This window comes from Planotetraspora phitsanulokensis (genome assembly GCF_016863295.1).
Taxonomy (GTDB): Bacteria; Actinomycetota; Actinomycetes; order Streptosporangiales; family Streptosporangiaceae; genus Planotetraspora; species Planotetraspora phitsanulokensis.
On the sequence record NZ_BOOP01000032.1, the window covers coordinates 1 to 113,008 of the forward strand.

General features: G+C 69.8%; 111 protein-coding genes and 1 pseudogene (1 of these 112 cut by a window edge). 64 read left to right on the plus strand and 48 right to left on the minus strand.

Going from position 1 to position 113,008, the window contains the following annotated elements; translation table 11 throughout:
• A partial coding sequence (rpoB, locus tag Pph01_RS31315) for a DNA-directed RNA polymerase subunit beta (protein WP_204076788.1) occupies nt 1–2,566 on the plus strand: 2,566 nt, incomplete at its 5' end.
• Between the two features lie 114 nt (nt 2,567–2,680).
• Here the strand turns inward: rpoB and Pph01_RS31320 are convergent.
• On the minus strand, nt 2,681–3,313 hold the full coding sequence (locus Pph01_RS31320; protein ID WP_239117154.1) for a VOC family protein: 633 nt from the start codon (nt 3,311–3,313) through the stop codon (nt 2,681–2,683).
• Between the two features lie 172 nt (nt 3,314–3,485).
• On the opposite strand from Pph01_RS31320, the gene Pph01_RS31325 reads away from it, so the two are divergent.
• The 3 genes from Pph01_RS31325 to Pph01_RS31335 are packed head-to-tail and all read left to right on the plus strand — an operon-like array spanning nt 3,486 to nt 5,802.
• Nucleotides 3,486–3,962 (plus strand): hypothetical protein, encoded by a 477-nt coding sequence (locus Pph01_RS31325; protein ID WP_204076790.1) that lies wholly within the window; start codon nt 3,486–3,488, stop codon nt 3,960–3,962.
• Nucleotides 3,963–4,003: 41 nt separating this feature from the next.
• Entirely contained in the window at nt 4,004–5,137 is a 1,134-nt protein-coding gene (locus tag Pph01_RS31330; RefSeq protein WP_204076791.1) for a sensor histidine kinase, read from the plus strand.
• A complete protein-coding gene (locus tag Pph01_RS31335; RefSeq protein ID WP_204076792.1) occupies nt 5,134–5,802 on the plus strand; it encodes a response regulator in 669 nt (222 codons plus the stop codon). The genes Pph01_RS31330 and Pph01_RS31335 overlap by 4 nt, the downstream gene beginning before the upstream one ends.
• A gap of 73 nt (nt 5,803–5,875) precedes the next feature.
• On the opposite strand, the gene Pph01_RS31340 is transcribed toward Pph01_RS31335, so the two are convergent.
• Together Pph01_RS31340 and Pph01_RS31345 are read right to left on the minus strand one after the other, a co-directional pair.
• The gene (locus tag Pph01_RS31340) at nt 5,876–6,679 is read right to left on the minus strand and encodes a maleylpyruvate isomerase family mycothiol-dependent enzyme (protein ID WP_204076793.1); all 804 of its coding nucleotides are present in this window, start codon (nt 6,677–6,679) and stop codon (nt 5,876–5,878) included.
• A complete protein-coding gene (locus Pph01_RS31345) occupies nt 6,676–7,299 on the minus strand; it encodes a TetR/AcrR family transcriptional regulator (protein WP_204076794.1) in 624 nt (207 codons plus the stop codon). Before Pph01_RS31345 ends, Pph01_RS31340 begins: the two co-directional genes overlap by 4 nt.
• 210 nt (nt 7,300–7,509) lie before the next feature.
• Between Pph01_RS31345 and Pph01_RS31350 the strand changes: the two genes are divergently transcribed.
• The 3 genes from Pph01_RS31350 (at nt 7,510) to Pph01_RS31360 (ending at nt 8,897) form a co-directional block, all read left to right on the plus strand.
• Complete coding sequence (locus Pph01_RS31350; protein WP_204076795.1) at nt 7,510–7,866, plus strand: DsrE family protein; 357 nt, start codon at nt 7,510–7,512, stop codon at nt 7,864–7,866.
• 62 nt (nt 7,867–7,928) lie between these two features.
• Nucleotides 7,929–8,372: a hypothetical protein gene (locus Pph01_RS31355; protein ID WP_204076796.1), complete on the plus strand. Its 444-nt coding sequence runs from the start codon at nt 7,929–7,931 to the stop codon at nt 8,370–8,372.
• Between the two features lie 144 nt (nt 8,373–8,516).
• Nucleotides 8,517–8,897: a winged helix-turn-helix transcriptional regulator gene (locus Pph01_RS31360; RefSeq protein ID WP_239117155.1), complete on the plus strand. Its 381-nt coding sequence runs from the start codon at nt 8,517–8,519 to the stop codon at nt 8,895–8,897.
• Between the two features lie 28 nt (nt 8,898–8,925).
• Here Pph01_RS31360 and Pph01_RS31365 read toward each other — a convergent pair whose 3' ends face one another.
• From Pph01_RS31365 to Pph01_RS31380, 4 genes are all read right to left on the minus strand, one after another.
• The gene (locus Pph01_RS31365; RefSeq protein ID WP_204076797.1) at nt 8,926–9,897 is read right to left on the minus strand and encodes a quinone oxidoreductase family protein; all 972 of its coding nucleotides are present in this window, start codon (nt 9,895–9,897) and stop codon (nt 8,926–8,928) included.
• Between the two features lie 23 nt (nt 9,898–9,920).
• Entirely contained in the window at nt 9,921–11,123 is a 1,203-nt protein-coding gene (locus Pph01_RS31370; RefSeq protein ID WP_204076798.1) for an MFS transporter, read from the minus strand.
• Nucleotides 11,124–11,411: 288 nt separating this feature from the next.
• Nucleotides 11,412–11,963 carry a permease-like cell division protein FtsX gene (locus Pph01_RS31375; RefSeq protein ID WP_204076799.1) on the minus strand — a complete coding sequence of 184 codons (552 nt, stop codon included), beginning with the start codon at nt 11,961–11,963 and terminating at the stop codon, nt 11,412–11,414.
• A complete protein-coding gene (locus Pph01_RS31380) occupies nt 11,960–12,487 on the minus strand; it encodes a SigE family RNA polymerase sigma factor (protein ID WP_239117156.1) in 528 nt (175 codons plus the stop codon). The genes Pph01_RS31375 and Pph01_RS31380 overlap by 4 nt, the downstream gene beginning before the upstream one ends.
• Before the next feature lie 179 nt (nt 12,488–12,666).
• On the opposite strand from Pph01_RS31380, the gene Pph01_RS31385 reads away from it, so the two are divergent.
• The 3 genes from Pph01_RS31385 to Pph01_RS31395 all read left to right on the plus strand — a co-directional run bounded on the left by Pph01_RS31385 (nt 12,667) and on the right by Pph01_RS31395 (nt 14,796).
• Nucleotides 12,667–13,506, plus strand: a complete 840-nt coding sequence (locus tag Pph01_RS31385) for a TIGR03621 family F420-dependent LLM class oxidoreductase (protein ID WP_204076800.1) — start codon at nt 12,667–12,669, stop codon at nt 13,504–13,506.
• A gap of 130 nt (nt 13,507–13,636) precedes the next feature.
• The gene (locus Pph01_RS31390) at nt 13,637–14,164 is read left to right on the plus strand and encodes an RNA polymerase sigma factor (protein WP_373315696.1); all 528 of its coding nucleotides are present in this window, start codon (nt 13,637–13,639) and stop codon (nt 14,162–14,164) included.
• Complete coding sequence (locus Pph01_RS31395) at nt 14,161–14,796, plus strand: hypothetical protein (protein WP_204076802.1); 636 nt, start codon at nt 14,161–14,163, stop codon at nt 14,794–14,796. The genes Pph01_RS31390 and Pph01_RS31395 overlap by 4 nt, the downstream gene beginning before the upstream one ends.
• A 58-nt stretch (nt 14,797–14,854) precedes the next feature.
• On the opposite strand, the gene Pph01_RS31400 is transcribed toward Pph01_RS31395, so the two are convergent.
• Both Pph01_RS31400 and Pph01_RS31405 read right to left on the minus strand, forming a co-directional pair.
• Nucleotides 14,855–15,559, minus strand: coding sequence for a Clp protease N-terminal domain-containing protein (locus tag Pph01_RS31400; protein WP_204076803.1), 705 nt, complete (start codon nt 15,557–15,559; stop codon nt 14,855–14,857).
• Nucleotides 15,560–15,694: 135 nt separating this feature from the next.
• Nucleotides 15,695–16,897 (minus strand): acyl-CoA dehydrogenase family protein, encoded by a 1,203-nt coding sequence (locus Pph01_RS31405; protein WP_204076804.1) that lies wholly within the window; start codon nt 16,895–16,897, stop codon nt 15,695–15,697.
• Between the two features lie 286 nt (nt 16,898–17,183).
• Between Pph01_RS31405 and Pph01_RS31410 the strand changes: the two genes are divergently transcribed.
• The 5 genes from Pph01_RS31410 (at nt 17,184) to Pph01_RS31430 (ending at nt 23,981) form a co-directional block, all read left to right on the plus strand.
• The gene (locus Pph01_RS31410) at nt 17,184–17,633 is read left to right on the plus strand and encodes a helix-turn-helix transcriptional regulator (protein ID WP_204076805.1); all 450 of its coding nucleotides are present in this window, start codon (nt 17,184–17,186) and stop codon (nt 17,631–17,633) included.
• Between the two features lie 5 nt (nt 17,634–17,638).
• The gene (locus Pph01_RS31415) at nt 17,639–18,049 is read left to right on the plus strand and encodes a VOC family protein (RefSeq protein ID WP_204076806.1); all 411 of its coding nucleotides are present in this window, start codon (nt 17,639–17,641) and stop codon (nt 18,047–18,049) included.
• A gap of 109 nt (nt 18,050–18,158) precedes the next feature.
• A complete protein-coding gene (locus Pph01_RS31420; protein WP_239117157.1) occupies nt 18,159–20,549 on the plus strand; it encodes an ATP-binding cassette domain-containing protein in 2,391 nt (796 codons plus the stop codon).
• Nucleotides 20,550–20,652: 103 nt separating this feature from the next.
• Nucleotides 20,653–21,741: a hypothetical protein gene (locus Pph01_RS31425; RefSeq protein ID WP_204076808.1), complete on the plus strand. Its 1,089-nt coding sequence runs from the start codon at nt 20,653–20,655 to the stop codon at nt 21,739–21,741.
• Between the two features lie 377 nt (nt 21,742–22,118).
• Entirely contained in the window at nt 22,119–23,981 is a 1,863-nt protein-coding gene (locus tag Pph01_RS31430) for a hypothetical protein (protein WP_204076809.1), read from the plus strand.
• 86 nt (nt 23,982–24,067) lie between these two features.
• On the opposite strand, the gene Pph01_RS31435 is transcribed toward Pph01_RS31430, so the two are convergent.
• Nucleotides 24,068–24,661 (minus strand): dihydrofolate reductase family protein, encoded by a 594-nt coding sequence (locus Pph01_RS31435; protein ID WP_204076810.1) that lies wholly within the window; start codon nt 24,659–24,661, stop codon nt 24,068–24,070.
• Nucleotides 24,662–25,338: 677 nt separating this feature from the next.
• On the opposite strand from Pph01_RS31435, the gene Pph01_RS31440 reads away from it, so the two are divergent.
• From Pph01_RS31440 to Pph01_RS31450, 3 genes are all read left to right on the plus strand, one after another.
• Nucleotides 25,339–27,396 (plus strand): P-loop NTPase, encoded by a 2,058-nt coding sequence (locus Pph01_RS31440; protein WP_204076811.1) that lies wholly within the window; start codon nt 25,339–25,341, stop codon nt 27,394–27,396.
• Between the two features lie 186 nt (nt 27,397–27,582).
• On the plus strand, nt 27,583–27,948 hold the full coding sequence (locus Pph01_RS31445) for an aspartate/glutamate racemase family protein (RefSeq protein ID WP_204076812.1): 366 nt from the start codon (nt 27,583–27,585) through the stop codon (nt 27,946–27,948).
• Between the two features lie 184 nt (nt 27,949–28,132).
• Nucleotides 28,133–28,858 carry a DUF4232 domain-containing protein gene (locus tag Pph01_RS31450; protein ID WP_204076813.1) on the plus strand — a complete coding sequence of 242 codons (726 nt, stop codon included), beginning with the start codon at nt 28,133–28,135 and terminating at the stop codon, nt 28,856–28,858.
• Between the two features lie 282 nt (nt 28,859–29,140).
• Here the strand turns inward: Pph01_RS31450 and Pph01_RS31455 are convergent, their stop codons facing one another.
• The gene (locus Pph01_RS31455; protein WP_204076814.1) at nt 29,141–29,524 is read right to left on the minus strand and encodes a hypothetical protein; all 384 of its coding nucleotides are present in this window, start codon (nt 29,522–29,524) and stop codon (nt 29,141–29,143) included.
• A 100-nt stretch (nt 29,525–29,624) separates the two neighbouring features.
• Between Pph01_RS31455 and Pph01_RS31460 the strand changes: the two are divergent.
• Nucleotides 29,625–30,280: pseudogene (locus Pph01_RS31460) on the plus strand (response regulator).
• A 31-nt stretch (nt 30,281–30,311) separates the two neighbouring features.
• On the opposite strand, the gene Pph01_RS31465 reads toward Pph01_RS31460, so the two are convergent.
• Entirely contained in the window at nt 30,312–30,899 is a 588-nt protein-coding gene (locus Pph01_RS31465; RefSeq protein ID WP_204076815.1) for a TetR/AcrR family transcriptional regulator, read from the minus strand.
• Between the two features lie 188 nt (nt 30,900–31,087).
• Between Pph01_RS31465 and Pph01_RS31470 the strand changes: the two genes are divergently transcribed.
• The 4 genes from Pph01_RS31470 to Pph01_RS31485 all read left to right on the plus strand — a co-directional run bounded on the left by Pph01_RS31470 (nt 31,088) and on the right by Pph01_RS31485 (nt 32,733).
• On the plus strand, nt 31,088–31,459 hold the full coding sequence (locus Pph01_RS31470) for a DUF2218 domain-containing protein (RefSeq protein WP_204076816.1): 372 nt from the start codon (nt 31,088–31,090) through the stop codon (nt 31,457–31,459).
• Between the two features lie 69 nt (nt 31,460–31,528).
• Complete coding sequence (locus tag Pph01_RS31475; RefSeq protein WP_204076817.1) at nt 31,529–31,870, plus strand: hypothetical protein; 342 nt, start codon at nt 31,529–31,531, stop codon at nt 31,868–31,870.
• Between the two features lie 69 nt (nt 31,871–31,939).
• Nucleotides 31,940–32,374, plus strand: a complete 435-nt coding sequence (locus tag Pph01_RS31480) for a hypothetical protein (RefSeq protein ID WP_204076818.1) — start codon at nt 31,940–31,942, stop codon at nt 32,372–32,374.
• Nucleotides 32,374–32,733 (plus strand): cupin domain-containing protein, encoded by a 360-nt coding sequence (locus Pph01_RS31485; RefSeq protein WP_204076819.1) that lies wholly within the window; start codon nt 32,374–32,376, stop codon nt 32,731–32,733. The genes Pph01_RS31480 and Pph01_RS31485 overlap by 1 nt, the downstream gene beginning before the upstream one ends.
• Nucleotides 32,734–32,825: 92 nt before the next feature.
• On the opposite strand, the gene Pph01_RS31490 is transcribed toward Pph01_RS31485, so the two are convergent.
• On the minus strand, nt 32,826–33,314 hold the full coding sequence (locus tag Pph01_RS31490) for a lamin tail domain-containing protein (RefSeq protein WP_239117158.1): 489 nt from the start codon (nt 33,312–33,314) through the stop codon (nt 32,826–32,828).
• A 163-nt stretch (nt 33,315–33,477) separates the two neighbouring features.
• A complete protein-coding gene (locus Pph01_RS31495; RefSeq protein WP_204076820.1) occupies nt 33,478–34,215 on the minus strand; it encodes an SDR family oxidoreductase in 738 nt (245 codons plus the stop codon).
• Between the two features lie 98 nt (nt 34,216–34,313).
• Here Pph01_RS31495 and Pph01_RS31500 point away from each other — a divergent pair, with 98 nt between their 5' ends.
• The gene (locus tag Pph01_RS31500) at nt 34,314–34,787 is read left to right on the plus strand and encodes a MerR family transcriptional regulator (protein WP_239117159.1); all 474 of its coding nucleotides are present in this window, start codon (nt 34,314–34,316) and stop codon (nt 34,785–34,787) included.
• A gap of 100 nt (nt 34,788–34,887) precedes the next feature.
• Nucleotides 34,888–35,532 carry a dihydrofolate reductase family protein gene (locus tag Pph01_RS31505; RefSeq protein ID WP_204076821.1) on the plus strand — a complete coding sequence of 215 codons (645 nt, stop codon included), beginning with the start codon at nt 34,888–34,890 and terminating at the stop codon, nt 35,530–35,532.
• A gap of 160 nt (nt 35,533–35,692) precedes the next feature.
• Here Pph01_RS31505 and Pph01_RS31510 read toward each other — a convergent pair whose 3' ends face one another.
• Together Pph01_RS31510 and Pph01_RS31515 are read right to left on the minus strand one after the other, a co-directional pair.
• Nucleotides 35,693–36,481 carry an SDR family NAD(P)-dependent oxidoreductase gene (locus Pph01_RS31510; RefSeq protein WP_204076822.1) on the minus strand — a complete coding sequence of 263 codons (789 nt, stop codon included), beginning with the start codon at nt 36,479–36,481 and terminating at the stop codon, nt 35,693–35,695.
• Between the two features lie 180 nt (nt 36,482–36,661).
• Nucleotides 36,662–37,009, minus strand: coding sequence for a hypothetical protein (locus Pph01_RS31515; protein WP_204076823.1), 348 nt, complete (start codon nt 37,007–37,009; stop codon nt 36,662–36,664).
• Between the two features lie 71 nt (nt 37,010–37,080).
• Here Pph01_RS31515 and Pph01_RS31520 point away from each other — a divergent pair, with 71 nt between their 5' ends.
• The 3 genes from Pph01_RS31520 (at nt 37,081) to Pph01_RS31530 (ending at nt 40,353) form a co-directional block, all read left to right on the plus strand.
• Nucleotides 37,081–38,286, plus strand: a complete 1,206-nt coding sequence (locus Pph01_RS31520) for an NAD(P)/FAD-dependent oxidoreductase (RefSeq protein ID WP_204076824.1) — start codon at nt 37,081–37,083, stop codon at nt 38,284–38,286.
• Nucleotides 38,283–39,218: an RNA polymerase sigma-70 factor gene (locus Pph01_RS31525; RefSeq protein WP_204076825.1), complete on the plus strand. Its 936-nt coding sequence runs from the start codon at nt 38,283–38,285 to the stop codon at nt 39,216–39,218. Before Pph01_RS31520 ends, Pph01_RS31525 begins: the two co-directional genes overlap by 4 nt.
• Before the next feature lie 127 nt (nt 39,219–39,345).
• Nucleotides 39,346–40,353, plus strand: coding sequence for a glycosyltransferase (locus Pph01_RS31530; protein WP_204076826.1), 1,008 nt, complete (start codon nt 39,346–39,348; stop codon nt 40,351–40,353).
• 49 nt (nt 40,354–40,402) lie between these two features.
• Here Pph01_RS31530 and Pph01_RS31535 read toward each other — a convergent pair whose 3' ends face one another.
• From Pph01_RS31535 to Pph01_RS31555, 5 genes are all read right to left on the minus strand, one after another.
• Nucleotides 40,403–41,476 carry a WxL protein peptidoglycan domain-containing protein gene (locus Pph01_RS31535; protein WP_204076827.1) on the minus strand — a complete coding sequence of 358 codons (1,074 nt, stop codon included), beginning with the start codon at nt 41,474–41,476 and terminating at the stop codon, nt 40,403–40,405.
• A 145-nt stretch (nt 41,477–41,621) separates the two neighbouring features.
• Nucleotides 41,622–43,154, minus strand: a complete 1,533-nt coding sequence (locus Pph01_RS31540; RefSeq protein WP_204076828.1) for a purple acid phosphatase family protein — start codon at nt 43,152–43,154, stop codon at nt 41,622–41,624.
• 312 nt (nt 43,155–43,466) lie between these two features.
• Nucleotides 43,467–44,558, minus strand: a complete 1,092-nt coding sequence (locus tag Pph01_RS31545; RefSeq protein WP_204076829.1) for a WxL protein peptidoglycan domain-containing protein — start codon at nt 44,556–44,558, stop codon at nt 43,467–43,469.
• Between the two features lie 73 nt (nt 44,559–44,631).
• Nucleotides 44,632–46,605: a purple acid phosphatase family protein gene (locus Pph01_RS31550; RefSeq protein WP_204076830.1), complete on the minus strand. Its 1,974-nt coding sequence runs from the start codon at nt 46,603–46,605 to the stop codon at nt 44,632–44,634.
• 127 nt (nt 46,606–46,732) lie between these two features.
• The gene (locus tag Pph01_RS31555; protein ID WP_204076831.1) at nt 46,733–47,938 is read right to left on the minus strand and encodes a HupE/UreJ family protein; all 1,206 of its coding nucleotides are present in this window, start codon (nt 47,936–47,938) and stop codon (nt 46,733–46,735) included.
• Between the two features lie 173 nt (nt 47,939–48,111).
• Here Pph01_RS31555 and Pph01_RS31560 point away from each other — a divergent pair, with 173 nt between their 5' ends.
• Complete coding sequence (locus tag Pph01_RS31560; protein WP_204076832.1) at nt 48,112–48,783, plus strand: type 1 periplasmic-binding domain-containing protein; 672 nt, start codon at nt 48,112–48,114, stop codon at nt 48,781–48,783.
• Nucleotides 48,784–48,793: 10 nt separating this feature from the next.
• On the opposite strand, the gene Pph01_RS31565 is transcribed toward Pph01_RS31560, so the two are convergent.
• From Pph01_RS31565 to Pph01_RS31575, 3 genes are all read right to left on the minus strand, one after another.
• Nucleotides 48,794–49,480 carry a hemerythrin domain-containing protein gene (locus Pph01_RS31565; RefSeq protein ID WP_204076833.1) on the minus strand — a complete coding sequence of 229 codons (687 nt, stop codon included), beginning with the start codon at nt 49,478–49,480 and terminating at the stop codon, nt 48,794–48,796.
• Between the two features lie 274 nt (nt 49,481–49,754).
• Entirely contained in the window at nt 49,755–50,249 is a 495-nt protein-coding gene (gene kilB / locus Pph01_RS31570; protein WP_204076834.1) for a plasmid transfer protein KilB, read from the minus strand.
• Nucleotides 50,250–50,358: 109 nt separating this feature from the next.
• On the minus strand, nt 50,359–51,294 hold the full coding sequence (locus Pph01_RS31575) for a DUF2332 domain-containing protein (protein WP_204076835.1): 936 nt from the start codon (nt 51,292–51,294) through the stop codon (nt 50,359–50,361).
• A gap of 89 nt (nt 51,295–51,383) precedes the next feature.
• On the opposite strand from Pph01_RS31575, the gene Pph01_RS31580 reads away from it, so the two are divergent.
• The gene (locus Pph01_RS31580) at nt 51,384–52,565 is read left to right on the plus strand and encodes a metallophosphoesterase (RefSeq protein WP_204076836.1); all 1,182 of its coding nucleotides are present in this window, start codon (nt 51,384–51,386) and stop codon (nt 52,563–52,565) included.
• A gap of 19 nt (nt 52,566–52,584) precedes the next feature.
• On the opposite strand, the gene Pph01_RS31585 is transcribed toward Pph01_RS31580, so the two are convergent.
• The 4 genes from Pph01_RS31585 to Pph01_RS31600 form a co-directional block, all read right to left on the minus strand.
• Nucleotides 52,585–53,325: an NPP1 family protein gene (locus Pph01_RS31585; RefSeq protein WP_239117160.1), complete on the minus strand. Its 741-nt coding sequence runs from the start codon at nt 53,323–53,325 to the stop codon at nt 52,585–52,587.
• A gap of 263 nt (nt 53,326–53,588) precedes the next feature.
• A complete protein-coding gene (locus tag Pph01_RS31590) occupies nt 53,589–55,220 on the minus strand; it encodes a dolichyl-phosphate-mannose--protein mannosyltransferase (RefSeq protein ID WP_308441931.1) in 1,632 nt (543 codons plus the stop codon).
• 66 nt (nt 55,221–55,286) lie between these two features.
• A complete protein-coding gene (locus Pph01_RS31595) occupies nt 55,287–55,730 on the minus strand; it encodes a type II toxin-antitoxin system PemK/MazF family toxin (protein WP_204076838.1) in 444 nt (147 codons plus the stop codon).
• A gap of 54 nt (nt 55,731–55,784) precedes the next feature.
• Nucleotides 55,785–56,618, minus strand: a complete 834-nt coding sequence (locus Pph01_RS31600; RefSeq protein ID WP_204076839.1) for a helix-turn-helix transcriptional regulator — start codon at nt 56,616–56,618, stop codon at nt 55,785–55,787.
• A gap of 240 nt (nt 56,619–56,858) precedes the next feature.
• On the opposite strand from Pph01_RS31600, the gene Pph01_RS31605 reads away from it, so the two are divergent.
• Nucleotides 56,859–58,283: an aldehyde dehydrogenase family protein gene (locus Pph01_RS31605; RefSeq protein WP_204076840.1), complete on the plus strand. Its 1,425-nt coding sequence runs from the start codon at nt 56,859–56,861 to the stop codon at nt 58,281–58,283.
• A gap of 149 nt (nt 58,284–58,432) precedes the next feature.
• Here the strand turns inward: Pph01_RS31605 and Pph01_RS31610 are convergent, their stop codons facing one another.
• Together Pph01_RS31610 and Pph01_RS31615 are read right to left on the minus strand one after the other, a co-directional pair.
• On the minus strand, nt 58,433–59,341 hold the full coding sequence (locus tag Pph01_RS31610) for an RNA polymerase sigma-70 factor (protein WP_204076841.1): 909 nt from the start codon (nt 59,339–59,341) through the stop codon (nt 58,433–58,435).
• Between the two features lie 165 nt (nt 59,342–59,506).
• Complete coding sequence (locus Pph01_RS31615; protein WP_204076842.1) at nt 59,507–60,202, minus strand: sensor histidine kinase; 696 nt, start codon at nt 60,200–60,202, stop codon at nt 59,507–59,509.
• A gap of 202 nt (nt 60,203–60,404) precedes the next feature.
• Here Pph01_RS31615 and Pph01_RS31620 point away from each other — a divergent pair, with 202 nt between their 5' ends.
• Entirely contained in the window at nt 60,405–61,331 is a 927-nt protein-coding gene (locus tag Pph01_RS31620) for an RNA polymerase sigma factor (RefSeq protein WP_204076843.1), read from the plus strand.
• Nucleotides 61,332–61,493: 162 nt separating this feature from the next.
• Entirely contained in the window at nt 61,494–62,318 is an 825-nt protein-coding gene (locus tag Pph01_RS31625) for a GNAT family N-acetyltransferase (RefSeq protein WP_204076844.1), read from the plus strand.
• 162 nt (nt 62,319–62,480) lie between these two features.
• Here the strand turns inward: Pph01_RS31625 and Pph01_RS31630 are convergent, their stop codons facing one another.
• Complete coding sequence (locus Pph01_RS31630) at nt 62,481–64,769, minus strand: LLM class flavin-dependent oxidoreductase (protein ID WP_204076845.1); 2,289 nt, start codon at nt 64,767–64,769, stop codon at nt 62,481–62,483.
• 135 nt (nt 64,770–64,904) lie between these two features.
• Entirely contained in the window at nt 64,905–66,341 is a 1,437-nt protein-coding gene (locus Pph01_RS31635; protein ID WP_204076846.1) for a hypothetical protein, read from the minus strand.
• Between the two features lie 61 nt (nt 66,342–66,402).
• Between Pph01_RS31635 and Pph01_RS31640 the strand changes: the two genes are divergently transcribed.
• Nucleotides 66,403–67,143: a TetR/AcrR family transcriptional regulator gene (locus Pph01_RS31640; protein WP_204076847.1), complete on the plus strand. Its 741-nt coding sequence runs from the start codon at nt 66,403–66,405 to the stop codon at nt 67,141–67,143.
• Between the two features lie 51 nt (nt 67,144–67,194).
• Here Pph01_RS31640 and Pph01_RS31645 read toward each other — a convergent pair whose 3' ends face one another.
• Nucleotides 67,195–67,566, minus strand: a complete 372-nt coding sequence (locus Pph01_RS31645) for a gamma-glutamylcyclotransferase family protein (RefSeq protein WP_204076848.1) — start codon at nt 67,564–67,566, stop codon at nt 67,195–67,197.
• A gap of 353 nt (nt 67,567–67,919) precedes the next feature.
• On the opposite strand from Pph01_RS31645, the gene Pph01_RS31650 reads away from it, so the two are divergent.
• Complete coding sequence (locus tag Pph01_RS31650; RefSeq protein WP_204076849.1) at nt 67,920–69,335, plus strand: dihydrolipoyl dehydrogenase family protein; 1,416 nt, start codon at nt 67,920–67,922, stop codon at nt 69,333–69,335.
• Between the two features lie 44 nt (nt 69,336–69,379).
• On the opposite strand, the gene Pph01_RS31655 is transcribed toward Pph01_RS31650, so the two are convergent.
• Both Pph01_RS31655 and Pph01_RS31660 read right to left on the minus strand, forming a co-directional pair.
• The gene (locus tag Pph01_RS31655) at nt 69,380–70,174 is read right to left on the minus strand and encodes a maleylpyruvate isomerase family mycothiol-dependent enzyme (protein WP_204076850.1); all 795 of its coding nucleotides are present in this window, start codon (nt 70,172–70,174) and stop codon (nt 69,380–69,382) included.
• A gap of 142 nt (nt 70,175–70,316) precedes the next feature.
• Complete coding sequence (locus Pph01_RS31660; protein WP_204076851.1) at nt 70,317–71,465, minus strand: methyltransferase; 1,149 nt, start codon at nt 71,463–71,465, stop codon at nt 70,317–70,319.
• A 292-nt stretch (nt 71,466–71,757) separates the two neighbouring features.
• Here Pph01_RS31660 and Pph01_RS31665 point away from each other — a divergent pair, with 292 nt between their 5' ends.
• Complete coding sequence (locus Pph01_RS31665; RefSeq protein WP_204076852.1) at nt 71,758–73,863, plus strand: sensor histidine kinase; 2,106 nt, start codon at nt 71,758–71,760, stop codon at nt 73,861–73,863.
• Here the strand turns inward: Pph01_RS31665 and Pph01_RS31670 are convergent.
• Nucleotides 73,860–74,468, minus strand: a complete 609-nt coding sequence (locus Pph01_RS31670) for a response regulator transcription factor (protein WP_204076853.1) — start codon at nt 74,466–74,468, stop codon at nt 73,860–73,862. The genes Pph01_RS31665 and Pph01_RS31670 overlap by 4 nt on opposite strands.
• 98 nt (nt 74,469–74,566) lie before the next feature.
• On the opposite strand from Pph01_RS31670, the gene Pph01_RS31675 reads away from it, so the two are divergent.
• The 4 genes from Pph01_RS31675 (at nt 74,567) to Pph01_RS31690 (ending at nt 79,519) form a co-directional block, all read left to right on the plus strand.
• Entirely contained in the window at nt 74,567–75,298 is a 732-nt protein-coding gene (locus Pph01_RS31675) for an ABC transporter ATP-binding protein (protein WP_204076854.1), read from the plus strand.
• Nucleotides 75,298–77,748, plus strand: a complete 2,451-nt coding sequence (locus Pph01_RS31680) for an ABC transporter permease (protein WP_204076855.1) — start codon at nt 75,298–75,300, stop codon at nt 77,746–77,748. The genes Pph01_RS31675 and Pph01_RS31680 overlap by 1 nt, the downstream gene beginning before the upstream one ends.
• Before the next feature lie 107 nt (nt 77,749–77,855).
• Nucleotides 77,856–78,383 carry an RNA polymerase sigma factor gene (locus tag Pph01_RS31685; protein WP_239117161.1) on the plus strand — a complete coding sequence of 176 codons (528 nt, stop codon included), beginning with the start codon at nt 77,856–77,858 and terminating at the stop codon, nt 78,381–78,383.
• Nucleotides 78,380–79,519, plus strand: coding sequence for a CU044_5270 family protein (locus Pph01_RS31690; RefSeq protein WP_204076856.1), 1,140 nt, complete (start codon nt 78,380–78,382; stop codon nt 79,517–79,519). The genes Pph01_RS31685 and Pph01_RS31690 overlap by 4 nt, the downstream gene beginning before the upstream one ends.
• 105 nt (nt 79,520–79,624) lie before the next feature.
• Here Pph01_RS31690 and Pph01_RS31695 read toward each other — a convergent pair whose 3' ends face one another.
• Nucleotides 79,625–80,917, minus strand: a complete 1,293-nt coding sequence (locus Pph01_RS31695; RefSeq protein ID WP_204076857.1) for an acyltransferase family protein — start codon at nt 80,915–80,917, stop codon at nt 79,625–79,627.
• A 200-nt stretch (nt 80,918–81,117) separates the two neighbouring features.
• Entirely contained in the window at nt 81,118–81,510 is a 393-nt protein-coding gene (locus Pph01_RS31700; RefSeq protein ID WP_204076858.1) for a PPOX class F420-dependent oxidoreductase, read from the minus strand.
• Between the two features lie 395 nt (nt 81,511–81,905).
• On the opposite strand from Pph01_RS31700, the gene Pph01_RS31705 reads away from it, so the two are divergent.
• A complete protein-coding gene (locus Pph01_RS31705) occupies nt 81,906–82,700 on the plus strand; it encodes an aminoglycoside phosphotransferase/kinase family protein (protein WP_204076859.1) in 795 nt (264 codons plus the stop codon).
• Nucleotides 82,701–82,798: 98 nt separating this feature from the next.
• On the opposite strand, the gene Pph01_RS31710 is transcribed toward Pph01_RS31705, so the two are convergent.
• Nucleotides 82,799–83,632: a nitroreductase/quinone reductase family protein gene (locus tag Pph01_RS31710; RefSeq protein WP_204076860.1), complete on the minus strand. Its 834-nt coding sequence runs from the start codon at nt 83,630–83,632 to the stop codon at nt 82,799–82,801.
• A 519-nt stretch (nt 83,633–84,151) separates the two neighbouring features.
• On the opposite strand from Pph01_RS31710, the gene Pph01_RS31715 reads away from it, so the two are divergent.
• Complete coding sequence (locus Pph01_RS31715) at nt 84,152–84,502, plus strand: VOC family protein (protein WP_204076861.1); 351 nt, start codon at nt 84,152–84,154, stop codon at nt 84,500–84,502.
• Between the two features lie 112 nt (nt 84,503–84,614).
• Here Pph01_RS31715 and Pph01_RS31720 read toward each other — a convergent pair whose 3' ends face one another.
• Nucleotides 84,615–85,829 (minus strand): cysteine desulfurase-like protein, encoded by a 1,215-nt coding sequence (locus Pph01_RS31720; RefSeq protein ID WP_204076862.1) that lies wholly within the window; start codon nt 85,827–85,829, stop codon nt 84,615–84,617.
• An 87-nt stretch (nt 85,830–85,916) separates the two neighbouring features.
• On the opposite strand from Pph01_RS31720, the gene Pph01_RS31725 reads away from it, so the two are divergent.
• The 8 genes from Pph01_RS31725 to Pph01_RS31760 all read left to right on the plus strand — a co-directional run bounded on the left by Pph01_RS31725 (nt 85,917) and on the right by Pph01_RS31760 (nt 94,743).
• A complete protein-coding gene (locus Pph01_RS31725; protein ID WP_204076863.1) occupies nt 85,917–86,663 on the plus strand; it encodes an SDR family NAD(P)-dependent oxidoreductase in 747 nt (248 codons plus the stop codon).
• Between the two features lie 168 nt (nt 86,664–86,831).
• Nucleotides 86,832–87,221 (plus strand): DUF302 domain-containing protein, encoded by a 390-nt coding sequence (locus tag Pph01_RS31730; RefSeq protein WP_204076864.1) that lies wholly within the window; start codon nt 86,832–86,834, stop codon nt 87,219–87,221.
• 231 nt (nt 87,222–87,452) lie between these two features.
• On the plus strand, nt 87,453–88,376 hold the full coding sequence (locus Pph01_RS31735) for an AraC family transcriptional regulator (protein ID WP_204076865.1): 924 nt from the start codon (nt 87,453–87,455) through the stop codon (nt 88,374–88,376).
• A 92-nt stretch (nt 88,377–88,468) separates the two neighbouring features.
• Nucleotides 88,469–88,990: a (2Fe-2S)-binding protein gene (locus Pph01_RS31740; RefSeq protein WP_204076866.1), complete on the plus strand. Its 522-nt coding sequence runs from the start codon at nt 88,469–88,471 to the stop codon at nt 88,988–88,990.
• A 3-nt stretch (nt 88,991–88,993) separates the two neighbouring features.
• Entirely contained in the window at nt 88,994–89,998 is a 1,005-nt protein-coding gene (locus Pph01_RS31745; protein ID WP_204076867.1) for an FAD binding domain-containing protein, read from the plus strand.
• A complete protein-coding gene (locus tag Pph01_RS31750) occupies nt 89,995–92,172 on the plus strand; it encodes a xanthine dehydrogenase family protein molybdopterin-binding subunit (protein ID WP_204076868.1) in 2,178 nt (725 codons plus the stop codon). Before Pph01_RS31745 ends, Pph01_RS31750 begins: the two co-directional genes overlap by 4 nt.
• A gap of 48 nt (nt 92,173–92,220) precedes the next feature.
• Nucleotides 92,221–93,735: a serine/threonine-protein kinase gene (locus Pph01_RS31755; RefSeq protein WP_204076869.1), complete on the plus strand. Its 1,515-nt coding sequence runs from the start codon at nt 92,221–92,223 to the stop codon at nt 93,733–93,735.
• Nucleotides 93,736–94,164: 429 nt separating this feature from the next.
• Nucleotides 94,165–94,743 (plus strand): CGNR zinc finger domain-containing protein, encoded by a 579-nt coding sequence (locus Pph01_RS31760; protein WP_204076870.1) that lies wholly within the window; start codon nt 94,165–94,167, stop codon nt 94,741–94,743.
• Between the two features lie 96 nt (nt 94,744–94,839).
• Here Pph01_RS31760 and Pph01_RS31765 read toward each other — a convergent pair whose 3' ends face one another.
• The 3 genes from Pph01_RS31765 to Pph01_RS31775 form a co-directional block, all read right to left on the minus strand.
• On the minus strand, nt 94,840–95,394 hold the full coding sequence (locus tag Pph01_RS31765) for a winged helix-turn-helix transcriptional regulator (RefSeq protein ID WP_204076871.1): 555 nt from the start codon (nt 95,392–95,394) through the stop codon (nt 94,840–94,842).
• A gap of 4 nt (nt 95,395–95,398) precedes the next feature.
• Entirely contained in the window at nt 95,399–96,454 is a 1,056-nt protein-coding gene (locus Pph01_RS31770) for an aldo/keto reductase (RefSeq protein ID WP_204076872.1), read from the minus strand.
• Nucleotides 96,455–96,611: 157 nt separating this feature from the next.
• The gene (locus Pph01_RS31775; protein ID WP_204076873.1) at nt 96,612–97,025 is read right to left on the minus strand and encodes a VOC family protein; all 414 of its coding nucleotides are present in this window, start codon (nt 97,023–97,025) and stop codon (nt 96,612–96,614) included.
• Nucleotides 97,026–97,264: 239 nt separating this feature from the next.
• On the opposite strand from Pph01_RS31775, the gene Pph01_RS31780 reads away from it, so the two are divergent.
• From Pph01_RS31780 to Pph01_RS31790, 3 genes are all read left to right on the plus strand, one after another.
• Complete coding sequence (locus Pph01_RS31780; protein WP_204076874.1) at nt 97,265–98,431, plus strand: EfeM/EfeO family lipoprotein; 1,167 nt, start codon at nt 97,265–97,267, stop codon at nt 98,429–98,431.
• Entirely contained in the window at nt 98,428–99,657 is a 1,230-nt protein-coding gene (efeB, locus tag Pph01_RS31785) for an iron uptake transporter deferrochelatase/peroxidase subunit (RefSeq protein ID WP_239117162.1), read from the plus strand. The genes Pph01_RS31780 and efeB overlap by 4 nt, the downstream gene beginning before the upstream one ends.
• A gap of 150 nt (nt 99,658–99,807) precedes the next feature.
• Complete coding sequence (locus tag Pph01_RS31790; protein ID WP_204076875.1) at nt 99,808–101,469, plus strand: phospholipase C; 1,662 nt, start codon at nt 99,808–99,810, stop codon at nt 101,467–101,469.
• 93 nt (nt 101,470–101,562) lie between these two features.
• Here the strand turns inward: Pph01_RS31790 and Pph01_RS31795 are convergent, their stop codons facing one another.
• Entirely contained in the window at nt 101,563–102,759 is a 1,197-nt protein-coding gene (locus tag Pph01_RS31795; RefSeq protein ID WP_204076876.1) for a hypothetical protein, read from the minus strand.
• Nucleotides 102,756–103,238 (minus strand): SigE family RNA polymerase sigma factor, encoded by a 483-nt coding sequence (locus Pph01_RS31800; protein WP_204076877.1) that lies wholly within the window; start codon nt 103,236–103,238, stop codon nt 102,756–102,758. Before Pph01_RS31800 ends, Pph01_RS31795 begins: the two co-directional genes overlap by 4 nt.
• Nucleotides 103,239–103,359: 121 nt before the next feature.
• Between Pph01_RS31800 and Pph01_RS31805 the strand changes: the two genes are divergently transcribed.
• From Pph01_RS31805 to Pph01_RS31820, 4 genes are all read left to right on the plus strand, one after another.
• Nucleotides 103,360–104,604, plus strand: coding sequence for a sensor histidine kinase (locus Pph01_RS31805; protein ID WP_204076878.1), 1,245 nt, complete (start codon nt 103,360–103,362; stop codon nt 104,602–104,604).
• Complete coding sequence (locus Pph01_RS31810; RefSeq protein ID WP_203886482.1) at nt 104,595–105,236, plus strand: response regulator; 642 nt, start codon at nt 104,595–104,597, stop codon at nt 105,234–105,236. The genes Pph01_RS31805 and Pph01_RS31810 overlap by 10 nt, the downstream gene beginning before the upstream one ends.
• A 13-nt stretch (nt 105,237–105,249) precedes the next feature.
• On the plus strand, nt 105,250–105,777 hold the full coding sequence (locus Pph01_RS31815; protein WP_204076879.1) for a hypothetical protein: 528 nt from the start codon (nt 105,250–105,252) through the stop codon (nt 105,775–105,777).
• A gap of 140 nt (nt 105,778–105,917) precedes the next feature.
• A complete protein-coding gene (locus Pph01_RS31820) occupies nt 105,918–106,319 on the plus strand; it encodes an SRPBCC family protein (protein ID WP_204076880.1) in 402 nt (133 codons plus the stop codon).
• A 14-nt stretch (nt 106,320–106,333) separates the two neighbouring features.
• Here the strand turns inward: Pph01_RS31820 and Pph01_RS31825 are convergent, their stop codons facing one another.
• The 3 genes from Pph01_RS31825 to Pph01_RS31835 form a co-directional block, all read right to left on the minus strand.
• Nucleotides 106,334–106,543, minus strand: coding sequence for a hypothetical protein (locus Pph01_RS31825; RefSeq protein ID WP_204076881.1), 210 nt, complete (start codon nt 106,541–106,543; stop codon nt 106,334–106,336).
• Nucleotides 106,544–106,547: 4 nt separating this feature from the next.
• A complete protein-coding gene (locus Pph01_RS31830) occupies nt 106,548–107,468 on the minus strand; it encodes a TIGR03620 family F420-dependent LLM class oxidoreductase (protein WP_204076882.1) in 921 nt (306 codons plus the stop codon).
• 123 nt (nt 107,469–107,591) lie between these two features.
• Nucleotides 107,592–108,425: an aldo/keto reductase gene (locus Pph01_RS31835; RefSeq protein WP_204076883.1), complete on the minus strand. Its 834-nt coding sequence runs from the start codon at nt 108,423–108,425 to the stop codon at nt 107,592–107,594.
• A gap of 197 nt (nt 108,426–108,622) precedes the next feature.
• Between Pph01_RS31835 and Pph01_RS31840 the strand changes: the two genes are divergently transcribed.
• The 7 genes from Pph01_RS31840 to Pph01_RS31870 form a co-directional block, all read left to right on the plus strand.
• Nucleotides 108,623–109,192: a COG4315 family predicted lipoprotein gene (locus tag Pph01_RS31840; RefSeq protein WP_204076884.1), complete on the plus strand. Its 570-nt coding sequence runs from the start codon at nt 108,623–108,625 to the stop codon at nt 109,190–109,192.
• A 246-nt stretch (nt 109,193–109,438) separates the two neighbouring features.
• Nucleotides 109,439–109,909, plus strand: a complete 471-nt coding sequence (locus tag Pph01_RS31845) for a GAF domain-containing protein (protein ID WP_204076885.1) — start codon at nt 109,439–109,441, stop codon at nt 109,907–109,909.
• A gap of 65 nt (nt 109,910–109,974) precedes the next feature.
• Nucleotides 109,975–110,703 (plus strand): GAF and ANTAR domain-containing protein, encoded by a 729-nt coding sequence (locus Pph01_RS31850; protein WP_204076886.1) that lies wholly within the window; start codon nt 109,975–109,977, stop codon nt 110,701–110,703.
• Nucleotides 110,704–110,716: 13 nt separating this feature from the next.
• Nucleotides 110,717–111,037, plus strand: a complete 321-nt coding sequence (locus Pph01_RS31855; protein WP_204076887.1) for an STAS domain-containing protein — start codon at nt 110,717–110,719, stop codon at nt 111,035–111,037.
• A 22-nt stretch (nt 111,038–111,059) separates the two neighbouring features.
• On the plus strand, nt 111,060–112,112 hold the full coding sequence (locus tag Pph01_RS31860) for a quinone-dependent dihydroorotate dehydrogenase (protein WP_204076888.1): 1,053 nt from the start codon (nt 111,060–111,062) through the stop codon (nt 112,110–112,112).
• 44 nt (nt 112,113–112,156) lie between these two features.
• Nucleotides 112,157–112,360: a heavy-metal-associated domain-containing protein gene (locus Pph01_RS31865; protein ID WP_204076889.1), complete on the plus strand. Its 204-nt coding sequence runs from the start codon at nt 112,157–112,159 to the stop codon at nt 112,358–112,360.
• 32 nt (nt 112,361–112,392) lie between these two features.
• Nucleotides 112,393–113,008, plus strand: the start of a protein-coding gene (locus tag Pph01_RS31870; RefSeq protein ID WP_204076890.1) for a heavy metal translocating P-type ATPase. The gene runs 1,520 nt beyond the window's last position; 616 of the gene's 2,136 nt are visible here — the first part of the coding sequence; it begins with the start codon at nt 112,393–112,395; its stop codon lies beyond the right edge, outside the window.

The following is a 113,008-nucleotide window of genomic DNA, read 5'->3' on the forward strand; positions in this document are numbered from 1 at the left end:
TTACAAGATCAACAAGAAGCTGGGCGTCCAGGGGGACATCACCCAGGGCACGCTGACCGACGAGGACATCGTCGCGATCGTCGAATACCTGGTGCGCCTGCATGCCGGTGAGGTGTCGGAGGGCCTGCCCCTGGAGGTCGACGACATCGACCACTTCGGCAACCGGCGGGTGCGCAACGTCGGCGAGCTGATCCAGAACCAGGTCCGGCTGGGCCTGGCCCGCATGGAGCGCGTCGTCCGTGAGCGCATGACGACGCAGGACGTCGAGGCGATCACGCCGCAGACCCTGATCAACATTCGCCCGGTCGTGGCGTCGATCAAGGAGTTCTTCGGCACCTCGCAGCTGTCGCAGTTCATGGACCAGACCAATCCCCTGTCCGGGCTGACGCACAGGCGGCGTCTGTCCGCGCAGGGTCCGGGCGGCCTGTCGCGTGAGCGGGCCGGCATGGAGGTCCGTGACGTGCACCCGTCCCACTACGGCCGGATGTGCCCGATCGAGACCCCCGAGGGCCCGAACATCGGCCTGATCGGCTACCTCGCCTGTTTCGCCCGGCTCAACGCCTTCGGCTTCGTCGAGACGCCGTACCGCAAGGTCGTCGACGGCAAGGTGACCGAGCAGATCGACTACCTGACCGCGGACGAGGAAGATCTGTACGTGATCGCCCAGGCGAACTCCCCGCTGTCGGCGGACGGCGAGTTCGCCGAGCGGCGGGTGCTGGTCCGCACCAAGGGCGGCGAGTTCGAGTACGTCCGCTCGAACGAAGTGCACTACATGGACGTGTCACCGCGGCAGATGGTGTCGGTCGCCACGGCGATGATCCCGTTCCTGGAGCACGACGACGCCAACCGCGCGCTGATGGGCGCGAACATGATGCGCCAGTCGGTGCCGCTGCTCAGGAGCGAGGCTCCGCTGGTGGGCACCGGCATGGAGTACCGGGCGGCCACGGACACGGGCGACATGATCAGCGCAGCGAAGGCCGGTGTGGTGGAGGAGGTCTCCGCCGACTACGTCACCGTCATGAACGACGACGGCACGAGCACGACGTATCGGCTGGCGAAGTTCAAGCACTCGAACCAGGGCACGAGCTTCAACCAGAAGCCGATCGTGTCCGAGGGCGACCGGGTCGAGGTCAACCAGGTCATCGCCGACGGTCCCTGCACCGACAAGGGCGAGATGGCGCTCGGCAAGAACCTGCTCGTGGCGTTCATGCCATGGGAGGGCCACAACTACGAAGACGCCATCATCCTGTCCCAGCGCCTGGTGCAGGACGACGTCCTGTCCTCGATCCACATCGACGAGCACGAGGTCGACGCCCGCGACACCAAGCTGGGCCCCGAGGAGATCACCCGGGACATCCCGAACGTCTCCGAAGAGATCCTGGCCGACCTCGACGAGCGCGGCATCATCCGCATCGGCGCCGAGGTCACCAACGGCGACATCCTCGTCGGCAAGGTCACCCCGAAGGGTGAAACCGAGCTGACCCCCGAGGAACGGCTGCTGCGCGCGATCTTCGGTGAGAAGGCCCGCGAAGTTCGCGACACCTCGCTGAAGGTGCCGCACGGCGAGCAGGGCAAGGTCATCGGGGTGCGGGTGTTCTCCCGTGAGGAGGGCGACGAACTGCCGCCGGGCGTCAACGAACTGGTCCGCGTCTACGTGGCACAGAAGCGCAAGATCACCAACGGCGACAAGCTCGCCGGCCGTCACGGCAACAAGGGTGTCATCTCCAAGATCCTTCCCGTGGAGGACATGCCGTTCCTCGAGGACGGCACCCCGGTCGACATCATCCTCAACCCGCTGGGCGTGCCCGGCCGGATGAACGTCGGCCAGGTCCTGGAGACCCACCTGGGCTGGATCGCGGCCCGCGGATGGGACATCTCCGGCATCGAGGAGGCGTGGGCCGAGCGGCTGCGTGACAAGGGCTTCGAAAGGGTCGAGCCGCACACCAACATGGCCACTCCGGTCTTCGACGGCGCCCACGAAGAGGAGCTCATCGGGCTGCTCGACAGCACCGTCCCCAACCGTGACGGGGATCGGCTGGTGCAGGACAGCGGCAAGGCGCGGTTGTTCGACGGCCGTTCCGGCGAGCCGTTCCCGCACCCGATCTCGGTCGGCTACATCTACATCCTCAAGCTGCTCCACCTGGTCGACGACAAGATGCACGCTCGTTCGACCGGTCCGTACTCGATGATCACCCAGCAGCCGCTCGGCGGTAAGGCGCAGTTCGGCGGCCAGCGCTTCGGTGAGATGGAGGTGTGGGCCATGGAGGCGTACGGCGCGGCCTACGCGCTGCAGGAGCTGCTGACCATCAAGTCCGATGACGTGCTCGGCCGGGTGAAGGTCTACGAGGCCATCGTCAAGGGCGAGAACGTCCCCGAGCCGGGCATTCCCGAGTCCTTCAAGGTGCTCATCAAGGAGATGCAGTCGCTCTGTCTCAACGTCGAGGTGCTGTCCAGCGACGGCACGTCCATCGAGATGCGCGACACCGACGAGGACGTCTTCCGCGCCGCGGAGGAACTCGGCATCGACCTGTCCCGGCGTGAGCCGAGCAGCGTCGAGGAGGTCTGAGCGCTTAATGGTGTCGGCCGCGCCGGGCGCATCGGCTCGGCGCCCGGCACCGCCCCCGAGCCTGGCGGCTGTCTCGTGATCGGCGGCCAGGCAGGGCGGGGCAGCGGTGACGGGTCAGAGTGTGGGCGCCGGCGACGTGGCCTCCCATGCGAACCCGTCCGGGTCGGTGAAGGACCCGGCGTCGCCACCGATCATGAGCCGGTGTGATCCGGTGCCGTCGGGAGAGACGCCGGCGTCCTTGGCAAGCGCACGGCGCCTGTACAGCGCCAGCTTGACGGGACTCGACCCGGTGGCGAACTCGACGTACATGCGGCCGAAGCTCTTCGCCACGGCAAGGCCCTGGTCGACGTAGAACTTCTTGCTCGCGGCCACGTCCGCGGCTCCCAGCAGGAGCACGATCTCGTCGATCCGCCGGGTGGCGGGGCCGGTGTTCTTCTTGGCCGAGGTCGCGACCTTCCAGATCGTCCCGTCCGGGGCCTGTACGACACCGCCGTAGCCCCAGAGGGATTTCGCGACGGGCTTCAGCGGCGTGGCGCCGGCGTCGAAGGCGGCGCCGATGAGGCTGTCGACGTCGGCCGGCTGGGACACCGTGAGCGACAGCGTGAACCCGCGGAAGCCGGTCGTGGGCGCCTCCGAGGCCCGCAGGCGTATCTGCGTGTCCAAGCCGAAGGCCGTGGTGTAGAAGGTGTGGGCGGCCGTGGGGTCGGCCACGTCGAGGGTGACGAATTCGATGGATGCCATGGCCATCACGCTAGGAGCGGACCGGCGACCGGCGCTTCTCGATTCCTGACCGGTCGTGTCACCCCTCTCGCCGGCCCGCGAAACGCCGGAGACCCAGGCCTCCACCCGCGGGTGGAGATCCGGATCTCCACCGTCGCGCCGATCCGGCGGCGGGCCGGGCTCCCTAGCGTTCAGTGTCATGACCTGGATGAATTCCCTCCCCGTCCTCGCCGTGCTTGCCCTCGTCCTCTACCGCCAGACGCGGGCCCGGCGGGTCTTCGCACCGAGCGCCCACATCCTCGCCCTGATCATGATCGCCATTGGTCTGCTCTCCGGGGGCGTCGTCGATCCGCGCCATACCGGTCTCAGCGTCGTCCTGCTGGTGGTTGAGACGGTGTCGGCCGTGGTGCTCGGGGTCGTGCGGGCGCTGACGGTGCGGATCTGGTGGGACGAGACGGGGAGGGCGTGGTTCAAGGGCACCCGGTGGACCATGCTGGGCTGGCTGGCCTCGATCCTCGTCCGGTTCGGACTGCTCGGCGTGGGGCACGTGCTCGGCGTGGCCGCCGCGCCCACCACGTTTCTGCTCTTCGTCGGCCTGACCTTCGGCGCCCAGTCCGTGGTCGTCGCCCAGAGGGCACGTGCGCTGCACGCCCCCGCCGTGCTCGTGGCCGCGTAACCGGGAGGTCGTATGTCCACTTGTGTCGATATCATCCCGAAGTGACCTTGTTCCGGCGGAGCGGTGCCCTGGTCGCCCTGCGCCTCATGATGGTCGCGCTGTTCGTGGCGGCCCAGGCCGGGCAGACCGGCTTCGCCCCGGCGGGAGGCGGTCTGCTCGCGGCGTGCCTGGCCGCCGCCGTCGGCGCACTCCTGGTCGCCGTGCCGCTGCCCGGATCCCCGCCCAAGCCGCCGCTGACGTTCCTGGGAGTCCCGGTGCGCCTCGGCGCCGTCGTGGTGGTCTCGATCGGACTGGTCGCCCTCGCCCCGGGCAGTCCCGCCCTCGGCGCCATCGTCATCGCCGGCTGGGCGGCCCCGATCAGGTATCCGCTCGGCCGCGCGCTCTCTGTGGCGGGGCTCGCCGTCGCCGGCCTCCTGCTGCTCGGCCTGGCCAACGGGCACTGGGACCAGGAGATCCCCGTCGGGGTCGGCACCTGCGGCGCCTTCCTGGCCTCCTACGCCTTCCAGCAGCGCAAGGCGACGAGGAGAGCAGAGGCCAGGGAGGCCGTGCTCGCCGAACGCGCACGCATCGCCCGCGAGATCCACGACATCCTCGCCCACTCCCTGTCCGCGCAGACCGTGCACCTGGAGGGGGCGCGGCTGCTGCTGCGCGGCGACCGGGCCGCCGAGGCGCTGCAGCGGGTCGAACGGGCAAGGGACCTGGCCAAGTCCGGTCTGGAGGAGGCCCGCCGGGCGGTCTCGGCACTGCGCGAGGACAGCGTGCCGCTGCCCGCCGCGCTGTCGGCGCTCGCCGAGGAGTTCCGCGACACGAGCGGCCTGCCCTGCGACCTCACCGTCACCGGCACCGAGTACCGGCTCGCCCCCGAGGCGGAACTCGCGGTGATCCGCACCGCCCAGGAGGCGCTCACCAACATCCGCCGCCACGCCTCGGGCGCGCCCGCCGACGTGCGGCTGAGTTTCGGACACGACGCGTGCGAGCTCACCGTGACCAACCCGCTCGACGACCCCGGCGCGAACCGCGAGTCCAGCGGAGGAGGATATGGGCTCGTGGGCATGCGGGAACGAGCCGCCCTGCTGAACGGGACGCTGGAGGCGGGCGGGCAGAAGGGACGGTTCCGAGTGCGGCTGAGACTGCCGGCGGACGGGTCCCCGATGGCGCGGGTGGAGGCCCGGTGACCGCCCGGGTGGTCGTGGTCGACGACCAGACGGTGGTCAGGGAAGGGCTCACCCTGTTGCTCGGGCTGCTGCCCGACGTCGAGGTGATCGGCTCGGCCGCCGACGGCGAGGCGGCCGTCGACCTGGTCGAGGCCGAACGGCCGGACGTGGTGCTGATGGACCTGCGCATGCCCAAGATGGACGGCGTCGAGGCCACCCGGCGCATCCGCGCGGCCTATCCGGACACCCAGGTGGTCGTCCTCACCACCTACTCCGACGACGAGTCGGTGTTCGCCGCCCTCCAGGCCGGGGCCAGGGGGTTCCTCACCAAGAGCGCCGACGCCGAGGAGATCGCCCGGGCGGTGGCCACCGTGATGCGGGGCGACGCCCAGCTCGACCCCGCGGTGCAGCGCCGCCTGGTGGAGTCCGTGCTCCCGCCGGCCGCGCCCTCAAGCCGGGAGCGGCCGCGGCGGGACGACGGCCTGCCGGACGGGCTGACCAGGCGGGAGGCCGAGGTGCTGCGACTCATCGCCCGGGGCCGTTCCAACGCCGAGATCTCCGCCGACCTGTTCATCGGCGAGGCCACGGTCAAGACCCACATCAACAACCTGTTCGCCAAGATCGGCGTCAGGGACCGCGCCCAGGCCGTCACGTACGCCTACCGCCACGGCCTGGCCGACTCCTGACCGCCGACTCCTGACCGCCGACTCCTGACCGCCGACTCCTGACTGCCGACGACGCCCGCGACGGAGGCAGGGGTCAGAACGGGACGCGGGCGGTGGCCACGGGGGCGGCCATGTCGTGGTCGCCGGTGACGACCGAGGCGGCAGGGGTGCCGGCGCGTCCGGAGAGGGCGCGCATGTATTCGACGGTGTCCAGCCGGACGGTCGTGTCCGAGGTGCCGTCGCCGATCTCGAAGGTGCCGCCCGCCGGACCGGTCAGCTCAAGCGTGACCGGGTGCCGGGTCCAGCGGGCGTGCAGGTCGCGCAGGACCTGCTCGACGACGAGCCGGTCGTGGGCGCCGGTCTCCGGCGGCCGGCCTACGGCCCGGCTGATGTCGTCGTGGTGCATCCACAGGTCCCGCGGGAGGAACACGTCGTAGACCTCGGCGAGGGAGAGCCGGAAGGCGCCGAACTGGCCGTCCTCCGAGGGGAAGGTCATACGGCGGAGCAGGGCGGGGCGGCGGCGCATGGCCAGGTTGGCCTGCGGCCACAGTGTCCGGAAGCGTTCGATCACCTCCTGGCGGGACCTGCCCGCGTGGAGCGCGGCCCCGAACCGCATGTGCGCGTCCAACTGCGGCAGATCCGGATAGGCCCGGGTCGCCTTGCGGTCGCGCAAGAGGAACAGCCAGGGCCGGATCTGCTCCTCGGCCTGGGCGACCAGGTGGCGGACGATGTCGCCGACGGTCCACGCGTCGCAGACGGTGGGCTTGTCCCAGTCGGCCGGGGTCAGGTCGGCCAAGAGGCCGTCCCAGGTCGCGAGCTCCGCAGCTCGCAGTTCGTAGGCGTCTGTCGGACTGGTCATCGGGACGGACCCGACGTGCACCGCGGCCTCCGCTGTCATGGCTGGTCGCCTCCTCCGTGAGGTGCGTAGTGGGTGATGAAGAGGTCGAGGACGGTGGGCGCAAGCCGCTCGAAGCGGCCCTCGCCGACCGGGGCTTCGGGTTCGTTGGACATCTGCTGGCTGACGACTCCGGCCACCAGCGTGTTCAGCAGCGCGACGCCCTCGTCGGTGGCGGCGCCGGGGTGCAGAAGGCCGTCGGCGACGGCGTCCTCGAGGACGGTGCGCACCTCGGTGACGTTGTCCACGGCGGGAGCGAAGGCCTCGGCGGACGGCACGAATCCGGGAACCGGCCGCCAGAACAGCAACTGCGCGCGCACCGGGTTGAGCCGCGTCCACTCGACGAACTTCAAGGTGCCGATCCGTAGTCGATCGAGCGCGTCCAGACCGGCCGTGGCCTTGTGCAGGGTCTCGTTGAGATCGCGCGCGCTCTGGCCGAACAGCGCGTCGTAGATCGCCGTCTTCGACGGGAAGTACTGATACAGCGAGGGCGTCCGCATCCCCATCCGCCGTGCCACTTCGGCCAGGCTCAGCGCGGCGACGCCCTCTTCCGCCATGACCTCCACCGACAGGTCGAGGATCTCCCTGATGGTCTCTTCGCGTCTGCGTGCCCGCCGGTCCACGACTCTCCTCCATCGATCTACGAGTCCAAGGATTGCCTAATGCTATTAGGGAAGTCAATGGAAGATAGGGAATCCTATATCTCGAAGTCACCGCCGCCGGCCTGAGCTTCGTGCGGCGATTGACCATATAATGAGACAAACGTCCCGAATTTTGAGATTTCCTGTTAATGTGACCCGGCTACCAGGCGAGACCTGCGAAAGGTGTTGAAGGTGTCGAAGACGGTCATTCACGTGTTTCATGACGACGACCACTCGATCGCCACGGGGACACGTGTAGCGCAGCGGATCCAGGAGGTCGCCGCCGACCAGGGCTGCAGCGTGGAGGTCTTCTGTTTCGGGCCCGCCCAGCGTCGTCTCTCCGAGGGGAACGCCACCGAAGCGAGCGCCACCTACAACCGCCAGATCGACGAATTGATCGCGGACGGTGTCCGGGTCGGCGCCTGCGTCAATTCGGCCCGCGCCGACGGGACCGAAGCGGAACTCGCACGTCGCGGGCTGAACCTGCAGGTGGCACGGGACGAGTTTCTGCGCTTCACGCTCGAGCAGGCCACCGTCATCAGCTTCTGAGCGCAGGCCCGTCCAGGGTGGTCGCTAGGGTGGTAAGCCGTCCCCGCCCTGGAGAAATCGTCATGACCACGCCTGAGCACAGCACGACCTGGCGCGACGCTCGTTACGACATGCCCGTCAGCCGGCAACTGGAGCGCTACGACAAGCTGGCCGCCCAGGACGCGTCGGCTCGCGCCCGGGTCGAGCTGGTGGCCCGTGGGATCTATGACCCCGCCCGGTATGGAGCCGAGGACCGGCCGCCGCTCACCGCGGCCGAGCACATCGAGTTGCTGGCGCTCGCGGAGAGCATCGCGCGGACCGTCCGCCATCCCGCCAACATCCACCACGCGCTGCTGGCCGGGGTCACCTGGGCCGAGGTCGCCCACGTCATGGACTCCGACGAGGCCACCGTCCGGCGTGACTACCAGCAGTGGGCCGACGACCAGCATGACCTTCACCGGCAATACCCTCATCTCGGCATGACCGCCGACGAGTACGCCGCCGCGACCGCGAGGGCTCGCCGGTAGGGCCGAGCGCCCGAATCCGGCCACGGCGGAACGCCTTCCTGAGCGCTGCCCCGGAGCCCGGTTTTCGCACGGCGATGGGAATAGGACCCGAGGTCCTTCGCTTGTAGAACCCACAGCCGTTGCCGGGCACCGAAGCTGGTGAACATGGACAAGCCCATACGCGAAGTGATGACCGATGTCTGCGATCCGGAGGAGAGCAGGGTCGCGTTCGTGCGTGACCTCTTCGGGCGGCTGGGCGACAAGTGGTCGGTACGGACCCTTAACCAGCTCGCCGACGGTCCACTTCGTTTCACGGCGGTCATGAACGCGATGCCGGGAATTTCGCATCGCATTCTCACCGTCACGCTTCGGACGTTGGAGAGCGACGGCATGGTGAGCCGGACGGCGTATGCGGAGACGCCGCCGCGTGTCGAGTACGCACTCACGCCGCTGGGCGAGAGTTTTCTCTGCCGTTCCCTCTCGCTGGTCGCCTGGGCCCAGGACCACCAGCAGGAGATAGAAGCCAACAGGGCCGCGCGACGCTGAGCCCGGCCCTGTCAGGATCGACGTCTGCTCAGACCGTCAGGACGAGTGAACCCGTCGTGCGCCGCGACTCCAGGTCACGGTGGGCGCGCGCGACGTCCCTGAGCGGATACGTGGTGACGGCTGGTTCTCCGAGGTCGCCGGCGACGACCAGCCGGAACATCTCGTCGATCAACGACTGGCGTTGCTCCTGACCGGGAAGCATCGAGTCGAGGCTCGGCCGGATCACCGTGATGCGCTTGCCGGATACCAGCTCCGCATCCAGGTCGGGCTGGCCCGAGGCGCCGCCGAACAGCGCCGCAGTGCCGTCCTCCGCCACCGCGCGGAGGGAGAGGCCGACCGTGTCGCGCCCGACGCCGTCGAAGACGGCATGGACACCCTTGCCGTTCGTGATCCGCTCGATCCCGGCGACGACGTCCTCGCCCGAGTCCAGGGCGTAGACGTGGTCGGCTCCGTTCGCCTCAGCCGCGGCGATCTTGGAAGCGGACCCGACCGTGCCGATGACGACGGCTCCCGCGACCTTGGCCCACCGGACCAGCAGCGAGCCGACGCCGCCTGCCGCGGCATGGACCAGGATGACGTCTCCCTTGCCGACCGGGAAGGCCTTCGTGATCAGTGCTCCAGCGGTGAGACCTTTGGCCGTCAGGGCCGCGCCCTGCTCGTAGGTGATGCCGTCGGGCAGGCGGAGCAGTGACGACGCTCGGATCAGCCGCTTCTCCGCGTTGGCACCGGGAACCGACGTGTACGTCACGCGATCGCCCACCGTGAAGGCGGTGACGCCTGGGCCCACGGCCTCCACGTCACCGGCCGCCTCGAGTCCGATGGTGACCGGGAAGCCGTTACCGGCGATGGCGCCGGAGCGGAAGGCCAGGTCGATGTAGTTCACGCCGATGGCCCGCTGGCGCAGGCGAACCTCGCCCGGTCCCGGTTCGCCGACGTTCTCCTGCTCCACGGTGAAGGTGCCGGCGTCGCCGAAGGCGTACTGGTGGATGACGAGGCTCATGCGAGCGCTCCTTTCATTGAGAATCACAGGCCGTGACGGGTGAGAAGGGCGAAGAACGCCGACGCGATCGCGGTGATCCCGCTGGCGACGAAGACGGTGGACAGGCCCGCCGAGTCGACGAGAACGCCGCCGACCCCTGAACCGATCGCGATGGCCAGTTGCATCACCGTGATGAAGATCGAGGAGGCGGCCTCCGGGGCGTGCGGGGTCGCCGTCAGCATGTGGGTCTGCAGGGCGAGCGGGACGAGGCCCCACAGGACGCCCCAGGCTCCGATCAGGACGCTGACGAGGACCGGCGCCCCGGCGAGCGCGGGAAGCGACGCGAGGACGACGCCGAACACGGCCGCCGCGCCGGCGAAGGTCAGCATGCGGTCGCGCTCCACCAGGGCGGGGCCGGCCAGCGTGCCGAGGATGCCCGCGAGGCCGTACGCGATGAAGAGCACGGTGGCGAAGCCGGAACTCATCTCGGCGTTCCGCAGCAGGAAGGGCGTCACGAACGTGGAAGCCGCGAACTGCCCCGTCGTGGCGACGCCGCCGGCGATGAGGATCGTCCGCGCGATCGGAACGCGGAAGACCTCACCGAGGTGGGCGAAGGTCATCCGGCCTGTCGCGGGAATCTTCGGCAGGACCGTGAGCTGTCCGATCCCGATCAGCGCGGCGAGAGCGGCGGACGCAGCGAACGTGAGCCGCCATCCGATGAGGTTGCCGAAGAACTGCCCTGCGGGAAGACCGACGACGGTGCCCACGGACAGCCCCGCCAAGATGATCGACGTCGCGCGTGTTCCCGCCCGCGGGCCGGCCAGGCGGAAGCCGAGCGAAGGGACCACGGCCCAGAACCCGCCGATCGCGACACCGAGGAAGACGCGGGCCACGACCACGACGCCGAAGTTCGGGGCGACGGCCGCGACGCCGTTCGACAGCAGAACGAGCACGCTGAGGACGACGATCAGAAGGCGGCGGTCGAGGCGGCCCGAGCCGACGACGACCAACGGCGCCGCGACGGCGGCGCTCAGGCCGGGAACGAGCACCATGAGACCGGCGGTGCCGAGTGACACGTCCAGGTCGCGGGAGACATTGGGCAGGAACCCCACGGGCGTGAACTCCGTGGTCACGATGATGGCGGCACCGAGCGCGAGCGATAACACGCCCAGCCAGACGCGAACCGGCGGTCTGCTGGGCGGAGGGGGATCGATGGAATGGGCATCGACGAGTTCTGACGTACTCAATGGACGGTTCCTCGTTCACGGCAATTGTCGGACCTCCACTGGAACACCTCGTCGTGAAGCGGATTCCCCTGTTCGTCACCGCACCTTTTTGTTCGTCAGGCACAAAAAGGAAAGAAATTCGACCTGCCTGTCAGGCACGAAAAGGTGCGTGACAACGGCGATCGACTTCTGAGAAGGGGGGAGTTCGTCGTCGCGTACGCGATCGACGCACAAGTGCGCGCAGTCCGCTTCTGCCGTGCGGAGTCGGGCGATCGGCGCGGGCACGCGGCCGCCGGGGATCAGCCGCGTTCACGGTCCCGTGACGACGTTCGAGACTCCGGGCAGACCCTCCACGGCCCGAGTGACGGCTGCCAGGCCGTCGGCGGACTTGACCTTGACCCGAAAGGACGCCGGAACGTCCCCGAGCCTCACCGAGGTCAACCATTCGCGCTGCCGCGTATCGGCCGAGGCCACGATTTCGGACAGGAAGTTGCGGTACGCCTCCTCCTGGTCCTCGAATTCGAACGACGCGACCTGGGGGAGCGATTTCAGCACCCGCTCGATTCCGCGGCGGTCGTCGGCGGTCGCCTCCCCGTGTCCCTTGCATCGGGGAAAGACGTCGTCCTCCATGCAGAGGAAGGCCGAGAGCCGAGGGGGCGGGCCGCCCATCGCCGCGTCCGTGGGAGGAGGCGTCAGCCGTACGAGGACGAAGGCGCCGATCGCGATGGCGGCAGGCGCTGCGATCAGGAGGACGGCCCTCGGCCTGTGGCGCTTCGACGGGACCCGGAGCGGCTGGATCGAGTGGAGCTGAGCCGTCTGGGCCGCTTCCGAGAGGGCCTCGCGTAGCCGTTGGTCGATCATGTGTCCTCACCGAGTTGACGTCCGAGGGCGGCGAGCCCGCGGGTGATGGCTGAGCGCACGGTGCTGTCGCCGACGCCCATCGCGTCGGCGATCTCCTGATGGGACAGGTCGAAGTAGTAGCGCAACACGATCGCCTCGCGCTGCCTGCGGGGAAGGCCGCTCAGCGCGACCAGCACCTCGCGCCGGTCCTCGCCCAGCATCACGGTGCTCTCCGCGGACCAGATCGGCGCTTCGTACGGCAGAGGCCGCCGGAACGCGGCCGATCTTCGGCGCAACACCGATCGGCAGCCGTTCAGCACCGCTGACCGCACATAGGCGAGAGCCCTGTCGGGATCACGCAGTCGCCGGCGTCCGGCGTGGGTGCGGGCGAACGCGTCCTGCACCACGTCTTCCGCCGTCGGCAGGTCCCCGACCATGAGGAGGGCCAGCCGCACCAAGCCGAGATGGTGATCGGCGAACAACACCGCGACGTCGACCCAGTCCCGGGGCCTGAGCTCTCCATGGGAGAGCAGTTCGACTTCCACATGACAGAGACGCGCCGACGCCGCTTCCGCTGCTCGTGTCACCCGGAAATCTCTCGAAGATTCAGACGGTCGACTCCGCCGTCGGTACGGCCCAGGTGACGGCCGCCAGGCCGTCTGCGGCAGAAACCGCAGGTGAGATGCGTTAACACAGGGATTTGTGTCGTCATCCGGGGGTTGTCATGAACACTCGATCGTTCCGTTTCGGGGTCGAATTCCTCAACTGCGGTTCCCGCTCGGCCTGGCGTGACCGAGTCCGGGAAGCCGAGGATCTGGGGTACGACGTCCTGCAGGTTCCCGACCATCTCGGCACGGTGGCGCCGTTCCCGGCCCTGGTGGCCGCGGCCGACGTGACCGGCATGCGGCTGGGGACGTACGTGCTCAACGCCGGAGTACTGAGCCCGGCCTACCTCGCCCGGGACGTGGCCGACACGTACCGGCTCACCGACGGGCGGCTCGAACTCGGCCTGGGCGCCGGCTACGTGCCGGAGGAGTTCGCGGCGGTGGGCCTGTCGTTCGGCACGCCGGGGTCGCGTCTGCGCAAGCTCGAAGAGGTCGTCACGAGAGTACGGGGACTGCTGGCGGACGAGGCCGACACTCCGGTACCACCGATCATGCTGGCCGGCGTGGGCGACCGCATTCTCACGCTGGCGGCTCGCAGCGCCGACATCATCAGTTTCCCGATCTCGGTGGGCTTCGGCGAGGGCACCCCTGAGCAGGCTATGGGCGACCGCGTCCAGCACGTCCGGGACGCGGCCGGCGAGCGCATCGGCGAGATCGAGCTGAATCTCTTCGTGGCCGGCGTCGGCCGCCAGGTGGCCGACATCGATCTCTCGGTGATCACCGCGGCCACGGGCATGCCGCCTGAGCAACTGGCCGAGCTGCCTGGCGTCCTGGTCGGCTCGCCGCAGGAGATCGCCGAGACCCTGCTGCGTTACCGCGAGGAGTTCGGCATCAGCTACATCAGTGTCCTGGAGCCTCACATGAAGCCGTTCGCCGAAGTCATCGCACTGCTGCGGTAATCCATCTCGGCGGTGGTTTTCCGCGCGATTTCTCGATGCGCTTCAGCAGATCGGGCTCTCGGACGTCTTACTGGATAGAACTTCGCGACTTTTCAGGAAGGCGGCTCAGGGAGTGCCGACTACGGATCACCTGCCTTCGCCGCACGGCGACAGTCCGGCGACGAACACCGGACCACCGGATCAGCTCACGGAGTTGTTCCGAGCCCATGCCGGACCTCTCGTACGGGTCGCGGTCCTGCTGACCGGAGATGAGGGACTGGCCGAGGAGGTGGTGCAGGACGCCTTCATGGGACTGCATCGCCGCTGGCAGCGCCAAGGGCCGCCGGACAGCCCTCCGGCATACCTGCGCACCTCGGTCGTCAACGGATGCCGGTCGGCGCTCCGCCGGCGTCGGCTCGCCTCGTTGGTCGGGGTCGAGCATCCGATCCAGGAGACCTCGGCGGAGACCGCGGTCCTGCTCCGGGAGGAGCACGCCGCGGTCTTCGCCGCGATGAGGGACCTGTCGCGGCGGCAGCGGGAGGTCCTGGTGCTCCGCTTCTACCTCGATCTCGACGATCCGGCGATCGCCGTCACGCTCGGGGTGAGCCGCGGCACCGTGTCATCCACGATCTCCCGTGCCCTTGCCGCTCTCGGCGCGCGTCTGGAAGGTGTCCAGTGACTAAGGAAGATCTCCACGAGCGGGTCCGGAGCGCGTTTCAGGCTCGTACGGCGGTCGTGCCGGACCCCGAGCCGCCGGACTGGACGACGGCCGATGGGCGGGGGAGATCGAGCCGGTTCGCTCCGCTCATGGCCGCGGTCGCCGTCCTGGGCGTGCTGGCGGGCGGGGCCCTGATCAGCGTCGCCGTCGGCTCCGACCAGACCAGGCCCGCGTCGCCCGGCCCGGCTCCGGTGAGCGCGTCGCCTGTCGCGTCCTGCGCCGCCGAAGTACCCAGCCGGGTGCTCCCGCAGTGGGCCCGGACTGGCTTCACCGACGCGGAGCCCCGCATGCCGTACGTCCTCGGCGATCAAGGCGACATCGCCGCGATCATCTTCGGCTACCCGTTGGCGGCGCCGCCGCTGCCCGATCGCAGCAACAAGATCCTCTGGGTCTCGCGGGTTCCTCTCGACCCCGGTGACCCGCTCCGCATCGAAGCTCGGCTCGACGGCTCGGGAACGGCGGTCGAGCGCACTGTTCTCGGTGGCCCCGGCCCTTCGGGCATCGACCTTCCCCGCAGCGGCTGCTGGCATCTCACCCTGAGATGGTCAGGGCACACCGACACCATGGCTCTGCGCTACAGCCCGCAGAACTGATCGGCTGTCCAACCGTCAGGAGCGGGCTCGGCGATCCGCCGCGCCCGCTCCCGTGCCCTCATGGTTCGAGCCGCGCGATCTCCGCCTCGGCGCCTTCCTTCGTGACGCCCGCCTGTTCGAGGACGGCCACGGCAGGGCTTTCGCCGACGGACAGGACGCCGAGCAGCAGGTGCTCCGTGCCGACGTGTTCGTGGCCGAGGCGCAGCGCTTCACGACCCGTGAGCTCCAGAGCCTTGACACTCTGCGCGGCGAACGGGATGTGCCCCACCAGAGCGGACTCCCCGGGCGGCAACGTTCCGGCGAGCGACTCGCGGACAGCGTCGGACGATCCGCTCAGGACGTCGACGATCCGGGCCGCCGGCGACTGCGGCTCGTTCAGCAGTGCGAGGAGGATGTGCTCCGGCCCGATGCGGTCGTGCCGCGCCTGCCGGGCCACCTCCTGGGACCCGACGACCGCGCGGCGGGCCCCGTCGTTGTAACGGGCGAAGGTCTTGAGGTCGTCGGCCGGCGTGCCGCCGCTTTCCTTGGGTACGAACCTCTTCTGCGCGGCCTGCTTCGTGACGCCCATGCTGTGGCCGATCTCCGTCCACGAGGCGCCCGAGTGGCGGGCGTGGTCCACGAAATGGCCGATCAGGTGGTCGGCCAGCTCGCCGAGATGTTCACCGAGCACCACGGCGTCGGTCAGTTGTCGTAAGGCGTCCCCGTCCGGGTGCCGGGTCTTGATCACTTCGATGAGGTCGTCCAGGCGAGGCTTGTTCTCCATGCGTCAACCATAGGTTGACGCTAGCTCGATCGTCAACCGTGGGTTGACGGCAATGGGTTCAGGGATGGCCGCGCCGGGTCTGGGCTGCGGCGGCGCCGTCCGGATGAGAGCGACGGTTCGGGTGATCGAGATCTGTCAGTAGGACCGGGGCAGGCCGAGGACGTGCTGGCCCAGGAACGCCAGGATCAGGTTGTTGTTGACGGGAGCGACCTGGTAGAGGCGGGTCTCACGGAACTTGCGCTCGACGTCCCAGGTGTCCACGAACCCGTTGCCGCCGTGGGTGTCCAGGCAGATGTTGGCCGCCTGCCAACTGGCCTCGCTGGCCAGGAACTTGGCCGTGTTGGCCTCGGCGCCGCATTTGCGCCCGCTGTCGAACAAGGCCGCCGCGCGGGTGCGCATCTGGTCGGCCGCGACGACCTGGGTGTAGGCGCGGGCCAGTGGGAACTGCACGCCCTGGTCGGCGCCGACGGGGTGGCCGAAGACGTCGCGCCCCCTGGCGTAGTCGATCGCCCGGTCCAGGAACCAGTAGCCGTCGCCGATCGCCTCGGAGGCCAGCAGGATGCGTTCGGCGTTCCAGCCGTCGATGACGTAGTGGAAGCCTCTGCCCTCCTCGCCGATCAGGCTGTCGGCGGGAATGCGCATCTCCTTGTACCAAACCTGGTTGGTGGCGTAGTTGAACATGGTGTGCACCGGTTCGACGACCAGCGTGTCGGGCTGCTGGGCGCGGATCCGGCGCAGGTCGATGAGGAACAGGCTGATGCCCTCGGCTCGTTCGGCCGGGTCCTCCGGCAGCGGGCGAGTGCGAGCCAGCAGCATCAGCAGGTCGGACTGGGTGATGCGGCTCGTCCAGTTCTTGTGGCCGGTCACCACGTAGTCGTCGCCGTCGCGCACCGCCGTGGTGGTGATCTGGGTGGTGTTGGAGCCTGCCTCGGGCTCGGTGATGGAGAAGGCCTGCAGACGCAGCCCGCCGGTCGCGATCTCGGGCAGATAGCGGCGGCGCTGCGCCTCGCTGCCGTGCCGCAGCAACGGGGCCATGGTGTACATCTGGGCGTGACAGGCCGCGGAATGCCCACCGGAGCGATTGATCTCCTGCAGGATGATGCCTCCCTCGGTGACGCCCATCCCCAGCCCACCGTACTGTGCCGGGACGAGGACGGACAGGTAACCGGAGTCGGTGAGGGCGCGCACGAAGTCCTCCGGGTAGGCGCGTTCGCGGTCACGATCGCGCCAGTACTCGTCGCCGAAGCTCCTGCAGAGTTCGCGCACCTCCGCGCGGAGCCGCCGGTGGGCGGAATCGGTGTCCTGGATGGCGATGTCGTGGGCGGCGGTGTCGCTCATGACCGCCTCCTTCTCGGATTCTGGTCACACTCGGTGCGACAGCGCGGCGGGGCGGGCCTCGAAGAGCGTCTCCCTGGTCGGCGTACCACCAGTCTTCGACTCAACCTCGGTGGGAGGACGAGTCTTTGCCGACGATCGAATGGACGTTCACGTATCGCCCGTGGTGATGACCACCGGCCCTGCCTCGGTTTCCCGGGGCATGAGGTCCAGGCGTACGGATCACGGCGTCACCTCGATCACAGCGAGAGCGGAGCTGGACAAGTGCGGCACGACGTACCATTCGCGTATGACCAGTAGACCCGCCACGGAGCAGCACCTGCGCGATCTCGCGCGGTTGCGCCGCGTCCGCGACCGGATCGACCGGGAGTACGCCCAGCCGCTGGACGTCGAGGCGCTCGCCCGCGGCGTGAACATGTCGGCCGGGCACCTCAGCCGCCAGTTCCGGCTCGCGTACGGCGAGTCGCCGTACTCCTATCTGATGACCCGGCGCATCGAGCGCGCGATGGCCCTGCTGCGTCGTGGCGATCTCAGCGTCACCGAGGTCTGCTTCGCGGTCGGCTGCTCGTCGCTGGGGACCTTCAGCACTCGCTTCACCGAGCTGGTCGGCATGCCGCCCAGCGTCTACCGGGACCAGGAGGCGCACACGACGGACGGGATGCCCGCCTGCGTGGCCAAACAGGTGACGAGACCGGTCAGGAATCGAGAAGCGCAGGTCACGCGGCCCCAACTAGCCTGACGGCCATGGACATCACCATTCACAACACGTTCCTTCCGCACGACGACCCGGAAGCATCCGTTGCCTTCTACCGCGACGTCCTCGGCTTCGAGGTCCGCGCCGACGTCGGACGCGGCAAGATGCGCTGGATCACGGTGGGCCCCGCCGGCGGGGCCGGCACGTCCATCGTCCTCTCCCCGCCGGACGCCGGCCCCGGCATCACGGAAGACGAGCGCCGCGTCATCGCCGAGATGATGGCCAAGGGCACCTATGCCATCATCACCCTTGCCACCCCCGACCTCGACGGCGTCTTCGATCGGCTGCAGGCCGGTGGCGCCGAGGTCGTCCAGGAGCCGACCGACCAGCCGTACGGGATCCGCGACTGCGCCTTCCGCGACCCCGCGGGCAACCTGATCCGGATCAACCAGCTGCGCTGAGCCGTCCAGCGATCACATCCACGACCTGCACAGAGGGCACTGCCACGGAGCCCGCGCACGACGCCGACGGAGGCCGTGAAGGCGGCCTCGCCCAACAGATGGAGACACGATGAGCATGGCCTCGAGAACGGACTCGCAGTCGCCTGCGCTACACGTTGCCGACAGCCACGATCTGATCCGCGTGCACGGCGCACGCGAGAACAACCTCAAGGACGTCAGCGTCGAGCTCCCCAAGCGCCGCCTGACGGTGTTCACCGGCGTCTCCGGCTCGGGCAAGAGCTCTCTGGTGTTCAGCACGATCGCCGCGGAGTCCCAGCGGATGATCAACGAGACCTACAGCGCCTTCGTGCAGGGCTTCATGCCGACGCTGGCGCGGCCCGAGGTCGACGTGCTCGACGGGCTGACGACCGCGATCATCGTCGACCAGGAGCGGATGGGCGCCAACCCCCGTTCGACGGTCGGCACTGTCACCGACGCCAACGCGATGCTGCGCATCCTCTTCAGCCGGCTCGGGCAGCCGCACATCGGCTCGCCCCAGGCGTTCTCCTTCAACGTCGCCTCGATCAGCGGAGCGGGTGCGGTCAAGCTCGAGCGCGGTGGGGAGGTCGTGAAGGAGCGGCGCGAATTCAGCATCACCGGCGGCATGTGCCCGCGCTGCGAAGGCATGGGCAGGGTCTCCGACATCGACCTGTCCCAGCTGTACGACGACAGCCTGTCGCTCAACGAGGGCGCGCTGACGATCCCCGGCTACAGCATGGACGGCTGGTACGGCCGGATCTTCAGAGGCTGCGGCTTCTTCGACCCGGACAAGCCGATCAGCAAGTTCACCAAGAAGGAGCTCCACGACCTCCTCCACAAAGAGCCGACCAAGATCAAGATCGAAGGCATCAACCTCACCTATGAGGGGCTGATCCCGAAGCTGCAGAAGTCGATTTTGTCCAAGGACAAGGAGGCACTGCAGCCGCACATCCGTGCCTTCGTGGAGCGGGCGGTGACCTTCGACACCTGTCCCGAGTGCGGCGGCACCCGGCTCAGCGAGGCGGCCCGGTCGTCGCGGATCGGCGGGATCAACATCGCCGACGCGTGCGCGATGCAGATCAGCGAGCTGGCCGAATGGGTCCGCGGCCTCGACGAGCCGTCGGTGGCGCCGCTGCTCGGGAAGCTGCATCACACCCTCGACTCGTTCGTGGAGATCGGGCTGGGCTACCTCTCGCTCGACCGGCCGTCGGGCACGCTTTCGGGCGGCGAGGCGCAGCGCACCAAGATGATCCGCCACCTCGGGTCGTCGCTGACCGACGTCACCTACGTCTTCGACGAGCCGACGATCGGGCTGCACCCGCACGACATCCAGCGGATGAACGGCCTGCTGCTGAGCCTGCGCGACAAGGGCAACACCGTGCTGGTCGTGGAGCACAAGCCGGAGGCGATCGCGATCGCCGACCACGTCGTCGACCTGGGCCCCGGCGCGGGAACGGCCGGCGGCGAGGTGATGTTCGAGGGCACCGTCGACGGGCTGCGGGCCAGCGGCACCGTCACCGGCAGGCACCTCGACGACAGGGCCGCCCTCAAGCAGTCGGTGCGGACACCGGCGGGAGTGCTGGAGGTGCGCGGTGCCGCCACTCACAACCTGCGGGACGTCGACGTCGACATCCCGCTCGGCCTGCTGGTGGTGGTGACGGGCGTCGCGGGGTCGGGAAAGAGCTCACTCATCCACGGCTCGGTCTCCGGCCGGGATGGTGTGGTGTCGATCGACCAGGGAGCGATCAGGGGCTCGCGGCGCAGCAACCCGGCGACCTACACCGGCCTGCTCGACCCGATCCGCAAGGCCTTCGCGAAGGCCAACGGCGTGAAGCCGGCGCTGTTCAGCGCCAACTCCGAGGGCGCCTGCCCCGGCTGCAACGGCGCCGGCGTCATCTACACCGACCTGGCGATGATGGCCGGTGTCGCCACCACCTGCGAGGAGTGCGAGGGGAAGCGGTTCCAGGCATCGGTGCTGGACCACCACCTCGGCGGCCGCGACATCAGCGAGGTGCTCGCCATGTCGGTGACCGAGGCCGAGGCGTTCTTCGGCACCGGTGAGGCGCGCACGCCGGCCGCGCACGCCATCCTCAAGCGGCTCGCCGACGTCGGGCTCGGCTACCTCAGTCTCGGCCAGCCGCTCACCACGCTGTCCGGCGGCGAGCGGCAGCGGCTCAAGCTGGCCACCAACATGGCCGGCAACGGCGGCGTCTACGTCCTCGACGAGCCGACCACCGGCCTCCACCTCGCCGACGTCGAGCAGCTGCTCGGCCTCCTCGACCGGCTCGTCGACTCCGGCAAGTCGGTCATCGTCATCGAGCACCACCAGGCGGTCATGGCGCACGCCGACTGGATCATCGACCTCGGCCCCGGCGCCGGCCACGACGGCGGCCGGATCGTCTTCGAGGGCACACCCGCCGACCTCGTCGCCGCCCGCGCCACCGTCACCGGTGAACACCTCGCGACCTACGTCGGCTCCTGACCCGAACCCTCGCGGAACCCTGCGACGCGTGCCGGCCAGGCCCGGCCACGCGTCGTAGGGTTCGGACGGCAGTCACACTCCTTTTCCCCCGGAGAGCACGCACGTGAGCACGCAATCGCACAGATCCCCGTCGGCCTGGCGCGACGTGCGTCGTCACCTCAACGAGCACCGTCACGAGCTCGCACGTGCCGCCGACCGGCTCTATCCGGACGTGCCCAAGGTCGGATCGACACATCTGCTGACCAGGCAGGCATGGACGCCGGCTCAGCCCATCGAGCTGCACAGGATCGGCCTGCGATGGATCGACCGGCCTTCTCCCGTGGCCGTGACCGGTCGTGAAGTGGAGGCCGTGTCCGTGCTTCCGCCGGGCATCTCCTCGTATGCCGAGGCGATGGAGGCCCTGGACAGGCCCCGGCTGTTCGAGAACCGCACGTGCTACCGCCTGCTCGACGTGGCCTGGCCGGAGATGAGTTTCACCCGCGGCCACTATTTCGACGGGGTCGACGTCGGCGAGACCGTCGCCCACGAGTTCGCCTCGGCCCGGCTGCTGAACGAGACCGAGCTGCCTTTCCGCGGACTCGTCGCCGATCCCACGTCCCTGAGCTCCCGGGTCGCGCTCCCCGCGGTGTCCATGCTGACGTTGCGGCGCGACAGCCGTACCGGGGACATGACGTTCGTGCTCCACTGGCGTGACCCCGCCCGGGTCGCGCACGGAGGTGGGCTCTACCAGGTCATGCCCGTCGGAGTGTTCCAACCCTCCGAGGAGGGCGCCCACGCGGAGACCGCCGACTTCGACCTGTGGAAGTGCGTGGTACGCGAGTACGCCGAGGAGTTCCTCCGGCGATCGGAGGTGTACGGCGACGCGTTCGACTACGAAACCTGGCCCCTCTACCGGCAGTTGACCGACGCCCGTGAGGACGACCGGCTGCGGTCGTTCGTCCTGGGCATCGGAGTGGACCCCCTCACCTTCGCCACGGACATCCTGGCGGTCACCGTGATCGAGGCGGACACCTTCGACGCCGTCTTCGGCGACATCGCCACATCGAACGAAGAGGGACGCGTCATCGGCGCGCAGGGCATCCCGTTCGATGACGACTCGGTGAGCCGGTACGTCCACGATGAGCCGATGCAGGCGGCCGGCGCGGCCGTCCTCGAACTCGCCTGGAAGCACTTCCGGACCCTCGAGTCCTGACCGCGTCGGTCTCTTCTCTCGTCTCACTCCCTCGCTGCTTCGCTGGCTGACGAGACACCCTCTGGTCAAGGCTTGCGCGCCGATGAATTCCTTGAGCCGACGAGAAAATCTTCGGTGTGTACGGCTTTGGGGCGTCTGTGGCCGCGCATTCAGGTCGCGTTCGCTGCCCGGCAATGTCATACGCACACGATCGGACCGATCCAATTCGGGTTGATTCATATGCGAGTCGACTGATTACCCGATCCCGTCATTTTCTCCGGCATTTCAGCGGCGAATTCCACTGAATCGCCGGACCGTTTCCTGACCCCTACTACGGGCTACCGGGCCGTCCACTGGATCCCGACACACCTCGATCCGACTCTGCACAAGGAGTTCTCGTGAAGCGTGTTCGTGTCCGCAAAAGCAGGGCCTTACAGGCTCTGGCCTTGACCGCTTTCCTGTCCGCCTCTCTGGTGTCTCCGCTGTCGCCGACCAGCGCCGCGGAGGCCGCCGCCGCCGTGCTGCCGAGCCCGCCGCTTCCGGCGGCGACAATCGCGGTCTACTCCGGGAGTTACGGCGACAACGTGTGGCCCGCCGACGGCCGCTACAACGCACCCACCATCAGCGCCGACGGCAACACGATCGCCTACACCTACACGGACTGGAGCCCCGTCCACTCCGACTACAACGCGTGGCGGACCCACGGCATCGTGCTGAACCGGAAGACCGGGACGTCCGTCTGGCTCCCTGATCTCAACCAGGAAGCCCGCGTCCAACTCAGCGAAGACGGCAGCAAGGCGGTCTACCTCACCCGATGCCGTGCCTCGTGCGGCCCTCAGCTGTACGTCAGGGACATCGCCACGGGAGTCGAGACCCGGCTGGATGTGCCCGACGGCACGAAGCAGAACTCTGTGGGCGCGGTTTCCTACGACGGGGCGCGCACCGTCGTGTACCGGTCGGGGCTGCCTCAGGTGCCGGGAGCGGGATCCAACCAGTGGTACCTACGCGACCTGGTATCCGGAGACGTCAAACTGCTGAGAGATCCTCATGCCCCCGCGTACATCGCCGGGCTGACCAGCTTCGGTTCGGCGGTCAGCCCTGGGGGCCGGTTCATCGCGATCAGTTGGATGGATGCGAGCGGTGAATGGGTGTCGGTCCACGATCAGGTGACCGGGACGTACACGCGGGTGACGCAAATCTTCTCGGGGGCGGTCCACGGGGGGTTCACCTCGATCGGCGGCATCAGCAACAGCGGCAAGCTGGCGTTCATCACCGAGGAACAATTGGTGCCCGAGGACACCGACACCTTCGCCGACGCCTACGTCAAGGATTTGGTGACCGGGACCGTCACCCTGGCGCCCTTACAAGGCTCAGTCCCAGTGGACGCCACCATCACTGCGAACGGCCGGTACATGCTCTACAGGCAAGACTCCACCGGTTATGTGCTCTGGAATCTCGAGACGGACACGAGGCGGTTCCTGACCGGCATGGACGGACAGCGGTCCTCCGTGTGGGGAGACAGCAACGGTCCGGTGTTGTCCCGCGACGGCCGCTACCTGGCGACGCGCACCTCAACCGAAGTGCGCGAGGGGGGCATCGCTCTGCGTGACCAGGCGCAGGACTGTGCGGGTGACTTCGCGACCATCACGGGCTCCGGCACCATATACGGCTCCCCCGGGGACGACGTCATCTACGGGTCGCCCGGCTCGGACACCGTCTACGGCTATGGCGGGAACGACGTGATCTGCGGGATGGGCGGCGACGACGTCATCGACGGCGGTCCGGGCGCGGACGCCCTCTACGGCGGCGACGGCGACGACCGGATCGAGGGGAACGAGGGTGACGACGTCGTCGAGGGCGGTGTGGGCGCCGACAGCATGAACGGCGGCACCGGCACCGACGCGCTGCTGTACCGCTACGCCACCTCCGGCGTCGACGTGAGCCTGCAGCGGGTGACTCCCAACGGCATGCCGGGCGAGGGCGACCAGGTCTTCAACGACTTCGATCAGATCTACGGCACGGCCTACGACGACACCATCAGCGGCAGTGACGCCGGCGACACCCTGGTCGGCATGGGCGGCGACGACCTGCTGCTCGGCCAGGGAGGCGACGACAGGCTCTGGGCCGACGTCGGCAATGACGTCCTGGTCGGGATGGCCGGCGACGACTACCTCAACGGCGGGTACGGCACGGACTCCTGCGCCGGCGGCACCGGAACCAACACCTTCGCCGACTGCACCTACACCTCGAACGTCTCCTGACACCGGTTCCCCGGCGCGTCGCCCGGCATCGAGCACAGCTCCGTGCCGGGCGACGTCGCCGGTGGGCGGCCCGCAGTAGGGGGTCTTCAGGCAGAAGAGTCCCGGTACGTGGCGATGATCACGCCGGTCCCCGTCGTCGTGGAGTCGGCCAACCGCAGACCGGACAGGGCCGGCCCGGAGCCGGGGAACAGCCTGCGCCCCGTCCCCAGCACCAGAGGGTGGATCATCAGCACGTACTCGTCGACCAGGTGACGCGGCATGAGCGACTGGACCAGCCGCCCGCTTCCGAACACCACCAGGTTCTCCTCCAGTTCCTCCTTGAGCACGGCCACGGCGTCGGCGGCGTCTCCCTTGAGAAGGGTGGAGTTCTGCCAGGTCAGTGGTTCGGTCAGCGTGGTCGACGCGACGTACTTCTGGACGCGGTTCAGCGCCTCGGTGAACGGGTTCTGCCCCTGCTTGGGCCAGTAGTCCGCGAAACGCTCATAGGTGGTCCGGCCGACCAGAAGGGACCAGGTGCTCGACATCCGTGCGCCCATCGCCTCCTGCATGGCCGGGTCCTGACCCCGGTCGCTCGCCCAGCCGCCGTACGGGAAACCGTCACGGCGATCCTCGTCGGGGTGTCCCGGCGCCTGCATCACACCGTCGAGCGTCAGGTGTTCGATGACGATGACCTCGCCCATGATGTCTCTCCCTCAGCCGGCCGCCGGATCGTCCGGCGTTCTCGCCGTCTACACGAACGGCCGGGCGACGGATCGACAGAGGCCGTCATCCGATGACAAGGCCGAGGAGTCCGAGGACGGTGCCGAGGGGGGAGACCCTGTGACGGCGTAGAGCAGTTGCACCGCCGCGGCTCCCCACCGGCCGGTCGCGACCAGCCAGTTCGGAAGGTGCCGGCCCAGGCCTGAACCGAGGCCAGGGCGAGGGCGACGGTGAGCAGCCGCAGTCCCGTGGCCATCAGCGCGATCCGTCCTCCCTCGTGGAGAGGCACTCCGCGCATCAGCTGGTTGTAGCCCGTCGCGGCCAGGACGACGGCGCAGAAGGCTCCGATCCAGCATGCGGCCCAGTAGGCGGGCCACGACGCGGCCGGCCGCGAAGGTGCGGAGTCGATACCGGTCGCAGGCATGGTCGCGGTGGTCATGAGGCCTCCTGTCAGCGGGCACATTCAGATTGCCGCTTTCCAGTCAGCTGCCGTATCGGGCGAGACCCGGAGCCGTACGACTGTCCGGTAGCCGGCCCAATCACCGTCTACTTACTGCTCACAGCTGGGACGGAAACGTGCCGCCGCCAGGCGGTATCCGGTTCATATGCTTGAGCCCCCATTCGTGACCATGGAAAACAGGAAGCTAAAGTCGAGGCCATGTCTTCGGGGGGAGCGAACAAGCCGGGGCTGCTGGGACGGCGGCTGCACGGCGCGCGAAAGGCCGCTTTCGTGGGGCGGGCGGAGGAGTTGGCTCTCTTCGGTTCGGTGTTGTACGGCGGCGGCTGCAGTGTGTTGTGGGTCCACGGGCCGGGGGGCATCGGCAAGTCCACGTTGCTGCGCCGGTTCGCCCATGAGGCGGCGCGTTCCGGGCGCTCGGTGGTCATGCTGGACGGGCGCACTGTCGCGGCCTCGCCTGACGCGTTCGAGGCCGAGGCCCTTCCGGTGCTGCATGACGAGCGGACGGTGCTGCTGATCGACACCTTCGAGCGCATCCAGGGGCTGGAGGGCTGGTTTCGGGAGCGGTTCCTGCCCCGGTTGCCGGTCGGGGCGCTGGTGGTGGTGGCGGGCCGGACTCCGCCGGACATGACATGGCAGGCCGATCCCGGCTGGGCGGACGCGCTGGAAGTGGTCACGCTGCGGGAGTTGGCCACCGATGATGCCCGCGCGTTGATGGTCGCCCGTGGAGTGTCGCTGGATCTGCATGAGCCGTTGCTGGCCTTCGCCGGGGGCAATCCCCTGGCGTTGTCGCTGGGCGCGGCGGTGGCCGCCAAGGATCAGCAGGCCAGCGCCCGCTGGGCGCCCGATCAGGACGTGGTCGCGACCTTGCTCGACCAGTTGGTCGGCGACGTCCCCTCCACAGCGCATCGGCAGGCGCTGGAGGTGTGCGCGCACAGCTACATGACCACCGAGGATCTGCTGCGTGCGGTCGTTCCCGGCGACGTCGCGCCGTTGTTCTCCTGGCTGCGGCGGTTGCCTTTCGTCGAGTCCACCGCGCTCGGCCTCCACCCGCACGACGTGGTGCGAGAAGTGCTGGAGGCCGATCTGCGCTGGCGCGACCCACAGGGGCACGCCACCATGCACGAGCGCATCCGTGCCCACCTCAATGACAAGGTCTGCACAGCCGCCGATCACGACGTGCTGGCCGCCGCCGGATCCCTGTGGTTCCTGCACCGCCGCGATGCCATGATCTCCGCCTTCCACACCTGGAGCGCCCGGGGCGAGGCGCAGGAGAGCCCCTTCCGCCCGGAGGACATCGACGCGTTGATACGCGTGGCGACCGCCGCCGACAACGAGGAGTCGGCGGCTCTGGCCGCCTATTGGGCCGAACGGCAACCCCAGGCATTCCGCGTCTACCGGTGGACGGAGACCGGCGAGCCCGTCGCCTTCTGTGCTTGGCTGAGTCTGGAAGAACCGGACGACGACGAGATCGCCGCCGACCCGGTCGTCGCGGCCGCCTGGGCGTACGCCCGCGCCACCGCCCCGCTGCGCGCAGGCGAACACCTCGCCATCGGACGATCCTGGATCCTGGCGCCCTACCGGGCGAGCTCTCCTGTGACGGATCTGATCCAGTGGCGTGGCGTCGGCCATTGCCTTCGCGCAGAACGCATGTCCTGGTCCTTTGTGGTCAAGCAGGATGCGGACTTCTACCGTGCCCTTATGCGCCACTACGACCTGCACGAGATCGCGGAACGGCCGCGCCTGGGCGAGTGCGAGTACGGCGTCTTCGCCCACGACTGGCGTGCGGTGCCTGTCAAAGCATGGCTCGACCGCCTCAACAGGCTCCAGGAGCATGGATCGCGGGAGCCGGCCGACCTGGCATCCACCACCCTGGCCGTGCTCTCCCAGGACGAGTTCGCCGATGCCGTCCGCAACGGACTACGGCGCCTCGGTCACCCCAGCGCACTCGCCGCCAGCCCACTGGCCCGGACCAGGCTGATCGCCGAGCACTGTCAGCGCGATCCCGCCACGGCCCTGCGTCACGTGCTCGAGCGCGCCATCGAGCACCTGGGCGACGACCCGCGTGCACACAAGCTCCACCGGGCCCTGACCGTCACCTACCTCCGAGGGGCGCCCACCCAGGAAGCCGCCGCGGAGCGGCTCAATTTGCCGTTCACCACCTATCGCCGACACCTCACGACCGGGATCGAACGCATCTGTACGGATCTGTGGCACCGCGAACTCTACGGAACGGTGCGTGAGACCGCGGCGCGGTGATGGGACGCAAGGCAGGTCTCGCGTCGCCCGGCTAGCCGGTGGGCAGAAATCGGTCACCAAGTGGCATGGCGGATGGACACCCGTTCCCGGCATCGTCCTGCTCGTCAAGGCCACGGATCGGGGCTGAAGCACGCCCCGGCATCCGTGTGCCTCCCCGACGGGCAGGATCGGACTAAACGGACACCAATGCGTATTGTTGGCCTCATCGGTGGGCTCAGCTGGGAATCGACGCTCATCTACTACAAGTTCTTCAATCAGCGGGTACGAGAACGCCTGGGCGGCAGCCACTCGGCGAACAGCCTGATCTGGTCGGTCGGCTACACGATCGTCGAAGGCTGGATCTTCGCCGATCGCTGTGACGAGGTGAGCACGCTGCTGGCCGACGCCGGCGCGACGCTGGAGCGGTTCGGCGCCGACATGCTCCTCATCTCCGGCAACACCTTCAACCGTGTGACCGATCAGGTGGCCGAGGGCGGCTCAGTGTTCCCGAGCACCCGAATGGACGCGGAGGCGGCCGCAGACTTCGCCCTCGCTCCCGCCACCCATGCCTGACATGGCAGCCGACGGCCTGGGCGCGGGCCACGTGAGCCACTGCGCTACATTCTCGCCCGGCGTCCTGAACCGCCTCGGCCTGCCTGGCCGTACCGTGTCCGGACCCTGTTCGCCGAGCCCGTGTGCGATGGAGACCGGGCGCTCGGCAATCGTGATTCATCAACCCAGAGATCGGAAGTTCGTAGTGTCGCGACGTCGTACCACCCGCTGGACCGTCAACCGAGGAAAGGCGGTGGCGCTGCTCGTCGTCTACGGGGCAGTGATCCTCACCGGTATCTCGGCCTGCGGGTCCTCGTCGCCGGACGCCCCCGTGGCGGCGAGTTCCCCGTCGGAGACCTCACCGGTCGCGTCGACCCCGGCCGACGCCGTGCCGAGCACGAGCAAAACTCCGATCGCCACGCCGCCTGTCACGCGGCCTGCCACGCCGCCCGCCCCCGTCGACGACGGCACCCCCGCGGCGGCGCCGGCCTGCAAGGCGACCGACCTCAAGGTGACACTCACCGAACAGCCGCAACGACGTGAGGGCGACAGCCGGATGGCGCTCGTCCACCTGGTGAACACGTCCAGTCGCACCTGCAACGTGGGCGGCTGGCCAGTGATCGCGCTCGTGAACGCGGCCGACGAGGCGGTGACCGTGCCGACGAAGAATGTCGCCCAGCCGGGCAAGTCGGTGCCGGCCGACCTGACCTCGCGCGGGGGAGCGTTCGCCGGTATCAAGTGGTCGATCTGCGAAAAGGCGGCCGCTGACTGCCCGACCGGCAACACCGTGAAGGTCGGCCTCACGAAGGGCGGGCTGCTCGTGGTGGCCGCCCTGGAGGGCTTCCCGAACCCGGAGCAGTCCGGCCTCACCTTCGAATCGCTCCAGGTCGGCACGATTCAGCCGGCCGCCCAGGGCGTCGTCGCCTGGTGACCCGGGCCCCGGCGCGGGCGGTGCCGATCGCCCCCTGATCACGCGTCGCCCGCCGCTGGGCAATCATGGTTCTGTCGTCCACTGTGGACGGTATGGATCCCCGCCGAGGAGATGGCGTGGACAGGCGTACGGTTCCGCACCTGAACAGTCCGGACGCCCCGAGCCGATCCTGGCCGGGGCGTCCATGAGGGCTCGCATTGGCACGCCGTCAACACGGGGCCTCGCCCGAAGCGGGGCTTCCCGTCATCCACGAGAGGCGTCACTCCAGCAGGCTCGCCCGGATCACGCCGCGGTGACCCCGGAGCCGGCGGTCTCGGGCACTCCGGGCATCGCGGACTTCATGCCGCCGACCCGCCAGAGGCCGTACGCCGCGACAGCGGCGCCCAGGGCCATCACGCAGACGCTCACGACCTCGGGGACGCCGCCTGTGACGACGTTGTCTCCGACGATGCCGGCCGCGAAGAGAACGGGCGCGATGAACGAGGTCACGCCACGGCGCACCAGTGCGATCAGCACCAGCAGCATGGAGAGCATCCCCAGGAACACGTAGTAGGTCACCGGCACGGCCCACAGCCCTGGGCCCTGGAAGCGCTCCACGACGAATTGCTCCATCGCCGTCTGGTTCAGACCGGAGGCCCCGGTCTCGACCAGAACCAGGTGGAACATTGCGGGAGCGGGTCGCGATGTACGGCGGGCGGCTGCTGGCCGAACCGCGCGGGCCGGGATTCGTCGTGCACGCCGCCTTCCCGGCCACGGAGCGAGTGTCGTGATCCGGGTGCTCGTGGTCGACGACCAGTCGCTGGTGCGTGCGGGTGTCCGCTCCATCCTGGAGAAGCAGCCGGACATCGACGTGGTGGGGGAGGCCGGGGACGGGATCGAGGCCGTCTACCAGGCTCGGAGCCTGCGGCCGGACCTGGTGCTGATGGACATCCGGATGCCCAGGAAGGACGGGCTCACGGCCACGGAGGAGCTGATGGCCTCCGAGGCGCCTCCCCGCATAATCGTGCTCACCACCTTCGACGCGGACGAGTACGTCTACGCGGCGTTGCGCGTCGGGGCCACCGGATTCCTGCTCAAGGACATCTCCCCGGAGGACCTGGCCGCCGCCGTGCGCAACGCGATGTCCGGGGACGCGATGTTGTCCCCGCGGATCACCCGGCGCCTGATCGAATCCTTCGTACGAGCCCAGCGCCGGCAGGAGGGGTCCCGGAGCCGCTGCGCGGCCTCACCGGCCGCGAGCTCGACGTGCTCCGCGAACTGGCGACAGGGGCGACCAACGCCGAGATCGGGACCCGGTTGTGCCTGGCCGAGACCACGGTCAAGACCCACCTGGCGCGTGTGTTCGCCAAGCTACAGGTGCGGGACCGGGTGCAGGCCGTCGTGCTGGCCTACGAATGCGGACTGGTCCGTCCCTCGGCGTGAACTCCCGAGCGCGGCCGGACGCCTCGACCGGTTACCGGCCGGGCCTCGATGCCTCCAGCCCGGCCAGGGTGACGGCGACCAGGCGGTCGACCGCGTCCTGGCCGCCGACCGTGCCGGCCGCGGTGAGGGCGTGCAGGCAGTAGCCGGCCAGTTCGTCGGCCGCCACATCGTCACGGAGATTTCCGTCCTGAGCCGCTTCGGCGATCAGGTCTCGCACGAACTCCCGTAGCCGCTGCTGCGCGCGGTCGACGTGTTCGCTGTGGTGCAGCAGGACGGCGAGCTCACTGCCATGGTGGCGCGCCGAGTGGAACTGGATCTGCGCGAAGGTCCGCAGAGCGGCCCGTAGCCGTACGACCGCGGGCTCCGCCGGCTCGGCCGCCGCCGTGAGCCGGTCGAGATGTTCGGTGAGCCGGCGTTCGTGCCACGCGGTGAGGACGGCCTGGGCGTCGGGGAAGTACTTGTACAGCGTCGCCCGCCCGACGCCGGCGCGTTCGGCGATCTGCGACATGGTCAGCGAGACCAGCCCTTGCTCGTCCACCAACGCCGCCATGGCATCCAACGCGGCCCCCCGAACCGCCGTACGGTGCGCGTCGATCGTCTCGGTCCACAGTTTGGGCACGTCCCGATCGTACAGGCTGTTGTGTAGCGAGACATTTCGTCATTGTCATAGACAGAGTGTATTGATAAATTCAGGACCGGCGGGACGTCCGGGCTCGAACGGCGCGGTCAGCACGCCCGCGATGGCCGCAGGCCGTGAAAACCCTGAGGCCGGACTCCTCCACGACAGACGACCGGGAAAGGAACGCAATGCCGATCCTGCAAGCGCAGATCCAGACCACACGGGCCGGCCGCTACCTCGTCCAGTTCTGCAAGCACGCGGCCGCCATGGGTGGCGGCCACGCCGCTCGGACGCATGCACACGGGTCGGCGGCTCATCGAGAGGTGCAGGTGGCCGCCGAGTGGTCGGATACCAGCGGAACCGTCACCTTCACCCCATGGGGCCAATGCACACTCGTCGCCGAGGCCGACGGTCTGACGGTCCGCATCGAGGCGCCGGACGAGGAGGGCATGATCCGGATACGCGACGTCGTCACCCGCGACTTCGATCGGTTCGGCCGCCGCGACTCGGTGACGGTGACGTGGCAGCGGCCTGGTCCCGAGATCCCCGATCGAACGTGAGGCGGGAGATGGGGGCCCTGGCCATCAGGTGGTTGCATCCATGTCGACACCCTCATACGCTTTTAGCCGGTGTCGCAACTACTGGAGGTCGCCGTGATCATGAGGACCTGGCGTGGTTGGACGCGGGCCGAGGACGCCGATGCCTACGCGGCCTACCTGATGGAGACGGGCCATCCGGGTTACACCTCGACGCCGGGCAACCGAGGCGTCACCTTCACCCGCCGCGACGACGGCGACCGGGTCGAGTTCCTGCTGACCTCCATCTGGGACTCCTGGGAGGCGGTCAGGGCCTTCGCCGGCCCCGATCCCGAGCGCGCCGTTTTTTATCCCCAGGACGACCGCTTCCTGGTCGACCGCGAGCTGACCGTCGACCACTACGAGGTCTTCGCCGTCGGACAGGGGACGGTGTGAGGCTGGGGGACCTTGGCGATTCCCCGCAGGGAATCGCCATGCCGCAGGCCGGACTCCAGACTGCTGCGCATGAGCAATCCACTCGATGTGAAGCAATGGGGTCACCGATATGTCGCCCAGTGGAACGAGCCTGATCCGGAGACGCGTAGCGCGCTCATTCGCGAGTTGTGGGCCCCCGACGGGATCCAGGTGCTGGTCGATCCACCCGAGACGATCCGTGACGCCGCATCGGCTCTCGCGTTTCCCGTGCCGCCGCTGGAGGTCCGCGGCCACGACGCGTTGGACGCCAGGGTGACCCGGGCCTACGAGATGTTCGTCGCGCCGGGCGAGCACGTCTTCGAAGCCGCCGAAGAGCCTGTGCTCCTTCTGCCCAATGTGCTCGCGCTCCGGTGGTCGATGGTGTCGGCCCGTACGGGGGAGGCGGTCGGCGGCGGCCTGGACATCCTGGCCCTGGACGGCGAAGGCCGGATTCGCGCCGACCACCAGTTCATCGGGGTGAACTGATGCGATTCACCAGGATCGTCCGGACTGGGGACGGCGGGTCGGCCTTCGAGGACGGCGAGATCGCGCTCGAACGGCGCAATGTCGCCGACGGGGTGCCCGCGATGGCGGTCGGCGGGCTGTCGTCGAGCGGCGGCGTGCAGTACCTGCGCAGTGCGGCGTTCGACAGCAGCGCGCATCCGGCGCCGCGTGAGCAGTGGGTGGTGATGTTGCGCGGGACGATCGAGGTGACGGTGAGCGACGGCAGCCGGCGTCGCTTCGGCCCCGGTGACCTGGTGCTCGCCGCCGACACCACGGGAACGGGGCACGTCACGGCCGGTGTCGGCGACCCGCCGTTCGAGGCGCTGTTCATCCCCGTCTGATCGGACGGCTCGCGGCCGCTGGCGGCAGGAGTTCACGAGCTCCGAGGAACCCCGCTCACCAGGCGAGCGGGGTTCCTCATGCCCGGCAGGGCTCAGCAGGCCTTGGAGTAGACCGTCGACTTGGACTTGTAGGAGCAGGAGTCCTTCAGCGTCCCGGACGCGTTCCGCAGGTAGGCGGTGTCCGAGGTGTTGTTCCAGATGTAGGCGAAGGTGCCCTGGGTGCTGCTCCTGCCCCAGTACCGGTTGGTGGAGGTGTTCTTGCCCTTGCCGGTCCGCACGGTGACCGTCTTGCCGGCGCCGAGGGTGAACGTGCCGAACTTGAAGATGTGACCCGAGGCGGTGCTCTGCTTGTCGCGGAGGGTCCAGCCCTTGAGGCTGACCGCCTTCTTCGTGGTGTTCTTGATCTGTACGTACTCGCCGTTGAGCTTGGCGTTCGTGACAGGAGTGTCCGAAGTGCGGCCGTACGAGTTGTAGTAGATCTTGGTGATCTGGATGGCCGGGCCCGCCGCGTAAGCGGGCTGGGAGATGACGACCGCGCCGATGCCCAACGTGGCGGCCAGCAGCAGAGAACGAACACGCACAGGAGGCTCCTGAGGTGGGGGATATGTCCAGGGAGTCGATCGTAATGATCGTAATAGTTCCCGATGGACCGTTCCTGCATCGCTTTGGTATCTCTAGTTGCGTTTTGCGTGCAGGCCTCGCACCGCTGCCCTCTGTGCGACAAGCGATCTGAAGCGGGGCCGTTCAGCTGTTCCTGTCGCGCAGCCAGCGCTCGAACTCGACGGCGACGATGCGCTCGTCATGTACGCCGGCCGCGTCGTCGGACGCCAACCAGACGATGGGCGGGCCCATCACCGCGGGTTCCAGGAACCCATGGCCCTCGGACGCGGAGTCGAGGGGCAGCATCCCCGTGACGGTCGCGCCGCCGGGCAGCAGCAGGTTGACGGTGACACCCGTGTCCCGCAGGTCGGCGGCCATGATCCGGGACAGCGCCTCGCTGCCGGCCCGCGACGGCCCGTAGGGGACGAACCCGGCTCGGTGCATGGTCGACCGGTTCACCGAGATGTTGACGATGCGGCCGCCGCCCGCGGCCAGCATCCGCGGCGTGACCTCGCGCGCCACCAGGAAATAGCCGGTCAGGTTGGTCTCGATGACCGCGCGGAAACCGTCGACCGGCACATCCCAGAAGCTCAGCGGGTGCGTCATGAAGTGCGGGTTGACCGTGCGCATGCCGATCCCGGCGTTGTTCACCAGCATGTCGACGCCGCCGAGCGTCGACCACGCCTGGTCGACCGCCTTGGTCACCGACGTCGCGTCCCGCACGTCCATCTCGATGCCGACGGCCCTCGGCAGCTCGGCGGCGACCGAGCTCGCACGACGGCCGGATCGGCCGGTCAGCGCGACCGTCGCTCCCGCCGCGGCCAGGGCGGAGGCCATGGCGAGTCCCAGTCCGCTCGTCCCACCCGTCACCAGCACCTTCATCGGGAGACCTCCATCCTGCGAACGGCCCGATCGGGCCGGTCGGCCGCGGCCTTCAGCGGCGTCCAAGTACTCATGACCTCGACGTTAGGATTTAGAGCGTGCTCGAAGTCAAGCCGCAGCCGGAATCCGCGCCCGATCGCTCCGGCCCCCAGACGGGCGTGAGCATCGCCGAGGCGGCCCGTCGCACCGGGGTCAGCATGCACACCCTGCGCTACTACGAACGCGCCGGCCTGGTCGTCACCCCCGTCGACCGCACCACCGGGGGCCGGCGGCGCTACCAGCAGCTCGACCTCGACTGGATCACCGTCTGCACCAGGCTGCGGGCCACCGGAATGCCCATCAAGACCATCCGGCGCTACGCCCAGCTCGTATCCGCCGGATACGGCAACGAGCAGGAGCGACTCGCCCTCCTGGAGGCGCACCGCGCCGACGTGGCCGCCAGGCTCGCCGAGATACGGGAGAACCTCACGCTCATCGACCACAAGATCGACGTCTACCGAGGCCGGCTCGCCGCCGGCGACGCCGACCGGTTGTGGGCGCCCGTCCGCCGAGCGCAGGGGTACTCCGACTGATCCGGCGCCCACCGCGGATCGTCCCCGTCGCAGCGATGAGTCTGCCGGCGCCCACAGGTCTACCTCCCGACCGAGACAACCGATTCATCGGGAGTAGGGCATGGGCCTCATCCACATCGAGCTGTTCGCAACCCTCGACCTCGTCGGGCAGTCGCCCGGCGGCCCCGAGGAGGACCCGGTGGGGTTCCCGTTCGGCGGCTGGCAGGCGCCCCTGCTGGACGAGGTCGCCGGGGCGCAGGTCGGTGCCGCGTACGAGGGCACGGACGCCCTCCTGCTCGGCCGGCGGACGTATGACATCTTCGCCGCCTACTGGCCGCACCAGGAGGGCGGCGAGGACAACGAGATCGCCACGCTCTTCAACGGCGTCCCGAAGTACGTGGCCTCCCGCGGCACGCCCGACCTCTCGTGGGCCGGGTCCACGCGGCTCGGCCCGGATCTGGCCGGCGCGGTGCGCGAGATCCGTGACCGGCACGAGCACGTGAAGGTCGTCGGGAGCCTGAACCTGGTGCAGACCCTCCTGCGCGAGAAGCTCTTCGACCGTCTCGACCTCTGGGTGCACCCGATCGTGCTCGGCGTCGGGAAGAAGGTGTTCGACGGTGGCGCGGTGCCCACGAACGTCACACTCCTCGAACCGCCGGCAGCCGGTCCGAAGGGCACCGTGTACCTGCGCTACGGGCTCGCCGATGGCACGCCCGGGACGGGGGACATGAGCGCACCCGATCGCGGTGCCGGGCGCGACGACTGAAGCCGCCCCGCGCCAGGTGGGCCCGTGTCGTCGGCGGTGAATCAGCCAGGTCGGCATTCCGTCACGGCGTCGGCTGTTCGAGGTGCCGACGCCGTGACGAAGTGCCTCGCCAGAGGGCCGCCGCCGTCATGCGATGGTCTGGCAGGCCCCGTCGCCCCGGCTAGTCGTCCAGGCTGCCCATGGTCAGGTTGACGGTTGTCCCCGTCATCCCGCTCGCCCGGTCGGACGCCATGAAGACCGCCATGTTCGCCACCTCGACGAGCGTCTGGACCCGCCGCGGGTGGGTCGTGCCGGCGAGGTACCCGGCGAACTGTTCCCAGGTCATGCCCGCCACCGCCTTGGCGTCGAAGACCTCCCTCATCGTGCTCGTCTCGGGGATGCCGTGTGGTCGGAGGCTGACCACGCGGATGCCCTGAGGTGCGAGCTCCGCGGAGAGGTCCCGAGTGAGCGCCTCCTTGGCGGCCTGCGCCGGGCCGTAGCCTCCGTTCAGTCGCGAGCCCATCCGTGCGGGGAGCGCGCTGACGGTCATGATCACCCCTGAGTTGTTCGGGATCATGTGCCGGGCGGCCAGGCGCGCGGTCAGGAAGTACGACGTCGTGTAGGCCGCGATCGGCAGGGAGAACCGCTCGACGTCCAGTTCGGCCAGCGGGATTCCCAGGATCCCCGTGTCCGGGATCCCGATGGCGTTGAACGAGATGTCGACACGGCCCGCCTGATCGATCACGGACCGCAGGTGCCCGTCCACGGCCTGCTCGTCGAGTGCGTCGACCTCCGCCGCCTCGGCGGATCCGCCGGCGGAGACGATGTCCTTGGCGACGACTTCGACCGGCGCCGAGGAGCGTCCGGTGAGGAAGACCTTCGCCCCCTCGGACGCGAAGGCGCGTGCGACGGCCCCGCCGATCGCGCCTCCGGCTCCGTAGACCACCGCGACCTTGTCCTTGAGCAGCATCTCTGGTTCCCTCCTGTGCCCCGGGTGGGCACAGCCCGCCCACCTCGCGAAGTGAAGACCGACGGCCGGATCGCCCGGATCCGTCGACGATGCAGACACCGCGGCGTAGGGAGAATGGGCGTTCGCAGGCCGGGGATTTCGGATGGCCGGCCACCTGCTCGATGGGTCCGTGATCGGTGATCAGGCGAGGGAGAGCTCGTCGAATCGCCCGGCCAGTGTCAGGTACCGTCCGGACCAGCCGTTGCCGATGGCGAGCTCCTGCAGGCGCCCAGTGGGAGCGAACAACAGCCGAAGGTCGGACCGCCTGCTCAGATCACCCAGCCGAAGTCTCTCGACGTGGTCGCGGATGTCGGCGACGGCGGCATCCCAGTCCTCATAGCTCGTCCAGGACGTGTCATGCGGAACCGACTGGACTATGGCCAGCACCTCCTCCATGATCCGCAGGGCTTCCGTGGCCGTCGTCTCCATGTGTTCGAGCCTCGCACGGTTCTCCGCGGACACCAAGGTCTCGACTGTGACGCGGGTCACACCGATCCCGTGTCACGTACGGACCGGCAGCATCCATCTCGTGGTCGTCAGCCGAAGAGAAAGGCACGAAGATGACCACACGGCACGAAACCGGCACGGCGACCACCCGCCACGTTCTGATTCTCGGGGCGGGATACGCGGGCATGGCCGCGGCGATCCAGCTTGCGGCACGGGTCAAGCGGCGCGAGGACGTGCGGGTGACCCTGGTGAACCCCCAGGAGCGGTTCACCGAGCGGTTGCGGCTGCACATGACGGCGACAGGGCAGCGACTCGCCGAGATGAACATTCCGGAGTTGCTCGAGGGCACGGGTGCGCAGTTCGTGCGCGGCTGGGTCACGGCGGTCGACGCGGACGCGAAGACCGTGCGGATCGACGACGACCGGGTCCTGCACTACGACACGCTGGTGTGGGGCCTGGGCAGCGTGGCCGACACCGCGGCGGTGCCGGGCGTCGAGAACCACGCGCACGCCCTGAACAGCGCTCAGGATGCCGAGGTGCTCGCCGATCGGCTGGCGCGGCTCGGCAGCGGCACGGTGGTGGTCGGCGGCAGCGGGCTGACCGGCGTCGAGTCGGCCGCGGAGATCGCCGAGCGGCACCCGGAGCTGAACGTCGTGCTGCTCGGCCGCGGCGAACCCGGTGCAGCCATGAACCCGAAGGCCAGGGCGTACCTGCGGTCCGCACTTGAGCGCCTGGGCGTGCGGGTGCGCAGCGGAGTCGAGGTGGTGAAGGTGCTGCCCGACGCGGTCGAGTTGGCGGGCGGGGAGAGCGTCGCCGCCGACGTGGTCCTGTGGACGAGCGGCACACGCGTGTCGCCGCTGGCGGCCGCCGCGGGTCTGACCGTCGACGAGCGCGGCCGCATCGTCACCGACGCCACGCTGCGGTCCGTGTCGCACCCCGACGTGTACGCCGTGGGTGACGCGGCCGCGATCCGTCAGGGCTACGGCGTCATGCACGGGACCTGCCAGGGCGGCATGCCGACCGGTGTGCACGCCGCGGTGTCGATCAGCCGGGTGCTGAACGGCAAGCGGCCCAAGCCGTTCCGCTTCGGCTACTACCACACGCCGGTGAGCCTGGGACGGCACGACGCGGTCGTCCAGTTCACCCACCCCGACGACAGCCCGCGACGGGTGTATCTGACGGCCCGCATGGCGGTTCGGTATAAGGAGACGGTGTCCGCTTCCCCCTGGCCGACCTACGGCCGCATGAAGAAGATGCCCGCCTCGGGCGCGTTCTGGCCCCACGGCGGCCGCTTCACCCGCATCCGGGGGGCACGGTGACCCACCCGTCGCCTGACCACGACCAGCAGGTGTTCAACCAGCATCGCAACCTGCTCTTCTCGGTGGCCTACCGCATCCTCGGCACGGTCGCCGACGCCGAGGACGCGGTCCAGGACGCCTGGATCAAATGGTCGGCCGCCGACCGTTCGCAGGTGGCCGATCCCAAGGCCTATCTGGCGCGGATCGCGTCGAACCAGGCGCTGGAGCGGTTGCGCTCCACCCGGCACCAGAGGGAGACCTACGTGGGGCCGTGGCTTCCTGAGCCCATCCTCACCAGCGGCGACGCAGCCGAGGCGGTCACCGACGCGGAGTCGGTGTCGATGGCCATGCTGGTGGTGCTGGAGACCCTGAGCCCGCTCGAGCGCGCGGTGTTCGTGCTGAAGGAGGTCTTCGACTTCAGCCATGCCGAGATCGCCGAGGCGGTGGAGCGCTCCGAGGCCGCGGTGCGCCAGGCCGCGCACCGTGCCCGCGAGCGGGTACGGGCCCGGCGGCCGCGCTTCACCGCGGACCGGTCGCGGCAGCGCGAGGTCACCGAACGGTTCCTCGCCGCCGCGACCGGGGGTGACATCAACACCCTCATGGAGCTGGTGTCCCCGGACGTCACCCTGTGGACCGACGGCGGCGGCAAGGTCCGCCAGGCCCTGAAGCCGGTCGTGGGCGCGCAGGTGGTGGCCGCCTGGTTCGCGGCCATCGGCAAGGTCGCCTACCAGGGCGTCGAGCCGGCCGACATGAACGCCGAACTGGTCGAGATCAACGGTGGCCCGGGCATGGTGTTCAGCGGTTCGGGCCGCGTGATCGCCACCGTCACCTTCGATTTCGACGCCGAGGGCCGCATCGTCGCCATCCACAACATCGCCAACCCCGACAAACTGGGGGCGATCGCCGATGGGGTCACCCGCGACGTGGGCACGCCACCCGAGCCGCGTCGTTGACGCCTCTCGGGTATGGGCCGGCGGAGGCGGCGTTCGGGAGACACACCTCTCGAACGCCGGGTGAGCCGCCATCGCCGTGAGCGAACGCGTCGACGATCGCAGGGTCGCCGGGCGTAGATTTCCCGGCATGCGCGTCCTGTTCGCGAGCCTTGCGTCGGTCGGTCACACCTATCCGCTGATTCCGCTCGCGATCGCCGCGCGGGACGCCGGGCATGAGGTGCATTTCGCCGCCGGTGAGGAAGTGCACCCACCGCTGGCCGCGAACGGACTGCGGCCCTTCCGTCCCGCGGACTCGTTCTATGAGATCTACGCCGAGGACCTCGAACCGGAACTGGCACGGCTGCGACCCGACCTCGTCGTCCATGAATGGGGTCTGCCGGGGGCGGCGATCGCCGCGTACCGTGCCGGAATCCCCGGTGTCTGGCATGGGTTCGGCCGCATGATTCCCGAAGGCATCGGTCTGGAACTTCCCACGAAGATCGCCGAGGCTCCCGGGCGGCCGCACATCGACATCTGCCCACCGTCCCTGCAGGACAAGGACTTCCTCGCCACCGAAGAGCGGATCGAGTTGCGGCCCGTCTCGTACTCCCCGCCGGGCGCCGTGCCCGCCTGGGTCGGCCGGCGCGATTCCCGGCCGCTGATCTATCTGACGCTCGGCACCGCGTTCGGCACCCCGGAGTTGCTCACCACGGCCGTCAAGGGGCTGGCGACGCTGGACGCGCGCGTGGTGGTCGCCACTGGCCGGGTGCGCCCGGAGCAGCTGGGAGACATGCCGGACGACGTCACCGTCCAGAGCTGGGTGTCGCAGGCGGACCTGTTGCCGCATGCCGATCTCGTCGTGCACCACGGCGGCAGCGGCACGACCCTCGGCGCGCTCGCCGTCGGAGTCCCGCAGCTGATCCTCCCCCAGGGAGCGGACCAGTTCGCCAACGCCGAAGCGGTCAGCGCCGCGGGCGCCGGGCTGCGTCTTCTTCCCGAAGAGCTGATTGCGGACGCCGTCGCCGCGCACGCGGGGGTGCTGCTGCCGCGCCACGGCCGCTCAGACCACCGCGAGGCGGCCCGGGCGATCGCCGAGGAGATCGCCCGCATGCCCTCCCCGGACGAGGTCGCCCACCGGTTGCCGGAATTCGCCTAGAGGCACACGAGCCGGCACGCGGAAGTCGCCGCGCCGGGACGCCGGCCGCTCAGCGCGCCTGCGCCTCCTGGTCGTGGACCGCCTGCTCGTCGGCCTCGTGCACGCGCTCGTCCTCGCGCAGCTTGCGCCGTACGCGGTTGCGGCGCGTGAGGAGGATCACCCCGACGATGACGGCGATGAACACGATGACCAGCACCGACAGCGGCCACGGGACGGCCCAGCCGTGCGTCGTGGTCTTGACGGCGGCGAGCGGGGCGACCGAACCCGACGCGTCGGTGAGCAGCGGGAGGAGGGTGACCGTTCCTGTCAGTCTCAGCACGGGAGCCACTCCGTGTACCGGCACGGAGACCTTCCAGGTCTCGCCGGGGAGCAGTTGGGGCGAGTCAGCGATCTGCCCGGCGCGGACGTCCGAGCGCCCGAAGGGGCCCGCGACGGACACCGTCTGCCGAGCGGTGAGGATGGCGTTGCCCGTGTTGTGGATCGTGTAGGTGACGGTGGCGTCGCCCTTCCCGAACGGATTGGACGTGCCCGAGTAGCGCATCTGCAGGTCCTCGACCGACAGGCGCGGTTGGAGCTCTCCGCCCACGCGCAGACGGATCCGGATGCCGAGACGCCGGCCCGCATCGGCCCCGTCCGCTTCACCGGCCTGCGCCGGCGAGGTGACGATGCCGCCCATGTAGTCGCCGGGCGCGACGGCGTCCGGAAGGTCGAGGGTGAACGGCACCTTGACGGTCTGGCCGGGCGGGACGGTCACGTCGGGCCGGTCCGTCTGGACCCACGCACCCACCCCTGTCGACTTCGCGTCCTTGGTGACCAGGTCGAGCCGGCCGTCCTTGGAGGTGAACCCGTCGGCGGCGTACACGGCCAGACGGAGCGGGGTGGCGCCGTGGTTGACGATCACGAGACCGTCCTTGAGCTGCCCACCTGGTTCGAGGGTGTAGCTGTAGTTCTGCCGGCCCGACCCCATGTCGTTGGAGGCCGTGCTGACCGCCCAGGAGGCGTCGCCGTCCGCCGCCGCAGCGGGACCGGCCCCCATGCCGAGGAGGCCGAGCGCGGCGAGCAGCATCACGACAGTCGCCCGAGCGAGGGCTGTTGTGGTCGTACGCGGTCGGGGCGGGTGCATCTGATGATCCTCGGGCGGTATGCGAGCGGCGGGATGGAAAACGGGCGATGGGGTGGGCACCTGACGATGCCCACCCCACCAGGCGGAGCGAGCCGGATCAGCTCAACGCGACGAGCGTGAGGTCCCCGGCGTCACCCTCGGTCGACTACTGAAGCCAGGCGGCCTCAGCTGCGGCCGACGCGTCCACGTCAGCCTTGCTGTTGTTCGTGTGGATGACCACCTTGTCGACGGTGGAGCCGACGGGCTGAGCAGCGGTGGCGCCACTGTTCGGACCGCACCACGACACCTTGCCAAGCTCCACCGCGGCGTTGGGGGCGGCGCAGGTGCCGCTGCGGATGTCCTCGACCACGAGCTTGTTGCCGCGCACCTGGACCTTGACGTAGGTGCGGACGTGCTCCTGGTTCTCGACCGAGTTGGCCCAGTGGCTCTTGGGGTTGAGCGGGTCGGGACCGTAGTTCGGGTCCTCGGTGGTGTCAGGAGCGGTGAGGTCGTAGTACTTCGAACCCGACGCGGAGTTCGCCGTCACGTAGATGACGCCGCCCGGACCCTGGAACACCTCGGCGGCACCGGGCTGCTCGTCCGGGTTCGCCTTCTTGCCGTTCTTGATCAGGTAGCTACGGGAGTAGCTGTGGTCGTGACCCTGCAGGACCAGGTCGACGCCGAGCTTCGAGAACGCGGTCGGGAAGTCCTGACGGCGCAGCTGGTTGTCACCGTCGTTGGCGTGGTCGGCCGGCGAGTAGATCGAGTGGTGGTAGACGAGCACCGTGTGCTTGACACCGGCACCCTGCGTCTTGACGACGTTGGTGATGTAGTTGATGTGCGCGGCGTCGGCACCGCTGGCGTAGGCGTTGCTGTTGATGTCGATGAACAGCACGTTCTTGTACTTGAACCAGTAGTCACCGCCCGACCGGGTGTTCGCGTCGCCGTTGTAGTACGGCGCGGAACGGTCGGTGTTCGGCGTCCAGAAGTGCTGCTCGTACGCCTTGCCGCCGACGTCGTGGTTACCGATGGTCGCGGCCCACGGGTACTGCCGCAGCTTGTCGGGCGCGAGGAATGCGTCCCACTGCGTCTCGGTGTTGGCGGTCTCGACCTGGTCGCCACCCGAGACCAGCAGCTCGGACTGCGGGTCGGCGGCGAGGGCGACGTTCAGGGTGTCCATCCACCCGGCGCCGTCCTTCGCCGTGTTGCCGGACGAGCCGATCTGCGGGTCGCCGAAGAACAGGAAGTCGAAGTTGTTGCCGTTGAAGTCCTGGGTCTTGAAGGAGTACGTCGGGGACCACTGGCCCTCGACGCCGACCCGGTAGGAGTACGACGTGTTCTGCTTCAGGCTGTCGATCGTGGCGTGACCGTTGTAGCCGCCGTTGACCTTGTTCGCGGTGACCGTGGCCGGGAAGGTGACGGTGTTCGCGGGGAACTGGCCCTTGACGAGCTTCGAAGTCGGCACGATCTGGACCACCTGGGCGGTGCCGGCCGACGAGTACCAGGAAACGACGCGCTGCGACTCGTTGGCGCCTACACCGAGGACGATACCGGTGGGCGTCGCCTGAGCGTCAGCGTGGGCCGCCGTCGCCAGGCCGGTGCCGAACACTGCGCTAAGGCCCAGGACCGCCGCGGTGGCGCGCACGGCCACCTCGCGTCGGACAAGCCCGGGGCGCTGTGTCCCGTTGTCGAGCTTCATGCTGTTCCGTCCGTTTGAGGGTATTGGAGAGGTTTGTCAACATTCCGGAACCCGGTGTCGCGGAGGTGAACATGAAGAAGGTGGATCGTTTCGCTTACCGAAAGTTGTGACGATGCCTCAGATCCCGAGAACGGCTCGAGCATGGAAAATGCGCGCCAGGAGGGAGAAGCAGGCGCACTTTCCGCCATCACCGGACGACGGTCTCCATGCGCTCACGACTTCTGCCCGCAAGCATGCTCGCGCCCGCAAGTGGCGACCGCCGTACCCGGTCGGCGCTCGGCAGGCGTCGCGGCGGGCTCGTCGCCGCAGTGGTCAGTTCACCTGTGACTTCTGGTCGCGGAGCGCCTGCTCGACGGCTTCCTGTACGCGGGCGTCCTCGCGCAACTTGCGCCGTACACGGTTGCGGCGCGTGAGGAGGATCGCCAGGACGACGGCGGCGATGAGCACGATGACCAGCACCGACAGCGTCCACGGGACGGCCCAGCCGTGCGCCGTGATCTGGATCGGCTTGAGCGCGCTGGTGGACCCGGCCGCGTCGGTGATCAGGGGCGTGAGAGTCACGGTCGCGGCCAGGTCGACCGCGGGCGCCACGCCGTGGACGGGCACCTTCACCTTCCAGCTCTCACCCGGGAGCAGCTCCGGCGGGGAGGTGAGCTTGCTCGCGTCGGTTCGCAGCCATCCGAACGGTCCTGAGACCGACACCGCCTGCTGGGCCGACAACATGGCGTTGCCGGTGTTGTGGATCGTGTAGGTGATCGTGGCGTCACCGGTGCCGAACGGGTTGAACGTGCCGGAGTAGTCGACGTCGAAGTCCTCGACGGAGAGGTTCGGCTTGAGCTCGCCGCTGACCCGCAGCTTGACCCGGATGCCGAGGCGCCGATCCACGTTGATGCCTTCGGCCTCGTCGGCCTGCGTCAAGGAGGTGAGGACGCCGCCCACGTAGTCGCCGGGCGTGGCGTTGCCCGGAACGGTGACCGTGAAGGGGACCTGGACGGTCTTGCCGGGCTGGACCGTGACGCTGCCGCGGTCGGCGTGGACCCAGGCGCCGATTCTGACGGACTTCTTGTCCTTGGTGAGCAGGTCGAGCTGGCCCGTGTCGGTCGTGAAACCGTCCGCGGCGTAGACGGTGAGCGTGAGCGGGGTCTTGCTGCGGTTGGCGACGACCATGGCGTCCTTGATCAGTCCGCCGGGGTTGACGTCGTAGCTGTAGCTGGAACGGTCGGCGCCGAACCCGTTCGAGGCCGTCCTGACCGTCCAGGTGACGTCGCCGTCGTCGGCAAGTGCGGGGCCGGCACTCACACCGGCACTCACACCAGCGATCGCGAAGGCCGTGAGCATGGCCAGGGCGGCGGTGCGGACGAGGGCGCCGACGGTGGCCGTCCGGCGCGGTGCGAGCGCTTTCATGCGGATTCTCCTGGAAAGGGAGGCGGGGCAGGCCACCCGAAGGCGCCTGCCCCGCCAGGTGAAACGGATGCGATCAGCTGCTCAGGGCGGTGATCGTCAGAGTGGCGCGGTAGCCACCCTTGGTGACGCTGTCGGGGAGCTTCAGGTTCAGGTCCGCGCCCAGCTTGGCCGCACCGCGGGGGTGGCCCTGCTCGGCCGAACCGAGGCCGCGCGAGACGGACAGACCCTGACCCTGGTCGTCGTAGCCGGAGGCCACCGGCTTGGCGGCCGTGGCGCCCGCGCCACCGTCGAGGACGTACGGCGTCCAACCGAGGTAGGAGCCGGAGAACTTCTTGTCGGCGTCCTGGAAGTCGCTCACGTTGGCCGAGATCGACCAGGGAGCGAGCGAGCGGCGGCTGTCCGAGACGATGAGCGGGTTGATCTTGCCCGACGCCTCGAAGTGGTCGCCGTTGGTCTCCTTGGCGGTGCCGAGGTCGACGAGGCCGTTGTAGCCGTCGATCGTCCAGCCGAACTCGCCGGGGGCGACGTTCGGCACGTTGACCTGCAGAGCCTGGTCGTCACCGTGGTACGGGTGAACCGTGACCTTGTCGACGAGCGAGCCGACGGGCTGGCCCTCAGGGGTGTTGCTGCACGAGAGGCCCTTCTCGACCGCCGCGTTCGGGGCCGCACAGGTGCCGCTGCGGACGTTCTCGACCACGAGCTTGTCCTTGCGCACCTGCACCTTGACGTAGGTGCGGACGTGCTCCTGGTTCTGAACCGAGTTGTACCAGTAGCTGTTCGGGTTCAGCGGGTCGGCACCGTTGCCGGCGCCGCTCGTGCCGCTGCTGTCCGGCTTGGTGATGTCGTAGTACTTCGAGCCCGAGGCCGAGTTGCCCGTCACGTAGAGGACACCGCCGGGACCGGGGTACACGTCGGCGGCACCGGGCTGCTCGTCCGGGTTCGCCTTCTCACCGTTCTTGATCAGGTAGCTACGGGAGTAGCTGTGGTCGTGGCCCTGCAGGACCAGGTCCACGCCGAGCTTCGAGAAGACGGTCGGGAAGTCGACACGCCGGACCTTGTTGTCGCTGTCCTTGGCGTGGTCGGCGGGCGAGTAGATCGCGTGGTGGTAGGTGAGTACCTTCCACTTGGCCTCGTTGCCGTGCTTGTTGATGACGTCGGTGACGAAGCCGATGTGCGCCGCGTCGCCGCCGCCGTTCGCGGAGTTGTAGCTGTTGCTGTTGAGGTCGATGAACAGCACATCCTTGTAGATGTACCAGTAGTCACCGCCCGACTTGGTTCCCGCCGGGTTCCCGTTGTCGTAGTACGGGGCCGTGCGGTCCGTGTTCGGGGTGGTGAAGTGCTGCTCGTAGGCCTTACCGCCGACGTCGTGGTTGCCGATGGTGGCGGCCCACGGGTACTGGCGCAGCTTGTCGGACGCGAGGAAGGCGTTCCACTGCGTCTCGGTGTTGGCCGTCTCGACCTGGTCGCCGCCGGAGACCAGCAGCTCAGCGTTCGGGTTGGCCGCCAGCGAGACGTCCAGGGTGTCGGCGAAGCCGGCCCCGTCCTTCACCGCGTCGCCGGACGAACCGATCTGCGGGTCGCCGAAGAACAGGAAGTCGTAGTCGCCCTCGAAGTCCTGCGTCTTGAAGGAGTACGCCGGGGACCAGTTGCCCTCGGAGCCGACACGGTAGGAGTACGCCGTGTCCTCCTTCAGGCTGGTGATCGTCGCGTGGCGGTTGAAGCCGCCGCTGGTGGCGATGTTCGCCGCGCCGGTGGCGTCGAAGGTGGCGGCGTCAGCCGGGAACTCGCCGTTCACGACCTGCGCGGTCGGGGCGACCTGCACCTTCTGCGCGGTGTCGGCCGAGGAGTACCAGGTCACGGTGCGCTGCGCCTCGTTGGCGCCCACGCCGAGGACGATGCCGGTGAGGGTGGCCGAGTCGGCAGCGCTGGCGGGGGTCGCCATGCCGCTGACCGAGGCGACGGCCAGGCCCAGGAATGCCGCAGCGGCCCCAGCGGCCACGCGGCGCCGCACGGACCCGGGGGCCTGCGCGGAGTTGCTCGATGTCATCGGTGTTGTTCCTTTTGCCGATGGGTTTGGAGAGAAACGTCCATTAAGCTCTCGCCGCTGGGTAAACCGACAGTTAATTAGCTCTACCGAGTGAAATGAACCTCATAGGAACCTGTGACCTCACAGGTCACGCCCCGAGCACCCGTTCCACGAACCAGATCAGTCCCATGACCGAGACGCCCGTGGCGATCACGCCCGTAGCCCAGAGGCCGGCCCTCGGCGAACGGCGGCGCAACACGGCCAGCAGGGGGAAGACGAGAGCGATGATCGTCAGCTGCACGACCTCGATGCCGACGTTGAACACCAGCAGGGACCACAGCAGGGTCCACGACCACGCCTCGTTGATCCCCAGCGCGCCCGCGAAGCCCAGGCCGTGCACGAGGCCGAAGCAGAACACGACCGCGAGGCGGGTCCAGCCCGCGCGGTCCAGGCTGAAGTGACCGCGTCCCAGCGTGGCGATCTCGGTGGCGTGGTCGCCGCGGCGCCAGATCTGCCACAGATGCCAGCCGGCGACCGCGGCGATCGACAGCGCGATGACGGGCTCCACGATCGCCGCGGGCACGTCGACCAGGCCGAGGGCGGCGAGCATGAACGTCACGGAGTGCGCCAGGGTGAAGCTCGTGGCCGCGAGCACGATCTCGCGCAGGCGCCGTGACCCGGCGATGAGCGCCAGCAGGAACAGGATGTGGTCGATCCCGGTCAGCAGGTGCTCGGCGCCCAGGCGGAAGAACTCCCAGAACCGCTCGTACCACGACTGGGCGGTCGAGAAGGACGGGTGCGCGGCGTCGAGCGCGGCGCTGCCCGAGCGCCCGTCGAGCTCGTAGGTGAGGATCGTCTTGGTGCCCTTGACGTAGGTCTCGGCGTCGGGGAACAGCCCGCTGCGCACCTCGTGGTCGTCGCCCTGCTCAGCGCAGGACCAGTCGAGCAGCAGACGCGCGTACGGCACGCCCTCCTGAGCGGTCATCGTGAAGTCGCCGACCTGTGCCGGCGTGCAGGCCCTGCCGCCCGAGGCGACGGAGAAGCGCTCGGTGACGTACTTGACGGCCGACTGCGTGTGGGCGTTGAGCGCGGCGGCCTGTCCCTCGGTGTCCTGTGCCTCGAACGCGGCGGTTCCCGCCTTGAAGAGCGGATCGTCCTTCTCATAGTCGGCGGCCGACACGACGAGGAGGTCGTACTCGAGGTCCAGCGTCGTCCGTACGTGTCCCTCGTCGCCCGCGGCGACGTTGACGTAAACGGTCGACGTGAACCCGTGGGCGAACGCCGGCGCGGCGCTCAGCAGGGCGATCACCGCCGCGGTGACCCCGATGACGGTGCGGCGGATTAGTGGTGACAATGTGACTCCTCCAGTTGCGAGTGCACGTTGCACGTCATGGGTGAACGAGAGCCGCACCATCGGCGAACTGCGGAAAAACAAATTCCAGAACGACCCCCACGGCTTGGAGGTGGCCTGACCTGGGATAGCAGGATGGAGGCGCACCATCCGCAACCGCTCGGAGGACGATCACCTTGCGCCCCCCGTTTCTGGCCGTCGCCGCGCTGGCCGCGGCCGCAGCCCTGGTCACCGGATGCGGATCCGGCGACGACTGGTCGCAACCGCATCCCAAGCCGAGCGCCGTGGGCGCTCTCGACTCGGGGTTCATCGACCCCTCCGCCACGCCCGTGCCGGAGTCGACGGTCACACCGCGGCCCGGCTCATGGAGCGGGGTCCGCCCGTCGGAGGACTATCGCGTGGTGCTGCTCACCGCGGGTGACGACGCCCCGACCAAGGCGCTCGTGACGGCGGTCAAGGACTGGGCCGAGGACGAGGGCGTCGACCTCAGAACGGTGGTCGCCAACGGCCACACCGACCTCGTCCCCAGCATCACCAGGGCCCTCGACATGGGTCCGGACCTCGTCGTCAGCGCGGGCAACGACCTCATCGACCCCCTCGCCCTGGTCACCGCGAACCACCTGTCGCAGCAGTTCCTCGTCGTGGGCGCGGAGTTGGCCGAGCCCACCCACAACGTCACGGCGGTCGACTGGTCCGGCGCGTCGTTCCGCGGGGAGGGGCTCGGCATGTCCTCGACGTACGACGCCGGTTCGTTCACCGCCGAGCGCTGCGCGGCCGCCATCAGGGCGGGCGTCGCGGCCGTGCTCAACGACCGGACCGGGATCGTGATCTGGCTCGACCAGGTGTAGAAGCGGCCGGTCAGGCGGCGCTGCGGGGCGGGGTGGCGGTGCCGTACAGACGCCTGGCGTAGGAGGCGTACATCCGGGGGCCGACGAACGGCATCGTCAGGCGCGCCATGAGCGGCGCGAAGCGGAGAACCTCCTTGATGACCTCGGGGTCTCCCTCGTACATCGCCATACCGAAGGCCAGCGGCAGCTTCTTCTTCGGCACGCCGGCCATCGCGTGGGTGCCGAGCTCCTGCCACTCCGAGGCGGTGATGTACTTCTCCGCCAGCGGGAGGATGTGCTGCTCCTCCAGGGCGGTGTGCTCCACGAGCACCACGTTGAGCCGTTCGATGGCGTCGGCGAGCGCGTCACGGTGGACGACGTCCGCGCCGCCGCGCCAGAGGCCGGCCTCCTTGCGGACCTCCTGGTACGCCACGTCGATGGCCTCGTGATGCCCCTCCATGAGGTGCACGATGTCGGCGACCTCCGCGGACCCGCGATCCAGGAGCTTCGGCCACAGCAGCTCGTCCTCGGCCGCGTGATGGCTGTGGAGAAGGTCGGAGATGAGCTCGATGTGGTCGGCCACCAGGTCCGCCCGGCTCACGTCGCCCTCGTCGACCGCGCGGACCACGCCGGATGCCAGGCCGAACTCCCTGCGCATCAGGATGTGCGCCATGTACATGTCGCGGATGTCGGCCATGGGCACTTGCTCGATCGCCATCTTCTTTCCCCGATGATCGCCGGAGCCGTACAAGGTTCTGATGGTGTACGGCGCCTATTGGTGAACAAACAAGGGTGAAGAATGACAGGGTGCCAATATCCCAGTCAAATGACGATCCGCGCTGGTCAGGCCTATTGTTTCGGCCGTGTGAATTCTTTCTCCGGCGGAAGTGGCCTCGGTCACTCCGCGTCGGGTTCCCGATGTCCGCGCCATGAATGGCCGCTGTACGCACAGCGAAATCAACGGTGAATCGAGTGCTCGCCGATCTCCGTGGTCAACGGCTCCGGGGCCTGGCGGCCGTCAGCCGGAGCTGGTCCGACGAACGGGACACGAAGGCCTCGATGGCCTCGCGAACCTCCTCGGACCTGGCCGTGAGGGCATCCCGGTTCTCCGCGTGATGCATGTCAGTCGCGATGTTCATCGCGGTCTCGGCGAGCCTGATCACTTCGGGGTCGTCGGCGATCAGCCGCACCCGATAGAGGGCGTGCCACATCGAGGCCCGAAGCCGGGACGACTCCGCCCTCGCCTCCTTGTACTCGGCCTCCTGGCCTTCACGCCCCCGTAACATGCCGCGGCTGTACTGCGCGCCGCGATATTCGAGCGCGGCGCCGGCGAAGCCGCTGTAGACGGCCATTCTCTCCTCGCGCAACCGGGTGGCCAGAGTGAAGCGCTCGGCCCTGTCGTTCGTCATTCGCTGGAAGACGAACGTGAGGAGAGAACCCAGCAGAGTTCCGGCGACCGCGGTGAGAGCGGTGAGGACGGCTTCCACGCCCGTTAGTCGACCACATCGGTGGCCGCAGGATGCCGGAAATCGACCGAATGAGCCTGGTTCGGAATCAAGCCGTGGCCGCCGGAGATCTTCGCGTACGACGCGCCGCTCACGCGAACCAGATGATCTCCTGCCCGTGCGGGCGGGTCCAGGCCAGGGGTGTCCCGTCCAGAGCGAGGACGTTGTGCAGCGCGACGCCCGGCGGTGTCGGCAGCGACTCGTAGGGCAGGACGCCCGGGCTCTCGTTGGCGACCCAGTGACCGGGCAGTCCGCCCACCACCTCGGCGAACGCCTCCCTGCGCGGGGCCGGCACATAGAACATCACGGAGCTGTGGAACACCACCAGCGTCGCGCGGGCCGGAGCTCGTGCGGCCAGCGCCGGGAGGTCGTCCACCAGGTCGCCGCGCACGAGGATCGGCGGGTCGGCGGCGGCGACGGCCGCCGCGGCCCGCAACCGGGCCCGCCGGTGCGTGTGCTCCGGCCAGATGAGGGCGTCGAGCCACGCGACGTCGGCGGGGTCGGTCACGTCGAGCGGGTTCAGATCCAGGCCGGCACGCCACACCACCTCGGGCAGGCGGGCCGGCGGCGTCATCCCGGTCGCCGTGCACTCCAGGACCGGTCCGCCCGAGCCCACCAGGTGATCGCCGTACCGGTAGGCGTACCGGTCGGGGTAGAGGCACAGGCCCGCGGACGCGCCGACCTCCAGCAGCGCGAGCGGCTGCGGCAGCGCGGCGAGCACCGGCAGCAGTACGGCGCACCGCCCGGCCTCGTTCGTCTGCGTGGCCCGGGTGAGCAGCAGCGCTTCGACCGCCTGCCAGTTCGCCACCGTGTAGTCGACGAACGCGTCCGGGTCCCCGACCGGGCCGCCGAGGAACCGTACGACGCCGAACAGCAGGTTCGGCTGCCGTTTGCCCGGCGGCACCGTGCCGAGCAGCGTGAGCATCCTGTCGTCGCGGGACACCGTCAGGGCCAGGCGCTCGTACGCGGGCGAAACCCCGTGCGCCTCTCGTCCGGCGAATTCGACGTACTCCTCGGAGATCGTCATGACGCGATGATCGCATCGATGACGGCGCTGTGGTCGACCGTGCCCCGGAGATGTCATGATGCACGCACTCGCGACCGAGGAGTGCAGACGTGTCAGTTGGCGAAGCGGCGCAGGCGGCGCCCAGGAGGCGATCGGTGCGGCCGTTGGCGGCCGTGCTGGCGATCGCCACCATTCTGTTGCTGCTGTTCGGTGTCCCGTGGTGGACGTTGGTCGTCGCGGGCACACGATGGCCGTCCGCCGTCGTCGTCGTGGGCACGGTCGTGTTCGCGGGCGTGCTCGCCGCGTTCCCCGCGCTCATGTACCTCGGGCACGGCGGCCGCCGCCTGGACTGGGCGGCACGCGCCGGCGACACGATCCTCGGCGCGATCTGGGTGGTGTTCGTCTGGGCGGTGCTCGGGAACGTGCTGCGGCTCGCACTCGTGATCGCCGATGTCGCCGACCCCGCCCGCTCCCGGATCGTCGCCGCCGCGACCGCCGCGGTGTCGCTCCTGCTGCTGCTCTGGGGATATGTCGAGGCGATGCGAGTGCCCCGGGTCAGGCGGGTGGACGTCGTGATTCCCCGCCTCGGCCCGGGTCTGGACGGAGTCCGGGTCGTCCTGCTGACCGACACGCACTACGGCCCGATCAACCGGGCACGCTGGTCGGCGGGCGTCGTCGCCGCCGTCAACGAGCTCGACGCCGACATCGTGTGCCATACAGGAGACATCGCCGACGGCACCGTGTCCGAACGGCGGGAGCAGGCCGCGCCGCTCGGCGACGTCCGTGCCCGGCTCGCCAGGACGTACGTGACCGGAAATCACGAGTACTTCGGCGAGGCCCAGGGCTGGCTCGACCACATGCGGGAACTCGGCTGGGAACCCCTGCACAACCGGCACATCGTGGTGGAGCGGGAAGGCTCGAGGCTCGTCGTCGCGGGCGTCGACGACGCGACCGCGGCGACCTCGGGAAGCCCCGGCCACCACGCGGACCATGCCGCCGCGCTCACGGACGCCGACCCGGACCTTCCCGTGCTGCTGCTCGCCCACCAGCCGAAGCAGGTCGACGCCGCGGTCGCCCACGGCGTCGATCTGCAGATCTCCGGGCACACCCACGGCGGCCAGATCTGGCCCTTCCACTTCCTCGTACGGGTCGACCAGCCCACCGTGCAGGGCCTGAGCAGGCACGGCGAGCGGACCCAGCTCTACACGAGCCGGGGCACCGGTTTCTGGGGACCGCCGTTCAGGGTCTTCGCCCCGAGCGAGATCACCGTGCTCACGCTGCGCTCGGCGTAGTCCCCGCAGGAGGTCCGGGTCAGGCGTAGGGGTCGAACGGGATGCCGGCAGGCTTGGCCTTCGCGAGTTCGCCTTCGAACCAGCCGTCCCTGAGCCCGAATTGCGCGGCGCCGAAATCGTGGTTGACGAGCTTGTCACGGAAACCGGGCGGGTAGCCGTCCCAGCCGATCAGCGGGGGCCACTGCCACCACCCCTTGTGGTTCTCCGGCTGCTCGCCGAAGTTCGCGAAGCGGAAGCAGTGCGTGCTGATGCCGTCCTTGTGGTAGACGATCAGCGGGTGCTTTCCGGTCTCGTCCCAGGGGATGTCGTTCCGCGCGCGGGTCGAGTATTTGCCGTGGGCCGACGCGGAGACGTACATGCCCCATTCGCCCTGCACCCATACGACGACGTGTTCCCAGTCGTGCCGGTGCCCGGCGCTGCCGGGTCCCAGAGCCGCCTGATCCTTCTCGAAATAGAGCGCGTACATGTACGCGCACCATCCGTTGTTGCACTTGACGCGCGAATAGGCGTTGGTGTTGTCGAGGTCCCACGAGTCCCGGCAGTGGCCGTTCTCGGCGCCGCCCAGAGCCAGCCCGGGAGCGATCGTGCCGTCGCGCCCGATTGCCGGGGTGGGATAGCAGCCGTCACCGTCGTAGTCGAAACCCGGCTCGTAGATGCGGTCGGGCCACGGGGCCGACCAGTCGAGGGCGGTCGGCGGATCCGCGAACGCGACTCCGGGGAAGACCACGATCATCGCGACGGCGGCCACAAGCGCGCGCACGGCGAATGACAGTCTTCCGAATCGGCGCCGGCCCCGGCTACCGCCCGTGGATGCGTCGTCCGTCGGCTCCCCGGGTGAAACCTGTCGCATCGAACCTCCTCGTACCGCCTGGGAGATTGACATGGCCATGGCCCCCGAGGGGTGCTGCGCACCTTGATCAAGGATCACGTTAAGATCTTGACATTCTTGAGTCAAGGCAGAAATGCGCACGAGTTTAAGGACGCGTGAACCTTCGGCGTCGGCCGTCGAGCCGGGGAATCTCGTCAGATCCAGGAAGAGAAGAGCATGCGGGCGCGCCAGAACTCATAGGGGATGTTCTCGCCGGTGAGCACCGGGGCGAGCCACCAGAAGTCCACCAGCACCAGCAGTGCGAACGCGCCCACGGAGGCGGCTCCCAGCATCCGCCGGAGCGGCGACATCCTCCGGTTGCCGATGACGAGCCCGGCCGCGAGGACGATCGCGAGAACCATGAACGGAACCATCGGCAGCGCGTAGAACAGGAACATGGTCCGGCGATCGAACACCGCGTAGTAGAACCACGGCAGCCAGCCCACCGCGTAGGCGAGCAGAACCGCGCCGGCCCGCCAGTCGCGCGACGCGACGTACCACCCGATCATGGCGACGAGCGCGACGATCGCTCCGTACCAGATGAGGGGTGTGCCCGTGCCCAGCACGGCCTGGGAGCAGTTCGCGGAGCCGCACCCCGGGGCCGACTCGTAGGAGTAGGGGACCGGCCGCAGCAGCAGGGGCCAGGTCCACGGTTCCGACATGTACGGGTGGCTGGTCGTCAGACCGGTGTGGAACCCCAGCACGCTCGTCTGGTAGTTCCACCACGACCGGAGAGAGTCGATGACGAAGTAGACGGGACCGGCCGACGTGGCCTGATCCCAGTTGCGGCCGTAGCCTCTGGCCGAGACGAACCAGCCCGTCCACGAGAGCAGATAGACGAGGCCCGGGAGCACGCCCAGCATGACGGCGGCGCCTGAGAGGCCGCTCGACACCATCCCGGCGTATGGCCTGCGGATCCCGGCCGTCTTCCGGGCTCCGCCGTCCCAGACCAGCGACATGATCGCGAACGCGATGAGGAAGAAGACGCCGCTCCATTTGACGGCGCACGCCGCGCCGAGACACAGGCCCGCGCCCAGCCGCCACCACCGGACACCTGGTGGCGGCCCCGTCGCCGGTGACCGGCCGGATTCGTACCAGTCCGCGATCCGCTCTCGATATCTGTCGCGGTCGACGACGAGACAGGCGAACCCGGCCAGGATCCAGAACATCAGGAACACGTCGAGCAGGGCGAACCTGCTCGACGTGAACTCCAGGGCGTCCAGAGCGAGCAGGAATCCCGCGAGACAGCCCAGCAACGTCGAACGCGTCATGCGGCGGGCCGTACGGGCCAGGATGAGGAGGGAGAGCGATCCCACCAGTGCGGCCATGACGCGCCATCCGAAGGGCGTCATCCCGAAGACGAGCTCGCCCAGCCCGATCATCCACTTGCCCAGGGGCGGGTGGGCGATGTACGCGGCGCAGTCCGAGAGCGGCTGCGGCGGACACTGGACGAAGATGTCGGTGTTGCCGGCCAGCAGCCGGGTGTTGGCGATGGGGTCGTCGACCGTGCCCAGTGTCGACTGCTCGACGCCGAACCTGATCAGGCTGTACGCGTCCTTGGCGTAGAAGGTCTCGTCGAAGACGACGGCCTTCGGCTCTCCCAGCCCGAAGAAACGCAGGTACGCGCCGAAGGCGGTGACCGCCAGCGGGCCGAGCCAGCCCCGGAGGGCGTTTCCCGGCATCTCCGGGACCAGCCGGGCGCGCACGCCGAGACCACGGGCACCGGTGTCGGGGGCATCGTCTCGCTGCTGCTCAGGCGACCGGGACGGGGATTCTCTCAGTGCCACGCGGTCATCGTAGTGTGGCCGGAACCCGCATCGAGGGGCTCGAGCGGCCGGTCGGCTACGCGCGGACTACGCGAATCCCCAGCCGTAGCGGTGGTGCAGGACCGCTGCGACCCGGGCGAACCTCTCCCCGTCGAGGATGGCGCCCTCACGGCGGATGTCGTCCTCGTCGAGCTCGAAGATCCGGTCCAGCCGCAGATAGGAGACGCGGCCGTCGCGATCCCACGAGCCCGACCCGAGCTCCAGCGACTCGTCCTCGTAACCCCGGTCGGGCTCACGGCTGGTCAGCATCATGCCCAGCACCCGGCGTCCATGCCGGCCGACGAGCAGCAGGGGCCGGTCCTTGCCCCGCGCGGGGTCCTCCTCGTACGGCACCCAGGCCCACACGATCTCGCCGGGGTCGGCCAGGCCGTCCAGGTCGGGGGAGTACTCGAGGGCCGCCGCTCGCTCGACGTCGTAGACCTCTCGGACCGCGCCGCGAGCGGGGCGCGCATCCTCGCCGTGATCACGCATGCCCCGCAGCCTAACGGCACCCCGCGCCCAGGTTTTCCCGGGGCCTGCCCGTCCTCACTCCAGCCCTGCGCCGATCACGGACAGCAACTGGAGCTTGTCGTAGCTCTCGCTTCCCGGTGTCGCGGTGTAGACGACCAGCATCTGGGACTGGTCGGGGTCGAGCAGCGTCTGGCAGTGCAACTCGAGCAGGCCGAGTTGCGGATGCAGCACCCGCTTGGGCGGGCAGTAGGAGCCGGTGACCGGGTGCTCGCGCCAGATCGCGGCGAATTCCGGGCTCTGTGCGAGCAGCGCGTCGACGATCTCGCCGGCGCGGGAGTGCGTGCCGTCGCGCGTGAACACGCGGTGCAGGTTCGCCGCGATCAGCCTGCTGTGGACCGGGTGGTCGTCCTCGGGATAGATCGACCGCGTCGCCGGATCGGTGAACCACCGGTAGTGCAGGCTGCGCGCCGGCCCGGTGTGCACGCTCTCGTCGCCGATCAGCGCCTTCGACAGCCGCGTCTGCGTCAGCGTCTCCCCGACGTGGTTGACGACCTGGGCGGCGGCGTCCTCGAGTCCGTCGAAGATGCGCATCATGCCCGGCTCGATGTGATCCGTACGGGGGACTCGGCGCGGGGTGGCGTAACCGGCGAGGCGGAACAGGTGATCGCGTTCCTCGAGGGACAGGCGCAGGCCGCGGGCGAGCGCCGCGAGCATCTGCTCCGACGGGTGCGGCCCGCGCTGTTGCTCCAGCCTGCTGTAGTAGTCGACCGACATGTCGGACAAAACGGCGACCTCCTCGCGACGCAGGCCGTCGGTGCGCCTCCGGCGGCCGCGGGGGAGTCCCACGTCCTCCGGCTGCAACGCCTGCCGGCGGGAGCGCAGGAAGTCGGCCAGTCGGGCCCGGTCCACGGCTCGGTCCTCCTCTCCGAGGTCTCGGACGACGGCGCGTCCGACACGGCTCCGTCGCGCATCGTTCAACAAACGCCTGGTCAGGGATGTTTCTCCGCGCACTGCCAAGCGTGACGGGACCGAGGCGGCGCATCCATGTACTGCCGATCCGTGGATGGGCGCCCCGGGGAGCGGAGGGGTCCGTATCCAGGGATCGGGAGGACATTCCTCCCGTCGTCCGCGACCGTGACCGTTGACTGCATGAGTACGAAAGCGCTGAACGCGTCAACCCATTGGATCGGCGGCGAGGCCGTCGCCGGAACCACCGACCTGATCGACGTCGTCAACCCCGCGACCGGTGAGGTCGTGTCCCAGGTGCCGTCGGGCACCGCCGCCGACGTCGACCGGGCCGTCGCCGCCGCGACGGCGGCCTTCCCCGCCTGGGCCGCCACGGACCCGGCCGAACGCGCCGCGGTCGTCGGCCGCATCGCCGAGGGACTGGAGCGGCGGGCCGAGGAGATCGCCGCCACGATCACCCGCGAGATGGGGGCGCCCATCACCCTCTCCCGGTTCGCGCAGGCGGTCTTCCCGGTCAAGGTGGCCGCGTCCTTCGCCGCGCTCGCCGCCGACTTCGCCTGGACGGAGCAGATCGGGAACTCGCTGGTGGTGCGGGAGCCGATCGGCGTCGTCGGCGCCATCACGCCGTGGAACTTCCCCCTGCAGCAGGTCGTCTCGAAGGTCGCGCCCGCCCTGGTCGCGGGTGACACCGTGGTCCTCAAGCCGTCGGAGATGGCGCCGCTGACGGCGGGGATCCTCGCCGAGGTGGCCGCCGAGGCGGGAGTGCCCGCGGGCGTGTTCAACGTCGTCCACGGCACGGGGCCGGTGGTCGGCGAGGCGATCGCGGCGCATCGCGGTGTCGACATGGTGTCGTTCACCGGCTCGACCCGGGCCGGCAGGCGGGTCGCCGCCGTCGCAGCGGACACCGTCAAGCGGGTGGCCCTGGAGCTCGGAGGCAAGTCCGCCAACGTGATCCTCGACGACGCGGACCTCGCCCATGCCGTACGGCACGGCCTGAGCATCGCTTTCGCCAACGGCGGCCAGGTCTGCGGCGCGTGGCCGCGGATGCTCGTTCCCGCGTCGCTTCAGGACGAGGTGGTCGAACTGGCGGTGGCCGAGGCCGCCGAATACACCGTCGGCGATCCGGCCGACGAGGCCACGCGCATCGGTCCGATGGCCTCGGAGGCGCAACGCGACCGGGTCGACGGATACATCGAGCGAGGCGTCGCCGACGGCGCCAGGCTCGTGTTCGGCGGACCGGGAAGGCCCGACGGCCTGCCCCGGGGCGCCTACGTCCGGCCGACGATCTTCGCCGATGTCGCCCCGGACTCCGTGATCGCCCAGGAGGAGATCTTCGGGCCCGTCCTGACGATCATTCCGTACGTCGACGACGACCATGCGGTCGAGATCGCCAACGGCACCATGTACGGGCTCACCGGCGGCGTCTTCGGCAGCGAGGACCGTGCGCTCGCGATCGCCCGGCGGCTGCGCACCGGGCAGGTCGACGTCAACGGCGGCCAGTGGAATCCCCTCGCGCCGTTCGGCGGATACAAGCAGTCCGGCAACGGCCGCGAGTTCGGCCGGTCCGGTCTCGAGGAGTTCCTCGAGACCAAGTCCATCCAGCGCTGACCTTTCCGCCGGCGGCCCCGTCCTCGTCGTTCGCCCAGATCATGCCGGGCACTTTGTCGTCGGCGTCGACCACGTGGACGTACTGGACGGGGTCGCCGGTGGCGGAGCGGTCTCGGCCGGCTCCCAGTGGAGGTCGCGGGTGAACGGGATCATCCGGCGTGCGCCGCTGAGATACGGGCGAGCTTGGCCGGATTCATCACCCACAGGAGCTGATAGATCCCCTCCTTCGAGGCGTCTATGGTCACGAAGGCCACGAGGGTGTCCTCCTGCCAGATCAGCGCGCCCGGCTGCCCGTTCGCCTCGATCGATTCGATCGTCTTGTCCGGCCAGAACCGCGGTGCGAACGCCCGCATGAACTTCGCGACGCGGGTGCGGCCGATCACGGGGATTCTCGAGACGTTGCGTACGGCGCCGCCGCCGTCCGAGTAATTGACGACGTCCGAGGCGAAGAGCGCTTCCAGCACGGTGAGGTCGCCCGTCCGGGCCGCCTCGAGAAAGGCCGTCAGGAGCCGCCGATGCGCCGCCGAGCTGACCGGCGCGCGGCGCCCGGCGGCGATGCGCTTGCGTGCGCGGCTGACGAGCTGCCGGGTGTTCGCCTCGCTCACCTTGAGAATGGCCGCGATCTGGCCGTACGGATAGTCGAACGACTCCCGGAGGACGTACGCGGCGCGCTCCGTGGGCGACAGCCTCTCCAGCAGGAGCAGGACCGCGAGTTCCAGTTCCTCGCCCTGCTCGGCCCGGGCTTCGAGGTCGGCGCCGGGGCCGGTGTCCACCGGCTCGGGAAGCCAGGGGCCCACGTACGCCTCGCGCCGCTTCCGCGCGGACCGGGCGACGTTGATCGCGAGCCGCGTCGTCGTCGTGGCCAGGAACGCCGCCGGGTCGATCACCGCCGAGCGGTCGGTGGCCTGCCACCGGACCCACGCCTCCTGGACGAGGTCCTCTGCCTCGGTCGAACTGCCGAGCATTCGGTACGCGATGGCGAAGAGCCGAGGACGGAGATCGAGGAACTCCGCGGCGACCTGATCGAGCTCGCCCGCCTTCGGATCCTCTGATGGCATGATCGCGACTGCCCTCCCCCGTTCCCGTGACCTCCAGCCTACGAACGGGGAGTGGTCGCGCATCCACCGGCGCTGTCGGTGTGCCCGCGAGCCAGGTCGTGCCGTGTGGGGCGTCGGAGGATCGACCCCGGGCGACCGCGGCGGGTCACGACAGGACGTGGATCATCACGGACGGACGGTGTCACCGGCGAGTGGTAGCCGGAGCACGAAGCGCGCGCCGCCGCCGGGGGCCTCCTCCACGTGCAGGGTCCCGGCGTGGGCATGGGCGATGTCGCGGGCGATGGCCAGGCCGAGACCGGTGCCACCCCGGTGGCGGCAGCGGCCGGCGTCGAGCCGGGCGAAGCGCTCGAAGACGCGTTCGCGGTCCTTGGCCGGGATGCCGGGCCCGTCGTCGGCGACGCTGAGCTCGGCGAGGGTGTCGTCGTGGCCCACCTGGACCTGGATCGCCCGCCGGGCGTGGCGGCGTGCGTTGTCGAGCAGATTGGTGACCAGCCTCCCCAGGTGCGTGGGGGCCGCCTGGACGGTGACCGCGGGCACGGTCCGCAACCTGATGCAGGGGCCGCCGGCCTGCCTGAAGGCATGGGTGCGGACCGTGTCGGTGAGGTCCACGGGCCGGCGCTGGAGGCGTGTGCCCTCCGAGACCTGCGCGAGCAGGAGCAGGTCCGCGGTGATCGCTTCGAGCCGGTGGACGTCGCCCAGCGCGGCGTCGAGAAGCTGCGGCAGGTCCGTCTGGTCGGGATGCAGCCTGGCCTCCTCCAGCTGAGCCCTGAGCCCGGTGAGGGGGGTGAGCAGCTCGTGGGCCGCGTCGGAGGCGAACCTGCGCTGCCCGGCCGCCCACTCGGCGCGTGCTGTCGAGATCATCGTCACTCCCTCGGTGATTCTGGGCGATCGGCCTGAACAGCCCGTGCGTACGGTCACCAGCTATGACAGGGCAGCCCTCGAGTTCGTGACAGAGCCGCTCGGAGACGGGTCCGGAGCGGGGATCCGGCCGCCTCACGATCGCCGCTGAATGGCCGTATATGGCCGTTATCGCAGTTAGGAGGGTGTTTGTAGCCTTGGCGGCATGAGGAACGCCGTTGCCGCCGACATCGATCTTGTCAAAGAGGCGCAATCCGGCGACGTCCGAGCCCTCGGGCTCCTGCTGGCCCGGCACCAGGCGGCCATGCGCGCGGTCGCGCTGAGCATCCTGGGGTACGGTCCCGACGCCGAGGACGCCGTCCAGGAGGCTTCCCTGATCGCGGTACGCCGTATCGGGGACGTCCGTGATCCGGCCGCCCTGGCGCCGTGGTTGCGGGCGGTGGTCCGCAACGCCTGCCGGATGCAGGTCCGGAGCAGGACGGCCGTGCCGGTCGGAGATCTTCAGGCGCTGGCGCCGCCGAGCGGTGAGCTCGATCCTGAGGCTCTTCTGGAGCGGTGCGCCATGCGGGACTGGGTGTGGCACGCCGTCGAGCAGCTGTCGCCCAACCTCCGCCTGGTGACGATGTTGCGCTATTTCACCGGGGTCACGGCCTACGAGGACATCGCGGAGGTGTGCGCGGTGCCGGTGGGCACGGTGCGCAGCCGGCTCAACCAGGCGCGGGCCAAACTGTCCGAGGCCCTGCTGGCCACGGCGGGCGGGGCCCACGGCGACGTCGCCGCGCTGACCGAGGCCCGCCGCGCGGAGGCGGAGGAGACGCTCCGTGCCGCGCATCACGGCTCGCTCGCGGAGGCGCTGGCCGAGCTGTGGTGGCCGATGGTGGAGGTGACCTGGCCTCAGGGCAAGCGGACACGGGGATTCGACTACCTGGTGCGGGCGATGGAACGCGATCTCGGTGACGGCGTGCGGCATCGCCTGGCGAACGTCGTGGCCGGCCGCGAGGTGGTCATCTGGGAGGACGACCTGATCAACCCGCCCGATGATCCCTTCCACTGCCCGCCCGGGGTCGTGTGGGTCAACTTCCTCGAAGAAGGTCGGATCCGGCGGGTCCGGCTGTTCCATCCGGTCCGATGACGGGTTTTTCGGCGCCGTCGCACGGGCCCGAGGGGGGCGATGCCGCGCGGATTCGCCGGGAATCGAACTTTCCGCTTGGTCGCTGCATCTTGCGGTGCGTAAGGACTCATCCCGGACGTCAGTCATCGGTGACGTACCGTAGCCATTCCCGCAAGGAAGATCATGTCGCTGACAGACCCGACCGCCCTCGCCGAAGGCGCCGAGGCGGAGTTCATGTACCAGTACGAGTCGACCATGCCGCCGTCCACGCGGGCCGCGTTCGGGGTGACGACCACCCGCATCGGCGGCGGCGTCGCCCTGTCGATGCGCCGTGATCCGACCGGCTACTGGAGCAAGGCCCTCGGATTCGGCTTCGACGAGCCGGTCACCCGCGATCTCATCGACCGCGTGATCGACTTCTACCGCGGCGAGGGCAGCACGGGCGCGGTGATTCAGATCGCTCCCGCCGCGCTGCCGCCGGACTGGGAGGACATCCGCGCCGCGCACGACCTGCGGCCGGGAGCGGAGATCGTGAAGCTCTGGTGCCCCGTCGACGCCTTCACCCCCGGGGAGACCGGGATGCGGGTCGAGCCGGTCGGCCCCGCCGACGCGGAGGAGTGGGCCTCGGTCGTCCTGCGCGGGTTCGGCATGCCGCCGGAGGGCATCGCCGAGATGCTGGTGGCCAGCGTCGGGCACCCGGACTTCCGGCCGTTCGGGGTCTGGGACGGTGACCGCCTGGTCGCCGGTGCCAACCTCTTCGTCAACGGCGAGGTCGGCTCGCTGAACACCGGTTCGACCCTGCAGAGTCATCGCAATCGGGGTGCGCAGTCGGCCCTGCTCGCGGCTCGCGCCAAGGAGGCCGCGAACGCGGGGTGCCGCTGGCTCGCCGCGGAGGCCGGGCGGCCCGCGGACGGCGAGAGCAACCCGTCGCTGAACAACATGCACAGAGCCGGGCTCCGGCAGCTGTATGTCCGGCGCAACTGGATCTGGCGGCCGGAGACCCCCTGACCCGACCTCGGGCGGTGCAGGCCTCCTTCTTCGTCTCTCACGGAAAGTTGTACGGATTCCATGAGAAACGGAGTGGGAGGCATCGTGCACCTGCCAGACAAGATCCATTGACGGACGTGGCCGGGGGTCGATCAGCCCGGAGACGCCGGACTCACTGGAGGATCATTGATCGGCCTTCTCCGGTTCGAGGGCGGGCGTGATGTTGAAGTTGCGGTCGAAGACGTCGTCCGGGTCCCATTCGGCCTTCAGTGCGCGCAGGCGGGTCAGGGTCGGTTCCGGGAAGGCGTCGAGCAGCCGGTCGGGATCGGTGTCGGTCTCGAAGCTGAGGTACATGCCGTTGAGGTGTGGGTACAGCGTGGCCCAGTTCTCGTCGAGACGGCCGACGTAGGCCGGGGCGGACGCGGCGATGACGGAGAAGTTCTGGGTGCGGTGCGACCACGCCATGGCGTCGGCCGGTACGTCGCTCACCGCGCCGCCCATCGAGCGGAACTGCATGATCAGGACGTCGCCCGACTTGATCATCTTCTCGACGGTCTCGGCGCTCTCCCTCGTGATGTGGTCGAGGAGTCCGCTTCTGGTGTCCTCGAGGCCCTGCCCGTGGTGCTCGTTGTCCGGGGGCGCGACGATCATGTAATACGGCGCGAGCTGTGCCTGCTGGTCGAGGACGGGGCCCGTGCCGAGGAAGGGGGTCAGCGCGTTCTGCGCGTCCTCGACGTCGTCGCCCGCGTACACGAGGGTGATCTGCGCGGTCACCGGGCCGCCGCGACGCTCCGGGAACAGGGACAGGAAGCTCGTGATCTCACGGGGTGCGGCCTCGACCAGCCGTCCCCATTCGACGAGGAAGTCCGCCGTGTCGGACGCGTCGACGATCAGCGTCGCGTAGGCCACGTTCTCGACCTCGTAGGCCTCGAACTCGAACGCCGTCACGATGCCGAAGTTGCCGCCCGCGCCGCGGATCGCCCAGAACAGATCGGGGTGGTGGTCGGCGTCGACGCGGAGCAGGCGGCCGTCGGCCACGACGATCTCGGCCGCCGTGATGTGGTCGATGGTGAGGCCGTGCTTGCGGGTCAGGTAGCCGAGCCCCGCGGTCGTCGCGAGCCCGCCGACCCCGACGTCGCCGTAGTCGCCCGAGCTCATCGCGAGGCCGTACGGCGCGAGCGCGCGGGCGACGTGACCCCAGCGGGCGCCCGGCTCGACGCGGATGCGCCTGGCGGCCCGATCGAGCACCTCGACGGAGTTCATCTTCGACAGGTCGATGATGATGCCTCCGTCGTTCGTCGACCGTCCGCTGATGCCGTGCCCGCCGCTGCGGACGGAGATCTCCACGTTCTGGCCGCGCGTGTAGCCGAGGGCCGCCACGACGTCGTCGGCGTTCTCGGCCTGGATGACCAGGGCCGGCGATCCGGTGCGGATGTAGGTGTGGCGGACGCCGTCGTACGCCCGGTCGCCCGGCTCGACGACCTTCTTCGCGAGCGATTCCGGGAGGGCGTCGTAGTCGATGGTCGCGTGGCGCTCGCCGAGGACGACCGCCGAGCGTCTCGGCCCGGTGCTCGTGCCGGACGTCGCGCGTTCGCGGGCGACCGCCTCACGCAGGGCGGGCCCGACCTCCTCGCCGAACATGCGGATGAGGTGCGGGTCGTCCCTGCCGATGAAGAATGCCGAGAAGCCGTGCTCGAGCACCAGGGGGAGCAACTCCTCCACCCACTGTTCCGGCGGTCCCTGCAGACCCCGCCCGGAAGGTGACGAGCCCACCCCGAAGATGTTGAGCAGGCGCCGGATCTCGCTCGGATCGCGGCCCGCCGCGAGGGCGGCCTCGTCGATGATCTCGTTCGACTCCCTGATCCCGGGGGTCTGGACGTACTCGAGCGTGGGCAGCCAGCCGTCCGCCTTGCGCCCGGTGAGGCGCAACATCCGCGGCTTGTAGGCGCCGAGCCACACGCCGATGTCATGTGCCGGCCGGGGGCCGCGCCGCATGCCCGGGACCGAGTAGTGCGTCCCGTCATGGCGCAGGAGGCCGGGCTCGCGGTCGTTCCAGACCCCGCGGATGATGTCGATCGCCTCGTCGAGGGCCTCGACGCCCTGGCCGGGCGTCATCCGGCGCCCGCCCATGCCCTGGACAGAATCGGGGAAGGCGCCCGCGCCGAGACCCAGCTCGAAACGGCCCTCCGACAGCAGGTCGAGGCTCGCCGTCGCGCGCGCGAGCACCGCGGGCGGCCGCAGGGGGAGGTTCATGACGTTCGCCGACACGTGGATGCGCCGCGTCTTGGCCGCGACCCAGGTCAGCAGTGTGTAGGTGTCGAGGAAGTCGGCGTTGTAGGGGTGGTCCTGAAACGTCGCGACGTCCAGGCCGGCGGCCTCCGTGAGCTCGGCCAGCTGGACGGCCTGAGCCGGGCTGTGCGCGGTGGGCGTGATGAACGTGCCGAGCAGCAACTCGTGGCCGTAGTCGGGCATTGATGTCCTCAGTTTACGTGGGAGAAGATTTAATCTAGCTGACAACCTTTATGGCTGCAAACATATCTAGCTGCCAACGCATTCCGGGGCGTGTAGGGACCGCCGCCGAGCAGGGCGGTCGCCCGTGACCGCGGGTCAGGCGGTGACGAAGATCGGGGTGACCGACACCGCCAGCTCGATCCGCCCGTCGCGGAGCTCCACCGCCGGGACGTCGCCGAGCGCGTCGATCGCGGTCGCGGAGGAGGCGGGCCAGGGCCAGGTCACGGTGACCGGTGCCGCGTCCTCCCCGTCGAACATGTCCCGGTGGTCCCAGAGCACGAGCAGCGGCTCGCGGCCGGCGCGGTCGACCTGGAACGCGTACACCGTGGGCCGGTCGGCGACCTCCACGCGCGTGACGCGCCGCACCCCGTCGAGTTGCGCCGCCAGCAGGCTGAACGTGTCCGCCGCCGGGTGTCGGCCGCTGAGCGCGGCGCCCTCGTAGTCGAGCAGGGCGAGCTTCCCGAACATCAGGTGCATCACCTGGCGGGGGTCGACCGGTCCGGGCACCTCCGGTGCGAGGTTCCAGTACACGGTGCGGCCGACGCCTTCGGCCAGCGCCAGCAGGTTGCACATGACGAGCTGGCGGCAGTTGATCCGGTGTCGTCTGGCCTCCAGGTCGGCGGGGCAGCCGGCCATGAACATCTGCAACCTCGGCGGCAGTTGCGGCATCCGCTCGTAGAGCGCGGCCATGGCGCGCCGTTCGGGAGTGTCCTGGCCCGCCCGCTCGCTGAGCTCCGCGGTGCTCTGCGTCGCCGGAGGCTCGGCGAACGCCTGGGCGAGCGTCTCGTACATCACCGCCCCGACCTCGGGGAACTCGAACGGCACCGGCGCGGCGTACTCGCCGACGACGATCGGCTTGAGGTAGCCGTGGGCGCGCATCAGCTCCCGGGCGATGCCGAGACTCCGCGGGACCTCGGAGGCGTCGCCGTACAGGTGCACGTCGAACAGGTCGAAGGCGTCGCGTCCGGCGGACACGACGTGATCGAAGAACTGGCGGGGGGCGCCCGACTCCTCGCTGCCGAACACGTCGTATCCGCAGCCGCCGAGGACGACGGCGGCCGCCGGGTCGGCGTCCTTGACCGCGGCGTACATGGTCTCGAGTTGCGCGACGTACTCGGCGGAGGTGCCGGCCCACAGCAGGTCGGTGTTGCTCGGCTCGTTGTCGCACTGCCAGTAGTGGACGCGGCCTCCGCAGTGCCGTACGAGCCGGCGGACGAACTCGCCGTACGCGTCCAGGTCGTGCGCGGGGGACGGCGGCAGGAAGTCGGTCGGCTGCCGGGTCGCCCACGGAGAGCTGGAGCACACGGTGATCCAGAGCTCCTCGTCGCCGTCGAGTTGCTCGAGCAGTGCGTCGACCGTCTCCCAGGTGTATCGGCCGGGCTCCGGCTCGACCTGGCTCCAGTACACGTACACGCGCACCAGCCGCGCTCCCAGGGCGCGCGCCTGGGGGACGAACTCGTCGGGCTTGCCGAACAGGCCGTAGCTGATGCCGCGGACGACACCCAGCCGGACGTCCTGGAGGTCTGAGGCCATGGGGGACCCTCTCTAAAAGTTTACATGATATACGATGTCTATATAACGTATACTCGCTCTCATGAGGAAGTCCACCCCCGGCGGGATCGACCTGATCTGGACGCAACCCCCGCCCCCGCCGAGACAGCGCGCACTGGGCCGGGACGAGATAGTGACGGCGGCGATCGGCGTCGCCGACGAGTCCGGGCTGGACGCGATGACGATGAAGGCGGTGGCCGCACGGCTGGGGGACTACACGCCGATGGCGCTGTACCGGTACGTGCACAACAAGGACGGCCTCGTCGACCTGATGCTCGACGCGGCCGCCGCCGAGATACCGCTGCCGGCGCAGCCGGGCCCGGACTGGCGCGAGGACCTGCGTACTCTGGCGATGGACAGCAGACGGATGATCGGCAGGCACCCTTGGTTCGCCCGGCTGGTCCACACCCGGCCCCCGGCGGGCCCGCACATGATGCGCCGCCTGGAGTTCATGCTCGCCGTGCTCACCCGGCGGGGCGCGACCGTCGCCGCGGCGATGACCTACGCGGCGCTCATCGACCGGCACATCACCGGCAGCGGGCTGCAGGAGGCCGAGGAGGCCCGCATCGAACGGCGCTACGGCCTGGACGACAGCGCGAAACTGTTCGCCGCTCTCGCCACCCTCCACGAGCTGGCCGCGGCGGACGGAGGTCTTCCGCACCTGACCGGCTGGTTCGCGCAGCCCTCCGGTCCCACCCCCGCGGAACAGTTCACCCTGGGCCTGGGCTTCCTCCTGGACGGCATCGCCGGCCGCCTGTCATCACACGCCGCGGACGGCGTCTGATCCCTTCAGGCACGCCGTGCGGCCGCGTCCGTGAGTGCGCGTCCCCGAGGCTCACTCGTCGCTCTGGTCTGCCTCCACGTACACCCAGGCGTGCGTGCCGGAGAGCAGGGTCACCCGGATCCGGGTGTAGTCCGACACCTCGTATTCGTCGGCGGCGGCAAGCTCCGACTCGGTGATCCGGAAGACGGTGCCCTGGACCTGGTCGGCCGGGTCTCCGGTGGCCGTCACGATCGGATGCCAGGCGGCGCCGCTGACCGCGAGGACCTCGGGATCGGTGATCTGGACGATGGAGCTCTTGTACCCGGGGAGGGCATCGGGCCTGCCCTCGAGCAGGCGGCCGAAATTGGCCGTCTGCACGGCGGGATCCTGCAGGGTGCCGTACGAGAACAGGCTGATGTCACGCTTGTCTTCGGGACCGGTCATGGGGACATGAGTACCATCCGCGCCCGCTCCCGCGGGCTCAGGGGTCTTCCACCGGATCGGCGGTGTCCGGCGACGTCCCCTTCCGGATCTCCTCCGGCGACGTGCGCGTGAGAGCGGTCGCGCGAGTGGACCGGTCCGCCAGAACGCCGATCTCACAGGCATGATCAACGCACCGAATTTTGCGGAAACATGCCCGTATACGAATCGCGGGATCACACGGTGGCGCCCCCGAATTGATCCGTGATGCTCCGCTGTCCATTACTTTCCGTTCCGTCGCCCCTGCGGATGAAAGACTGACCCGAGATGTCAGTGACTCGGCGGTGTGACCTGCGACATCGGGGGGTGCAGGTTCCATGGCGGACGACGTCTTCGACGTGATCGTGATAGGTGCGGGCCCGGTCGGAGAGACCGCCGCCGCACGTGCCGTACGAGGCGGCCTGACGGCGGTCGTCATCGAGGAACGCCTGGCCGGCGGCGAGTGCGCCTACTACGCGTGCATCCCGAGTAAGGCGCTGCTGCGGCCGATGGGGCTGGCGGCGGAGGTGAGCCGCATGCCGGGACTGGGGCTGCGCGGCCCGATCGACGCCTCCGTGGTGCTGGCCCGTCGTGACGAGACCGTCGCCGGCTACGACGACGGCGGCCAGGTGACCTGGATCGAGAACATCCCCGCGACGTTCGTCCGGGGCCGCGGACGCCTGGCGGGACCGATGAGCGCGGAGGTGACGAGGCCGGACGGCGGCGTCCGGACGGTGCGGGCCCGGCACGCCGTCGTCGTGGCGACCGGCAGCGATCCCCTGATCCCCGACGTGCCAGGGCTCCGGGAGGCGCGCCCCTGGACGAATCGGGAGGCGACCAGCGTCCAGCGGGTGCCGAAACGGCTGGTCGTGATCGGCGGCGGAGTCGTCGCCAGCGAGATGTCGCAGGCTCTGCACGCCCTCGGCGCCCAGGAGACGACCTTGCTCGTGCGAGGGGACCGCCTGATCGGCCGGACCGAGCCCTTCGCGGGCGACCTGCTGGCGAAGTCCTTCCAGGAGACGGGAATCGACGTGCGCTTCGGTCGGTCGGCCACCCGCGTGGAACGCCCGACCCCGGACGATCCGGTGACCGTCTACGTCGACGACGGGTCGGTGATCGAGGCCGACGAGATCCTCGTCGCCGCCGGCCGCCGGGTGGCCACGGACATCGGCCTGGAGACGGTCGGGCTCGCGGCCGGCCGGCCGATCGCGGTGGACGCGACCATGCGGGCGACGGGAGTCCCCGAGGGATGGCTCTACGCGGTCGGCGACGTCAACGGCCTCAACCTGCTCACGCACATGGGCAAATACCAGGCCCGGATCTGCGGACAGGTGATCGCCGCCAGGGCCGCGGGGCTGTCCGACGACCTGCCGGCGCTGCGTGACACCGCCGACTACCGCGGCGCTCCACAGGTCATCTTCACCGATCCCGAGGTCTGCGTGGTCGGGCGCACGGAGGCCCAGGCCCGGGCCGACGGCTTCTCCGTTCGCGTCGTGGAGTACGACATGAGCGCGGTCGAGGGGGCCTACCTCATGGCCGAGAACTACACCGGAAAGGTGAAGGTCGTCGTCGACGAGAACCGCCGCGTGCTCCTCGGCGTCACCTTCGTCGCCCCCGCCGTCGTCGACCTCCTCCACTCGGCCACCGTCGCCGTGACCGCCGAGGTCCCGCTCGACGTGCTGTGGCACGCCGTGCCGTCGTTCCCGACCGTGAGCGAGGTCTGGCTCAACATCCTGGAGGCGTACGGCCTGTGAGCGGTCCATGAAACCCCGGGGCCGGAACCGGGTTCGAACCGGGTTCAGAACCCGGGGAAGACCTTGCGCAGATCGTCCAGGGTCACCGCGTCTCCGGTGATCTCCACGGCCGCCGGAGTGTGCTCCGGGGCGTGGCGGCCCGAGACCAGGCGCAGCCACCACTCCGCCGGGGCGGTGAGGACGGCGTCCGGCTCGGACGGAACGTCGACGACGGCCACGGCCTCACGGACGTCGAGCCCGAAGGACCGCTCCGGAGAGGTGGTGTGCACGGCGACGGTCGCGTGGCGGCCGCCGAGGCCCTCCGGCTTGCCGAGGAAGCCGACGAAGGCGTCGCCTCCCGCGATCAGCAGGTCGAGCGCTTCGGCGGTCAGCGTCGCCGCCGGGTCGAACGCCACCTTGACGTCCCACAGGTGGTGGGTGAACTCGCTGAGCCGCATGGCGGCGAACCCGGCGACGTCCGGGGCCTCGGCCGGGAACCAGAGCTCGACGCGGAGGTCTTCACGCGTCTTCGGGTCCAGGCCTTCGAAGCGGCCGACCAGCGCCTCGTTCGCGCTGATGACCTCCTCGGCCCGCTGGGCGCGCGACATGCCGTCCCACCGCGCCCAGACACCCTTGATGAAGTCGAAGTCCGGCGAGCCGGTTCCCCGCGACGCGCCCTCGAGGGCGGCGAGGCTGATCTCCGCGCCGCTGCCCAGGTGGCTCAGCACCTGAGAGACGTCCCACTCCGCGGCTCCGGACTGACGGGCGAGGTCGTCGGGGCCGAAGCCGCCCACCAGCGCGGCGAGCTCGTCGAGCTCGGAGCGCAGGACCTTGATCGCATGATCCGCTCGGTCGGTCATCGTGGTCTCCAGCTGATCGGGCATTCCCATCGAAACTGCGTTGACCACCATAACGGAGGTTCCTCCGCCTTCATGCCGCCCTATCCGGTCGCATCGGCGGGCTCGGGCCGGCCGGGGGTCCGGCAGGGGAAGCCGTGACGACCTAGCGCTTGACGGCCCGGAGTACGACGAACTTCGGGTCGCTCGCGGCGACCTCGCAGTTGCCGAAGAGCCGTCGGAGCTTCGCGTGGTACCCGAGGTGCCGGTTGCCGACCACCCACAACTCCCCGCCCCGGCGCAGCGCGGACCGTGCCCCGTTGAACATGCGCCAGGCCGTCGCGTCGGTCGTCGCCCGATGCGAATGGAACGGCGGATTGTTGAGCACCAGGTCCACCGATCCGCTCGGCACGCCCCCCAGGCCGTCGCCCGCCATGAACTCCACCGGGGCGTCGAGGTTCGCCCGGCAGGTCGCATCCGCCGACGCCAGCGCCTGGTAGGACTCGTCGACGAAGACCACCTCGGCGTCGGGGTTGTCCAGTGCCGCGGCCATGCCGAGCACCCCGTTGCCGCAGCCGAGGTCCACGACGCGCTCGCGGCCGACGCGATGTGGAAGGTTCCGCAGGAAGAAGCGGGTGCCGATGTCGAGGCGGTCGGCGCAGAAGATGCCGGCGTGGTTGACGACGGTCAGCCCGGACGCGGGCCCGATCCCGGCGGGCAGGGCGTAGGTGAGCGGCCACGGGTTGGCGCCCCTGGACAGCAGCGGGTCGGGGGAGCAGAAGATGAGCCGGGCCTTCTTCGCCGCCAGTGACGTCCTGGTCGGCCCGAGGATCCGCTCGAACAACCGCAGCGTCGAGGTGTGGATCTCGGTGACCATGCCCGCGCCGACGACGACGGTGCCCGCGTGCACGTGGGGTGCGAGGCGGTGCAACTGGTCCTCCAGGAGCGCGAGGCTCTTGGGCACCCGGATCAGCAGCACGTCGATCCGGTCGGGGGGAGTGTCCCGGGTCGTCAGCAGCCGCACCGCGTCCGCGGCGACGCCGTTCCGCGCCAGGTTCGCCCGGGTCGCCCCCTGGGTGAGGAAGGAGTCGGTGACCTGCGTCGGGCGGTGATCGGCGAGCGCCGTGACCAGGGCTCCCCACCGGTCGCCCAGCACGACCACGGTGCCGGAGAGGTCGGCGGGCTCGCCGTCGATTCCGTCGAGGTGCCGCAGCAGGTACTCGTCGGCGGCGTCCCACGCGCGCAGCGGGTCGCGGGGATCCTCGGGGAAGCGGGCGAGCTCCAGCTCAGCGCTCGACGTCGTCAAACGGTTCATCGCGCCTCAGGCTAGCGAGTCGAGCGGCCTGCCCAGGTACTTGCGCCTGCCCCGGCAACCGCCCCTGCCCCGGCAACCGCCCCTGCCCCGGCGACCGCGGGCCTGCCCAGGCAACCAGCTGCCCAGGGCGACCGCGGGCCTGCCCAGGCAACCAGCTGCCCGGGGCAACCGCGCGCCTGGCCGGAGCCTCCGCTCGCCTCGCGCCCGGGCGATCCCGTGGCCGGCCGCCGCTCCTCCCCCCGTGCTGGGAAACATTTCTGAATGAACCCGCGCATTAGGATTTTGTCCCGGTATGCGAATTCGGGGAGATCAACAGCCCGCCCTGGCGAGGGGCATCGTCACCGTCGTGCTGGCCGGATTCGCGAGCGTCTACGTCCTCGCCGGATCACCACTGGCGATCGTGGTGTTCGGGCTCCAGCTCGTCTACGTGTTCCCCGGCCTGCGGAAGTGGCGAGGGTGGGTCCTGCTCGCCGTACAGGCCGTGGCGGTCTACGCGGCGACGCTCGGCTTCGGCACCTCCGTCGGGATCGTCGGCTTCCTGGGCGGATCACTGCTGCTCACCTCGTGGTGGCCGCTCGCCGTGCCGGTCGCGGTCAGCGCCGTGGTGATCGGGCCCGCCGATCCGGCGATCAGCATGGTGCTGATCAGCCTGGTGATCTACGGTCTGACCAGGCTCACCGAGCGGGTCGACGAGGTGCACGCCGCGCGCATGGCCCTGGCGATGGCCGCGGTCGCGGAGGAGCGGTTGCGGATCTCCGCCGAGCTCAGCCAGGGACTCGGCAGAGGGTTGGCCGAGATCAACGCGGGCGTGCGGGCGGCTCTTGCGGACCCTGGCGGCGCGGCGCGGACGCTCGGCGAGGTCACCGGCGCCGCGCGCGTCTTCCTCGCCGACGCCAGGAACGCCGCCGCGAGCTACCGCGCGACGTCGCTGGCTCCGGAGCTCGCCACCGCCCGCGCGATGCTCGCCGCCGCGGGGGTGACGGCGGACGTGCGATCGGGCGATGTCGTACCGGTGGGCCCGGCGGGGGCGCTGCTCGCCACCGTGCTGCGCGGGGCGGTGACCGAGATCCTGCGGCGGGCCACGGCGCGCACCTGCGTGATCGAGGTCCTCTCCGCAGGAGGGACCGTACGGCTCCGCGTCGTCAGTGACGACGCCCGGACCGTGGAGGACGAGGGCTTCGGCGACCTTCCCGACCGGATCGCCGCCGTCGGCGGCGCCCTGTCCACGGGGTTCACCCCCGAGGGCCGGTTGCTCGTCGAGGCCGTGGTCCCCGAGATCCGGCGGCCGGTGGAGGTCGCCGAGGAACGGGGAGCCTATGCCCTCTCGGTCGCTCTACTGGCCACGGTGCTCGTGGGTTTCACGGTCAAGGCACTGCTCCTGATTCACGGCGTCGCGATCCTGCTCGCCGCCGCCTGCCTCGCGGTCATCGTGGTCATGCAGCTCAGGTCGGTCAGCGGGCGTCACATGGTGGCGCTCGCACTGATGACACTGCTCACCTACCTGCCGATTCTCGGGTTCGGCCGCGCGTGGCTCGGCACGGCCGGCTTCCTCGCGGGGCCGCTTCTGCTCGCCTTCCCCTGGGCGGTGGCCTGGCCGCTGGTCGCGTGCGTGACGGCGAGCGTCGCGGTGATCGCGGTACGGCTCGGCCTGCCGGCCGCGGTGACGCTCAACTACGCCGTGAGCACGCTGGTGACCGGTCTCGTCGTCTACGGCCTCATCCGGCTGGCCCGGCAGGTGAGGGAGCTCCAGATCGCCCGGCAGGAGCTCGCTCGCGCGGCGGTCGTCGAGGAGCGTCTGCGCGCCGCCCGCGACCTGCACGACCTTCTCGGGCACAACCTCGCCGCGATCCTGCTCAAATGCGAGCTGGCCCGCCGTCTGGACCCGGCGCGCGCCCGATCCGAGCTGGAGGACGTGCTGGTCATGGCGGAGCGGGCCGAGGCCGACATGCGGTCCGTGTCAGGCGAGGCGCAGGGGCTGTCCCTCGACGCGGAGGCCCGGTCGGCCCGCTCGGTGTTGTCCGCCGCGGGCATCGAGACCGAGCTCGACCTCGTCGAAGAGGACCTTCCCGCCGAGGTCGAGTACGTGCTCGCCGTGGTGCTGCGCGAGGCGGTGACCAACGTGCTCAGGCACAGCGTCGCCGGCCTCTGCCGGATCTCGACCGTGGTGGAGGACGGAGGGATCCGGCTCCGGGTCCGCAACGACGGGGCGCGCCCGGCCGCGCGGAGACGAGGCTCGTCCGGCATCGGCAACCTGACCGTCCGCCTCGCGGTCCTGAGGGGAACGCTCGCGGCCGGAGCGGAGGACGGCTGGTTCGAGCTCGACGCCTGGGTGCCGCTGTCGCCGTCGGATGTGATCGGTCCCGTGGCCGGTCCCGTCGCCGTGGGCCGTCCGGGCTAGATCCAGCCGGCCTCGGTGGCGATGCGGACCGCGTCGGTGCGGTTGCGGGCGTTGAGTTTGCCGACGATCGTCGTGAGGTAGTTGCGCACCGTCCCGGCGCTGAGGAAGAGCCGCCCGGCGATCTCGGTCGCCTCCGCCCCCTCGGCCACCAGGCGGAGCACGTCCGCCTCGCGCTGGGTGAGCGGGTTGTCGGCCAGGTCCCACGCGGTGAGCGCCAGTGACGGGTCGAGCACGCGCCGGCCCGCCGCCACCTCGCGGATCGCCTCCACCAGGCGCTCGGGGGCCGCGGTCTTGAGCAGGAACCCGTCCACCTGCGCGCTGAGCGCCCTGCGCAGATGTCCCGGCTTGCCGTGTCCCGTCAGCATGAGCACCCGGCAGCCCGGCAGCTTCGCGCGGAGTTCGGCCGCGGCGGCCAGGCCGTCCAGCGTGCCTGGCATGTCGATGTCGAGCACCGCGACGTCGGGACGGTGCACCAGGGCCGCGGGGACGACGGCGTCGCCGGATTCGACCGAGTCCACGACCTCCAGGTCGGGTTCGAGGCTGAGCAACGCGACCAGGGCGCCCCTGATGATGTGCTGATCCTCCGCCAGAAGCACATTAATCACAGAGGAATGTCTATCAGTGTCCGATTCATGATGACGTCATGGTGCATCGCTGATCACGTACCTGGATCGTCCGTCCACAGGTCAGCAGGGTGGAAGCCATGACATACGTGGTGTCTTTGGATGCGGTGAGCAAGGTCTACGGCAGGGGACAGGGCGCCGTCGCCGCCCTGAGAGAGGTGTCGGCGGGCTTCACGCAAGGCAGCTTCACAGCGGTGATGGGACCGTCGGGGTCGGGCAAGAGCACGCTCCTGCACTGCGCCGCCGGGCTGGACACGCCCACCTCCGGATCTGTACGGCTCGGCGGCACCGAACTCGCGGGCATGAACGAGACGCGGCTGACCGAGCTGCGCAGGCGTCGCGTCGGATTCGTGTTCCAGGCGTTCAACCTGGTCTCGTCCCTGACCGTGGCCGAGAACATCACGCTTCCCCTGCGGCTGGCCGGGGCCGGGGTGGATCGGGCATGGCTGGAGGAGATCGTGAAGCGGGTGGGCCTCGCCGGCCGTACCGGTCACCGCCCGGCGCAGCTCTCGGGCGGGCAGCAGCAGCGCGTGGCGATCGCCCGCGCGCTGGTCACCCGGCCGGAGGTGGTGTTCGGCGACGAGCCGACCGGCGCGCTCGACACGATGACGGCCCGTGACGTGCTCACGCTGCTGCGCGAGGTCGTCAGCGGCATGGGCCAGACGGTCGTCATGGTGACGCACGACCCGGTGGCGGCGTCGTACGCGGACACGGTCCTGTTCCTGGCCGACGGCCGGATCGTGGACGAGATGACGGATCCGACCTCCGACAAGGTCGCCGAGCGGATGACCCGGCTGGGAGCGTGGAACTGATGATCGGATTCGCCTTCAGGACCCTGCGGCACCGCAAGGCCGGGTTCGCGGGCTCGTTCGTCGCACTGCTGTGCGCCGCCATGCTCGTCTGCGCCTGCGGGATGTTGCTGGAGACGGGGTTGCGCGGCAGCGTCGTCCCCGAGCGTTACGCGGGCACGCCGGTGATCGTGGCGGGCGACCAGTTCGTCCGGCAGACGATCCGGAAGTCCGAGGACAAGTCGAAGACCAAGGCCAAGCCACTGGCCGAGCACGCCTGGCTGCCCGCCTCGCTCGCCGCGCGACTGGGCGAGGTCGCCGGCGTCACCAAGGTGATCAGTGAGGTGACCTTCCCCGTTTACCTGGAGAGCGGCGCCGCGAGTGGGCACGGCTGGGAGTCCGCGGGGCTCACGCCGTTCACCCTGCGCGACGGGCACGCCCCTGCAGCCGCCGACGAGGTCGTCGTCGACTGCCGTTCCGGCCTCGCTGTGGGCGCGCGACTGGACACGGTGACCGCGGCGGGTGCGCGGACCTACCGGGTGACCGGCGTCACCGCGCAGTCCCTGCCCAGCCAGAGCACGCTCTTCTTCAGCACCGCCGAGGCGCGCCGCCTCGCCGGGCGGCCTGGCCAGGTCAGCGCCATCGGCGTCTTCCCGCGAGGGGAGGTCTCCGCCGTGATGTCGAACGTGTCGGCCGTGCTCAGGACCGCCCGGGCCTTCGCCCACACCGGAGACGACCGGGGCGCCATCGAGTTCCCCGGCGCGGAACAGGCGCGGGTGCGGCTGATCAGCCTCGGCGGAGCCCTGGGCGGCACGTCGCTGCTGGTCGCCGTCCTCGTCGTGGTGGGCACCTTCGCTCTGTCGATCCAGCAGCGCGAAAGGGAGATCGCCCTGCTGCGGGCCGTCGCCGCCACCCCCCGCCAGGTGCGCCGGATGCTCGGCGGCGAGGCGCTCCTGGTCTCCGTCGCCGCGGGGGCGGCCGGGTCCGTCGCGGGCATCGGGCTGGGCTTCTGGCTGCGTGACAGGTTCGTCGCGCTGGGCGCCATGCCGGAGCACCTGCGGCTCGTGGTCAGCCCGTTCCCGGCGCTGGCGGCGCTGCTGGCCTCCGTGCTCGCCGCGTGGGCGGCGGTCCGGCTCTCGGCCCGCCGGGCCGCCCGGATCCGGCCGGTGGAGGCGCTCGGTGAGGCCGCTCTGCCGGGAAGCCGGACGCCCTGGGGACGTCTGGTCGCCGGCCTGGTCTGCGTGGGCGGCGGCGTGGCGCTGACCATCGTGTTGTCGGCGTTGTCGGTCGAGGCCGCGTCGAGCCCGGTGACCATGCTCACCGCGCTGGTCTGGACGACCGCCGTGGCGCTGCTCGGCCCGGTCGTCGCCCGTGCCGCGACCGCTCTGCTCGCGGTGCCGTTGCGCGCGTCCAGGGTCGGCGGCCACCTGGCCGCCGCCAACCTCCGCACCGGGTCCAGGCGGCTGGCGTCCGTCATCACGCCGCTCAGCCTGATGGTGGCGATGACCTGCACGATTCTGTTCGTCCAGACCACGATGGGCCACGCCGCCCAGCGCGAGGCCGCAGCGGGCGGCCGCGCCGACTACGTCCTCGGCCCCCACCTGCCGGGTACCGCCGCGCAGGCCCTGCGCGAGACGCCCGGCGTCCAGGCGGTCACCGAGGTGCTGCGCACGTCGGTGCGGGTCGGCCTGGACAAGTACGGCGCACAGGCGGTCACACCGGACGGGCTGGACAGGACCGTCGATCTGGGTGTGACGGCCGGCTCGCTCAAAGACCTGGGTCAGGACGGTGTCGCGGTGAGCGAGACCGCGGCCGCGCGCATCGGCGCCGAGGTCGGCGGGCGGATCCATCTCACCCTGGGCGACGGCACGCCCGTGACGCCGACCGTCGTGGCGATCTACGCCCGTGGGCTGGGATACGGCGATCTCACGCTCTCCCACGCGCTTGTCGCCCCGCACGTGGACGACCCGCTCGGCACCCTGCTCGTCTCCGCTCCCACCCTCACGCGTGCCGCGATCACCAAGGCGGTTCCCGGGGCCGCCGTCCTCGACCGGGCCCAGGCGGTGGACGCGAGCGCGCCCAATGCCGCGGTGAATTACGTGGCGATGGGCCTGATCATCGCGTTCACCGCGATCGCCGTGGTCAACACCCTGGCGATGTCGACCTCGGACCGGTCGCGTGAGCTGGCGCTGCTCCGCCTGGTCGGCACCACCCGGCGTCAGGTGCTGAGGATGCTCAGGCTGGAGACCCTCACGGCGCTCGTGGTCGCCGTCGCCCTCGGGACCGGGATCTCGCTGGTCACGCTGTCGGCGTTCAGCTCGGGCATGACCGGGTCGGCCGTGCCGTACGTTCCGCCGCTCACCTACCTCGCGGTGGTCGCCGTCGCGGCCGTCCTGGCGCTGGCCGCCACCGCGATCCCGGCCAGGTTCGTCCTCCGGCAGCGGCCCGCGGACGCGATCGGGGTGCGCCAGTGAAAGGCGGCGGACGGGCCGAAAAATGTTTTTGGAGTCGTTTGTAACACTTGGGGGTCTCGGACCACTTCCTCCTGTCGGAACAAACACCGGGACGAAGGGGGCGGGCGGTGACGGACGATTCTCACCGGTTCACCACCATGTATGACGAGTGCCGCCAGCGAGTATGGGCCTACGTGGTCAGCCAAGCGGGCCGGCAGGTCGCGGACGAGGTGGTGAGCGAGACGTTCGCGATCGCCTGGCGGCGATTCGACGACGTGCCCGACCCCGCGCTGCCGTGGTTGCTCGGCGTCGCCCGCAACGTGCTGCGCGACAACATCCGCGCCGAGATCAGGCGTGAGTCGCTGGCAGCCGAGCTGCGGGCCTGGACCGAAGAGGACCACGCCGATTGGGTGGCCGAGCGGCTGGCCGTCGTCAACGCGCTGGCCTCCCTGACCCAGGAGGAGCGAGAGCTCCTGATTCTCGTGGCCTGGCAGGGGCTCTCCCCCCGCGACGCGGCACGTGTCATCGGCTGTTCACCGGCGGCCTTCCGCGTCCGCCTGCACCGTGCCCGCAAGCGGCTGGTCCAGGCGATGAAGACGGCCCCGGTGGCCCGTATCCAGTCCCGAGTGCGCAATCTCAGTGAGGAGTGGTCATGAACCCGATGGAGCAGCTGCGGAAGGCGCGCCCGGCTCACCTCGACACCCCGGTGGACGAGGGCACCAGGGCCGCAGAGCTGAACTACGCCATGGCGCAGTTCAGGCAGGCCAAGCCGGCCCGCGCCCGGAAGATCGCCAAGCCCGTGTGGGGTCTCGGCCTGGCCGGCGTCGCGGCGGCGACCGCCGTCGCCGTCGGGGTCACCGCGACCGGTGGCACGACGCCGGCGCCGAGCGCACCGGCCGTCGCCGCACCGCAGGGTGAGCAGCAGCCCGCCGTGAAGCTCTCCGCGAAGCAGGTCCTCCTGGTCGCGGCGGAGTCGTCGCTGAAGGCCAAGGCGGGCAGCGGCGCGTACTGGCACATCGTGACTTCGAGCGGCAACGCCCAGCAGGTGGGCACCAAGGTGCAGTACACGGTGAACAGCCTGGGCCGCAGCGAGACGTGGATCGCCCGTTCGCCGAAGGTCGACAGCTGGTGGGTCTCGCAGAACCTGGGCACCAAGCCTGCCCCCGGTTCGGAGGCCGCCTGGAAGCAGGACGGCTCGCCGACCACGTGGACGGTGAAGGTGGCGAAGCGCGGCGGCGGCAAGCTGCTGATCGACTCCAAGGGTGGCAAGCCCTTCGGTAACCCGATCAACGTCGGCGACAAGATCGCCGACCTGGCCGGGACGAACGTGTCGTTCGCCGAACTCCAGACGCTGCCCACCACCGCGGCCGCGCTGAAGGCGCGTCTGATGCAGGGGTACGCCGGTCACGGCACCGAGTCCGACGAGCCGCAGGACGCGGACGCCTGGCTCTTCCAGGTGACCTCCGGCGTGCTGAGCGACATGCCCGTCAAGCCGGCCGTCCGGGCCGCGGCCTACAAGGTGCTCGCCGGGCTGGACGGCGTGCGGTCCCTGGGCGAGGTGACCGACGCCCTCGGCCGCAAGGGACAGGGCATCGGCCGGGCGGAGAGCTGGCCCAACGGGCAGTACGAGCGGCAGCTCATCATCGACCCGGAGACCGGTCTTCTGCTGACCGACCAGATCGTGGCCGTCCACGCCGGCGGCCAATGGGCCGGGGCGAAGCCGGGCACCGTCGTCAACTACAACGCGATCACCAAGGCCGAGTGGACGAACAACAAGCCGGTCAAGCCGTAACGGCCGGATGACCGGACTCCTCTGACAGGGGCCCACCGGACCACAGGCGTCCGGTGGGGAGAGGAACGGGGGCACCGGGACTTCGAACGCGGTCCGGCCGGTGAATCAGAGCTCGCCCCTCTGAATCGCCGGTCCGGATCGCGTTCGAACCTTTTCCGGAGCCGGCCGGCCGCGCATGCCGAACAGGAACCGGGTCGGCCGCGTCCGGCGCACCAGAAGGTCATACGCGATGACGGTCAGGGTGAGCGAGATCACGACGATCGCCAGGTACTTGACCACGATCGGCGCGTCCCATCGGACGACGCCGTACGCGACGGCGACGACGATCGGCTGGTGCAGGATGTACAGCGGCAGCACCGCGGCGGCCAGGTATCCGTACACCCGTTTCCCCGTACCGCCCCCGGAACTCGCCCCGGCGTCCGGGCGGGCCTGCCGTGCCGTCCGGCGGCGGTCGAGCAGACCGAGGATGGCGACCAGGCAGCACCAGCCCGCCGCGCCGTACAGGAGGCGGACGCCGATCGCGGGCGCGGTCATGTCGGTGAAGGGGTCCGCGCCGGGGCTCCCGGCGACGACCAGGAAGCCCGGCATGCCGACCGCGAGCAGGACGAGGGCGCTCACCAGTGCCGGGATCGCGTCGCGCCGCATCGCCGTACGGAACCTCTCGTCCGAGGCGAGCACGAAGCCGTACAGGAAGAACAGCAGGTACGCCCAGCGGCTCCAGCCGGCGAACGGCTCCTCCATGCCGTGCAGAGCGGTGATCACCGCGATGGGCACGGCCGGCAGGAACACCACGGCGCCGCGGCGCCGGACCGCCGTTGCGAGCCCCTCGCGGATTCGGCGGCCGAGGTCGCGGGGGAGCCGGTAGAACAGCGCGGCCAGCAGGAGCGCGTAGACCAGCAGCATCACCACGAACCACAGGTGCCCGGACTCGAAATGCTCGCCCTGCAGGATGAAGGGGAATTCGGACACATCGACGTGGACGTCGAGGAACCGCGGCAGGAACTCCAGGTACGACTCGTGGTAGGCGGGATCGGTCCGCAGCCGGATCCACGGAGCGATCGGCAGCAGCGCGAACGTCGCGAAGACGAGGGGGACGCCGAGCCGGAGCAGGCGTTCCACGGCGAATCCGCCGGCGCCGCGCCGCCGCAGCGAGTGCCACGAGCCGAGGCCGGCGATGAGGAACAACATCGGCATCGCCCACACCACGGCGAAACCGGCCACGATCGTGGTGGCGTCGGTCGTCTCGGCGTTCTTCACATAGAAGTCGTCGCGCGTGTCGAAGACCAGCCCCGAGTGGAAGAACACCAGGCCGACCACGACCAGAGCGCGGATCGCGTCCAGTTCGGGCCGCCGCTCGGGCCTGGCCGCCGGGGATGGATCGATGGGCGTTGCCGTCATGCCGCCTCCGCCGCCGTCCGTGACAGGCCCCAGTCTGTGGCCTTTCGGCACCCCCGCCAAGGGGGTTTTCGATCAGGGTGCTCCGCCGGTCGACGGGCACGAGCCTGAACGGCGAGGGGGCGGCAGACCCCGAACCCGGTTAGGGAGTGTCTGACGAATGCTCTCCGGCAGGGCTTGATCGTCAGACACGACTCAGGCTGTCAGCGCATGCCGACGACCCTTTCGGGCTCGATCACGAAGATCACCCGGACCTGGTCGCGGCCTCCGTACCAGGGGTAGGGCTTGCCGAGGTACTTCTTGGCGAGCGCGTCGATGTGCTCCGCCGCGCCGTCCGTGGTGACCTCGAGGACCCGGCCGCGGACCTGGACATAGCGCGAGGGGTCGTCGGGGTCGGAGACGGTCAGGGCCACCCGCGGGTCCCGTTCGATGTTCCGTGTCTTCACGTGAGTCTGCACGCTGTTGATGAGCACGTGCTCGCCGTCGGTGTCGACCCACGTCTGGGTCAGCTGCGGCGAACCGTCGGCCATCAACGTGGCGAGGTGGCAGACGCTCGGCCTGCGCAGCAGTTCGAGCACTTCTTCGCTGAGTTTCACCGCACTGTTCTACGGCATGAATCCTGAGGGGCGGTGGTCGAGGTCGGGGTGTGTCGGCGAAGACGCGGAAGAATGAACCGTGCCGGTGCCGCGATCGTCCACGCGGAAATCCGATTGCGACGCCCCGGCGGCGTTGCCTAGTCTCGTTCGTGTCCTACTCGTCAAGGAGGTCGACATGACGTGCATGGTTGTCAGCGAGGTCGCCGTCACCGCTACGACGCGCGGGCCGATCGCCGTCTGATCGGCTCTTTCGGCGTCCGCCCGGCCTGAACGGGCCCGATGCCGGACGCCTTTCGCCTCGTAGCGGGCCGCCTGCCGCGGATGTTCCGCGGCCGCCACCGGTGCCGTCCCCTGGCGCCGGTGTCACCATCACCGCGCTGACACGAGGAGAAATCGTGGATTCCCCATCGTCCTTCGAGCCCCTGACGGCGGCCGAAGGCGGACCAAGTCATGTCATCCGTACGGGAGGGACCGTCAGGCGTCCCGGCCGGCCCTGGACCCGGACCGTGCACGCACTGCTGCGCCACCTGGAGGACGTCGGGTTCACCGGCTCCCCCCGGGTGGTCGGCGTGGACGGCGACGGCAACGAGGTCCTGACCTACATCGAGGGCAGCATCGTCCATCCACACGCGTGGCCGGACGAGGCCGTCGGGCAGGTCGGCGCGCTGCTGCGCGAGTTGCACACCGCCACCGCCGGCTTCCGGCCGCCACCGGACGCCGAGTGGCAACCCTGGTGGATGCATCGCATCGGCCCTGACTCGGTGATCGGACACTGCGACGCCGGGCCGTGGCACACCGTGGTTCAGGACGGTCGGCCCGTGGCGTTCATCGACTGGACCCTCGCGGGCCCCGTCGACCGCCTGGACGAGGTCGCCGCCTGCGCCTGGTGGCACGCGCAACTGCACGGCGACACCGTCGCTCGGCGCAATGACCTGCCTGACCCGCCCGCTCGCGCCCGGCAGTTGAGGTTGTTCCTCGACGGCTACGAACTGCCGGCCGCCGATCGGGACGGGCTCGTCGACCGGATGATCGAGTTCGCGATCCGGGACTGCGCCGCCGAGGCGGCCGACGCCGGGATCACTCCGGACTCGGCCGATCCCGGCGCGGCGTGGGCGCTCGCCTGGCGGGCCGACGCAGCCGGGTGGATGATCCGCAACCGGGCACTGCTGGAAGAGGCCATCCGGGCGTAGCCCATGGCCGGGACCTGGGCCGCCGGCCTCCCGCCGGCGGCCCAGGATCCGTTCGATCGGTTCGCACCCCTCCGGCAGGGTTCACCCCGCGGAGCGGGTCAGGCCGGCGCGTCGAGGATCGGGATCAGCTGCTCCTCCTCGTAGGTCAGATGCCGTTCGAGTTCGTCGATGAGCCGCTCGACCTGCGGGAGCACCAGGAGGGGATCCGCTCCCTCGGCGGAGACGACCTCCTGCAACTCGTCGATCAGAGCCGCGATCGTCCGGTGCTCCTCGCTTAGCCGTTCCAGGGCCGGGGCGAGCTCCGGGCGGCTGTCCCCGAGGGCCGGGAACACGCCGCCGTCCTCATGGGTGTGGTGAAGATGCAGCCCGTGGCAGACGGTCAGGCAGTTCATGCGGAGCTGGGCGCCCAGGCCGGGACCCGATTCGGCGATCTCCTTGCGGATCAGAGCGAGCTCCCGCCGGAACGCGTCGTGGATCATCTTCAGGGCCGCGCCCAGGGACGCCGCCCGTGGCGGTCCCCCCGTGACCGCGCGCAGGGCGACCACGGGGATCACCCGCGACGTCTTGGCCTGGTAGCCGGCCCATCCGGGGTCGGCCTCCACCGCGCGGGCGAAGGCGTGGTCCCGCTCGTCGCCCTGTAGGACGACGGCCTCCGCCTCGTACGTGAAGGCTCCGTCCTCGACCTGGACGCGGGGATTCGCGACCAGGTTGTGGAACCAGTCCGGATGGTTCGGCCCGCCGCCGGCCGAGGCGATGACCAGCACCCGCTCGCCGCCGTCCGGAAGGTAGCCGACCGGGACCGTGTGCGGAGCACCGGATCGCACCCCGGTGGTGGTCAGCAGGAGCAGCCGGGCTCCTTCGAAAGGACCGCCGACCCGCCCTTCGTTGGCGCGGAACTCCTCGATGATCTGTCGGTTGAAATCGTTCGGCACTCTTTTTCTACTCCAGAAATGTGGGGACGTGCGGATTCAGGGCATGGCGAAGAATCGCCCGGCGTGCCGGACGGAATTCGCAAGGGATGGGCGCACCCCTGTTTCGGGAATGGCGGAGAACACGGCTTGCCGGGCCGGGGGTCGCGAATGACAGGGAAGCGCTGACCGGCGGAGACGAGCACGTGGAAACGTCGTATGAAATTCGGGGATGCGGCGGGCGGAATCCAAGCGGCGGGCCTCGCGCCCGCCCGGCCTTCACGCCTCGGCCGGGTGCCCCACTCGCTCTTGGCCCATGGCCGACCCGGCAGTCACGGTCATCACCGTAATGCCATCGAGGTGATGAGGCAATCCGCATTTCCCCGGCCCGGCGCGAAGGCGGCCGATTTCGCGAAGCGATTCGGCGCCGGAGTCGCTGCTCCTCGTCATCGGTGCGATGACATTCGCGTGCACGTTTCCGCCGTCGATGATGTTTCGCTCTCAGAGGAGGCTGACGAACGCTCCGGCGGGTAGGTGGGCGTCGTGACTCTCATATGGGAACAAGTGGTGATCGACGCAGCCGATCCGGTACGGCTCGGGCAGTGGTGGACCAAGGCGCTCGGCTGGACCGTCGTCAACGACGCCGAGGAGGAGTTCGAGATCCGGATGGCTCCCGACATCCTGCCCGGCATCATCTTCGTCCCCGTCGGCGAGGAGAAGAAGGCGAAGAGCCGACTTCATCTCGACTTCCGTCCGGACGACCAGGAGGCCGAGGTCAGCCGGCTCCTGGCGCTGGGCGCCACCCACGCCGACGTGGGTCAGGGCGACTCGTCCTGGGTGGTGCTCGCCGATCCGGAAGGCAATGAATTCTGCGTGCTCGCCTCCCGGAAATGATCCAGGCGCGTGACGTCAGCCGCTCGGCCCGCCTTCCGCGGTGGTCAGCAGAAAGGCGGGCGGTGCTCCGCGGCCCGCCCGAGGAGGCGGGCCGCGGTGACGGCGGCCGTCGTCAGGAACGGCCTGGCGAGAGCTCTTCGAGGCCGTTGAGCAGGCGGTCGACGTCCGAGCGGTCGTTGTAGTGAACCAGCCCGGCGCGTACGGCGGAGCCCGAGTCGCGGATGCCGAGCGCCTGGGTCAGCTCCCACGCGTAGCAGTGGCCGTCCCAGACGTTGACCTTGCGCGTCGCCAGGTGCTCGGCCACCTGCCGCGGCGTGTGCCCGGCCACCGTGAAGTACGCCGTGGCCGTACGGCGGGCGGGCGAGCCGACGAGGCTCACGTGAGGCAGGGACGCCAGCCCCTTGAGCAGGTGTGCGAACTCGGCCTGCTCATGGGCCTCGACCGCCGTCATCGAGGTGAGCAGGCGCCTGCGCCGGTCGCCCGTCGCGTCGGGGTCCAGGCCGGCGAGGTGGTCGACGGCGGCGGTGACGCCGGCCAGGTCCGCGAACGGCGACGTTCCCGTCTCGAACCGGTCAGGCACCTCGTCCGAGGAGGAGGCGAGCTTGTCGGGCGACAGCCGTTCGAGCAGCTCAGGCGGTGCGACGACGGTGCCGATGTGCGGGCCCGACCACTTGTACGCGCTGGTCGCGTAGAAGTCCGCGCCGAGCTCGACCATGTCGATCGGGGTGTGCGGGGTGGCGTGGACGCCGTCGACGTAGGCCAGGGCGCCCACCGCGTGCGCCCGGTCGGTGATCCGCCGGACGTCGGGCCTGGTCCCCAGCACGTTGCTCGCCGCGGTCACGGCCACCAGCCTCGTGCGCTCGTTCACGAGTTCGTCGTACTGGTCGGCGGGCAACTCGCCGCTCGGCACCTCCACCGACGCCCAGCGCACCCGCGCGCCGGCCCGGGTCGCCGCCTGCACCCACGGCCGGACGTTGGCGTCGTGATCGAGCCGCGAGACCACGATCTCGTCGTCCGGCCCCCAGTCCTTCGCCAGGGTGTAGGCGAACCGGTAGGTGAGGGTGGTCATGTTCGGGCCGAAGACCACGCCGCCGGCCTCGCCACCCACGAGATCGGCGACGGCCTGACGAGCCTCCGAGACGATCTGGTCGGACCTGGCGCTGGCGGGGAAGGCCCCGTGCGTGTTGCCGATGCCGTGCGCGTACGCGCCGGTGACGGCGTCGATCACGGGTTGCGGCACCTGGGTGCCCGCCGCCGCGTCCAGCCAGGCATATCCGTCAGAAAGGGCAGGATAGAGAGCACGAATGCGTGAAATGTCGAGGCTCATGGCTCCTGAGTCTCGCGCCCCACCCCTGCCGAGGGGAAGGGGCGGCCAGGCGTCAACGAGGCATTTGCACCTGTTAGTCTCCCGGACGTGAATGGACGGGCAGTTCTGGTCACCGGAGCGTCGCGGGGCATCGGACGGGCGGTCGCCACGGCGTTCGCGGCCGCGGGCGACCGGGTCGCCATCCACCATCGGTCCTCTCCCGATCTCGCGGAGGAGTTGCGGGCCGGGCTGCCGGGGGAGGGGCATGTGGTCGTCCAGGCCGACGTCGCCGACCCCGCCGCAGTGCGCAGCATGGTCGACGAGGCCGCCGAGGCGCTGGGCGGGCTCGACGTCGTGGTCAACAACGCGGGCGTCTTCCTATCCCATCCGATCACCGAGGTCTCCTACGAGGAGTGGCAGACCGCGTGGCATGACACCCTCGCCGTCAATCTCCTGGGCGCGGCCAACGTCGCGTGGTGTGCCGTGCGGCACATGCCCCCGGGCGGCAGGATCGTCAACGTCTCTTCCCGCGGCGCGTTCCGCGGCGAGCCCGACAGCCCCGCCTACGGTGCGAGCAAGGCCGGCATGAACGCCATGGGCCAGTCGCTCGCGATCTGGCTGGCTCCGCACGGCATCACCGTGGGCACCGTGGCGCCCGGCTTCGTCGAGACCGACATGACGAACGAGCACCTGAAGGCGCCGCGAGGCGACGCCATCCGGGCGCAGAGCCCGTTCGGGCGGGTCGCGATGCCCGAAGAGATCGCCGCCGCCGTCGTGTATCTGGCCTCGCCCGCCGCCGAGTGGGCCAGCGGCACCATCATCGACCTGAACGGCGCGTCCTACCTGCGCAGCTAGACGCGAGCCGACTTATCGCTTATCTGCCCACCCCCGCTCCGCCGGGGTGCTCAACGGAATACCCCGACACGCCTGTCCACGGCCGACGACCTGCGGCTTCAGGTGAATAGGGTCGCGGAGAGCGGTCGCCTCACCATTCGGCGGCCACAGACAGATGGGCAGGACGTGATGAGCGATCTGGAGACGTGGATCAGTCCGTACGGCCACGCCGAGACGGTGCGACGGCTGGAGCAGGAGATCGGCGCCCGCGGTGCGACGATCTACGGGCGCGTCGACCATGCCGCCAACGCCGCGTCGGTCGGGATGCACATGCCGCCGACCGTCGTGCTGATCTTCGGCAATCCCCGCGGCGGGACGCCGATCATGCTGAGTGTCCCGGCGGCGGCCTACGACATGCCGGCGCGGATCCTGGTCCGTGAGGCGGGCTCCGAGGTGCTGGTCGAGTACCGGCGGCCGGAACTGCTCGCCGCCGCCTTCGGGCTGGACGCGGAGACGGTCGCCCCGTTGCAGGTGATCGGGGGCATCGTGCAGGCGGCTGTCGCGCCGCCCACGCCGTGACCTGAGGAAATTCGATCATCAGCTGTTCCGGGATGTGACAGGTCCCCGATTTCCTGGAGCTCCGACCCGCTGTCAAGTTGCCGGAGGATGGCGGGTTGAATACAGAGAGGCAGGTAACCGGAATGTCCGAAACAGTGAGATTGTGATGACCAGAATCGGCCCGCCCTTCCTGATCGTTGCCGACGTGACGAACCGCGAGAGCGCCGAGACGCGCCTCGGCTGACCGGCGTCGTGGACGATACCAACCCGTTCAAGTCGCTCGACCTCGATCAGAGCGCCTTCACGGAGCGCACCTTCTGCAGTTGGTACGACACCGGCTGGAGGTCGGTCCTGCTGCGCCGCTACGACGACCACCTCGTCGCCGAGGACGTCTATCTCCCTCCCACAGACGACCAGCACCTGGTCCTCGTCACGGCGGGAGAGTCCACGATCGAGTCCTTCGGAGAGGGCGGCCGGCGCAAGGCCAGGTACGTCCCCGGCCAGATCGGCCTCACTCCACCCGGCGTGCCGACCCGGTTGCGATGGCGGTCGGAGGCCTCCCCGCGGACGCTCCACCTCCATCTGCCCGACCGCCTGCTGACCCGCGCCGCCCGGGAGTTGTGGGGGACCGAGGACAGCCCGTTGAGCCGGCCGGACGCGCTGGCGCTGTCCGATCCCGTCGTCGCGCAGGTCATGCTGGCCCTGGACACCGCCGCCGCCACGGGCATGGACGATCTCTACGCCGACTCCGCCGCCCACTTTCTCGCGGTCCACCTGCTGACCCGGCACTGCGGGATGCCCGTCCCGCGCCTTCCCCGCCGCGAGGACACCCGGGTGCGGCGCGCCATCGAGATCATGCGGGACGGCCTGCACCACCCGCTGACCCTGACCGACATCGCGAGCCAGGTCTGGCTGAGCACCTTCCACTTCGTCCGGGTCTTCAAGGCGGCGACGGGCGAGACGCCGCATCGCTATCTGACCCGGCTGCGCATCCAGGAGGCATGCCGCCATCTGGAACGTGGAACCGGCTCGATCAGTGAGATCGCCCAGCTCTGCGGGTTCAGCAGCCCTTCACACCTGTCCGCGGCCTTCGCCCGGGAGGTGGGGACCTCGCCCTCCGCCTATCGGCGTGACGTCCAGGAACGGGACCAGCGGGTCGACACGCACGACCAGTGAACGGAGGAGCCACGATGACCGCAATTGTTCGAGGGTCCGGCGGCAATCCTGCGAATGCGGCCGACGAAGACGTCTGCCTAGCGTTGGGCTCCATGGGGAGTTCTGAATCGACGATCTCGTCCGCCGTCCGTACGGAGACGACGTTCACGGTCAACGGCCGGTCCGTACGGGTGGAACTGGACCCGCGCGAGTCGCTGCTCGACGTCCTGCGGGAGCGGCTGGGGCTGACCGGCACCAAGAAGGGTTGCGACCACGGCCAGTGCGGCGCGTGCACCGTCCATCTGGACGGCCGCAGGATCGTGTCCTGCCTGACACCGGCCGTGCAGGTGAACGGCCAGGCGGTGACGACGATCGAAGGGGTGGCGGACCCCGACGGGACGCTGCACCCGCTTCAGGAGGCGTTCATCGACAACGACGCGCTGCAGTGCGGGTACTGCACGCCCGGTCAGGTGATGTCCGGGCTCGCCTGCATCGCCGAGGGCCACGCCGGCAGCGACGACGAGATCCGCGAGTACCTCAGCGGCAACCTGTGCCGCTGCGGCGCGTACGCCGGGATCCTGGCCGCCGTCCGTGAGACGGCCCGCCGCCCGAACTCCCCGTCGAGCGAGGGCTGACCGATGAGGCCCTTCAGCTACGCGGCACCCGCCACCCTCGCCGAGGCCGTCACCGCCCTCGCCGAGTCCGGGCCGGGCACGAAGATCCTCGCCGGCGGCACGACGCTGTACGACCTGATGAAGCTCGACATCGAGGCGCCCCCGGCGGTCGTCGACATCCACCGCCTCGCCGAGATCGCCGCCGTCGACACGACCCGTCCCGGCGAGTTCTCCTTCGGCGCCGGCGCCCGGATGGCCGACGTCGCCGACGACCCGGTCGTGCGGCGCGACTTCCCCGCGCTGGCCGAGTCGCTCGCCAAGGCCGCCTCCCAGCAACTGCGCAACATGGCCACCGTCGGGGGCAACCTGCTTCAGCGCACCCGTTGCGGCTACTTCCGCGGCGGACCCGTGTTCCCCTGCAACAAACGAGAGCCGGGCAGCGGCTGCTCCGCGCTCGGCGGCCTGGACCGGGGGCACGCCCTGTTCGGGGGCGGCGACGCCTGCGTCGCCACCTATCCGGGCGACTGGGCGATCGCCCTGCTCGCGTTCGACGCCGTCGTCGACGTCATCGGTCCTCGTGGCGCGCGCACGGTGGCGATCGCGGACCTCCACGTCGAGCCGGGCGACACTCCGCAGCGGGAGCACACCCTCGCCGGAGACGAGCTCATCGTCCGCATCCGCGTCCCGGTCACTCCCTCCGGCCGGGGCTCCACGTATCACAAGATCCGCGACCGGGAGTCGTACGCCTTCGCGCTCGTGTCGGTCGCGGCGGGGGTGGCCTTCGACGACCGCGGTGTGGTCGAGGACTGCCGCATCGCTTTAGGCGGGGTGGCCACTCGGCCGTGGCGTGCCCCGGCCGCCGAGAGGGTCATGATCGGCGAGCGGCTGACCGAGGCGACCGCCCGCCGGGCCGGCGAAGTGGCGTTCGCCGGGGCCCGCCCGGGGACCGGCAACGCGTTCAAGATCGAGCTTGGCGTCCGCGCGGTGGCCGACGCGCTGCGCATCGCCGGAGAGCGAGCAGTCCGATGAGCACTCCGACCCGGCGGGTCGACGCCCGCGAAAAGGTGACCGGTGCGGCGCGCTACGGGGCGGACCGCACGTCCCCGGACCTGGCGCACGCCGTGTTCGCCGTCTCCACCATCGGCAAGGGCCGCGTCGTGAACGTCGACACCGCCGCCGCCGAGGCCGTCCCCGGCGTGCTGACGGTGCTGACCCGCATCGACCCCGCCGAGCTCGGCTCGCCCGGCTTCGTCATGGGCGGAGGCTACGGCTTCCAGAGCCTGCAGCCGCTGACCGACGACCGCATCGCCTACCGCGGCCAGCCCATCGCGCTGGTCGTCGCCGACACGCTCGTCGCCGCGACCGAGGCGGCGAACCTGGTCCGCGCGGAATACGAGGCCGAGCCGGTCACGTCGGACCTCGACGCGGAAGGCGCCGAGACGCTCGTTCAGGAGGAGGCCATCCCGCTTCCGTTTCTCGCCGACATCGTCGTGGGCGACGCCGACGCCGCCTTCGCCGGGAGCGCGGTGCGGATCGAGGAGACCTACGAGCTTCCCCGGCAGCACCAGGTGCCGATGGAGCTGATCGGCGGGGTCGTGGAGTGGCGCGGCGACACGCTGGTGGTGCACGAGGGGACCCAGAACGCGGGAGCCCTGCGCGGCGGCCTGGCCAAGCAGCTCGGCATGGATCCCGCGAAGATCGAGATCATCGCCCCCTACACGGGAGGCGGGTTCGGCCAGAAGAACTCCCTTCAGCCCCACGTGGGACCGCTTGCGCTGGCCGCACGCCGGCTCGGGCGGCCGATCAAGTTCGTCATGCCCCGGACGCAGACGTTCCACCAGGCCAGCTTCCGCCCGGCGAGCCGCCATCTCGTACGGCTCGGCGCCGACGAGACCGGCCGGCTGCTGGCCGCGGTCCACGAGGTGGACCAGCAGACCTCCCGGCACGACCTGTTCCCCAGCATGTCGACGGAGATCACCAGCCGTCTCTACGGGATCGGCCATTTCCGGGGCCGTCAGCGGCTGGTCCGCACCGATGTGCAGACTCCCGGCTTCATGCGCGCTCCGTTCGAGCACCCCGCCGCGTTCGCGTTCGAGTCGGCCGTCGACGAGCTCGCCTACGCTGTGGGGCAGGACCCCGTGGCGCTGCGCCTGGCCAACGACACCGACGTCGACCCGGTCACCGGGCAGCCGTTCTCGTCCCGCTACCTCGCCGAGTGCCTCCGGCGCGGAGCCGACATGTTCGGCTGGGCCGGCCGTACCCACGAGCCCCGCTCGATGCGCGCTTCGGACGGATCGCGGATCGGCTGGGGGGTCGCGTCCGGCGTCTATCCCGCATCGGTCGCGCCGGCCGTCGCCCGGCTGACCGCCACCTCGGAGGGGAAGGTCACCGTCGGGGTGGACGGCCACGAGATGGGCCAGGGCATCCGCACCGCGATCACCCTGCTGATCTCCGAGGACCTGTCCGTCGGGGTCGACGACGTGACCGTGGACGTCGGCGACACCAGGGTGGCGCCGCAACATCTCACCGCCGGTTCGTGGGGTACGGCCACGGCGCTGCAGGCCGTCCACGCCGCGCTGCGTGAGCTGCGCAAACACCTCAACGTGGCGGACAGCGATCCCGTCGACGTGGGGGCGGCGGTCGCCGCGACCGGGCAGACGAGCGTCGAGGTGGAGGCGACCACCATCGCGCCCGGGCAGCCGCCCGAGATCATCGAACGGTCACGTGCGGGGCTGGTCGCCTTCGCCGGGCCGGTCTACCCCGGCTTCACCGCCTTCAGTTTCATCGCGCATTTCGTCGAGGTGCGGATCGAGCCGACGACCCGGCGCATCCGGGTGCCGCGCGTGGTCAGCGTGGCCGACTGCGGCAGGGTCGCCAGCCCGGTGACCGCCGCCAGCCAGGTCCGCGGCGCCGTGGTCTGGGGCATCGGAGCGTCGTTGCGGGAGCGGAGCGAGGTCGATCCCCGATTCGGCGGGTTCGCCAACGCGACCATGGAGGAGTACCCGATCCCGGTCAACGCCGACATCGGCGAGATCGAGGTCGGTTTCGTCGACAAGCCCGACCCGATGCTCAACCCGGTCGGGGTCAAGGGCCTCGGCGAGGTGGCCATGGTGGGTGTGGCCGCCGCCATCGGGAACGCCGTCTTCCACGCCACGGGCCGCCGTCTGCGACGGTTGCCGATCCGCATCGAAGACGTGCTCTGAGGGGTTCGCACCGGGCCATGCCGATCACTGTCGTGGTAGGCATTGCACATGGCACCGCCCGCCCCCCTGCGCGCCGACGACCCCCGGCGCCTCGGCGTCTATCGTCTGGCCGGGCGCATCGGCCAGGGGGGACAGGGAGTGGTGTTCCTCGGCACCGCTCCCGGCGGCGTCCAGGTCGCGGTGAAGCGCATGCACCAGGAACTGGACGGTGAGAAGGCCAGAAGGCGCTTCATCGCCGAGGTGGAGGCGGTGCGGCGGGTCGCGCCCTTCTGCACGGCGCAGGTGCTCGACGCCGACCTCGACGAGGAGCGCCCCTACATCGTCAGCGAGTACATCGACGGGCCGTCCCTGCGCGAGGACGTCACGACCTCGGGTCCCCGCGCCGGGGGATCGCTCGATCGGATCGCCGTGGCCACGGCCACCGCGCTCGCGGCCATCCATCAGGCCGGGGTGGTGCACCGGGACTTCAAGCCGGGCAACGTCCTACTCGGCCCGGATGGCCCGCGTGTGATCGACTTCGGCATCTCCCGGATCCTGGACGCGACGGAGACCGTGACGATCACCCCGGTCGGCACGCCCGCGTACATCTCTCCCGAGCAGCTCAGGGGAGAACGGGTGAGTCCGGCGGCCGACATGTTCGGCTGGGCGCTCACGGTCGCCTACACCGCGAGCGGGCGGCACGCATACAGTGCCGATTCCTTCGAGGCGATCCTCGGCAGGATCCTGTTCGGCACGGCCGACCTCGGGCCTCTCAGCGGCCGGTTACGCGACATCGTCGTCGCCTGCCTCGCGGCGGCCCCCTCCGACCGGCCGACCGCGGACGAGGTGCTGCGTCACCTCATCGGGCGCGAGGAGTTCGCTCTCCGCGACAAGGAGCCCGGCTCCGTGCTCGAGGCGGGCGCCCTCCTGGCCGCCGACACGCACCCGGCGGACGCGGCCTCGGCGAGCGTGTCGCCGGACGCCGTCACCGACCCCCAGACGCCACAGGACCTCGGCGAGATGGTCGCCGCGTCGGATCTGGACAGGGCCGAGCACACCCGCCCCGGCGGCGTCTCGCGGTGGCTCCTGCGGAAGCCCGTCATCGTGACGGTGGCCGCCGTCCTCGTCGCCGGCGTCGTCGGGGCGACGTTGTGGTGGACCGGTCACGGCCGGTCGGGCACGGTCGCCTCGCCGTCCACGTCCTCCCCGCTCGCGTCCCCCACCGTGCCGACCGCCACCCCCTCGTCGCCGCGAGCGTTCTCGTACGCGGGCCGCTGGACCGGAAGCGCCGAGTATTCCTCGAGGGACCTGGTCTTCTCCGTGGAACTGGTCCTGGCCGCGAACACGGCCAAGGCCGGCTCCATGCGGTGGGGGGAGAACCTCCAGTGCTCGGGGCGGCTGAGCCGGGTGCGTGAGACGGACGTCACCTTGACGATGCGGATCGGCAAGGTCGTCGGCCCCCGTGGGTGCTCCCCGGCCACAGTCGAGCTCACCCCGCAGGGCCGCGACACGATGGCCTTCCGGGTCACCCGCACGGCGGAGACGAAGCCCCGGTACTCCGGCCTCGTCGTCCTGACGCCCTGACCGCCACGCGGGTTCCGTGCCCTTCGCCCGTCGTGCTCTTCGCCCGCCGCGCCCTCATGCGCCCGCGTCTCACCGCCGCGCCTCCGCGCCCCTTGTCCCGGTCCGTTGTCTCGGTCCGTTGTCTCGGTCCGTTGTCTCGGTCCGTTGTCTCGGTCCGTTGTCTCGGCCTGTTGTCTCGCGCCTTGTATCCCGCGTCCCCGGCGTCAGCGTTCGGGCCATCACACGGCCTTACCCGCCCGTCTCACTCCACCCGCGTCGCTCTCCCGGTGGGGGCAAGGGCCTTCTTCTCGTTTCTCATGGAATCTCGGACGACTTCCGTGAGAATCGAAACACTGCCCCTGTGCCCCCGTGCCCGCAGGCGCGATCGGCCACGATGACCGAACAGATCCACACCGGACCGCTGGCCGCTGAGGAGAGGACGACCTGACGATGGCGCCCTGGCATCCGGCCCCCGGTGAGGACGGTTCCGTCGCACTGGCGCTGATCAATTCACGGCACTCCACCCCTGCCACCGGGATGATCGACGACCTGCCCTCGTCGCGTGAGATCGCCGACTGGCTACGGGCGCGCGGCCTCGTCGTCGATGGCGGCCTCCCGCTGGGGCCGATCGAGGTCATCCGGCTGCATGAGCTCAGAAACGCCGCGCGATGTCTGTTCGTCGCCGTCGCGGACGGGAGCCGACCCTGGCAGCCCGCGATGGAGCTGGTGAACGAACTGGTCCGGGCAGTTCCAGTGGCTCCGGTGGTGGAGTGGCCCGTCACCGGTCCGGTGAAGGTCTGGCATGCGGAACGGGAGGGCTTCGACGCGGTTCTCGCCCACATCGCCCGTGACGCCGTCGACGTCATCACCGGACCGCGCGCGCCGACGATCCGCCGGTGCGAGTCGCCCCGCTGCGTACGGATCTTTCTGCGCGAGCACGCCCGGCGGGTCTGGTGCTCCACGACCTGCGGGGACCGGGCGCGCGCCGACCGGCACTACCGGATCCAGCGGGCCGGCCGCGACGGCTGAGGGCGACCCCGGGACGCGGACCCCCGGGTGCGCACGAGGCCCTCGCGCCCGGCAGCGTCACTCGGCACTGTCACTCGGCACTGTCACTCGGCACTGTCACTCGGACTCGCTGGCACCCGGCGTCGTCTCGGTCGCCTCGCTCGCGCGTGCGGCGAGGGCGGCGGCCCGGTCGGGGACGCTCGCGAATCGCCCGCGCAGTCCTTCGCCGGCACCCGGACCCGCGGCGAACCGCACCGCGGACGCGGTGACGGGCTCACCGGTCTTCCGGTCGACCATGACCGGATCGATCTCGCGCCCGCTCTCGGAGTCGACCACGATCACCGACGGCTCGTCGTCTGCCCGCAGCTCGTTTCCCCAGGTGGTCAGCGCGAGCAGCACCGGCAGGAACCGCCGCCCGCGCTCGGTGAGCACGTATTCGTACCTCACGGGACGCTGCTGGTACGGCCTGCGGGACAGGACGCCCGCCGCCACCAGCGCCTTGAGCCGGCGGGTCAGCATGTTGGGCGCGATGCCCAGGCTGCGCTCGAACTCGTCGAAACGGCTGTAGCCGTCGAAGGCGTCACGCAGGATGAGCATGCTCCACCAGTCGCCGACCTGGTCCAGGCTCGCGGCCATGGGGCACTCGGCCCCCGAGAAGCTGGTGCGCTGCATCCGATCACGCTACCGGCACGGCCGGCAGATCGAAGCGCCGCCGGTCGCCGCCGAGCATGACGTCGAGCATGCCCTCGTTCACCTCGTACGGAACACCCGCGGGAACGGCGCTGACCCGGTCGAGCAGGGAGTACTGCGCGTCGGACAGGCCGACCTCCAAGGCGCCCAGGTAGTCCTCGAGCTGCTTCACGCTCCGCGGGCCGATGATCGGCACATACGCGGTGGTGGAACGGCGGCCCCGCTCGAGCAGCCAGGCCACCGACACCTGCGAGGGCGAGGCGCCGATCTCCTCCGCGACCGCCAGGACGGCGTCGATGACGGCGGTCTTCTGGGCGTTGTCCTCGCTGTGGATGAGCCGGCCCCAGTCGGTCAGCCGGCCCTCCGCGCTCACGCGGTACTTTCCGGTCAGGAGGCCGCCGCCGAGCGGTGACCACTGCGCGACCCCCAGCCCGAGCGCGTCGGCCATGGGGAGCAGTTCACGCTCCGGGGTCCGCTCGACCAGGCTGTACTCCACCTGGATCCCGGCCACCGGCGCCCAGCCGCGCAGGTCCGCGATCGCCGCGGCGTGGGACACCCGCCAGGCGGGGAAGTTCGAAAGGCCGAAGTGCAGGATCTTCCCGGCGCTGACCAGGTCGTCGAGCCCCCGAAGGATCTCCTCGATCGGCGTCACCGAGTCGGGGAAGTGCACCCAGTAGAGGTCGAGGTAGTCGGTGCCCAGCCGCCGGAGGCTGGCCTCCACCGACCGGAACATGTTCTTGCGGCCGTTGCCGGTGAAGGAGACGCCGCCCGAGGTGCCCGTTCCCGAGGTGTACTTCGACGCGAGGACGAAGCGTTCCCGGTCCGTGGCGAGGAACTCGCCCAGCAGTTTCTCCGACTCGCCGAGCTGATAGACGTCCGCGGTGTCGATCAGCGTGCCGCCCGCCTCGGCGAACCTCTCGAAGATCGCCTTCGCGTCGTCCCGTCCGGCGCCGGTGCCCCAGCCGGTACCGAAGTTGCCGGTGCCCAGGCCGTACTCCGAGACGCGCAGTCCCGTGCTGCGGCCGAAAGTTGTGTACCTCATCACGAACCTCCTGCGAGCTGGCTTTCATAATCCAAGTTAGGTTACTTGCATGATGAAAGCAAGTCATGCGAGCTGAACCGCCTAGCGCCTCGCAGGCCCGGGAGGTCACCGGCGGGCCGAGCCTCGCCACGGCCCGCCGAGCAGACCTACGCGGCTGTCAGGTGGCCTGGTCGTCGGCGGGACGTTCCTGGAGAACCCAGCCGTTGCCGTCCGGGTCGCTGAAGAAGACGAACGCGTTCCACCTGCCGCCGTGACCGTCGGCCAGGGCGCCGTCCGCGCCGAAGTGCTGCACCGGGCTGACCGCGACGCCGCGCTCGGCCAGTTGAGCCCGGGCCGCCTCGATGTCCGGGACGACGATTTGGACTCCTTGCACCGAACCCGGCGGCATGCCCGAGTTCACGCCCAGGACGATCGAGCACGCCGAACCGGGCGGGGTCAGTTGGACGAAACGCGTCCCGGGTCCGGCCTGGGTGTCGTGGTCGACGGCGAAGCCGACCTGCTCGCCGTAGAAGCTCTTCGCCCGGTCGATGTCGGACACGGGGATGGGGACGACTTCGAGTTTCCAGTCCATGGGGGCCCTTTCTCGGGGTCGGATGGACGCGGTCGTTTTCACACTTCCATCCGGAGCGCGCCCGTGAGGGGAAACGGGCGGTTCAGGCTCCGCGCTACCTGCTGACCTGCTGTGAGGATAGGGAACGGCAGATGAGAAGTTCGTGAACAAGGCACCTTATGGACCTCGTTATGACTTCTGCGGTAGTTCGCGTGACTAACCTATTTCTGCCCTTTCAGGCGATACGTAAGGTGAGATCAGTGCACGTCAGGCGGGCGAGCGCGGTGATCGCATCGTCGCTCTTCCTCGTGGCCGGATGTTCCGACTCCGGTGTCAAAGCGGCCGCCCCCTCCACGCCGGCGGCCGGCTCTCCCATTCAGATTTCGACGAGCCACTGTGGCCAGGGGTGGACGCATCCCGCTGCGGGCCTGCAGACGTTGACGTTGACCAATACCGGCACCGTGGCCGCGGACGCCTACGTCATCGACGTGCCGGGTGGCGCTGTCTACGGCGAGCTCGAAGGGCTCGCGCCCGGCGTCACGAGACCCCTGGCGATCATGCTCGGCCAGGGCACCTACGCGATCAGGTGCCAGCCCGAGGACGGCGACCCGCTCGTCGGCCCGTCCGTCCGCATCGGCGGAACCGGCACGTCCGGTCCCGCGGCCGTCCCGGTCACCTACAACGACCTGTACGGTCCGACGAAGCAGTACCAGGAGTACGTCGCCGGAGGCGTGAAGACGCTGCTCGCCAAGACCAGGACGCTGACGTCCGCGGTCGACAGGGGCGACGTCAAGGCCGCGAAGAAGGCATGGCTGCCCGCCCACCTCGCCTACGAGAAGCTGGGTGCGGCCTACGACACCTTCGGCGACTTCGGCGACGCGATCGACGGCCTTCCCGTCGGCCTGCCGAAGGGCGTGCACGACCCCGACTTCGCCGGCTTCCACCGGGTGGAGTACGGCCTGTGGCACGGCGAGTCCGTGTCCTCGTTGCGTAAGCTCGCCGACCGGCTGCTCAAGGACGTCAAGGGGCTCAAGGCCGACCTTCCCAACGAGGACATGGAGCCCGGCGACCTCCCGCTGCGCGCGCACGAGATCATGGAGAACACCCTCCAGTTCGAGCTCACCGAGAAGGCCGACCAGGGCAGCGGCACCTCGCTGGCCACCGCGTCGGCGAACCTCGAGGGCACCCGCGAGGCCGTCGACCTGCTGCGGCCGCTGCTCCAGTCGCGCTACACCGGGCTGAAGCAGCTGGACGCGCAGCTCGACCGGGTCCAGAAGCTGCTCGACGCGCGGAAGCACGGCGACTCCTGGACGCCCGTCGCGAGCCTCGACACGTCGGATCGCGAGTCCATCAACGGCGCCGTCGGCGAACTGCTCGAGCGCCTGGCCCCCATCGCCACCATCTGCTACCCGAGGCGGACCTCATGAGCGGCTACGACCGCAGAATGTTCCTTCGCGGCGCCCTCGCGACCGGGATCGCCGGGACCGTGGCCGGAGCGGCCGCGGAGAGGGCGTCCGCGGACTCCTCTCCGGCCCCGGCGGCCGGTGCGCCGCCGATCCCTCCGTTCCACGGCCCCCACCAGGCCGGAATCCTCAGTGCCCCGAGACGGCGGACGATCGTCGCCGCCTTCGACGTGCTCGCGGAAGGGCGCGGTGAACTCGCCGACCTGTTCCACACCGTGACCGACCGGGCGCGCCTGCTCACGGGAGGGGGAGTCACCCCGCAGGTGGGCATCACCGCGCCGCCGGCCGACTCCGGCATCCTCGGTCCGGACGTGCCGGGCGGAGGGCTGATGGTGACGCTGGGCGTCGGCGCCTCGTTGTTCGACGACCGGTACGGCCTGGCCGCACTCAAGCCGGCCAGGCTGACGACGATGCCGATGTTCCCGAACGACGACCTCGACCCCGCGTGGTGTCACGGCGACGTGAGCCTGCAGCTCGAGGCGGATGACGACGACACCCTGCTGCACGCGCTGCGCGACATCGCCCGTCACACCCGCGGCGGCATGCAGGTCCGCTGGCGCATGAACGGCTTCACCAGCCCGCCCCGGCCGACCGGCACGCAGCGGAACCTCCTGGGGTTCAAGGACGGCATCGCCAACCCGGACACCGCGAAATCCGCCGAGATGGACCGGCTCGTCTGGGTGAGCGGCAAGGCGCCCGAGCCGGCCTGGACGGCGGGGGGCAGCTACCTCGTCGTCCGGCTCATCCGGATGCTCGTGGAGTTCTGGGACCGCGTCGGGCTCGACGAGCAGGAGGAGATGTTCGGCCGTTCCAAGGCCACCGGCGCTCCGCTGGACGGCGCAAGGGAACAGGACATCCCGCAGTACCACCTGGACCCCGAGGGCAACGTCATCCCGCTCACCAGCCACATCCGGCGAGCCAACCCGCGGACGGCCGAGACCGACGCCGGCCGGATTCTGCGGCGGGGCTTCAACTACGACAGGGGCATGGACCCCGTCGGCGACCTCGACGTGGGCCTGATCTTCACCTGCTACCAGCAGGACCTGCGGCGTCAGTTCGAGGCCACCCAGAAGCGCCTGGAGGACGAGCCGCTCGTCGACTACATCTCGCCGTTCGGCGGAGGCTATTTCTTCGCCCTCCCTGGCGTACAGGATGCTTCCAGGTCATTTGGAGGTTTTATAGAGGTTTGACGGTTTTCAGATGGTGTTTAGGTTGGCGTCACCTTTTTGCGGGATAAGCGTCGACCGCCTCCGATGACATTTCCGTAGGCACCATGGGGGCGTTGTGCCTCTGGTGCCATCCGGGCTGAACCTGGCCCGGCATCGTCAGTAGGAGGCATTGTGGGCATTCGCCCAGACAAGAAGAAGACGCTGCGCTGGTCCTCGGTAGCGGCCGGCGTGGTGGCCGCCGGGGCCCTGGTCGTCACGACCATGACCCCCGGCTCCGCCGCCACCGGCACGGCGGCGCCCAAGACGAACACGGCTCCGGTCGTGCTGTTCAAGAACGACGCGAAGACCACGACCCCCATCAAGCACGTCGTGGTGCTGTTCGACGAGAACGTGTCGTTCGACCACTACTTCGGCACGTACCCGAACGCGGCCAATACCGACGGCACCACGTTCAAGGCCGACAAGCACACGCCGTCCGTCGACGGGCTGACCAGCAAGCTGCTGACCAAGAACCCGAACCTGTACAACCCGAAGCGCCTGACCCACGAGCAGGCCCTCACGTGCAGCCAGGACCACGGGTACGGCCACGAGCAGCTCGCCTACAACGGCGGCAAGATGGACCAGTTCGTCCAGCACACCGAGCACAACACCTGCACCGGCCAGCCGGTCATCTACGGTGCGCCCGGCCTGGTCATGGACTACTACGACGGCAACACCGTCACCGGTATGTGGAACTACGCTCAGCACTACGCGATGAGCGACAACTCCTACAACACCAACTTCGGTCCGTCGACCCCCGGTGCACTGAACCTCATCTCCGGCAACACGAGCGGCGTCTATGCGGTCGACCCGGTGAAGCACACGGCGGTCACCGACGCGAGCGTGGTGTCGTCCCCCAACGAGGTCGGCGCCGGCACGGTCATCAACGACCCCGACCCCGCGTTCGACGACTGCTCGGACAACAACCACACCTCGAAGAACAACCTCGCGGCGGCGACGGGCCCGAACGTCGGTGACCTGCTCAACCGCAACCACGTGACGTGGGGCTGGTTCCAGGGCGGCTTCAAGCCGACCGACGCCTCCGGCGCCTACGTGGTGTGCGGTGCGACGCACCAGAACATCGGCGGCAACTCGGTCGTCGACTACAGCCCGCACCACTCGCCGTTCCAGTACTACCAGTCGACGGCGAACCCGAAGCACCTGGCGCCGTCCTCGGTCGCGGCGATCGGCCACACCGACCAGGCCAACCACAACTACGACCTGACCGACTTCGACGCCGCCCTCGACGCGGGCAACCTGCCGGCGGTCAGCTTCCTCAAGGCCGGCGCGTACCAGGACGGTCACCCGGGCAACTCCGACCCGCTGGACGAGCAGACCTTCGTGGTCAACACGATCAACAAGATCCAGAAGTCCAAGTTCTGGGACTCGACGGCGATCGTCATCGCCTACGACGACTCCGACGGCTGGTACGACCACAAGGCCGCCCCGATCGTCAACGGCTCCGCCGACCCGGCCCAGGACAGCGCCGCCCTCTGCGGCGACGCCAAGGTCGCCGGCGGCTACGAGGACCGTTGCGGCTACGGCCCGCGGACGCCGCTGCTCGTGATCTCGCCCTACAGCAAGGTCAACCACGTCGACCACACCCTGACCGACCAGACCTCGGTGCTGCGGTTCATCGAGGACAACTGGAACCTCGGCAAGATCGGCGACTCGTCCTACGACGGGCGCGCCGGTTCGCTCAAGGGCATGTTCGACTTCGGCCGGCCGAAGGCGGACACCGTCATCCTCAACCCCACCACGGGTGCGGTGGCCTCGATCGCCCACAACAAGTGATCTTCTGAGGAAGCTCACCTGAGCGAAGGGCCCGCACCCGTCCCGGTGCGGGCCCTTCCGCTTTCCCTGGCCGGCCGTGCGCGGCCTCCGCGCTCAGCCGTCCACGGCGAGCATGTTGAGCACCCCCTGCCTGCCGTGCCCGTCCTCCCAGGAGACCAGCGTCGGGGACGACGTCGGCGCCCATCGGTACTCGCGGGGCGTGCCTATGGTGGCCGTCTTCCCCGTGACCGGGTCGTACAGGCTCCCTCCCGTCTGGATGAAGTGGGAGCCGGCCACCTGAATCATGTACGACGAGAGGCCGGCGACCCGGCTCAGCCCCGATCCGTCCGGGTGCATGACGATGAGGTCGTCCCCCGACCGGCCGGCGCACCAGGAGAACGTGCAGTGCAGGCCCTTCACGCCCGGTGGAGGCACGATGTCGTGCTTCTCACCTGTCTCCAGGTTGACGAGCCTGGTCTGGTTGCGATCCATGTCCGTGTTGATCGACGACGGGGGTAGATCCGTTGCCCACGGCCACGACGCCAGCCACAGGCCGTCGGTGCCCGCGATCTTCTCGGGGGAGCCTCCGGTGATCGGAATCCGGTACACCCCGCCGGGGAAGGCCGACCAGACGAAGGAGTCCGCGCTGACGCCGTTGGAGGCCACCGAGGTGCCCGTCACCTCGCCGACCTTGATCGCCGGGCCGCCCGCACGGGGCGCGACCCAGAAGTGCGCCACCTTGTTCCCGTCCCGCAGCGTCATGCCGTACCAGCCGATGTAGTCCGTGCCGACCTCGAAGCGCTGCGGGAGGTAGCCCTGGTTCACGGGTATCCGCGTCAGCACGCGCGTTTGTTCCGTCCGTGTGTCGTAGACGTCGATCCGTGTCGTCTTCTCGAACGTCCGCTGGGCGAGGAGGACCACCTCTGTCGGGCTCAGCGCGGCGAGAGGCATGTAACGCGCGCCGTCCCCGGCCTTGGCGGGGACCGTGGACACGGCGTCCGGCCACGCCACCCTGGCGGGCTGGGCCTTCTTGACGGCCGGTCGGTCGGAGATCCGCGTGGACGCGGCCGGAGTGGCCGTGGGCGCCACCTTCTTCGGGTTCGTGGCCGTGGCGCCGTCCCCGCCCCCGCGGAGGACGACCGTTCCGCCGGCCGCGACGATGACGACTCCCGCGAACGCCAGCGCGGCCTGGTAGCGGCGACGCGTCCGCCTTCTTCTACGGCCACGCAGGGCGCCGGCCAGGTCGGCGGGCGGGGTCACCTGGTCGGCGGCCCGCTGGAGGGCCGCCCTCAAGTCCTGTTCTGTTCTCACACTTCCTCCATCAGCGCGGTCTGCCGCTGGACACGAAGCTTGTCGAGGGCACGCGAGGCCTGGCTGCGGACCGTTCCCGGCGAGACGCCGAGGATCCGCGCGATCTCCGTGTCCGGAAGGTCCTCGTAGTAGCGCAGGACCAGCACGGCGCGCTGCCTGCGGGGAAGTCCCTCGAGTTCGGCCCACAGGCCGGCGTCGCCGTCGAACCGCCGGTCGGTGTAGCCGAGGTCGGGTGTCTCGGCCATCAGATGCTCCCGCCGTCGTCGTCGCCACCAGCTGATGTGCTGGCGGACCATGATCGTCCGGACGTACCCCTCGGGATCGTCCTTCCTGATCACCCGGTCCCAGGTGTCTCCCAGGCGCAACAACGCCTCCTGCACCAGGTCGGCGGCGTCGTCCGTGTCGCCGGTGAGGACGAAGCCGTACCGGAACAGGGCGCCCGCCCGTGCCCGGACGAAGTCGTCGAAGGTGTCGTCCATGACATCAGGGACGTCTCGTCACCGGAAAACGTTGCACGGGTCGATGGTGGGGTTTACCCCACCATGAATCGGGATGACCGGCCCATGTCGCCGGGCGGGGCGGATCTCTACCGTTGGAATCATGAGCGCCACCGACCTGAGCACTCCTTGGGACAGGGTCCGCGTCCACTGGTCCGCGCCGACGTGGCTTCGCACCGTCCATGTGGCGACGGGTCTTCCGATCGCGCTCGCCGCCGTCGGGGTGATCGGAGGGCTGGCCGTCGTGTCGGTGGTCCTCTCCTGGACCCTTGTGGCGCCGCTGGTGGCCCTGCCGCTGCTCTTCTGGGCGGTGACGATCTTCACGCGGCTGCAGCGGAGGCGTTTCGCCGCGTACCTGGGCGTGGACATCGCGCCCGTGCCGCGCCCGTCCGCCGGGCGCGATCCGATCCGGAGCATGTTCCGCGACATGCGGTCGAGAGCCGTGTGGCGGCAGATCGCCTACCACGTCGTCGCTCCGATGATCAGTGTGGCCGGGTTCGTCGCGGTGATCGTGGCCTGGTCGGCGTGCGTGGTCGCCGCCGTGCTCGCCCTGCGTCTGTGGCTGGTGGGCAGCGGGTGGACGGGGTCGCTGCTCGCCCTGCTCGCGTTCGCGGTGTTCGTGGCCGTCCCCTGGGTCGTGCAGGGGGTCACCTCGCTCGACGTCGTCGCGGCGGAGGCCCTGCTCGGGCCGAGTCTCAACGAGCAGCTCGCCGAGCGGGTGGAGAGCCTCCAGGAGAGCCGCGCCGAGGTGGTCGAGGCGGCGGACGCCGAGCGGCGCCGGATCGAGCGCGACCTGCACGACGGCACCCAGCAACGGCTTCTCGGCCTGGCCATGAACCTGGGCATGGCCCGGGCCACCCTCACCGATCTTCCCGACGCGGCCAGGGAGGTGATCGCCCAGGCGCACGAGGACTCCAAGCTCGTGCTGAAGGAGTTACGCGACGTCGTCCGTGGCCTCCACCCGGCCGTGCTCAGCGAGGAGGGCCTCGACGCCGCGCTGTCCGGTCTGGCCGCCCGGGCGTCCTTCCCTGTGCGGCTGCACGTCGACGTGACGGAACGCGCCTCGCCCACAGTGGAGGCGGTGGCGTTCTTCGTCGTCTCCGAGGCCCTGACCAACATCTCCAAGCACGCCGGGGCGAGCAGCGCGGAGATCGTCGTACGGCGCGCGGGCGATCGCCTGCGCCTCACCGTCGCCGACGACGGCCGTGGAGGGGCGGAGCCGGGCGCCAGGGGAGGAACGGGACTGCGCGGCCTGCTGCAGAGGGTCGGCTCGATCGACGGCACGCTGCGCATCGACAGTCCCCGGGGCGGTCCCACGAGGATCGAGGCGGAGCTTCCGTGCGCATAGTCCTGGCGGAGGACTCCGTACTGCTCAGAGAGGGACTCGTCCGGTTGCTCGCCGCCGGGGGGATGGACGTGGTCGCGGCGGTCGGCGACGCCGAGGCCCTGCTGCGCGCGGTCGACGACCACGAGCCCGAACTGGTCGTCACCGACGTCCGCATGCCGCCGTCGCACACCGACGAGGGCCTGCGCGCGGCGCTGGTCCTGCGCCGCCAGCGGCCGGAGCTCGCGATCGTCGTCCTGTCCCAGTGGGTCGAGGAGCGCTACGCGAGCCGGCTGCTGTCCACGGCGACCAGCGGCATCGGATACCTGCTCAAGGACCGGGTGGCCGACGTCACCGAGTTCTTCGACGCGCTTCGCAGGGTGGCGGGCGGAGGCACGGCTCTCGATCCCGAGGTGGTCGCCCAGCTTCTCCTGCGCAGGAACAGCGACCCGCTGGAACGGCTGACGCCCCGCGAGCACGAGGTGCTGGCGCTCATCGCGGAGGGCAGGTCGAACGCCGGGATCGCCGAGGCTCTGGTCGTGTCCGAGAGCGCCGTCGGCAAGCACATCAACAACATCTTCACCAAGCTCGACCTGCCCAGCGCCGACAAGGACCATCGCCGGGTCCTGGCCGTACTGCGATTCCTGAAGGTCTGAAAGGCGCGTGCAGATGCGAAGCAAGGTCAGAGCCGCCTGGATCGCCGTCGGCGGGGTGTTCACCGCCCTTGTCGTGGTCGCGATGGCCGTCGCGGTGCTGACGGACATCGAGGTCCAGGCCGACGGCGACCTCGTCAGCGCGTCCTCCGCGTCCCGCCCCGTCGGCCCGACGACCGAGATCACCACGTACGCCTACGAGATCCACACACAGATGATCGTCGTCAGGACGACCGGGAACGTCGAGGTCAAGCTGGAGCCGGGCACGCCCGGACGACTGTCCGTCAAGCGCACGCTCACCTGGGACGAGGCGGGACGCCATTTCGAGGAGGCATGGCGGGACGGCGGCATGCTGAACGCCGAGATGAGCTGTGCGACGGGTTGCCACGCCGAGTACGTCCTGGGCGTGCCGCCGGGCGTCGGCGTCATGGCGGGCGGCCCCTCGGAACTGGTGCCGTGTCCCCGGCCCGTGAACACGGAGATCAGCTGTTCCGTGCCCCCTCCGGGCGGGCCCCGCGCGCCTACGCCTCCACGAGGCCCATGAGGTCGCGCTTCCTCTCCTCCGGGGCGCCGGCCACGATCTGAATCTCTTCTTATATAAGTCAATCCTGAAGATCTAGGCCGGATGGAGTCGCCCTCGGCGGGTAAGGGCGCGGTACGCGCCAGAGTGAGGAGGGCGAACCGATGAGCGAATTCGAGCGGTCGCGCCGGATGCCGGCCTCCGCAGAACAGGTCTTCGAGCAGGCGTCCGACCTCGACCGGCTCGACGAGTGGCTCCCGGGCGACCTGCACGTCCACCCGGAGGAGCTGCCCGCCGTGACCGTCCACGAGGACCGGACCGGACACGACGCCCGTGCGCTGCTCCGGGAGGACCGTGACCAGCTCCGGCTCGAGTGGGGCACCCGTGACGACGACCGCTACGCGGGATGGCTGCAGGTGGCCGGGATCGACGAGCACGGAAGTGAGGCGACGGTCCACCTGTCGTTCTTCGGCAGAGGGCACACGCCGCCCGCCGCCCTCGTGGAGAAGTCCCTCGACGAGAGCCTGGCGCGGCTTGAGGAGCAGGTGCGCGGGCGGACGGCCTGAGCGCGGCTCCCGGCCTACCGCGTTTCCGGCGCTGGTGGGGGCTCCGCCTCCGCCGACGGGCGGGGAGCTTCGGGTAACAACGGGACGAACGACGAGACGCGTGGACCCGCCAGCCCCAGGACCTGACGGATCCACGCCTCGAGGCCCGTCGGGTCCGGCGGGGTGAGGTCGCCGGCCTCGCCGTCCTGGTCGTGCGGCGCCGCCTCCGGCCGTGCCGAGCTCACCGGGTCACCCGACGAGGACGGGGGCGAGCAGGCGCAGGTGCTCGAGTTGCTCCGCGAGGGTGCCGGCGAGTGGTTGGACGCAGACGTGGTCGGCTCCTGCCTGGTGATGTGCGCGGACGCGCTCGCCGATGGTCTCCGGATCCCCTGAGGGGACGACGGCGTCGATGAGCGCGTCGCTGCCTCCCCCCTCGAAGTCGCGATCGGAGAAGCCGAGCTCGCGCAGGTTGTTGAGGTAGTTGGGCATGGACAGATAGGCCGCGGCGTATTTCCGGGCGACGGCCCGGCCGCGTTCGGCGTCGCCGGTCACCACGACGGCCTGCTCGGGGGCGAGGACGGGGTCCGGGCCGAGGACGTCGCGCGCCATCGCGGTGTGCTCCGGGGTGGTGAAGTACGGGTGCGCCCCCTGTGCCCTGGTGCCCGCGAGTTCGAGCATCTTGCGCCGCAGGGCCGCGAGGACCCTCGGCGCGGCCGGCGCCGGCGGCACGCCGAACGAGGCGGAGTCCATGGCGTCGAGGTAGGCCCGCATCGTGGCCACCGGCCTGCCGTAGTCGTGGCCCCGCGTCGTCACCAGTGGTGCGTGGCTCACGCCCAGACCGAGGACGAACCGGTCTCCCCACGCCTCCGCCAGCGTGTTCGCGCCGTTGGCCGTCGCCACCGCGTCACGCGCGTAGATGTTGGCGATGCCGGTGGCGACCTGGAGGCGCCGCGTGGCCGAGAGCAGCAGCGCCGCCTGGGTCAGGGCCTCCCTGCTCACCGGGGTCTCCCCGAACCACAGCGCGCCGTAGCCGAGGTCCTCGATCTCCGCGGCCGCCCGGCGCACGGTCTCCGCGGGCACCGAGGTGAACGAGGCCAGCCACACTCCCGTACGGCCGAGGCGCTGCTTGACGGTGGACGGGCTCGCGGGTCGCGCCGGGCTGTCGGCCATCCGGAGTGCCTCCTTCTTCGTCTGTCGTGCCCGGTCACCGAACCTGCGCCGGGCATCTCAGCATGGCACTGCCGATGCCGCGACGACGGGCAGGGGTGGCCCGTCGGGGGTCCGTGTCGGCGGTCAGAGCATCTCCAGGGGCAGTCCCGCCCGCGGCGGTGGGAACGCCGTGTCCAGCACCAACAGGTCCTCCTCGGCGAGGCGGATCGCGAGTGCGGCGTGGTTCTCGTGCACGTGGGACGGCTTGGACGCCTTGGGTATGGAGATGACGCCGTCGTCCCTGAGCGTCCACGCGAGGGCCACCTGAGCCGGGGTGGCGTCGTGCCGCTCCGCCACCCCGCGGATCGCCGGGTGTCCCAGCAGCCGGCCCTGCTCGACCGGCGAGTAGGCCATGACCGGGATGCCGCGGTCATGGCACCAGGGGGCGAGGTCGAACTCGCATCCGCGCCGGGACAGGTTGTAGAGGATCTGATCGGTCTGTACGGCCGTGCCGCTCGCCAGAGCCACCAGCTCCTCCATGTCGCCGGCGTCGAAGTTGCTCACGCCCCAGTGCCGGATCCGCCCGGACGCGGTGAGCCGGTCGAAGGCCGACAACGTCTCCTCCAGCGGGACCCGTCCCCGCCAGTGCAGCAGGTAGAGGTCGATCCGGTCGGTGCCAAGGCGCCTGAGGCTCTCCTCGCAGGCCGCCACCGTGCCCTCGAGGGTGGCGTGGTGCGGCAGCACCTTGGTGACCAGGAACACCTCGTCGCGGCGGCCGGCGATCGCCTCGCCGATGAGCCGTTCGGACTCGCCCTGGGCGTACATCTCCGCGGTGTCGATCAGCGTCATCCCCAGGTCCAGTCCCACCTGGAGCGCCGCGATCTCCTCCTCCCGCGATGAACGGTTCTCACCCATGTGCCAGGTGCCCTGGCCCAGGGCGGCGACCTCCTCGCCCGCCGGAAGTTCGGCCATGCGCATGACGCCCTCCCCGCCCGACTTCGCGTCAGTCGATGTTCTCCTGTTCCGCCTCCCTTCCCGGCCTGGACGGTGATTGGGCCAGGCATGAGCCAAGACCGGGCAAAGTCATGTCGCTACGGTCCGTGTCGGCGCGACGCTCTATCGTCGCCGCGTGTCTCCTTGGACGCGGTGCCCGCCTATTTCCCTGGAGACCCAAGATGAAGAAACTGCTGTGCGTCGGCGCGGTCATGGCCGGCCTGCTGGCGTCCGGCTGCGGGAGCTCGGACAACTCCTCCAGCCCTGTCGCCGCGGACGAGTACAACGCGTCGCCGACCTCGCCGGCGACGCCGACCGAGGGCGAGACCGGCATGATGTCGCCGGGCTACTCGCCATCCCCGACCTCGCCGATCATGATGGCGCCCACGGGCCCCGCGAAGATCGAGGTAGCGGAAACGAAGCTCGGCAAGGTCCTCGTGGGCCTCGAGGGTCGTACGCTCTACCTCTTCTCGAAGGACAAGGCCGGCACGTCGATGTGCACGGGCGCCTGCGCGACCGCGTGGCCGCCGGCTCTCACACTCGGCGCGCCCACGGCCGGAACGAACGTCAAGCCTGAGCTCCTCAAGACGATCAAGAGGGACGACGGCATGACCCAGGTCACCTACAACGACCACCCGCTGTACTACTACGCCAAGGACGAGAAGGCCGGCGACGTCAAGGGTCAGGACGTCAAGGACTTCGGCGGCGAGTGGTACGCCGTGACGCCGGAAGGTAAGAAGGCCAAGCACTAACCAGGTCCAACCGGCTCGCGGACCGACCCCCTCCCGCGGCCTTCGCCGGACGACTTCACGAACCCGGTCTCCGACCGGTCCGGCTCGGCATCACGACCGCCCCGGAGCGCATCCGCGCTCCGGGGCGGTCGTCGTCGTAGCGTGAAACAAAGTCGGGTTCGCCTCGCCTGTGCCGTCGGCGGCCCACTAGGGTTGTGCTCAATCCGCCCTGTGTCCGCGGCCGTTCTCTCATGGAGATGGCATGTCATGGCACAGGCGCCAGTGGTTCTCGAGAACGTTCTCGTCGGCATGGCCGACCTCTTCGGGGTCGACGGAGCCGCTCTCATGCTGCTCGACGGGCAGGATCGCCTGCGGGCGGTCGGTGCCTCGGACGACGACGGCATCGCGCTGGAATCCGCGCAGGAGTCCGTCGGGGACGGCCCGGCCATAGCGAGCGCGGTCCGCGGCGATCTCGTCGCGATCAACGATCTTCATGCGGCGACCCCGCTGGGATTCCCCCATGTGGCGGCGCACGCCATGCCGGTGCGGGCCGTCATGTCCGTGCCGCTCGTCGAGGACGCGGAACTCATCGGCGTCCTCGACTTCTACGCCCGGATCGGGCGTGAGTGGGGCCCCGCGGCGGTGCAGACGGGCTCGTGTCTGGGTGAGCTCATGGTGATCGTCCTGCGGGTTCTCGCCGAGGGCAGGACTGATTCCTCCCCGTCTGGGCAGGTGTGATGGCCGAGTCGCCAACTCTCCGCGACCGCGCCGGCGCTGAGGTGAGGTTCACGAGAGGAAATGGAATGACCCATATCGATCCGGAGGCGCTTGTCGCCAGTCTGCGCCGTCTGCAGAAGAACACGACGGCGACCGGGATCGTGCAGCACCTCGAGCGCATCGTGCAGGTCGTCGATCGGATCTTCGGATATTCGGGGGCCGGTCTGATGTTCGCCGAGGAGGACCGCACGCTCCGGTACCTCTTCGCGACCGACGAGCGCGGCCGCAGCCTGGAGCACGCGCAGGCGATGACGGGCCAGGGGCCCTGCGTCGCCGCCTACGCCGGGGACACCGAGGTGACCACCGTCGATGTGAGGAGCGATCCGCGCTGGCCCGACCTGCCCGAACTGCTGCACCCCGAGGTGCGGGCGGTGGCGGGCGTCCCCATAAGGCTGGGCGGGGTGCCCGTGGGCACGCTGAACGTCTACCAGGACACTCCGCACGACTGGGAGGACTCCGACGTCCAGGCGCTCCACGCGTACGCGCATGTGATCGAGCAGGTCCTGGTGGCCTCGATCGAGGCGGACGAGAAGGCGGTGCTCGCCGACCAGTTGCAGTATGCGCTCGACTACCGCGTGGTCATCGAGCGCGCCATCGGCTACCTCATGGGCAAGCACGACCTGACGGCCACTCAGGCGTTCACCGGCCTGCGCAAGCAGGCGAGGGACAGCAGGCGGAGAGTCTCCGACCTGGCGGCCGAACTGCTGGGCGAACAGGGCCCGCGTGATGTTGCGAATCCAGATCACGCCGTCTGACGGCGGAATCTCGATGGCGGTCCGGGGCGATCTCGATGCGGAGGGGGCAGGGGAGCTGCGGGTGTGCGTCTCCGAAGCCCTCTGGGCGTACCGCCCCGGGCACATCGACCTCGAGCTGTCGGGTGTCGGCTTCATCGACTGTTCGGGCTGCAGGACGCTGGTCTGGATCCACCAGCGGGCGCGCGGGTGCGGCGGGACGATGACCGTCGTCCGCCCGTCCTCGCTGGTTCTGCGCCTGCTCCGGCTCCTGGAGTTCGATCGTGAGCTGACCATCCGCGGCCTGCCCGAGGACACGACGCCCATGAGCATGGAGGTGAACCCCGGCCTCAACTGACGCGGGCGATAGTCTGGCCGCGATGTATCGATTCGTGTTCACGCAGGTCCTGACCCGCTTCGACGCGGAGGCCGTCCACCATCTGACGATGAGGCTGCTCCGCGTCCTTTCCGCGCTCCCCGTCCTGAAGCAGGTGCTGCACGCCCTGCTCGCCCCGCGCGACCCCTCCCTCAGAGTCGAGGCCTTCGGCGTCCGCTTCCCCGGGCCGCTCGGGCTCGCCGCGGGGTTCGACAAGGACGCCAGGTGCGTCGAGGCGCTCACCGCCTTCGGCTTCGGCCACGTCGAAGTGGGCACGATCACCGCCCGGGCGCAGCCCGGCAACCCCCGGCCCCGGCTCTTCCGGCTCGTGGGCAACCGGGCGATCATCAACCGGATGGGCTTCAACAACGAGGGCGCGGCGGCGGCCGCCGCGCGGCTCCGCAGGCCCCGTGTGATCCCCTCCGTCGTCGGGGTCAACATCGGCAAGACCAAGGTGGTGCCGGAGGCGGAGGCCGTACAGGACTACGTGACCGGCGCCCGGCTGCTCGCGCCTCTCGCGGACTACCTCGTGGTCAACGTGAGTTCGCCGAACACGCCGGGGCTGCGCGACCTGCAGGCGGTCGAGCTGCTGCGGCCTCTGCTGACCGCGGTCAAGGAGGTGGCGGGACGGACCCCGCTGCTGGTGAAGATCGCTCCCGACCTGGCCGACGAGGACGTCGACGCGGTCGCGGAACTCGCCGTGGATCTCGGCCTCGCCGGGATCATCGCGACCAACACCACGATCAGCCGGGCCGGGGTCGCCAGCACCGAGACGGGCGGCCTGTCGGGCCGGCCGCTCAAGGAGCGGTCGCTCGAGGTGCTGAGGCGGCTGCACAAGAAGGTGGGCGACCGGCTGACGATCGTGTCCGTGGGCGGCGTCGAGAGCGCCGACGACGTGTGGGACCGGCTGTGCGCGGGCGCCGGCCTCGTCCAGGGCTACACGGGCCTGATCTACGAGGGCCCGCTGTGGGCGTCGAGGATCCACCGCGAGCTCGCCCGCCGGGTCCGGCGTCAGGGACACACGTCGATCGGCCAGGTCATCGGCACTTCCGCCTGAGGTATGGCATACCCTTGGGGGGTATCTGTACCGGGAGGATGGACATGAGCGTGAAGACCTACACCGTCCAGGGCATGACGTGCGGCCACTGCGTCAGCTCCGTCAAGGAGGAGGTCGGCGAGGTCGCCGGAGTCACCGGCGTGGAGGTCGACCTGGCGAGCGGACGGCTGGACGTCGCCGGTGAGGGAGTCGCCGACGAGGCGGTACGGCTGGCCGTCCAGGAGGCCGGTTACGAGATCGTCGCCTGAGCCGGCTCTCGCGGCCCGGGCCCGGAGGAGACATGACAGCGCGGATCGAGCTCGAGATCGGCGGCATGACCTGCGCCTCCTGCGCGGGCCGGATCGAGCGCAAGCTCAACAAGCTCGACGGCGTGAGCGCGGCGGTCAACTACGCCACGGAGAAGGCCAGCGTGGTCTTCCCCGACCATCTCGACCATCGCGAGCTGATCGCCCAGATCGAGAAGGCGGGCTACTCCGCCGCGCTGCCCGAGACCGAGTCCGCCGCGCCGCCCGACCCGCTGGAGGAGCGCCTGATCCTGTCCCTCCTGCTGGCCGTCCCGGTCATCGCGGTGGGGATGGTCCCGGCGTTCCGGTTCCCCGGATGGGAGTGGTTCTCCCTGACGCTCGCCACGCCCGTCGTCGCGTACGGCGGCCGGCCGTTCCACCGGGCCGCCTGGGTCAACCTCCGGCACGGGGCCGCGACGATGGACACCCTGATCTCCCTGGGCACCCTCGCCGCGTACGCCTGGTCGTGGTGGGCCCTGCTCGCCGGGCCGGCGGGAGGTCACACCTATCTCGAGGTGGCGGCCGGAGTGACGGTGTTCATCCTGGCCGGGCGTCACTTCGAGGCGAGGGCCAGACGCCGCGCGGGAAGCGCGCTGCGCGAGCTGATGGAGC

Coding starts and splice junctions, on each gene's coding strand:
- Pph01_RS31625 (WP_204076844.1), top strand. CDS start 61,494: ATGTCGCTGACAGACCCGACCGCCCTCGCCGAAGGCGCCGAGGCGGAG.
- Pph01_RS31805 (WP_204076878.1), top strand. CDS start 103,360: ATGAGCGCCACCGACCTGAGCACTCCTTGGGACAGGGTCCGCGTCCAC.
- Pph01_RS31750 (WP_204076868.1), top strand. CDS start 89,995: ATGAGCACTCCGACCCGGCGGGTCGACGCCCGCGAAAAGGTGACCGGT.
- Pph01_RS31410 (WP_204076805.1), top strand. CDS start 17,184: ATGACCAGTAGACCCGCCACGGAGCAGCACCTGCGCGATCTCGCGCGG.
- Pph01_RS31835 (WP_204076883.1), bottom strand. CDS start 108,425: ATGCGCATGGCCGAACTTCCGGCGGGCGAGGAGGTCGCCGCCCTGGGC.
- Pph01_RS31635 (WP_204076846.1), bottom strand. CDS start 66,341: ATGGCCTCAGACCTCCAGGACGTCCGGCTGGGTGTCGTCCGCGGCATC.
- Pph01_RS31860 (WP_204076888.1), top strand. CDS start 111,060: ATGTATCGATTCGTGTTCACGCAGGTCCTGACCCGCTTCGACGCGGAG.
- Pph01_RS31690 (WP_204076856.1), top strand. CDS start 78,380: ATGAACCCGATGGAGCAGCTGCGGAAGGCGCGCCCGGCTCACCTCGAC.
- Pph01_RS31855 (WP_204076887.1), top strand. CDS start 110,717: ATGGCGGTCCGGGGCGATCTCGATGCGGAGGGGGCAGGGGAGCTGCGG.
- Pph01_RS31800 (WP_204076877.1), bottom strand. CDS start 103,238: ATGGACGACACCTTCGACGACTTCGTCCGGGCACGGGCGGGCGCCCTG.
- Pph01_RS31565 (WP_204076833.1), bottom strand. CDS start 49,480: ATGGCGATCGAGCAAGTGCCCATGGCCGACATCCGCGACATGTACATG.
- Pph01_RS31615 (WP_204076842.1), bottom strand. CDS start 60,202: ATGATCTCGACAGCACGCGCCGAGTGGGCGGCCGGGCAGCGCAGGTTC.
- Pph01_RS31695 (WP_204076857.1), bottom strand. CDS start 80,917: ATGACGGCAACGCCCATCGATCCATCCCCGGCGGCCAGGCCCGAGCGG.
- Pph01_RS31505 (WP_204076821.1), top strand. CDS start 34,888: ATGGGCCTCATCCACATCGAGCTGTTCGCAACCCTCGACCTCGTCGGG.
- Pph01_RS31840 (WP_204076884.1), top strand. CDS start 108,623: ATGAAGAAACTGCTGTGCGTCGGCGCGGTCATGGCCGGCCTGCTGGCG.
- Pph01_RS31610 (WP_204076841.1), bottom strand. CDS start 59,341: ATGCCATCAGAGGATCCGAAGGCGGGCGAGCTCGATCAGGTCGCCGCG.
- Pph01_RS31545 (WP_204076829.1), bottom strand. CDS start 44,558: ATGAAAGCGCTCGCACCGCGCCGGACGGCCACCGTCGGCGCCCTCGTC.
- Pph01_RS31325 (WP_204076790.1), top strand. CDS start 3,486: ATGACCTGGATGAATTCCCTCCCCGTCCTCGCCGTGCTTGCCCTCGTC.
- Pph01_RS31530 (WP_204076826.1), top strand. CDS start 39,346: ATGCGCGTCCTGTTCGCGAGCCTTGCGTCGGTCGGTCACACCTATCCG.
- Pph01_RS31760 (WP_204076870.1), top strand. CDS start 94,165: ATGGCGCCCTGGCATCCGGCCCCCGGTGAGGACGGTTCCGTCGCACTG.
- Pph01_RS31680 (WP_204076855.1), top strand. CDS start 75,298: ATGATCGGATTCGCCTTCAGGACCCTGCGGCACCGCAAGGCCGGGTTC.
- efeB (WP_239117162.1), top strand. CDS start 98,428: ATGAGCGGCTACGACCGCAGAATGTTCCTTCGCGGCGCCCTCGCGACC.
- Pph01_RS31510 (WP_204076822.1), bottom strand. CDS start 36,481: ATGCTGCTCAAGGACAAGGTCGCGGTGGTCTACGGAGCCGGAGGCGCG.
- Pph01_RS31830 (WP_204076882.1), bottom strand. CDS start 107,468: ATGGCCGACAGCCCGGCGCGACCCGCGAGCCCGTCCACCGTCAAGCAG.
- Pph01_RS31630 (WP_204076845.1), bottom strand. CDS start 64,769: ATGCCCGACTACGGCCACGAGTTGCTGCTCGGCACGTTCATCACGCCC.
- Pph01_RS31485 (WP_204076819.1), top strand. CDS start 32,374: ATGCGATTCACCAGGATCGTCCGGACTGGGGACGGCGGGTCGGCCTTC.
- Pph01_RS31755 (WP_204076869.1), top strand. CDS start 92,221: ATGGCACCGCCCGCCCCCCTGCGCGCCGACGACCCCCGGCGCCTCGGC.
- Pph01_RS31720 (WP_204076862.1), bottom strand. CDS start 85,829: ATGAGCCTCGACATTTCACGCATTCGTGCTCTCTATCCTGCCCTTTCT.
- Pph01_RS31420 (WP_239117157.1), top strand. CDS start 18,159: ATGAGCATGGCCTCGAGAACGGACTCGCAGTCGCCTGCGCTACACGTT.
- Pph01_RS31650 (WP_204076849.1), top strand. CDS start 67,920: ATGGCGGACGACGTCTTCGACGTGATCGTGATAGGTGCGGGCCCGGTC.
- Pph01_RS31645 (WP_204076848.1), bottom strand. CDS start 67,566: ATGACCGGTCCCGAAGACAAGCGTGACATCAGCCTGTTCTCGTACGGC.
- Pph01_RS31400 (WP_204076803.1), bottom strand. CDS start 15,559: ATGGAGAACAAGCCTCGCCTGGACGACCTCATCGAAGTGATCAAGACC.
- Pph01_RS31620 (WP_204076843.1), top strand. CDS start 60,405: ATGAGGAACGCCGTTGCCGCCGACATCGATCTTGTCAAAGAGGCGCAA.
- Pph01_RS31665 (WP_204076852.1), top strand. CDS start 71,758: ATGCGAATTCGGGGAGATCAACAGCCCGCCCTGGCGAGGGGCATCGTC.
- Pph01_RS31820 (WP_204076880.1), top strand. CDS start 105,918: ATGAGCGAATTCGAGCGGTCGCGCCGGATGCCGGCCTCCGCAGAACAG.
- Pph01_RS31320 (WP_239117154.1), bottom strand. CDS start 3,313: ATGGCCATGGCATCCATCGAATTCGTCACCCTCGACGTGGCCGACCCC.
- Pph01_RS31365 (WP_204076797.1), bottom strand. CDS start 9,897: ATGAGCCTCGTCATCCACCAGTACGCCTTCGGCGACGCCGGCACCTTC.
- Pph01_RS31385 (WP_204076800.1), top strand. CDS start 12,667: ATGAACACTCGATCGTTCCGTTTCGGGGTCGAATTCCTCAACTGCGGT.
- Pph01_RS31815 (WP_204076879.1), top strand. CDS start 105,250: ATGCGAAGCAAGGTCAGAGCCGCCTGGATCGCCGTCGGCGGGGTGTTC.
- Pph01_RS31415 (WP_204076806.1), top strand. CDS start 17,639: ATGGACATCACCATTCACAACACGTTCCTTCCGCACGACGACCCGGAA.
- Pph01_RS31520 (WP_204076824.1), top strand. CDS start 37,081: ATGACCACACGGCACGAAACCGGCACGGCGACCACCCGCCACGTTCTG.
- Pph01_RS31405 (WP_204076804.1), bottom strand. CDS start 16,897: ATGAGCGACACCGCCGCCCACGACATCGCCATCCAGGACACCGATTCC.
- Pph01_RS31550 (WP_204076830.1), bottom strand. CDS start 46,605: ATGACATCGAGCAACTCCGCGCAGGCCCCCGGGTCCGTGCGGCGCCGC.
- Pph01_RS31540 (WP_204076828.1), bottom strand. CDS start 43,154: ATGAAGCTCGACAACGGGACACAGCGCCCCGGGCTTGTCCGACGCGAG.
- Pph01_RS31675 (WP_204076854.1), top strand. CDS start 74,567: ATGACATACGTGGTGTCTTTGGATGCGGTGAGCAAGGTCTACGGCAGG.
- Pph01_RS31435 (WP_204076810.1), bottom strand. CDS start 24,661: ATGGGCGAGGTCATCGTCATCGAACACCTGACGCTCGACGGTGTGATG.
- Pph01_RS31595 (WP_204076838.1), bottom strand. CDS start 55,730: ATGCGTGATCACGGCGAGGATGCGCGCCCCGCTCGCGGCGCGGTCCGA.
- Pph01_RS31775 (WP_204076873.1), bottom strand. CDS start 97,025: ATGGACTGGAAACTCGAAGTCGTCCCCATCCCCGTGTCCGACATCGAC.
- Pph01_RS31375 (WP_204076799.1), bottom strand. CDS start 11,963: ATGATCGACCAACGGCTACGCGAGGCCCTCTCGGAAGCGGCCCAGACG.
- Pph01_RS31455 (WP_204076814.1), bottom strand. CDS start 29,524: ATGTTCCACCTGGTTCTGGTCGAGACCGGGGCCTCCGGTCTGAACCAG.
- Pph01_RS31850 (WP_204076886.1), top strand. CDS start 109,975: ATGACCCATATCGATCCGGAGGCGCTTGTCGCCAGTCTGCGCCGTCTG.
- Pph01_RS31480 (WP_204076818.1), top strand. CDS start 31,940: ATGAGCAATCCACTCGATGTGAAGCAATGGGGTCACCGATATGTCGCC.
- Pph01_RS31575 (WP_204076835.1), bottom strand. CDS start 51,294: ATGACGATCTCCGAGGAGTACGTCGAATTCGCCGGACGAGAGGCGCAC.
- Pph01_RS31640 (WP_204076847.1), top strand. CDS start 66,403: ATGAGGAAGTCCACCCCCGGCGGGATCGACCTGATCTGGACGCAACCC.
- Pph01_RS31535 (WP_204076827.1), bottom strand. CDS start 41,476: ATGCACCCGCCCCGACCGCGTACGACCACAACAGCCCTCGCTCGGGCG.
- Pph01_RS31845 (WP_204076885.1), top strand. CDS start 109,439: ATGGCACAGGCGCCAGTGGTTCTCGAGAACGTTCTCGTCGGCATGGCC.
- Pph01_RS31655 (WP_204076850.1), bottom strand. CDS start 70,174: ATGACCGACCGAGCGGATCATGCGATCAAGGTCCTGCGCTCCGAGCTC.
- Pph01_RS31660 (WP_204076851.1), bottom strand. CDS start 71,465: ATGAACCGTTTGACGACGTCGAGCGCTGAGCTGGAGCTCGCCCGCTTC.
- Pph01_RS31470 (WP_204076816.1), top strand. CDS start 31,088: ATGCCGATCCTGCAAGCGCAGATCCAGACCACACGGGCCGGCCGCTAC.
- Pph01_RS31605 (WP_204076840.1), top strand. CDS start 56,859: ATGAGTACGAAAGCGCTGAACGCGTCAACCCATTGGATCGGCGGCGAG.
- Pph01_RS31765 (WP_204076871.1), bottom strand. CDS start 95,394: ATGCAGCGCACCAGCTTCTCGGGGGCCGAGTGCCCCATGGCCGCGAGC.
- Pph01_RS31740 (WP_204076866.1), top strand. CDS start 88,469: ATGGGGAGTTCTGAATCGACGATCTCGTCCGCCGTCCGTACGGAGACG.
- Pph01_RS31360 (WP_239117155.1), top strand. CDS start 8,517: ATGGACAAGCCCATACGCGAAGTGATGACCGATGTCTGCGATCCGGAG.
- Pph01_RS31730 (WP_204076864.1), top strand. CDS start 86,832: ATGAGCGATCTGGAGACGTGGATCAGTCCGTACGGCCACGCCGAGACG.
- Pph01_RS31445 (WP_204076812.1), top strand. CDS start 27,583: ATGCGTATTGTTGGCCTCATCGGTGGGCTCAGCTGGGAATCGACGCTC.
- Pph01_RS31770 (WP_204076872.1), bottom strand. CDS start 96,454: ATGAGGTACACAACTTTCGGCCGCAGCACGGGACTGCGCGTCTCGGAG.
- Pph01_RS31865 (WP_204076889.1), top strand. CDS start 112,157: ATGAGCGTGAAGACCTACACCGTCCAGGGCATGACGTGCGGCCACTGC.
- Pph01_RS31355 (WP_204076796.1), top strand. CDS start 7,929: ATGACCACGCCTGAGCACAGCACGACCTGGCGCGACGCTCGTTACGAC.
- Pph01_RS31340 (WP_204076793.1), bottom strand. CDS start 6,679: ATGACAGCGGAGGCCGCGGTGCACGTCGGGTCCGTCCCGATGACCAGT.
- Pph01_RS31745 (WP_204076867.1), top strand. CDS start 88,994: ATGAGGCCCTTCAGCTACGCGGCACCCGCCACCCTCGCCGAGGCCGTC.
- Pph01_RS31440 (WP_204076811.1), top strand. CDS start 25,339: ATGTCTTCGGGGGGAGCGAACAAGCCGGGGCTGCTGGGACGGCGGCTG.
- Pph01_RS31495 (WP_204076820.1), bottom strand. CDS start 34,215: ATGAAGGTGCTGGTGACGGGTGGGACGAGCGGACTGGGACTCGCCATG.